Here is a 115,343-nt window from a genome sequence, read left to right as displayed (position 1 = left end):
TTTCATGATCTCCTTTTAAAAGCATCTTCGTGTATTCGAGGGTGCTTTTTTGATGTAAAGTATAAAATTTTTGAATATCTAAACTTAGCGAGATCAAGGCTTAGGAGTAGCTATTTAAATTAAACAGTAAAAAATAAAATTATGTCGGCTGGCAGAAATTATTCACATACTTTCAGAAAAGTCAGATGCGCTAAAAAAGTATAAACTATACTAATTCCTTATACAATATGGTCTTAAATAATATACTCGTAAATGACTATTGTAATTAATATACCTAAATGAAAATTTTGACATAAAATTGTCACATTAAAATAATAAAATAATAATGTAAAGTTTTTTTCATAGAACTCCTTTTTTAAAGCACCTTCATTTTAGTGAAGGTGCTTACCATTATAGATATATGTTTATTTTTAATTTAATCCCAATTCTTTACGTTTCTTTTCTATATGATCTACATATATCTTAATTGTTTTTTCTGCATCTAATTCTACAACAACTTTACCAAGTCCTAAGGATTCAGTTGTTTCGGTTAGGGTTTTAACAACAACGTCGCTGCCAGTTATAGACGGAACTGGTGCTACATGAACTAACCAACCTAAAGCCACAGCAGTGCAAGCATCAGCAACAGCTTTCTGTTCAAGATATTCAGGTGCGCCAATTACAAGAGGAAGTTTATTAGTGTCAACACCTAATGCATCTGCAAGCTCTTTTGCAGTGTGAGTCATTTTTCCTATATCAACACAAGCACCGTAAGATAATACAGGTGGTATTCCAAGTTGTTTACATACAGCTTTTAAGCCTTCGCCACATTCATCAGCTGCTTTAGGATCTGTAAGTCCTGTATATTCCATAACGGAAGAGGTACAACCACCTGAAAGTACTAAAATATTATTTTCTATTAGTCCCTTGGTTATCTTAAATATGTTACTTCCTCCTTGACCATATCTTGCAGTAGTACATCCTACTATTGTTGCTATTCCTCTTATGTTACCATTTGCTATTTGTTCTATAAGAGGATCAAAGCTTCCGCCTAATGCATTTCTTACAGATTCTGTACTAAATCCTACCATGCAATCAGAAGTGTGTGATGGTATGTATATCTTTTTATTTTCTGATTTACGTTTTGTAAAGGCTTCTATAGCTAAGTTAAGAGCTTTTTCTGCTTGATCTTTCATTTTCTCAGGTATAAAGTCAAGAGTTTCTGTACCTTGAAGTTTAATTACTGGATGGGTACTTAATAGTTTTGTTCCAAAGCGTTTTGCAAAAAGTGGCATAGTTGGAACAGTACAGTTATAATCAAACATAAACATATCAACTACACCAGTTGCAAGTAAGTATTCTTGAGATAACCATTCACCTTCTTGACCGCCATATCCAGGTTGGTTATGAGTTCCTTGATAGTTCATGAGTTGTTGACCTTCACATACGTGGCCTAATATCTGGATTCCCTCAGCACCTGCATCCTTAGCCTTTTGTTGCCATTCATCAGTAGAAGCTAAGTCTATGGCAACGTGAGATAGTAGTGGCATATGACCATTAGTAACTATATTAATCATATTTTCTTTTAGTAAGCCCATGTTTTGCTTCTTATGGGCAATTTCTTGAGTACCCATGAGTATTTCTTGAATGATATCAAGTAAAAATAGTCCTTGATATTCATTGGCGATACCTAATCTAATACTGTTTAACAAGAATTCAACAGGATCCGAATTAAAGTTTGTCATACATCTTGTTTGCGCATAGCCGACCTCACTGTATGCTCCACCAGGGAATAAACCTAAATCTCTCCATAATTTTTTTCGTTTAGTAGGTGCAAAAGCTTCAACTGTTTTTGATTCTATGTGATATGGTGAGTGGATATCGTTTATAACCCAATCAGCAAAAGCCACAGCTAATTTATCTATAGGCTGATTTGCATCAAGTCCAGCCATATCTGCATATTTTTTTAGCTTATCAGCATCCCTGATTTTTAATCCGCTTTCAGGATGCTCACCAGCAGCTTTTAAAGTTCTGGCAGCTTGATGACAGTGAAATACATTAGCAGATGTACCAATAGTTACATGTCTATATACAAAGTTTCTAGCTACCATAGTATGTGCATCCACGCCGCAAGTTCCACGAGGTACTTTATCACTTATTCTACAAGGGCCATTTGCACAAAGTTGGCAAGATAAGCCTTCTATACAGAATTTACATTGAATTGGTTGCTGTTGACTAAATCTATCAAATACATTAGTCATTCCTGCATCGTGAACAGCTTGGTACATTTCTCTCATAGCTGGGTCTATGATTACATTTAATGGGTAACCTTCTTTTGACTGATCACCTTTTGCCACATGATCTCTTTGCCACTTATGAAGCGCCTCACCTTCTGGTGATTTTTCAATCTTGTCATAGTCTATTTTTATACGATTATGTATGTCTTCATGAGTATTTGGGTCATTTGAATGTTCATTTGTCAGTTTAGTGCCAAAAGTAGTGTTATCACCTCTCATGGTTTTTGCGGCATTTTCAAAAGAGTCCTTAATTTCCTTGTCTGACATTGCGGTTCCTCCTAAGTATTATTTGAGTAAAATTTCAATATATAGATTGTGTTTTAAAAATACAAAATATTCATCTTTTGATATAGAAGTGTGACAAATAATAGTTTTTTACTGTATAGGAAAGTTTAATACTTTTGTGTTAGCTAAACTAAATTATTAAAAGATTTAGAATAAATATTCAGTATATACAGCAATAGAATAGAAGTCACTCGTATTTTAGTTTTTTTATACGATTGGAAGGTAACTATATAAAATATAATTATTGAGAGAAGGATATTTTAACGAACTTTTACAATAAGACTATAGTTTCTTTAATAAATAGCTTGATAGGTATAGTTCTACAATCGTATACATTTATATTTTGTGAAATTGACAATTTACTAGAAAATACTGTATACAATATAGTTACTAATATGTATAATATATACATATTAACAGCAATTGACGCAGTGGTGGTACCTTATAATTAATTAATTAACATATATAATTTAATCTGTTTACATAAATTATTTTTGGGGCTAAAAATTATAATGTTTTCAGAGTTATCTACCATAACATCTTATTTGTATTTAAGGATTAATGAAGATGTTATGTAGGAATAAATAAAAAGGGGGTTCATTATTATGAACAAATCATTAAAAAGTTTCATGGCAGTAAGCTTAATCCTTGCAACTGCATTGCTGCCAACCAACAATCTGGTGAAAAATGCGGAAAAAGCAATTCATCAAAATTCATGGGAGGCTAAGCCACTCATGAAAATCAAGAAAGCAGGTACATTAGCTACAGCTGGATATTCGCCTGCACAAATCAGAAAGGCTTATGGAGTTGATAAAGTGTCAGCTACAGGAGCTGGACAGACTATAGCCATAGTTGATGCATACGGAAGTCCAACTATGCAAAATGATTTATCAGTATTTTCTAGTCAGTTTGGACTAGCTCAAGCGAATCTTTCAATAGCTTATCCAACTGGTAAACCATCAACTACAGATGGAGGATGGGCTCTTGAAACTGCAATGGATGTTGAGTGGGCACATGCTATAGCTCCTGGAGCTAAGATACTTTTAGTAGTTGCAAAAACAGCCAGTGACTCTGATTTGTTAGCAGCTATAGATTATGCAACTTCGAATGGGGCTCAAGTTGTATCCAATAGCTGGGGTGGCGGTGAATTCTCTGGAGAATCTTCATATGACACACACTTCAAGCATACTGGTGTTACCTATTTAGCTTCTTCAGGAGATGACGGTGCAGGTTCTGAGTGGCCAGCTTGCTCTCCTTATGTTTTATCCGTAGGTGGTACAACCTTAAATCTTGATTCAGCAGGTAACTATTTAAGTGAAACTGCATGGTCAGGTTCAGGCGGAGATACTAGCAGCTACTATTCAAGACCAACTTACCAAAGTAATTGGACAAGCGTTGTTGGATCATATAGAGGAGATCCAGATATATCTTGGGTTGCGGATCCAAGCACAGGAGCTTCGGTTTATAGCAGCACTAAGGACAATGGACAATCTGGATGGTTTGTCGTTGGTGGTACAAGCTTAGGTTCACCTTCTGTGGCAGGTGTTATAGCTTTATTAAATCAAAATAGAGGGGCAAACTATACAAGCTTTGATGCAATAAGCAAATTATATAGTGTAGCTGGAACAGCAGGAAGTACAGGATACACTACAAACTTTAACGATGTTAAGTCTGGATCAAATGGTGGATACAGCGCAAAGACAGGTTATGATTTAGTTACAGGGCTAGGAAGTCCTAAGGTAAATAATCTCCTAACAAGCGCTAAGTAAGGTATAAGTTTTCAAGGAATATAAGAAATAGATATAGCTATAAAAATTCGCTAAAGCGTTCTTCTTTAGCGAATTTTTTGCGCATCTGCCTTTTCTGAACGAATGTGAAGAAATTCTGGCAGGCGATATAATCTATTTTTTATTTTTGATAATATTAAGTAATTGTTTTTATTAAGAGTTATAAAGGACTATATAAAGATATATTAAAAAAGAAAATAAAAACGCTAAAGCGTTCTTCTTTAGCGAATTTTTTGCGCATCTGCCTTTTCTGAACGAATGTGAAGAAATTCTGGCAGGCGACATAATCTATTTTTTATTTTTGATAATATTGAGTAATTGTTTTTATTAAGGGTTATAAAGGACTATATAAAGATATATTAAAAAAGAAAATAAAAACGCTAAAGCGTTCTTCTTTAGCGAATTTTTTGCGCATCTGCCTTTTAAATTTTCTACATTTTGATAAACATGTATTTACTAGATTGCATAAATATGCTAATATATAAAAGACTTAGTATAAACGGAGGTGAAGGATATGAAATGTTTCTTTTTAGATAATACAATTCTAGATAGATTACCTATGTCTTTATCTGGGATTACACATGTTAATTTTGGGTCCAAGGGACAAGTCTGCCCAAAATTGAATATGATTCTAAAAGGAATGTGATATCTTGCCTTATAATATAAAATGAAACTTTACCCAGGCTAGATAACTTGCCTGGGATTTTTATATATTTAAGTTAATATATATATTAATTTACTTGAATATATATAAGTATCATTTACGAAAACTTAATTTATGTATGCTCGATAATGCCGTTTCTTGGGATTAGCTGGGATAAATAAATTAATAGTTGAAGTTGGATACTTATAGATATAGATTAATTTTTAAAAAATCCTTTGGCAGTTTCATGCTAGAGGATTTTTTACTTTTTAGTTAGGGTAAAATTTTAAAAAGCATTCTAGAATTTATAGTCTCTACAAGGGGTGACATAAGGCGAGCTATTAAAATTAAATTTTTTCAGATGTGATGGCATTAAAAAAATTATAAGATTTTAATTTGGTTAGGAGAATTTGATATGAATTATAGAGATAAATTAAGAAAAAATATAACAAAAAATTATATATTTACGTTTTTTACTGATTTTACTTTTACAAACGGCATATGGATGATATATCTAGCTTCAAAAGGTTTATCATTAACGGAACTTGGACTCATAGAAGGAATCTTTCATTTAACATCATTTTTTATGGAAATACCTACAGGAGCAGTAGCGGATATATGGGGAAGAAAGGTAAGCAGAATATGTGGACGTGTATTATCACTTGTGTCATCGGTAATAATGATATTTGCCAATAACTTCTTAGGACTTTCTATAGGTTTTATTATATCAGCTATTTCTTACAATTTAGAATCGGGAGCAGGAGATGCATTAGTTTACGATTCCTTAATTGAACTTAAGGAAGAAAATAGCTACATGAAGATATCAGGAATAAATGAATTAATAATGCAGGTAGCAAGTACAGGAGGATTGATTATAGGCGGATTATTAGCTAAGTATGACTATAGCTATGCCTACATGGCAACAGCAATTGTAACTGTAATTAATATAGTTCATTGCTTTTCTTTTACTGAGCCGAAAATGGATTTAGAAAAAGGACATAAGAGCATAAAAGTAATTAAGGAACAGGTAATTGAAAGCTTTAAAATAATTTTTACCACTAAAAGGATTGCTTTCTTAATAATTTTTATGGAAGCTATTTCAATGTTTAATACTAGCATTTTCTTTTACTTTCAGAACTATCTTCTGGGAAATGGAATGTCACAAGATAAAATAGGAATAATACTAGCAATGTCTTCTCTTGGAGCGGCTATAGTCGGAGCTCATGCTTATAGAATAGAAAAGAAGATTGGGGAAGTTGGGATAATACTAGTTATTCCTATAATAATTTCTATAGCTATATGGGGAGCAGCTCTTAGCAAATACTACTATATTTTCTTTATGATCATTAGCGCCTTGGAATCACTGGTTTTTGTTGCTGTAGGTGATTATATCAATAAATTGATACCATCTGACAAAAGAGCAACCATCTTATCAATGGGGAGTATGATATTCAGTTTTTACATGATAGTTATATTCCCACTGATTGGTAAAATAGGCGACTTATATTCTCTGAAGACTTCTTTTGAATTAATAGCTTTCATAGCATCAGTGATGTCCATAATAAGCTGCTTTATCATTAAAAAGAGATAAATTACTTCACACTACTTTTATAATTAAGCTATGCTTAAGATTTTTGTGTAAATTAAGTGGTCATTAAAGCATCGGATCACTGACCAATTAATTTCCACACGGTATTTCAACAGAGCCTTTAATTAAAGCAGAAGAGTCTTGATTAAAGTGAAACATTTATTTCCTTCATGCATAGTATAAAAAGATTAGTAAAGATATTTTTATGAATGTATCTTTTAAATAATTTTTGAAGGTGAAGATATGTATCCTGAAGGGTATGGCGGTGTTTTTTCTAGTAGGTATAATTATGTAAATGGAATAGACGATATAGGAGTACTCAACAATATTTTAAAGGTGACAGGCACTGGAGTAATAAAAGTAATGCCTGATACTGCAGAAATTGTACTAGGGGTAATTACAGAAAACGACAAAGTACAAACTGCTCAAAAAGAGAATGCGACTATAACTGCACAGGTTATAGAAACTTTAAAGAACTTAGGCGTTCTTAGTAAGGATTTAAAGACTGAAGGCTATACAATCAATAGCAAATATGACTATGTAGATGGAAAACAGGTATTTAGAGGATATGAGGTAAGAAATTTAATTAGAGTAACAATTAGAGACATTAATAACATAGGTATGATTATAGATGCTGCAGTAGAAAAAGGTGTAAATAATGTTGGAAACATAAGTTTTACCATAAACGACTCCTCTCTTTTTTATTCAGAGGCTCTGAAGCTTGCGGTTGAAGATGCACAGAGTAAAGCTATCACTATTGCCTCAAAGTTAGGTGTAAAAGTGGATATAATACCTATAAAGATAGTAGAGCAAACCAGTGAGATGAGCATGAATGCCAACGGGCCTGCCTTTAAAGCCACTTTAGCAACTACACCTATTGAAACCGGAGAGAACAAAGTATCTGCAACTGTGGAAGCAGTATTTCTACTTTATAAGAAAGTATAAGGTTTTAATGATGTTAAACCTGGTGATTTCTGGGGATTAGAATAGTTTTTAAGGGGATACAAAAAAATAAAGCTTAGACCTGTTATATCTTCTTCCGTATATTATGGAAGGTAGATGCAGATTAAAATAATACACTTAAATGCTTTATAGTATTTAGGTGTATTTTTATTATAATGTGTAAAAATATTTATGATAGAAAACTATATATAGCATATTTTTAGAATTAGACTTTGTTTAAGAATATTCTTGAAATTAAGTGTTTATGAAGGAGATGCTATATGAGAACGCAATTAGAATTAAAATAAGGCATTAAAGTTAAAATAACAAAAGTTATAATTTACTCTAATTTTACTTAAGTCTAGGAGGAGAAAGATGATAACTGAAATTTTAAATAAGGTAGCCGATTTAAGTTCATCCAGTGAGCAAGTTACAGAAGATATTATAGTTGCTAGATTTAAGATAGTTAATGCAGTTTTGATAGGTAATGTCAATAATATTAACAAAGAGTGGGTGCTTATCGATACAGGGTTAGAAAGTTCTGCTGAAGAAATAATAGAGATAGCAGAGAAATATTATGGAAAAGGCAATAAACCTAAATGCATTATTTTGACACACGGACATTTTGATCACATTGGATCAGTTAGGTATTTAAGTGAATTGTGGCAAGTGGTTGTTTACGCTCATAAACTTGAGATACCATTTCTTACTGGGAAGGAAGATTATCCGAAAGGAGACCCATCAGTGGATGATGGGCTTGTTGCTAAGATGTCTCAATATTTTCCTATTCAAGCAATTGATCTAGGTGATAAGGTGAAAATATTGCCTGAAGATGGTACTGTACCAAATCTTTCGGAGTGGAGGTGGGTACACACCCCTGGGCATACACCTGGACATATATCTCTGTTTAGAGAAAGAGATAGAGCACTTATAGTTGGGGATGCCTTCACAACATTAAAGCAAGAATCCTTAAGTTCAGTTCTTATACAAAATAAAGACGTTAATGGACCACCTGCTTATTTGACAACCAACTGGGAAGATGCAAAAAATTCAGTGAAGGTATTAGCTGATTTAAAGCCGGAGATTATAATACCAAGTCATGGTAGCCCAATGAGCAAAAAGGATATTGAACCGTACTTAGAGGAATTGGTAAAAAAATTTGATGAAGAGGTGATTCCTGAACAAGGTAAATTTGTTAAGTAAATGTACCGCTTCATACTAGAACTTGTATTTTTAATTTTACTCTCTGAACCCAAAGGCGAATTGAAAGTAGCTTTCTGGTTAAAGTGGTACAGCTTTAAAAGGCAATTGTCCAATAAATGATAAACTAAATTATTGTTTACTATAGGTAAAATTAGGTATAATTATAACTAGAGAATGTGTAGCAATAGGAAGGGGTTTTTATGTATGTCTATATATAGCGTAATAAATATGGATATTGTAGGATCTAGGGAGCTTACTAACAGAGTGGAAATTCAAGAAAAATTAAAAAATTACTTCATAACCTTGTATGAAGACTATAAAAATATATTTGTAGCTCCTATAACTTTTACCTTAGGGGATGAATGGCAACTTGTATTAAGAGATGTAAAAAGAAGTTATGACATTTTTTTGCTTATAAAAACCTTCCTTTTAAAATACAATATTGAAATTTATTGTGGAATAGGTATAGGAAAAATTAGTACTAAAGAATCTGATGATACAAGAGAAATGGATGGAGAAGCATTCATTTATGCTAGAAATGCCTTGATATCTGCAAAGGCTACAAATACATTTTACAATAAGCAACTTTATACAAAAGATTGTAAGATTATAATAAATGGACCTTCCACTACCAGTAATAGAATTCAAAATGAAACTTACAATGAGTATTCTATAGGAGAATTAGAGGTTGCGGTAACAGCTGATGAGGATTGTTTAGAATTACTAGACCTTATAAATACATTAATTCAAAATAATGAAATGATTGAAAATAATACTACTGACAAGCAAAAACAAATAATTAGACTTTACGAAGCCTTCGGGTCTTATTCTGAGATTGAAAAAGCTTACCCTGGCTACACAAGATCAAGTATATCTAGAAAATTAGCAGCTTCTAACTATTTCTTAAGTATTCATAACAAGGAAGTTGTAAAAAGCCTTCTAAATAAGTATGTAGCTGTTTTCAAATAATAATGAGTTTTAAATAAGGAGTATTTTGTTATGAATATTGAGTTACTACTAGTAACCCTATTAAGCCATATTATTTTTGACTTTGTATTACAATTTGAGTTTATCCGTAATGATAGATTTCCTTTTTGTAAAGAAGATGGAAGAGATATTTTTCGTAAAAACATATTGTTAAAGACAATAAAAGGTAATATGATTCATACCTTTTTGCATTTAGTAGGCTTATATATTATCCTAATTATTACACAGTATTTAAAAAATAATCCAATATATATATCATTTTGGATGGTAGTAATAATAGGGTTGATTCATTTTGTAATTGATGAAACAAAATCTGTCATTTATTTGTTTAGGACAAGCAGTAAAAATAATGTGTGGATATTCCTGTTAGATCAAGTGTTTCATATAGTTTCTATTAGTGCAATTATTTATAAATTCAGTTTTGCAAATCTATTAAATGTATTGAAGTATAAACTCATAAATTATCCTAACGGGTTCACACTCACTGAAAAACTTTTGATTACTGTAATGGTGTTTTTTATTTGTACTTGGGCTGTAGGAATATTTATAAAAATTTTCGTGAATTATATAATCGGGAATAAAAATAAGCTTATCAATGACGATGGCTTGGGAAAGAATATAATTGACGAAAATGGCAATATAATTAAAATAGCACTTTCTGAAGCAAAGAATGGTGGATTTATAATTGGTATATTAGAAAGAATCTTGATTTTAATTAGCATTGTTATAAATTATCCTGCCATGATTGGATTTGTACTTACTGCAAAATCAGTAGCTCGACTTAAGAAATTATCTAATGATAGCTTTGCAGAATATTTTATTATTGGTACATTTATAAGTTTTATGTCTGCTCTAACAGGTGGCGTTATAGTTAGAAGCTTATTTTTAAAGTAATCAATTTATTAATATACTCACAGAGCAATTATTCTTTTTTGCGTATTTAACTGCTTTTCTAGCAAGATGGAAAGATGGTCCATCAAGTTGATTAACTGTAAGCTCAAAATTATGAATAGATACTGCTCCAATTCCTACCCCAGTATAAAAATCAATGTTTTCAGGTAAAGCATCGCGAAAAAAGTTGATTATTTTACTATAATCAGAATTTTCAAACAGTAAACCCTCCCACTCATCTCCTAAGGTTATTAAAAAAGGAGAGGCTATTATGTTAGCAAATAGTTCATTACAAGTTTTTATAGAATTAATTAACATTTTTTGTAGTTCATCTCTATTTTCTATATTTCTAGAATCTTTTAGATCAAATATTAAAGTTATATAATTCATAGTTCCTCCTTTAAATATTTTATAACCATTTAGTATTAGAGAGTTGTCTTTTAAATGACAACTGTCATAAAGTTGTCATTATAACAGCAACTTTTAGCTTAGAATTTTATAATGTATTATATGATATATCATTAGTTATGTACCAATACATGAAAAACCATTTTGAAGCTAGTAAAGATGTCTTCAGTTCGAAATTTAATTTACAAGTCCATCTGATTTATGAAAGGACAATTGAAAAATGTAGATTTGAGACATCTATAATTCATAAAAAGATATGTTACAATGTAAATATTATATGGTCTATATTGTTTCTGATTCCAATATATGTTAGTATATTTTTAAGAAAAGTTTTGTTAAGTACAGTGTTAAATTTAAGTGGCTAGTAATAAGATTCTAAGATGAGATTATGTAAACAATTAATACGAAATTTTATATTCCATGTTTAAAGATAGGGTAAGAGGATTTAGTAAAAAAGGGGAGGGCTTTTATGGATTTAGAAAAGTTTGTTCCAGAGCAATTAATGATACTAGTTGCTGCATTGTACGTAATCGGAATGTGCTTGAAGTCTACGCCTAAGGTTAAAGATTGGTTAATACCTTGGATATTGATTATTATAGGAATAATTGGATCCATTACCTTGCAAAAAGGATTTACTGCTCTTGCGGTTTTTCAGGGCATAGTTTCAGCAGGACTTGCTGTTTTAAGCAATCAACTAATTAAACAAACTGTAAATAGAGATGAAGATGATAAAAATAAGAAATAATTAGAAGAATGCAGATGTGTAAAAAAAAGGTTCACTAAAGAAAATCACTTTAGTGAACCTTTTTGTTTTTACTCAAAATGCATAGAGTTAATATCCTCTAAGCCTTGAAGAACTTCTTCTCGAGAAAAATTGTTAGAAATTAAATCTTCATCAGATTTTCCAAGTAGAGTATTGTAAAAATCAATAGCTGTATCCTTTATAACTCTAGATTTATTTTTCTCCAATTCTTCAAATATTAAATTTTCAGCCTTATTATAATTACCTTCAAGAATCAATTTCTTTAATAATAACTGAAGTAAATCTGCTGAACCCATATTGTTAAAATCAGATCCATCAAAAGCTTTTAGTTGTTTCTCATCATCCTTTTTAGTTCTAAAAAACGCCATAAAAACACCACCTACCAGTATGTAATCGTAACTTTTATTAAGTAGAAATATAGGCAAATAAAAGTTTTATCATAAACTATATTCTATCATAAATATTGAAGTAAGTAATTAATGAAATTACCAGAACCTATTTCATGCAAAAATGGTTAAAATATATCAATTTCTATCGATATGTGGGTACTTAATGCATAATTTAAAAATGATAAATTCATAATAATAAATGATAAAAGTACATGTATTTGGATGGAAATATTGTAAATTGTTCGATTTTGCGTTAAATAATTAACAAAAAAATAATTGATTAGTATATTTTTTAACAAAATGATTCTGTAGTATTATTGACACTTTTAACAAATCGTACATATAATAGGATAAATAACTTATAAAACAAATAGGAATAGTAATTTATTTGAATTTTCAGAGTTTTTAAAGGTGGTATATCCATGAATATTAATTGGCAATTTATATCTAGTAATTTGCCTTTATACGAAAAAGCAGCTTGGCTTACTGTGAAACTAGCTTTTTGGGGTATATTGGCATCAATTTTAATAGGACTTATTTGTTCAGTAATACTTTACTATAAAGTGAAAGTATTAGATGTTGTTGTAAGAGCTTATATTGAGCTTTCAAGAAACACTCCATTATTAATTCAACTTTTTTTCCTATATTATGGGTTAACAAAGTTAGGAATTAAATTAAGTGAAACTTCTTGTGCAATTATTGGATTATCTTTTTTAGGTGGAAGTTATATGGCTGAAGCTTTTAGAGGCGGTATAGAAGCTGTAGGTAAAAGTCAAATTGAGTCAGGACTCAGTATTGGACTTTCAAAATATCAATTAGCTAGGTATGTAATACTTCCTCAGGCATTTTCAGTAAGTGTACCAGCTATAGGTGCAAATTGTATTTTTCTTTTGAAGGAAACTTCGATATTTAGTGCTATAGCAATCGTGGATCTTATGAACGTAACAAAGGATTTAATTGGACTTTATTATCAAACCTTTGAATCTTTACTTATGTTAGTAGTTTCTTACTTAATAATACTATTGCCTCTGTCCCTTCTTCTGACATGGCTTGAAAGGAAGGTAAGATATGCAGAATTCGGTAATTAATGCGATTTTTGATGGTAACAATATGTTGAGGCTTCTAGGCGGTTTACTTGTAACAGCTAGAATTGCATTTATATCAATAGTTATTGGCTCCATATTAGGAATAATATTCGGACTATTAAGAACTACAAAATCAAAAATAGTAAGGTTTGTATTTAGACTCTATTTAGAAATCTTTAGAATAATACCTACACTTGTATGGTTATTTATACTTCATTTTGGAGTAACTGCTGCACTAAATATTCAGTTAGATGGAGAATTTGTGGCTATATTTGTATTTAGTCTATGGGGAGCAGCTGAAATGAGTGATATCGTCAGAGGAGCACTAGAATCTTTACCTAAGCATCAGTTAGAGTCTGGTAAAGCCTTAGGTTTAACTTATATTCAGCTCTATAGATATATATTAATACCACAGGCAGTGAGAAGGTTACTACCAGGTTCAATTAATTTAGCTACCAGAATGGTAAAAACTACATCGTTAGTTGTGCTTATAGGAGTAGTTGAAGTCGTAAAAGTTGGACAACAAATTATAGAGAATGCAAGATTTACCGTTCCAACAGCGTCTTTTTGGGTATACGGAATAGTGTTTATACTATATTTTATAATCTGCTATCCTCTTTCATTGATATCAAAAAGACTTGAAGCAAAGTGGAATAATTAGGGGTGATTATCATAGATAAGATGAATAATGAAGTATTGCTTGAGATTAAAGGCTTATATAAAGAGTATGAAAATAAAAAAGTATTGAATAATGTTAGTTTAGATATTCATAAAGGTGAAGTTGTGGTTGTTTTGGGACCTTCAGGATGTGGGAAAAGCACTCTTCTTAGATGTTTAAACGGACTTGAGCCTATTCAAGGAGGAGACATAAAATTATCAGGAATGTCTCTTACAGATAAGAATGTAAAATGGCAAGAGGTAAGGCAAAAGATAGGAATGGTATTTCAAAATTACGAACTGTTTCCGCATATGACTGTTATCGAAAACATACTTCTAGGACCTACTAAGGTTCAAAACAGAGATAAGAATGAGGTTTTGGAACAGGCAAAACAACTTCTTAGTAGAGTTGGTCTACTTGATAGAATGGATGCTTATCCAAGACAGCTTTCAGGTGGTCAAAAGCAAAGAATTGCAATTGTAAGAGCACTTTGCATGAATCCAGAAGTTATGCTCTTTGATGAAGTAACAGCTTCTTTAGATCCAGAAATGGTAAGGGAAGTATTAGATGTTATATTGGAGCTGGCTAAGCAAGGCATGACTATGGCTATAGTTACTCATGAAATGAACTTCGCTCGTGCAGTAGCTGACAAAATTGTATTTATTGATTCTGGCAGTATTTGTGAAGTTGCTGAACCAGAAGAATTCTTTGAAAATCCAAAGACAGAACGTGCACAGCACTTTCTAAATATATTTGAATATTAAAATTGGGGGAAGATTTATAATGAAAAACATAAAGAAAGTTTTAGCAGCAGTTATAGCAAGTACATTGTTAGTTGGAAGCTTTGTTGGATGTAGTAAAGCTATTACATCAGATGATAAAGGTAAAACATCAACAGCTTCAAGTTCATTAGAAGATATTAAAAAACGTGGTAAGATTAGAATTGGTGTATTCAGCGATAAACCACCTTTTGGTTATGTTGATTCTAATGGTAAGAATCAAGGTTTTGACGTTGAAATAGCTAAGAGATTTGCTAAAGATCTTTTAGGTGATGAATCAAAGGTTGAATTTGTATTGGTTGAGGCAGCTGCAAGAGTTTCAGTTTTAGAATCAAATAAAGTTGATATAACAATGGCTAACTTTACAGTTACAGATGAAAGAAAGCAAAAAGTAGATTTTGCTAATCCATACATGAAGGTTTCTCTTGGAATAGTATCACCAGATGGAGCTCTTATAACTTCTGTGGATCAATTAAAGGGCAAGAAGCTTATAGTAAACAAGGGGACAACAGCAGAAGCTTATTTCATGAAGAACTATCCAAATATAGAATTACTAAAATATGACCAAAACACAGAAACTTTTGAAGCTCTTAAGGATGGACGTGGAGCTGCTTTAGCTCATGATAACACAGAAGTATTAGCTTGGGCAAAAAATAACAAAGGGTTTACAGTTGGTGTTCCAACTTTAGGAAGTCAAGATACTATAGCACCAGCAGTTAAAAAAGGAAACAAGGAACTTTTAGATTGGATAAACAAAGAGCTTGAAAATCTAGGAAAAGAAAACTTCATTCATAAAGCATATGAGGATACTTTAAAGCCAGTTTATGGTGACTCAGTAAGTCCTGATAATCTTGTAATTGAAGGCGGCAAATTAAATTAATGTCTAGGCAGTTGGTATTTGATATCAACTGCCTTTCTTTAATTTATAAGAAAGTACACCTCCTTTGTTTGCTAAGCCTAGCAATAGAAAAGGTTTAAGATAGTTTATTAGGTTATATAGTAAAAAATAAAATTTATTTGCCTGCCAGATTTTCCACGTATGTATTAGGAAAGGCAGGAACACAAAAAACTTTGAAGGTTTGACTTTAAAGTGTATGATAACATATAATTTATAAATATATATTCGACTTAATATATTTAAATATAAATTAGTTTGGCTAAAGACTTACTTTATCTGAGCCTAGTTTATACTTAGTTATAATCGCAGCTTTTGGTATTTTGGGTAGTGACTAAATTGATGGTATTTTTCTTGAATTATATATTTTACTCTGAACTGATATATCTATATAAGAGATATTATAGATGCAAAAAAATTATAGAAAAATAATTAAATAGGAGGAAATTTTTGTTTTGGAAAAGATTGCAGTAGTGAACGATAAAGACGAAATAGTAGGATATGAAGAAAAGATGCTTGTTCATGAAAAAGGAATTCTACATAGAGCCTTTTCAGTGGTAATTTTAAATTCTAATAAAGAAATGCTGCTACAAAGAAGAAGTCTTGTGAAATATCATTCCCCTGGAGAATGGACAAATGCTTGTTGTAGTCATCAAAGAGAAAATGAAAGCATAATAGAAGCAGCAAAAAGAAGAATCTTTGAAGAATTAGGTATTGAGAAAATAGAACTTGAAGAAAGTTTTGTATTTCAATATAAATGTCATTTTTCTAATGGGTTATGGGAAAATGAAATTGATCATGTATTTATAGCAAGGTATGAAGATTATATTGAAGAGTTCAATGAAGAAGAAGTAGAAGACGTTAAGTGGATTGAACTAGAAGAACTTAAAAATTGGATTAAAGATAGACCAGAGGATTTTACATACTGGTTCAAGGTATTGATGAGAGAAGTAGAGCAAAGAGAAATAACTTTTCCAAGGTAGGAACTTTATAGTTGCTCTCGCATAAGCACATAAATTCAACAATATTTTTAATGATAGACTTATTTTAATATTACTAATTTGGTAATTATGTAAATTAGGGATATGTTAAAATGTTAAATTTATTGAGAATTAATGTATAATTATCTATGCAAGTGAGGCATAATATCAATGTAACGTAATATCTTCTCTAGTAGTTTTAATATTAATAATAGCTAATACTTTTTAAATATGAAACTAAAAACAGAGGATTTACCTAATGAACTCTTCTGAAAGCTAATTAGAAATCAACGTAACCTAGTAAAAAGTTAAACGAAAGATGGATTAAAGTGTATTTTATCATCCATAAGAAGTTACTGGTTACATCGGAATTTTATTAGTGAAATGTTCCAGAGAGTTTAAAAAATAAAATTTCGGAGGTACAACATTATGAATGGTACAGTAAAATGGTTTAATCCAGAGAAGGGATTTGGATTTATTACAGGAGATGACGGAAAAGATGTCTTTGCACACTTTTCTCAAATAAATGCTGAAGGATATAAATCTCTTGAAGAAGGCCAAAAAGTTTCTTTTGACGTTGCTCAAGGACCAAAAGGACCACAAGCAGAAAATATAACACTTGTAAGGTAGAAAGAAACGTCCCCTTAGATTTATTTCTAAGGGGATTAATTATTATAGATAAATTCTTATATTCTTATAAAGATAAATTTATAAACATATAAGAATTTATATGTTAGTTCAACCGTTAAGGCTATGCTAAGTAGCTATTCTATCCAAAAAGGCTGAGTCCATGCCATAGCTCCATCTTCTCTTTTAACTTCTATTCGTACATAATTTTCGTTTCCATTAACCGAGTAAGATGCTGAAGTTCCAGTGCATTGTTTTAGAAGTTTTCCTTCATTACCAATAAACAAAAATTTTGCAGGTATATTTTTGTGAGTTAGTTCAATAAAAATGTTTTTATCATCTGAGTTAATAGAATCTATGTAAATTCCTGTAGAAGCATAAAAGCTTCCAGATTTAAGCGAATTTAATATAGATTCTCTACTTTTAATTGAGCAAAGTGCCATATTAAAAGCGCCACCGCATCTTTGAAATATGTGCATGTCATCATTTGCAAAGCCAAATGTTTTCTTACCGCTGGAAAGTAAATTATCCCATAGATCAGTAGCTACAGCTCTTCCTTTGTTATCAAACTTAACATTATTATTATAAATCTCTATTCCTGAGTAGTTTGATAAAGCAATAAGCTTTTCAAAAGGCCAATATTCATCATTATAAACATGAGGATGACATATTATATTTATTCCGTTATTATTAGATACTTGATCAAATAATTCTTGATGATTTTCATAATTTTTTTCATCATCTTCGTAAGTGTCCATATTTATACCTAAGGTTTGAAGGTGATTACTTTTAAATTCAACACCTTGGAATAAAATAATATCGTCACTAACTGCATCTTGCAATTTAGTTAGTGAACAGTGGTCTGTGATAGAAAGAAAGTCATATTTCATCTGATAAGATTTGTACATATCTATTACTGTTTGTAAAGGGTAATGTCCACATTTGCTATTTGATGTATGAGTGTGTAAATTTCCTTTAAGCCAAATTCCTTCTGATAAGTATGGATTAATTATCATAAAGTTTCCTCCAATTAGTTTTTTTTCATACATATTATATAACAAAAATATAGCTTATAGATATAAAACTTGCTAATTTAATTAAGAGGCAACAATTGCTTAACATATATACTACATGATATTTTAAATAAAATCCTTTTCCTATATATCAATTTAAGCCACCTAAACATACTTATCAACAGGTTTTGTAAAATACAATTTTCTACTAAAAAAAAGAATTATTTATTATACATCGTGGTGGCTTTAGACTTCATGAGTGGTTACTAATAAATTAAAAAGCTCCTCTAATTAAAGAGGAGCAAGGAAACTTTATCTAATTATTATCATTTATTGATTAGTTGTAGCTATATCTCCATATACTACACCACGACCATTGGTTGCAATGTAAACTCTTCCGTAAATTCTTGGATCTCCAATAATAGCAATATTTGTACATCCATATTGATGTTTATCATCATTAATCCTTACCCAAGTTGAACCACCATCATCAGAACGATAAAATCCTCTAACATTATTTATCTTAGCACTAGTGTATATAGCTGGGTAAGTTTGATTTGGAGCAGCTTTACCAAAGCCTACTGCATCAGCTTCTTGTATATTAGACACCTTTTGGAAGGTTGTACCAGAGTCTGTAGAGTGCCATAAGCCATAAACGCCTTCTTTTGCAGTACCACCAGTTAACCATATGTCACCTTCATGTCCAGCTACTGTACTAAAGTTTCCTGTACCAGTAGTTGGTAGACCAGAAGATACTGTTAACTTAAAGCTTGCTCCACCATCAGTGCTCACATAAAATTTTCCTTGAGAGAAAGCATAGAATTTCTTTGGATTAACACGATCTGATACAACCTTTGCACCAGCTGGAACGCCTACAGAGGCAATCCATGAATTACCATTATCTTTAGAGTATGCAACCTTTCCAGCACTACCTCCAGCACTCCATACAACGGCACTAGCATCTGCAGCAGCAGCAACAGTTCCACCAGCATTAGAAGTAATACCAGTCATATTCTGAGCTGTAAACCAATTGCTTCCGCCATCATAAGAGAAGGAAATACTCTTCATACCATTTTTATAATCGTCATCACTAACATTTCCTGTACGGACAATGAAGTTTGGTGTCTTTTCTGCAAAGTCCATGCTTGTAGTATTAAAGCTTGGATTTAGCAACATCTTGCTAGGAGCTTTAGTTAAATCATCATGCTTAAAGCCACTGATGTCTCCCATGCCACTTAGAAGATTTGCACCAGAAGGCGGACTTATTATGGTGTTTACAGAAGCTTCTTCTATTCCTGAAGCTTTTACAGAGATATTTATCTTCGAGCCCTTATCCCAATTTGTCAAGTTATCGCTTCCGTAAATAGTTGCACCAGTACCATACATCATTCTATCTGAGTTAAATGGGTCGATAGCTATAGTTCCAGTCATCCAGCCAAGTTTAGGAGAAGTTTCTGGCATGCTCTTTGTTACACCCCAATCAAGCCATGGAGCGGAAGATATATCTTGAGTGTATTTTAAATCTCTATTAGGATAGCCGTTCCAAGACCATATTGGACTCCAGGTGGTACCACCATTTGTGCTTCTATAGATCTGAGCATCAGGCCACCATGAGTTTAGAGTAGTAACCATGATTGTATCAGGATGTTCTGCATCTACAGCTAGCCCACCATATCCAAAGTAGTCATCTGAACTACTTGGTGAAACGGGACTAATGTTAGTCCATGTACCAGTCTTAGTGTTGTACTTCCAAACATCTCCCTTATCTCCATCATAAGGTCCACAGGTATCACTATAAGTTATATAAAGATTACCGTTAGAGATAACACCATGATGTGGCAAATAACCTGTAGAGTTACCTTTTGAGTCCTTCCAGATTGTCTGATTTGTCTTAGTAGGTTGATTAGCTATTGGCTGCCAGGTTGCTCCACCATCAGTACTCTTATATATGCTTTGATTTGTATCGGCAACACCAACATATATGGTTTGAGTAGTATTGCCTGCACTGCCAGTAGAAGGATCAAAAGTAACCCAAACTATGCCTATAGAGTCATTAAAGTTAGGATCTATATAATTCCCTGTAGCGGTAAAGCTTGTAACCTTTGACCAAGTAACACCGTAGTCTGTACTTCTCCAAAGTCCATTTCCATTATGAGTTCCAAGGTATAACACTTTATTATTGTTTGGATCTATTGTAAGTCTTTCACCCATGGAGCGACCTGGCATGTTTCCACCAATCTTAAAGGGAAGATCAGTTTTTTGCCATGTGTTACCCTTATCTGTAGATCTAAGAATTGCACCGTTACCAGCCCAGTCATTTGTATAAGTGCCAGCAGCTATATATACTCTATTTGGGTCAACAGAATCTGTGGCTAAGCTTTCACAGCCGGTAAGATTCCAATCGTCAAAACCTATCCAGTCGAGGAGGGGAGTCCAGGAACTAGTTGCAGAGTTCCAACGATAAGCACCTCCCATATCAGTACGTGTATATATAAGGTCCTTTTGTTTCTGATTGAAGATTATCCCAGGTATGAATCCTCCACCAGCACCAGTTTTTACATTATTCCAGGTGTAGGAAGCAGTGGTTGCTTTAGCTTGGATTGAAGATCTTAAGGTTAAACCAGCAGTAACGGTAGAGCATATGGTCAGAGTAGCTATAATACCAATGAGCCTTTTATTCATCATTAACCTCCTCAAATAATTAAAAATAGGTAGCTTGTCTAATAAATTCTTTTAAGGGGATAACATATAAAATTTAGATACATTCCGCGGATAATGTAAACGATATATGTTGAGTTCATGATATCATATAAAAAAAGCAAAGTTAAACTTGAAAATTTGTTAAAAACAACCAAAAAACACTGAATTAATTCCAAATTACTACAATAGAATTACTAAACTTAGTTTATAATGTTAATTTAATAAGTGTAAAGTTTACAGATTACATATATTATTGGTGCTCTATACAGATAAAAAAACTTTATTAACAACTTTATAAAAGACCTTGAAAAAGTTTTTTTATGGTGCTATACTTTATTCAAAGACGGACAAGACATTATAAAATATAAGTCAAGAAATTCTATGATTCGTTTTTAATATAAGGGAATGAGAGGTTAAAGCAATGAGAGAATATTTTTCAAAGGTTTCAAAAATAGCTTATGAAGGTCCAGCTTCAAAGAATCCATATTCGTTTAAATACTATAATCCAGATGAGGTTGTAGGTACAAAGAAAATGAAAGAACATTTAAGATTTGCATTGTCTTATTGGCATACGCTAACTGCAAATGGAACTGATCCTTTTGGTGTTGGAACTATGCTTAGACCTTGGGATGATGTAAACGATTCTATGGAGCTTGCAAAGGTTAGAATGGAAGCAGCTTTTGAACTTATGGATAAGCTTAATATTGAGTATTTTTGTTTTCATGATAGAGATATTGCACCAGAGGGAAAAACCTTGGCAGAAACAAACGAGAACTTAGATAAAATCGTTGCTTATTGCAAGGAGTTAATGGCCAAGTACAATAAAAAGTTATTATGGGGTACAGCTAACTGTTTCTCAAATCCAAGATATGTTCATGGTGCAGGAACTTCATGCAATGCAGATGTTTTCGCCTATACTGCAGCTCAAATAAAGAAGGCTATAGAAGTAACTAAAGAACTAGGCGGAGAAAACTATGTATTCTGGGGTGGAAGAGAAGGTTATGAAACCTTACTAAACACAGATATGGAGTTGGAACTAGACAATTTTGCAAGACTACTTCAAATGGCTGTAGATTATGCAAAAGAGATAGGGTTTACTGGACAATTCTTAATAGAACCTAAACCTAAGGAACCAACAAAACATCAATATGATTTTGATACAGCAACAGTACTAGCTTTCTTAAGAAAATATAATCTAGAGAGTTATTTTAAGATAAACATAGAAGCAAATCATGCTACTTTGGCTGGTCATACTTTTCAACATGAGTTGCATGTAGCTAGAATTAATAATGTATTGGGAAGTGTTGATGCAAACCAAGGAGATCCAAACTTGGGATGGGATACGGATCAGTTCCCAACCAACGTTTATGATACTACCCTTGCAATGTATGAAATACTTAAGAATAATGGTATTGCTCCTGGAGGCTTGAATTTTGATGCCAAAGTAAGAAGAGCATCTTTTGAGCCTGAAGATTTATTCTTGTCCTATATAGCTGGTATGGATACATTCGCTAAAGGTTTAAAAGTAGCTCATAAGCTATTAGAAGATGGTGTATTAGAAAACAAAATAAAAGAAAGATACTCAAGCTTTGATAAAGGAATAGGAAAGCAAATTGTAGAAGGACAAGTAGGCTTTAAGGATCTAGAAAAATATGCTTTGGAAAATAGCATAATAACTAACAAATCCGGTAGACAAGAAATGCTAGAATCAATAGTAAATCAATATATATTTGAAGATAAGTAAAGAGTTCCTATACCGAAACTTAATTTAGACTTGTTCGAAAATCTCGGCTTCTTGAGATTTTCGGGCATGTATAAATTAGTAGTTGAGTTAGGAACTCTATAATATAGGTATCCTTTACGAAAACTTAATAGGTGAAGTTGGATTCCTAAAGATGTAACACTTCAACTCATATAACTGTTTTCAAAATGGGCATAGGAACCTGAGAGGTAAATTTGAAAATGTGTGAGTGATGAAGTGGTTTGTTTTATAAAACAACATATTTTATTTAATATTTTTTAATTATATTATTATAAATCTATAAAATAATGGAAACGGTTGAAATGAAAACGTTATATTTGGTATAATTGAGGAAACACTTACACTAATATACAAAGGAATGATGTAGCAATGATTAAAGTTAATAATGTAGACAAGGATACAATCAGAAGTTCCAATATAAAACTTATAATAAATTTACTATTTAACAAAAGGGAGCTTACGAAGCAAGAAATTGCAAAAGAAACTGGTCTTAGTATACCTACAGTTATAAATATAACTAATGAACTTATAGAAGAAGGATTAGTTGAAGAAAGTGGTGTTGGACAATCTAGTGGTGGTAGAAAACCTATCATTATAACCTTTAATCCCAATTCTAAATATTCCTTCGGCGTTGAGATAAATTCAAAATACATTAGGATTATTTTAACAAATCTTGATGCAAATATACTCGAAGATGAAGTTATAAGATTTAATGGTGCTTTTAAGCTAAATGAAAACAATATAACCAATATATTTGATGAGATATGCAAGATAATAAAAGTTATAAGTCTAAAGAGAAACATAAAGGATAGCAGTATACTTGGAGTTGGTTTTTCTCTTCCTGGTACAGTTAATGAAGAGAAGTTGTTCTTAGAACTAGCTCCTAATTTGTATGTAAAAAATTTGGATTTTCATTATATAGAAGAAAAATTAAATATGAAGGTTTATGTTGAGAATGAAGCTAACTCAGCAGCCTTAGCTGAGTTAAGGCTTGGAATAGCAAAGGACATGCGTAATTTAGTATACATATCTATTAGGGAAGGTGTAGGTACAGGTATTGTAGTTAGCGGCTACCTTTACAAAGGTAAGAATAAGAGAGCCGGTGAATTCGGACATATGACAGTAGAGAAGGATGGAAGAGTTTGCACCTGTGGTAAAAAAGGGTGTTGGGAGGTATACACCTCATCAGAAGTTATCTTAGAGGAATACAATGTAATAAGTAAAAATAAAGTAAAGAGTTTTGAAGAGTTTTTTAAACTAATTGATACTGTGGATAAAAATGCTATGAAGGTATGGGATAAATACCTTGATTACTTAGCCATTGGTATACATAACATAATACTAATCATGGATCCACATTACATTGTCTTAGGAGGAGATATAAGTGAGTATGATAAATATCTTATAGAGCCTTTAAAAAATAGAATTTTTCAAAATAACAACTTTTTCTGTGAAGAGGATTTGAAGATAATCACATCAAGATTTAAAGAAAACTCATCAATAATTGGAGCATCAATCTTACCAATTGAAAAATTATTTTTTATTAATGAAAGAATATTGTAATGGAGGTTATTATGAAAAAGAAAGAATTTGGGGAAGGTCCATTATTTACTGTTACTAATCATATATGGTATTTTTTGGTTGGCAACTTCTATTTTTGGCTTATGAATATACCAATGCTTTTGGTTTTATTAGGGGTAATCAATATAGAAAGCGGTGATAAAACCATTCTGCTGATAATTACTGTGCTTCCAATGTGTCCAGCCTTAACAGCTCTTTTTAGTTCCATGGGTAAGCTTATACGTGAGAAGGATATAAGTATAACTAAAGATTATTTTAAAGCTTATAGGACGAACTTTTTCGACTCAATTATTTTTGGACTAATAGAGGTGCTTATTGTTACAGTTTTATATGTAGATAGAATATATTTGGCAACCATTTCTTCAAGTGGAATATTACAAATGATTATGCTAATTATAATATGTGTCTTTTTAGCTATGATGAATTTTTATGTTTTACCAATAGTTTCAAGGTTCTATTTAAAAAGAATGCAAATTATAAGATTATCTATATACTACTTATTTAGAAGAATTCATATAGCTTTATCAGGAATGGCAATTTTATATGTATTATGGACAATCTCCATAAGAGGTGGATCAGTTTTGCTTTTATTCTTTGCGAGTATTCTATGCTATGGGATTATGTACTTCCAAAAAGATACTTTAATAGAGATTGAAGCTAGATTGGAGACAAACGCTACAAATGAAGAGGCCTAAAATAAATGGAATGGTAAAAAGTATAATTAGCTATTTCAATAATTTAAGTGTGAGATTTAAATTCGCTTTAGTTTATTTTTTAATTTTGCTCATGCAGATATTATTCTTTGGAATATATATGTATGGACAAACTACTAACTCTACAGTTAAGCAGGGGCAGCTGGTGATGGAGCAAAATTTACTCCAGACTAAAGAAAGCATATTACAGAAAAGAAGTTCAGTAGAAACTGCTGCTGAAATATTAGCTTTAGATAACAAAATTCAAAACTTCTTGGATTATAGCTATTCTAGTCCAGTGGATCAGATTATGGATTATCAATTTAGCATTTCTCCAATTGTTGAAAATATATTAAAGCAAAATAGGTATATAAATTCTATAAAAATATATATGTCACACAATATAGTTACTGAAATGTCTGATAGCTACTACAGTGTCAATAGCTTGAATGAACCCGTGAAGTTTAAGCAGTCATTAGAAAATAAACCACAAATAGATGGTTGGATTTCAACTCATGAAGCCAAAGCAAGAGCATTAAAAGATACTTTTGGCACTGGAGAGAAAGTATTAACTTATGCTAAAAAGATAGTATCCAATAGTACCTTTAGAGAGACAGGATATTTAGAGATAGAAGTTAAAGAAAGCGTTCTGTTTAGTATGCTGAGAGATCCTATTGTTACAAAGCTTGGAGAAATTTTTGTGGCCGATAATAATAGTCGAATTGTATCAGACAATATTCCACAATTGTTTAATAAAAAAGTTAGTGATAGTACCTTTGTTGGATTTCATCCTACCTCAAAAATAAATAAAGTAGAAGAGCTAAATCATAGAAAATTCATATTTATATCAATACCAATAAATGAAATAGATTGCAATCTGCTGGGGGTTTTTCCTTCAAACAATTTTAATAACGAAATAAAAATTTCCTTTAGGAACATAGTTTTTGTTCTTTTATTCTCATCTTTACTTTTTGGTATAGTAATATTTTTCACAACTACAGTGTTACTTACTAGAGTAAAGACCATGGTAAAAGCAATGAAACAAGTAAGAGATGGAAATCTTAATGTTTCTGTAAATGTAAAATCAACTGATGAATTCGGAGAGCTTGGAGTTAGTTTTAACCATATGACTAGTAGAATTCATGATTTAGTAGAGACTGTTTACAAAATAGAATTGATGGAGAAGGACGCTGAATTAAAGGCTTTAGAAGCACAAATAAATCCACATTTTTTATACAACACTCTTGCTACTATATCATGGGCAGCTAGAAAGGTAAAATCTTCTCAAATTGAGAATATATCAAATTCCTTAGCTAGGTTTTATAGATTAGTTTTAAGTAAAGGAAATAGACAAATTACAGTTGAAGAAGAGATTGAAATGGTAAAGGCTTATTTTCTTATACAGAAGATAAGATTCGAAGATAAATTTGATGTGGTTTACAAAGTGGAAGAAGATTTATTGTGTAAAAAAATGATTAAGAATATTATTCAACCAATAGTAGAAAATGCACTAAGTCACGGAATTGAGCCAAAGAGCGGTCATGGGACAATTGTTATAAAGATAGAAGCTTTGGAAGATAAGATCTGTATTAAGATAATAGATGATGGAGTTGGTATGAGTAAGGAGATACTATCAAAGGTGTTAAGTGGAAATCCAGAAAGTGAAAAAGGCAGTGGGTATGCTGTGAAAAATATAATACAAAGATTAGAGACCTATTCTGGAAATAAAGATGCATTTACTATTTATAGTAGGGAAGGAATAGGAACTGAAGTTAGGATATTGTTATAACTTTAATGTATTACAATCACTTATGGGGGGAATTGTATGTTGAGAATGTTAATAGTAGAAGACGAAAGACTTGAGAGAGAGGGATTACTTGATTTCTTAGACTGGAGCAGCTTCGGTATAGATGTGGTAGAGACTGCTTGTGATGGAATTGAAGGTATTGAGTCTGCAAAAAAAATTAGACCAGATATAATAATTACTGATATTAAAATGTCTGGAATAGAAGGCCTTGAAATGTCTAGAAGAATAAAAGAATTCTTGCCAAATGTAAAAATAATAATTTTGTCTGGCTATAATGATTTTAAATTTGCTAAAGAAGCTATTAACTTTAGAGCCTATTCTTATCTGCTTAAACCTGTAGACGAAGCTGAAATGATAGAAGCAATTAGAGGAGCTACAAGTGAATGTGTAAAGGATTATGAGAAGTCTGTTGAAGAAAGCAAGAACAGGCTACAGATTGAAGAAAGTTATAGTGTTGCAAGGATAAAGTTTATTAATGATCTCCTTGAGGGAAGTGCTGATGAAGATAAGTTATATGAGTATCTTAAGTATTTCCATATTAATTTAATAAATGATGATAAGATTATAATCATGGTTATAAAGCAGTATGTAGAAGAAGCAGGTACTTTAATATATATGGATGAATTGCTAGGTATTGTTAAAGAAAATATTGAGGATTTTAAGGATTCAAAATATTTTAATTTTGATAAAACTTTTTTGTTTAAAGATCAGATAAAAAAGCAGTTGGTGGTTGGCATAGCACTAAATGATGAAGATGACTTTGATACTCTACTATATTTCATTTCAAATAAGTATCTGCAAAGAATAAAAAGAGACTATAATATAAGCTTACAGATAGGAATAGGTTCAAAGGTTGAAGGGATAGAGAACATCTCACAATCCTATAAGTCAGCCTGTGAAGCTATTAAGTTTGGTGAATTTTGGTCTATAACAGGATTAACTTATTATGAAGGCGTAGAGAATCACGTAAAGCAGTTTGAGCAGAAATTATGTGATTTTGTAATCAAGGGAAACTATTTTTCTAAGAACTTAGTAAGTGCCTTAAGTGCTTCTGAAGAGGAAAAGGTTAAAGGACTTTTGAAAGATATGTTTGAATATCTAAATCAATTTAAGTGCAATGATAGAGATTTTTTAAATAATTATCTATATAACATAATTAATGAGGTTTCTCTTTTTGTATACAACATCAATAAGAGAACAGAGGAGTTTATGGAAGACTATAATGATAGTTTACGTTCTTTTATGAATTTAAGGAATATGAAGGCTATAGAAGAGTATTTTCATGGTTTCTTTGAGAGCGTGCTAGCTTTCTTAAATGAGAGAAGAGGCAGTAAGGATGAGTTAATTGTTAAAAAGGTCATTAAGTTAATTGATAAAAGGTACATGGAATGCATAAGTTTGAAAACCATAGCTGCAGAAGTCTATTTATCACCTAACTATTTAGGAAATATATTCAAGAAGTTTACTGGAAAAACCTTTAACGTATACCTTTGTGAATATAGGATGGAAAAGGCTAAATTACTTTTAAGTAAATCTAATAAAAAGGTTTCAAATGTAGCTCAAGAAGTTGGTATTCCCAATACTTCTTATTTCTGTATGGTGTTTAAAAACACCTTTGGTATAGCTCCAGGCGAATTTCATGAAATGGTTTTAAGAGGGTAATATAACAGGCTGAATGTAAGTCTATAGAAAGTAGTATTAAAATAATCTATTATTTTAATACTACTTTTTTTATATAATCTTATATTAAATCAAAACTATCAAAAGATGTATCAAATAGTAGCAATTTAACGGTATGATATTATTTGTGTAATTGTAAGATATTACTTGTAATTTGAGTGAAATAAGCCTACTAACATAAATTGATTATAAAGAAAGTTGTTTTTTGATAATCGATAAGTAATAAGTTAAAATGTTTACATGGAAAAATACTGGTTTTGCTGTAATTATTTTTGTCATAAATAACTAAAAAGTAAGTTTAAACTTATAATATTCTATAACGAAAAAATATAAAAAACTTTTTAAACTGTGTTGATTATCAAAACTAGTGTTGTTTTTTTATATTTACAGTATATGTAATGGGGACTAAGATATAAATATAGACACTAAACAAAAAAAACTAATTCATGTAAATGTAATCCTTTTCTAGCGAGATTTCAATAAGTTATCATCCCTAGATACAAAAATTAACTATTAGTAAGACGGTATATGTAATAACAAAATTAAGAGTTAGTGGAAGTAAAAAAACTAAATAAATTACTAATGTGAGGGGATAAAAATGATTACGGTTAACAAAGCTAAAAAAACAACTACTAAAAAAAATGTTTCATTTAAAAATAAGTATAAACTGTTCTTAATGGCGTTGCCATTCTTGGTTTTAACTTTTTTGTTTTCTTATTTACCACTTCATGGGTGGATATATTCCTTTTATGACTATAGGCCAGGAATACCTTTGGCAAAGTCAGAGTTTGTAGGACTTAGATGGTTCAAATCTATTTTTGCAAATCCAGTACAGACAAAAGAAGTTCTAAGAGTTATGAAAAATACAATTGCAATTAGTTCTATAAATATATTAACATCGGTATTTCCAGTAATATTTGCAATTTTGCTTTCTGAGATCAAAAGAGAAAGATTCAAGAAAGGTGTACAAGTTCTAACAACAATACCTAACTTTATAAGCTGGGTTATGGTTTATTCAGTAGCCTTCACTTTGTTCTCAGTTGATAACGGACTTATAAATCACGTTCTTATGAATCTTCATATAATAAAGACTCCGATTAATTTCTTAGCATCAGATAATCACACTTGGATGAGTATGACACTTTGGAGCATTTGGAAAGGTTTAGGATGGGGTGCAATAATGTATCTAGCTGCCATCACAGGTATAGATCAAGAATTGTATGATGCAGCAAAGGTAGATGGTTGCGGAAGATTTAAATTGATATGGAACATAACTGTACCAGGAATAATGCCAACATACTTTGTATTGTTGTTATTATCTATAGCAAACTTCATAAACAATGGTATGGATCAATACTTTGTATTCCAAAATGCCATAAACAAAGAACATATAGAAGTTTTAGATCTTTATGTATATAACATAGGTATGACAGGCGCGAACTTCTCATTCTCAACTGCCATCAGTATGTTAAAGTCCTTAATAAGTGTATTCTTACTTTTTGTAGCAAATGGTATGTCTAAGTTATTTAGAGGTGAATCAATCATTTAATACTAGATGTACTTATAACAAAGCAGGATTTTACAGCATTTTAAGTGGAAGAAGTCAATTTAATAGTATTACCTTCAGTTAAGATTACATTAAAAGATAGGATAAGGAGAGTGTGGTATAACTATGAAAAAGAAAAAAGGTAATGTATCTGATAAGATATTTAACATAGTAATTTATTCGTTCTTTATATTGTTTACTATATTGTGTGTATTCCCATTTTACTACTTATTTATTAACACTATTAGCGATAATAGCTTGAGTGCTAAAGGTCTTGTAAATTTTATACCTAAAGGTATTCATTTTACTAATTATTTAGATGTATTAAAACTAAAAGGCTTAGGTCAAGCCGCATTCATAAGTTTAGCAAGAACAGTAATTGGAACAAGTTTGACTGTAATTGCTTCTGGATTTTTAGGATTTATATTCACTAAAAAGGAGATGTGGGGAAGAAAGTTTTGGTATAGATTTGTAATAATAACCATGTACTTTAATGCAGGTATAATGCCATGGTACATTACCATGATGAATTTAAAATTAACCAATAACTTTTTAGCATATATACTTCCAAGTATAATATCTCCATTCAATATAATATTGGTAAAGACCTTCGTTGAAAGTATACCAGAATCTCTTCAAGAAGCTGCTGAAATTGACGGTGCAGGAGTTCTTACTATCTTTGCAAAGATAATAATGCCTCTAATAAAACCAATTTTGGCAACGATCACAATTTTTTCAGCAGTAGGTCAGTGGAATTCATTTACGGACACATTGTTCTTAGTGACTGATCAAAAGTTATTTACTTTACAATTTGTTCTGTATAAATATATAAATGAAGCAAATTCCTTAGCTGCATTAATTAAGAATAGCCAAAGTGGTATTGCAGTGGCAAACTTAGCAAACATGCAGACTGCTACGTCTATAAGAATGACAGTTTCAATGATTGTAGTGCTTCCAATCTTATTTGTATATCCTTACTTCCAAAGGTATTTTGTTAAGGGTGTTATGATAGGAGCCGTAAAGGGTTAAAGTGCTTTTAATCATCCGGTGATTACTAAAATAGTTTATAATAGTCACTGTATAGGTTCTATGAACAAATTTAGTGGTTAGTTGGGTGTTAAAAAATATATATAAAAACAAGGGGGATTAGTAATGAAAAGAGGTTTAAGCAAAACTATTGGAAAAGCAGTAGCTTTAGCTACCGCAATTACAACTATGTCTTTTGGTATGGTTGGCTGTTCAAGTGATACAAAAAAAGATGCAAGTAAGAGTGATTCAGAAAAAATTGATGTTTTCTCTATGAGTGCAAACTTTGCTGGTGAGCAAAGTGGATGGTTTGGGAAGGTTGTAAAAGATAAATTTGGGTTAGATATGAATATTATTTCTTCAAACCTTCAAGGTGGAGACAGTAAATTTGCTACAATGATGGCTTCAGGTAACTTAGGAGACATAGTAGTTTTTGGTGCTGATGATCAAAAATATAGAGATGCAATAAAAGCTGGTTTATTATTAGACTGGAATAAAGATGGTTTGTTAGATAAGTATGGAACACATATAAAAGAATACCAAAAAGCAATTGAAAAAAATAAGACAAATTTCGGTGATGGAAAAGCTGTATATGGACTTGGAGCCTCAGTTTCTACAATGCCAGCTACAACTTCTGCTGACGGAACTGAATTGGCTTATGGACCTCATTTACGTTGGGACTTGTATGAGAAATTAGGTAAGCCAACAATAAATACAATGGAAGACTACCTACCAGTGCTTAAAAAGATGCAAGAAGCAGCTCCTAAGAGTGATTCAGGAAAACCAACCTATGCATTCTCTATGTGGAGTGATTGGGATGGAAATATGATGATGATAGCAAAGCAGTTTGCTTGTATGCACGGATATGATGAACTAGGATTCTTATTAGTTCATGGTAATGAAGAAAAGTATCAAGACATATTAGATCCAAATGGTTACTACTTAAGATCTTTAAAGCTTTATTACAATGCAAATAAGATGGGCTTAGTAGATCCAGACTCAATATCTCAAAAGTATGATGATGCTTCTAACAAGATGAAGGATGGTCAAGTATTATTCTCATGGTTCCCATTCTACAGCACTGGATATAATACTCAAGAAAGAGTAAATAAAGGACAAGGCTTTAAGCTTGTGCCATTCGGAGATGAAACGGATTATTCAAATGGCTTTGCTAACTATGGTGCTAGCCAAGTAATAGCTATAGGTTCTAAAGCTAAGAATCCAGAAAAAATAATGAAGTTTATCGATTGGTTATACTCACCAGAAGGCATTATGACTAGCACAAATGGACCTAAAGGCTTAACTTGGGACATAAAGGATGGAAAGCCAGTATTAACTGACTTCGGTAAAAAAGCTGTTCCTTCTACAAGCTCTGATGTTATTCCTGATCAGTATGGTGGTGGAGCATATAAAGATGGTTTAAATGCTCTTAACTTCGTAACAGTAAATGCAAACTCTATAAATCCTGAAACTAAAGAACCTTACAACTGGCAATTATGGTCTTCTACAATTAATGACAATGTATCAACTCTTGACAAAAACTGGAGAGCAGCTATGAATGCTAACAATGATAAAGATTACTTTATTAAAAATAATAAAATTGTTGTAAATCCAGTAACTAATGTTAGTAGTGATGCTATGGATACAGCTACTCAACAAAAATTAGGTCAAATTGCTACAGTTATAAAGCAAGATTCTTGGAAGATGATATTTGCTAAGAGTGACGCAGAATATGAAGCACTTCAAAAAGATATGATAGACAAGTCTAAGGGCTTAGGTTATGACGATGTTGTTAAGTTTGATATAAAACAAGCAGAAAGAATATTCGCTGCAAGAAAAACTTTAAAGTAGTTTATAAAGAAGAGAGTCTGATAATATATCAGACTCTTTTTTAGTATTAATAGAAACATATAAAATTTTTTGTTAGTTAAACCTAGTAGTTTCTAGCAATTAGAACAGCTATTTATGGTAAACAGTAAAAAATAGGATTATAGCTCCTGCAACAATTTCTTAACATAAGTTCATAGAAGAATTTGTGCAAAAAACTAAGTTGTTTTTTAAGATAATAGTTGATTTTTATTATATACTTAAATGTTACTAATAATTTATAATGAAACTAGGAAAACATTTACATGAATTGTAGGAATTTTTAAGGTTTAGTGCTATTTTAGTTTGAAAGTTAAGTTGTTAAAAATAACTTTGATCATGGAAGTATATCAATGTGAAATTTAGTGATAAGTTTTGGTTAATTAGAGAATATATATATATATATACTTCTCTTACAGATATGATTTCAAAAAAATCGTAATTAAAGACGTTAACAGAGCAGTAAAAATCAATTACAAAATTGTTCTATGGGGGATATAAGGATGAAGGAGATAAATCAAGCTACAAAGCAGAGAATAAAAGAAATGATTTCAGAAATGACTTTGGAAGAAAAGGTATCCATGATCCATGGTAACGGACTCTTTAGGACAGAGGGTATTGAAAGGCTTGGGATACCGCCACTAGTTATGTCAGATGGCCCTATGGGAGTTAGAAAAGACTATGAGAATGATAAATGGGAAGATATAGGTAATACCTATGATTACAGTACTTACTTTCCATCAAATATGGCTCTAGCTGCTTCTTGGAATATTGACAAAGCTTATGAATTTGGAATGGCTATTGGAGCTGAGGCCAGGGGCAGAGCTAAGGATGTTATTTTAGGGCCAGGAATCAATATAATAAGAACTCCTCTTTGCGGAAGAAATTTTGAATATATGAGCGAAGATCCATATTTGATTTCAAAAATGGTAGTACCTTTTATAAAAGGGGTTCAGACTAAGGATACTGCAGCTTGCGTAAAACACTTTGCAGCTAACAACCAAGAGTTTGAAAGATTGAAAATCAATGTGGAGATGGATGATAGAGCTTTGCATGAAATATATCTTCCAGGGTTTAAGTCTGCAGTAGAAGAAGGAAATTCTTATACTATAATGAGTGCCTATAACAAATTAAGAGGTGAGTTTTGCTCTGAAAGTGATTACCTTCTTAATGACATATTGAGAAAAGGCTGGGGCTATGACGGTGTTGTAATATCTGATTGGGGGGCCGTCCATGATACTGAAAAGGCAGCCAAATATGGAATAGACATCGAAATGAATGTAACTAGCAATTTTGATGAATATTATTTAGCTAATCCTTTGCTTGAAAAAGTAAGAAATGGTGACATTGAAGAAAAAGTAATTGATGAAAAGGTTGAGAGAATATTAGGTTTAATGTTCAAATTAAATATTTTTTCAGAACAAAGGTATAGAGGCTGTTATAACACCTCTGCTCACAGAGAAACAGCTTTAGAGATTGCAAGAGAAGCGATTGTACTATTAAAGAATGAAGAAAACTTGCTTCCTCTTAAAGATTCAAGTATTAAAACTCTAGCGGTAATAGGAGAAAATGCGGATGCAAAGCACTCTACTGGTGGTGATAGTGCTCAAATAAAAGCTTTATATGAATACACACCACTCACAGGGTTAAGCATGAGACTAGGTGGTAACACAAAGGTTAAGTATGCAAAAGGATACTCTAATGATGAAAGCTTAAGCCCTGAACTTATTAAAGAAGCCATTGAACTTGCAAAAAATTGTGATGAGACCATTGTTGTAATAGGCTTAGATCATAATTATGATCTTGAGGGAAGAGATAGAACTGATATGAAGCTTCCTTATGGTCAGGATGATCTAGTAAAAGAAATCTTAAAGGTTAATCCAAATGCAATAATTGTAAATATAAGCGGATCTCCAGTAGAGTTTGAGCCGTGGATTGATGATGCAAAAGTTTTAGTTCACTCCTTCTATGCAGGTATGGAAGGTGGATATGCTGTTGCAGAAGCTATCTTTGGAGACATAAATCCTTCAGGAAAATTACCTGTAACTTTTCCAAAGAAGCTTAGTGATTCTCCTGCTCATTGCATAGGAGAGTTTCCAGGTGAAGAGTCTGTTCAGTATAAGGAAAGCATATTTGTAGGTTATAGATACTTTGACTCAAAAGATGTTGAACCTAGATTCTGCTTCGGTCATGGCTTATCCTATACAAAGTTTAAATATAGTGACCTTAAGGTAAATGTTATTAAGGGTAATCAAATAGAAGTTAAGGTAAGTTTTAATGTTACTAATTCAGGAAAATTAGCCGGTTCTGAAATAGCTCAAGTTTATGTTTCTGATTTAGTTTCATCTTTCATAAGACCAGAAAAGGAGCTAAAAGGCTTTGATAAAATCTTCTTAGAAGCAGGCCAATGTAAAAATGTAGAAATAACTTTAGATGAAAGTTCATTGGCTTTTTATAATGATAAAGAAAGTAGATGGACCTATGAAGAAGGAGATTTTAAAGTTCTTGTAGGAAGTTCATCAAGAGATTTAAGATTAGAAGAAACCTTCAGTATCTAGTATTTCTGTAAATAAAGAATGTGATTTGCTATAGAGGCATACTCAAAGACAAGTGTTATGTCTTTGAGTATGCTTTTTACTATGTAGACAATAATATTCGTCTATGTTAATAGCACTTTCCGATATAAGGGAAATATATAAAGATTTCTTGCCAAATCTAGAAATATCAAAGACTCAGAACAGATAGTTAGTTTTAAAAGTGAAAATTATATAAACTACTAACTAATTGAAAAAGCTTGTAGCAAAATAATAAAAAAGATTAGACATAAGGAGTAATATTATGATAAACGAAAAATTACCTCAAATTTTTTATGGTGGAGATTATAATCCAGATCAATGGCCAGAAGAAGTTTTAGATGAAGATATAATATATTTCAAAAAAGCAGGAATAAATGTTGTAACCTTGCCAGTATTTAGCTGGGCCAAACTTCAACCTTCAGAGGAGGTTTATGACTTTCAATGGTTAGACAAAATAATGGATAAGCTTGCTGAAAATAATATTTATGTTTGCTTAGCTACATCAACAGCTGCACAACCAGCTTGGATGTCGAAAAAATATCCGGAAATTCTTCCAGTAGATTTTGATGGAAGAAAAAGAAAACATGGAGGCAGAGTAAATTTCTGTCCTAATAGTAAGGTGTATAGAAAAATGTCTACTTCGCTTACTAGAAAATTAGCAGAAAGATACAAGGGCCATCCATCGCTTTTGCTATGGCATATAGGCAATGAATACGGTAACTATTGCTATTGTGAACATTGCGAAGAAGAGTTCAGAATATGGCTAAAAAAGAAATATAAAACCATTGAAAACTTGAATAAGGCATGGAATATGAGTTTCTGGGGACATACAGTATATGATTTTGATGAAGTAGTAGTTCCTTCTGGAATTAGTGAAATGTGGAGAGATAGCGGTAGAGAAAGAACTAACTTTCAAGGTATATCCTTAGATTATAACAGATTTATGTCTGAATCAGTTTTTAACTGTTATCATGAAGAATATAAGATCATAAAGGAAATAACACCTGATTTATATATTACAACTAACTTAATGGGTACATTCAAGCCTTTGGATTATTTTAAATGGGCTGAAAAAATGGACGTGATTTCTTGGGACAACTATCCTCAACTAATAGATCCAATGTATGTAACAGCTCTAAGGCATGACTTAATGAGAGGATTAAAAAACGGCAAACCATTTATGCTAATGGAGCAGACCCCAAGTCAACAAAATTGGCAGCCATACAATGGGCTAAAGCGTCCAGGTATGATGAGACTTCAAAGCTACCAAGCTGTTGCTCATGGAGCTGATACAGTGATGTTTTTTCAGCTTAGAAGATCCATTGGAGCTTGTGAGAAGTATCACGGAGCTGTAATAGAACATGTAGGTCATGACAATACAAGAGTTTTTAGAGAATGTGCCAAGTTAGGTGAAGAACTTAATGCATTAAAAGATAAGATATTAGATTCAACAATAGATGCAAAGGTTGCTATTGTTTTTGACTGGGAAAACTGGTGGGCAGTGGAACTTTCAAGCGGTCCATCAATCGAACTTAATTATTTAAAGCAGATTGAGAAATATTATAAGGCATTTTATGATATGAACATAGCAGTAGATTTTGTAAATCCAGAGTGGGATTTATCAAAATATGATGTTGTGGTTGCTCCTTTACTTTATATGGTTAAAGATGGAGTGGCAAGCAATATAGAGAGCTTTGTTAAGAGTGGTGGAACATTTATAACAACCTTCTTCAGCGGAATTGTCAATGAAAATGATTTAGTAACTCTAGGTGGATATCCAGGAGAATTAAGAAAGACTTTAGGAATCTGGGTGGAAGAAATTGATGCCTTATTCCCAAATATGAATAATAGTTTTAAATTAACTGAAAACAGTATTAAGTTGAAGGATGAATATAGCTGTGGTATGTTATGCGATATCCTCCATCTAGAAGGAGCTAAAGCTTTAGCTGTTTTCGGAAGTGATTTCTACAAAAACTCACCAGCTCTTACCTTAAATCAGTTCGGCAAAGGCAAAGCTTACTATATAGCTTCTGATCCTGAGGAAGAATTTATAAGAGATTTTATAAGTCATGTTTGTGAAGAAAAGAATATTTTTTCAAGCTTTGAGAAGCTTGAAGGAGTGGAAATAACTGAAAGAGTAAAAGAAGACAAGACTTTCGTATTTATTTTAAATCACAATGAAAGTCAAGTTGAAGTAAATTTAAGTGATAAAGAATATGTAGAACTTTTAACAGGTGAAAAGAAGATTGGAAAAGTTACTATAAAAGCGAAGGATTTAGTAATATTAGAAAAGTAAGAGAGTCTATTTATAAGGATCGAAGTAGTATGTTTTTTAAGAAGATTATATATCATGTTTCTATTATTTAAAGTGACTAAAGAATAATTTGTATACTAATGGTGTTTTATCTGATGAATAGATTTAATTTAATAATATCTTATCTTTAATAGAGGAAAGGAAGTGCAATATGAATATTAGAAGGAAAAGCAAAATTCTTTTTCAAGGTGATTCTATTACTGATGGCAATAGAACTCGAGATAACGATCCTAATCATTTTTTAGGTCATGGTTATGCATATATAGTGTCAGCAAAATTGGGAGTAGACGAGCCAGAAAAAGATTATGAATTTATAAACAGAGGAATAAGTGGTAACAGAATAGTTGATTTGTATGGAAGATGGCAGGAGGATACTCTAAATATAAAGCCAGATATATTGAGTATATTAGTTGGAGTAAATGATATAGCATGGGAAGTTAATGTTGGAGCAGGAATTCCAGCAAATAAGTATGGTAAAGTCTATAAGCTTTTAATAGAAGAAACAAGAGAAGTAAACCATGAATGTATCATTGTTATCATGGAGCCTTTCATACTACCTGTAGGTGGAGTTAAAGAAAAATATGATTATTGGAATGATGAAATAAGTAAGAGACAAGTTATAGTAAGAGCAATTGCAGAAGAAAATAACTGTATATTTGTTCCTTTACAACAGCAATTTAATGATGCATGCAAGAAGGCAGCACCGGATCACTGGATTTGGGATGGAGTTCATCCCACTGCAGCTGGGCATGAGCTTATAGCGAGGCAATGGATGAAGGTTCTAGATGAAGCTTTGAAATAAGATTATTCTTAATGTTTTAGTATATTTTCTACTACAATATGCTGCAGTAAGAATACACCTTTGAATTAACTGTTTAATTTTAATTATATTTTATTCTTTGAGGATATATCTCAGATAACCATGTGGATAAGCGTATGTGATAAAGTTGAAATCTTAATTTAGGTTTTAAAAATTAAAAAAATGCATGCTCATTGAATTTTTATAGAAACTATAAAATCAGGTGTTCAAGAAATGCTTTAGATAATTTTATTAAGGAGAATTGAAATGAAACAAGATATTTTTGATGTAAATAAATATAAATATCCTTATTTGAATCCTACTTTACCACTTGAAGATAGAATAAAAGATTTGATTAGCAGGATGACTTTAGAAGAAAAGATATCAATGATTCCAACTAGCCAGGGAGCAGTTGAGAGATTGGGTATAAAAAAATACGGTGTTGGTGGCGAAGCTGCTCACGGGGTGGTATCACCTCTAGGTACCGCAACAGTATTTCCTCAGCCCCAAGGGCTTTCATGTACCTGGGACAGTGAACTTATGAAAGATATAGGAAACGTTATTGGAGATGAGGCTAGGGTATACTACAAGAAAAACAATGAAGAAGGTGGACTTACTCTATGGGCTCCAACCATAGATATGGAAAGAGATCCACGATGGGGCAGGACAGAAGAAGCATATGGAGAGGACCCTTGTCTTACTGGTAAGCTTTCCGCAGAGCTTATAAAGGGAATGCAAGGAGAAGATGATTTTTATCTAAAACTAGTGCCAGCTCCAAAGCATTTCTATGGAAACAATAATGAAGAAGGAAGAATATATTGCTCTAGCAGCATTGATCCAAGAAACAAACATGAATATTATTTAAAAGCTTTTGAAAAGGCTTTTACTGAAGGAAAAGCTTACTCAATGATGACTGCTTATAACGAGATAAATGGAAGGCCATGTATAGTTAATCCAGAAGTAAAAACAATAGTAAAGAAAAAATGGGGCTGCGATGGTTTTATAGTGTGTGATGGTGGTGATATGAGTCAAACTGTGGAGTTCCATAAATATTATGAAACTCATGCTGAAACCATAGCCAATGCAATTAAAAATGGTGTAGATGTTATGACAGATGATAGAGATTTAGTTATAAAATCTACAAAAGAAGCTATTGATAAAGAATTATTATGTGAAGAAGATCTTGATAGAGCACTTGATAATATATTTAAGGTAAGATTCAGACTAGGTCAGTTTGATCCAGCTGAACTTAATCCTTACAGCAATATTTCAGAAAAAGTATTAAACTGTGAAAAGCATAAAGCTTTAGCTAAAAAAGCTGCTAAGGAAGCAATAGTATTATTGAAAAATGAAAACAATACACTTCCCTTAAACAAAAATAAACTGAATAATATAGCAATTATTGGACCTTTAGCAGATGTGGTATATAGAGACTGGTATACAGGAAAACATGAGTATAAAGTAACTCCACTTCAAGGAATAAAGAATATGCTTGAGGGGTGTGAGGTTAGCTATTGCAGTGGTAATGATATAGTTAAAATTTCAGATATAAGCGGCGAGAGGTATCTTAAGGTTTCTTCTGAAAAGAAGGTTAGTCTTGATAATATAGATGCTGACAAGGCAGATGAATTCGAGTTAGCTGATTGGGGCTGGGAGAGCTGTACCCTTAAAGCTTTAAAAGAGGAGAGATACCTGACTACGGATGACAAAGAAATACATGCAACTGCTGAAGAAGTATTTGGATGGTTTGTCAAAGAGATAATTAAAGTAAAAGAAGTTGATGAGGATAAGGTAGAAATAAGAACATGGAACGATAAATCTATATACACGGATGAACAATTAGGTTTAAAGGTTCTTGAAGATAGCACAAATAATTCAAGATGTGAGAAAGATAAGCTTAACTGCTTAAATGACAACTTCAAGCTTGAGAAGGTTAGGGATGGAATAGAAGATGCGGTAGATGTAGCAAAAAATAGTGATGTAGCCATAGTTTTCGTAGGAAACAACCCTGTGATAAATGGAAAAGAGGAAATAGATAGAACTGATATAAATCTTCCTGATTCACAAGAACAATTAGTAAAAGAAGTATACAAGGCTAATCCTAATACTGTAGTAGTGGTTGTAGGAAGTTACCCTTTTTCAATAAATGAAATTAATAATAATATTCCTGCGATTATGTATACAGCTCATGGCTGTCAAGAGCTAGGTAATGCAATTGCAGAGGTTATTTTTGGACAGTATAGTCCTGCTGGAAGATTGAGTATGACCTGGTATAGCTCGCTTAAAGATCTTCCCCCTATCAATGACTATGACATTATAAAAGGCAAAAGAACTTATATGTACTATGATGGTAAACCTCTGTATTCTTTCGGTCATGGACTTACTTATACACAATTTAAGTATAGTGATTTGAAGGTATCCTCGGAGAAACTAGCTGAAGATGAAGAGTTTACATTAACCTTGAAGGTTAAAAACACTGGGAACTTTGATAGTGATGAAGTTGTTCAAGTTTATATAAGAGCTGATAAGCCAAGTGTAAAAAGGCCGTATAAGGAACTTAAAGCTTTTAAAAGAGTAAATATAAAAGCAGGTCAGCAGAAAGAATTAGAATTTAATATTAAAGTCAATGAATTAGCTTTTTGGGATGTAAGGTCAGAGAGTTATCTTGTTGAGAGTGGCAATTATACTATTATGGTAGGAAGCTCATCAGAGGATATAAGATTACAAAAGTCTGTTGAAATCTGGGGAAAAACTCTTATGAGAAGGCAATGCAAAACAGAAATCCTAGCTGTAAATTACGATGATTATAATGATGTTTTCATTGATGAGTGGAAAGAATGTAAGGACTGCGTTGTGGCAAAAAGTGATTATAGCTACTTGAGATTTAATGATTTTGAATTTTGTGAAAGTAATAAAGTTTGTGAGCTTGTTATATCAAACAATAAAGAAGGAAAGATAGAATTATTTTTAGATTCGATAGATGGTGTTTCTATTGGAAAATGTAAGGTAGAAGAAAATAGAGAATTTGATTGCTTGAAGATAATAAGTTTTGATATAAAACCATATACAGGTATGCATGATTTGTTTATTAAATTAAGCAGTGAGATGAAAATAAGATCATTCATAATAAAATAACCTATATGTTGCAATTGAAGCTTTGCCTTCAAACAGCTTTTAGACTTATAAAATCTTTGACGTGGAGTTGATATTGCAACATATATATTGAGCATTTAAGGATAAATAGGAGGCAAGAAGTGATGAAGCTATGGTATGATAAACCAGCAAGTTTAGAAAATTGGAATGAGGCTCTTCCTGTAGGAAATGGGAGTTTAGGAGCTATGATCTTTGGTGGTATTGAGAAAGAGAGATTTCAGCTAAATGAAGAGACTGTATGGGATGGAGGACCAAGAGATAGAAACAATAAAGATTCCTTGGAATACTTACCTAAGATAAGAAAATTGCTTTTTGATGGAAATATTAAAGAAGCTGAAAAGCTTACAGCTATAGCTATGGCTGGAACACCAGAGGATCAAAGACATTATGAGTCCTTAGGTGATATATTTATAGATTTTGAACATGAGAAGCAAGAAATATGTAATTATGAAAGATTTTTAGATATAAGCAATGCTGTGGCAGGAGTAAAATACAGTTGTGGAGATGTAGAATTCATTAGGGAAGTCTTCATAAGTGCGGTAGATAAAGTGATGGTTATAAAGCTGGATGCTGATAAAAGCAAGAGCCTAAGCTTTATGCTAACTTTAAATAGGGAACGATACTTTGATTATATTTATGCTAATGCAAAGGATTCAGTAACTTTAAAAGGGAAAAGTGGCAGTGATAAAGGAATAAGCTTTTGCTCTATGGTTAAGGTAGTAGCTGATGGAGGAAATGCATATAGTATAGGTAATAAGCTGGTTGTAGAAAAGGCAGATAAAGTTACTATATATATGACTGCTAGAACTGACTACTATGGTGATGAACCAGAAGCATGGTGTAAAAACACTATAAGAGAAGCTATAAATAAATCTTGTGAGCAAATAAAATACGATCACATTGCTGATTATAATAGACTTTTTAATAGAGTAAAGCTTACCTTAAAGGACTATAACAGTGAGGATCAACTGTCCCTTATACCAACAGATGTAAGATTAAAAAAGATTCAAGAAGGAGAGACTGATTTAGATTTAATATGTTTATATTTCCAATATGGAAGATACTTGCTTATATCTTGCAGCAGACCAGGAACTCTACCTGCTAACCTTCAAGGCATATGGAACAAAGATATGATGTCACCTTGGGGCTGTAAATTTACTATAAACATTAACACTGAAATGAATTATTGGCCAGCTGAAACCTGTAATTTATCAGAGCTTCATATGCCATTATTTGATCATATTGAAAGAATGAGAGAACCAGGAAGAATAACAGCCCAAAAGATGTATAACTGCAGAGGTTTTATGTGCCATCATAATACTGATATTTGGGGAGATACAGCGCCACAGGATCTTTGGATGCCTGCAACTCAGTGGCCTATGGGAGCTGCGTGGCTATGCTTACATCTTTGGGAACACTATGAATTCACTAAAGATTATAATTTTCTTTCAAGAACCTATGATACTATGAGAGAAGCAGCGTTATTTTTTGTAGATTTTTTAATAGAAAATAATAAAGGGCAACTGGTTACATGTCCTTCTGTATCTCCAGAAAATACTTACAGTCTTCCAAATGGACAAACAGGATGCATATGTATAGGACCTTCAATGGATAGTCAGATAATACATGCTTTATTCTCTAATTGTATAGAAGCATCTAAGCTGCTACAAACTGATTTGGAGTTTAGAGGTAAATTAGAAGAGCTAATTGAAAGATTACCTAAGCCAACTATAGGAAAATACGGTCAGATTCAAGAGTGGGCAGAGGATTATGATGAAGTAGAACCAGGACATAGACATATATCTCAGCTTTTTGCACTACATCCTTCTAATCAGATAACTTTAAAAGATACTCCTGAACTTGCTAGGGCAGCCAAAAAAACCATTGAAAGAAGGCTTTCTTATGGTGGAGGACATACAGGCTGGAGCAGAGCATGGATTATAAATATGTGGGCAAGACTAGAAGAAGGTGATTTAGCCTACAAAAATATAGAGGCACTTTTAAGTAAATCCACTCTACCTAATCTTTTAGACAATCATCCACCTTTCCAAATAGATGGTAACTTTGGAGGTAGCGCAGGAATTGCAGAAATGCTATTACAAAGTCATACTGGCTTTATTAAGTTTTTACCTGCTATTCCTAAAGCATGGAGCAAAGGAGAGGTTTCTGGTTTATGTGCTAGAGGAGGTTTTGAGGTTGACTTTACCTGGGAAGAGGGTAAAGTAGTTAAAGCGAGTATTCTTTCTAAGGCAGGAGAAACTTGCAGGATATATTTTGAAGGTAATCTTAAGGCCTACAATAATGGTGAGGTTGTTGGAAGCTATAATGAAGAGACCTCATTACTTACCTTTGAAACTAAGATTGGCGAAAGATATGAAGTTTATTAAGCATAGCGCTACAGAAAAGCTTTATTAGGCGCAGCCTTAAGTTAGTATTAAATATTTTACTGATAGTTTAGTACTTAATTGTATTGTTATATATAGGTATCCTTTACGAAAACTTAATTTATGTATGTTCGATAATACCGGCTTCTGGGGATTATCGGGCATATATAAATTAATAGTTGAAGTTGGTTCTCTATAATAAAGTACAAGTTCAGAGGTAAGCTATATTATAATTATTTTTTTGAGATCAGAAAATAATTTTAAAATTTTAAAAAAAATTTTAAAATTCATGTATTAAATCTTTTGATAAGGTTATATTAATATCGTAAGGAACATGGTGATAAGGCAATGCTTATGAAAGATAGTTTATACTAAATTTATAAGTGATCTAAGTGAACTCAGCCTGGAACTGTTTTTTACTTAGAGTGTAGATTTTATATGGTTAGGAAAAGCTTTGTTATAGTCATTGTTTGATTATAATGAGGTTCCAACTTATCATATAAGGTCGAGATAAGATTTTATATGGTGTTGTAATGGTTATATATAGCCGGAAGGTTATATATAGTTGTGTAAATATTATATAAGGTCGAGTGAATCATTAATATTGGTAGTGATGTGCTTTTGTATAGTCGAAAGATTATATTTAGGTGATAAATTATCTGTATTGGTGTTAACCACATCACTATGTTTCTTACGCCTTTACTATTGAAAAATTAATTGTTTTACAGATTAATATAATAAATGGAATCAGTGTTTATGCTGATTCCATTTATTATATTGCATATTATTTGAAAACACTGAATAAAAATATACAACTTAAATCTGAATCTATTTTGAACACTGCTTTGAAGTCTGATAGAGCAATTTGAAAATATAAATTTACTACCTATATATGTATATCTTTAATGCAAAAAGACTAAAAAATATTATAATATATATGTTGCAAGATGAAAATTTCGATATGATATTTAGGTAAGAACATCCATTAATATAAGATAACTAAAATATCCAAACTAGAATATAAAATAAAAATTATAGCGAGGTTTTAAATATGGATATTTTGATTCTTAATAAGATTGCTGGGCATGAAGATGATATAAACGAGTTAAAATCAGCTTTAAAAAAGACTAAAAACACAAGGTTATATAAAAGATATTCTGTTTTACTTAAGCATTTTGATGGATTTACAAATAGAAAAATAGCTGAAATGGAGAATCTAGAAGAACATACTGTTTCTACATATATAAAAAATTATAAATCAAAAGGAATAGATGGATTAAATATTGGCCACGGCGGCGGAGCGCAAAAGAAAATCAATTCACTTCAAGAGAAGCTCATTGTAGAAACTATAACTACAAAAACTCCAGAAGATGTAGGCTTCGAATCTAAAATGAATTGGACTATTGAATTAGTGAGGCAATGGGTTATTAAAGAATTTAATATAAATATGTCACATAGAGGAATAGCATATGTACTTCATAGATTAAATTTAAGTTATACTAGACCTACTTACGTCTTAGCGAAAGCTGATAAAGAAAAGCAAGAAATTTTTAAAAGTGACTTTAAAGCTTTAAAAAAAATGCCTCAATGGCTTAGTTGATACCATCTTATTTGAAGATGAATCAATGATTAGAGATTATCAAGCAATTCAAAAGAGCTGGTTTATAAGAGGACAACAAAGGAAAATTCCTACGTTCGGTAAAAATGCAGGTGTTAAACTTATGGGAATATTGGATTACGAGACTGGTAACGTATATTGCGAGGAACATGAAAGATATGACGCTAAGATATTTAATGACTTTTTAGAAAACGTACTTAAGCAGTATCCAAAAGGAAAAATTGTTGTGGTATTAGACAATGCTAAGATTCATCATGCAAAGCTGATTCAGCCATTTCTTAATAGAGTTAAAGATAGGCTTGAATTGATGTTTTTACCACCGTATAGTCCAGAAATGAATCTTATAGAGGGGTTATGGGGATGGCTAAAGGCATCTGTTATTAACAATGTCTTTTATAAATCTCTGCCACAAGTTAGAACTGCAATTCAAAAGTTTATAAGTAACATAAATAAGGTTCCTACTCAAACAATAGACAGGCTATGTGTTAGATTGTAGAAACCAATTTGCAATATATATATATAAGAAAACAATTGGAATAATTAAGTTTTATTTCAAGAGATAGTTCTTTAAGTTATCTAACGGATCTAATATAATTTTTATAAATCTTTGATATGAATCCAAAAAATGCGGATGATAGCATAATTCCAAAACCGATAGCACCAGCAATACCTAACATTAGAATACCAGTACTTTGAGCAGAACTAAAATCTTTCTGAACAAGGTAAGTAACTGTACTATAAGCCGTTATACCTGGAACTAATGGAAATATGCCAGGTACATAAAACATTGATGCAGGGGTCTTTTTTATTCTAGCCATAAGCTCACTATATGCATTTACTGCCAAGGCACCGAAAAAAGAAGCTATTACTTCACTGGTTGTTTTACTTAGAACTAAGCTATATACAATCCAGCCTAGAGCACCTCCAATACCTGCGAAGATAATTTTCCTTCTATCAATATTAAACAATATTACAGGAAAAATGCTGCCTACAAAAGCTAGTGTAATCATTTTAATCGACATATTAATATCCTCCAAACTTATATCAGCAGTGCAGTTATAACTCCTGCACAAACAGCTACTATAATAATAAGTGCCTCACAAAATTTTGCTATTCCTGCTGAAAAGTAGCCAAAAATAACATCTTTTATTCCATTTGTAAGTACTACACCTGGAAGAAGTATCATTATTGATCCTGTGATTACATTATTTTGATTAATAGGAGAATATAGCATATGAGCTAATAAGCTTGTACCACCTATTACAAAACCTGCTAAGTAATTTTTAAAAAATTGTGACATATCGAAGGGAGCGACTTTTTCTAATATTATATAAGTAATAAAACAAATAAATATTGAAGCAATTCCATCTAAAAGTGACCCGTTAAAAAATAAAGAATATACAAAGCCTGTCATACAAGCAGCCACTGTACGTACAGGTAGTGTGAAAGTTGGAGAGTTTTGTATATCGTCTAAAGTCTTTTTTGCATCAGCATAAGATATTAAGTTCTTCTTTAGTTTACGTGAAAAGGAATTAATTAATTCAATTCTATATAAATCAACTTGTTTTTGACAAACCTTTTTCATTGATGTAATTTTGTTAGCATCGGAAGTCTCGATGGATAGCAAAATACCGTTTGACATAGCTAAGCATTCAGCACTTAGCCCATAGGATTCGCAAATAGACGAAACAGTTCCTTCAATTCTATGTGTTTCGGCTCCATTTTCTAGTAGTATGCTTCCAGCTATAAGAGCGATTTCGCTCACATTTTCTACTGTCATAAAAAAATCTCCTTTGATGTAGATTATTCCTAACATTGTCCATTTAATATGGTACCAATAAAGAAAATTCTTTGCAAGGAGATTTGTTACATTATATTAATAAGATTATCATCGGATTTATTACTTTCTTGCTTTTGCTTTGGATACGTATTCAAGTGCAGTGAAAAATAAAAAAATTATACCTAAAAAGATATAAGTTTTGCCACTGGCAGTGGATATAGTAATAAAGCCTGTAACAAAGAATAACACTGTACAGAATATATAAATATAAAGCATTATGTTTTTATTTTTTTTCATAGAAATTCCCCCTAATTTTATTTAGGCTCTGTTAAAGTTCTGTGTTGAAATTAAGTGGTCAGTCATCCGATGCTTAGATGAGCTTGCGCTAATTGATCGCTCATATAGCATCTCCTTCATAACCACTTAATTTCAACAATATTATTAAACATAGCCTTTATTTAAGTAAGCAATTATACTTTAATTATAATATTATTTGTAGCTTGTGTATATAAAGATGTACAACTTCAATCCAAAATCTATTTTTAAATCTACTCTGGCTTCTGAGAGAAGAGTTTAAAAATATAAATTTAATTATGAAGTTGTATAAGCACATGTTTATTTAAAAACTCTGATTAATGGATTATAATGAAAGTATGAAAATAATAATTAAATTAACAGCCTGCATTTCTATTGAAATAGTGTCTAATTTTAATTATTTATTTAAAAAATCCATATTCCTATAAGCCTAAATTCTTGAAAAGTATAAATTAAGCTTGGGTAAAGGAATTGATAAAAAGGATAATCTCAAATAAAAAAATATAACAATTGATAAAATAGGAGGAGTTTTATGATATCTAAAGTTAATGATATTCTTGATATTGCCACAAGTAAAAGCTATACTTACCAGCAGAAGTTGTACAATCTAGCTAATGTTGCTGAGAGGCTTTTAGACCCTCGTGAAATTCTAGGGTACACTGATGAGGAAATGGAGTATATAGAAACAGAAATGATCTGTGATTTAAATGAAGGTTATGCTTTATATAGACCAAGATATATCGTTCCTGATTACTCAGTTTTAGTAGAGAAGGGCTGCGAATTTCTTGATTTGAAACCTCCTACAGATCTGGACGAGTTACTTGATAGTTTATTGATATTATATTGTCATATTCCATCAATTACTTCCTTTCCTGTATATATAGGAGACCTAGATAAATTAATGGAGCCTTTCATCACTGATGAAGCTTCTGATTATAAAAAGATTAAAAGATTTTTAAATCATGTAGACAAAACTATAGTAGATTCTTTCTGTCATGCTGACATTGGCCCAGAAAAGACAAAGGCAGGAGAATTAATACTAAAAGCTATAGTTGAACTTCAAAATCCTACACCTAATATGACTATAAGATATGATAAAGATATAACCCCAAGAGATTTTGCTTTAAAGGCAGCGGAAGCATGTCTTAAAGTTTCTAAGCCATCCTTTAGCAATAATAAAAAATATACTGAAGATGTTGGAGATCACAGGATTGTAAGCTGCTACAATGCTTTACCAAATGGTGGAGGGGCCTATACTCTTCCTAGATTGAGACTTGGAACAATAGTAAAAGGCGTAAGTTCCTTAGATGAGCTTCTACAGGAAAGGTTACCTAAGATAACCAAGGCTATGGCTACCATGATGGACAAGAGAATAAAATTCCTAGTGGAAAAATCTAATTTCTTTGAAAGTTCCTTTCTTGAAAAAGAAGGCTTTATTAAGAGGGAAAACTTCTCAGCTATGTTTGGAATAGTTGGTTTAGCTGATGCAGTTAATTACATCTTAAAGCTGGAAGGTGTGGATGAACGCTTCGGAACTTCAAAAAGAGGTGATGAAATAGCCCATAGTATATTAAAGCTAGTAGAAAAGATTGCAGAAGAACATGAAGCTGTCTATTGTGAAAGAACCAACAATAAGTATTTATTACATGCTCAAGTAGGCGCTAGCTTAAGTGAAGAAGACCATAATAACACTCCAGCTCATAGAATACCAGTTGGAGAGGAACCAATACTTCCGATTCATATAAAACAAGCTATGCCTTTCCATGTGTATTTTACTTCAGGTACTGGTGATTTGTTTGCTTTAGATCAAACTTACTTGAATAAACTTGATGCAGTGGTAGATATAATAGATGGAGCTTTTGCTTCTGGCGGAAGATATTTGACTACCTATCTTCATAATACAGATCTTATAAGAGTTACAGGTTATCTTGTTAAAAAGAGCGAGATAATGAAGGTAAGAGAAGGAGAAGCGGTTCTTAGAGATACAGATATTTTAGGAACAGGCTCTAATACCATGGCTCATGTCTTGGACAGAAGAGTTAGAAAAGATGGAAAATAGGGCTACAGTAAATAAAATAATCCCTTTCTCTAATGTGGACGGACCTGGCAATAGACTTGCTATATTTTTTCAGGGCTGTAACATACATTGTGTTTATTGTCATAACCCTGAAACCATAAACCTTTGCTCCAAATGTAAGCTATGTTTGCCAGGTTGCCCTACAAAGGCTATAAAAGAAGATTTAAATAATATACAATTTGACAATAAACTATGTGTAGAGTGCGATCAATGCATAAAGATATGTAAATCAAATTCATCTCCTAGGACTAAGGATTATACTGTAGATGAGTTGTTAGCAATCATAGAAGAATATAAGTTATTTATAAGAGGAATAACTGTATCAGGTGGAGAACCAACCTTAAAAGCTCCATTTATAACTGAACTATTTAAAAAAGTAAAATCTATAGGACTTACTTGCTTTGTAGACACTAATGGATTTTTTGATAAGGAAGACATTTCAGAGCTTATCTCTGTAACTGATAAATTCATGGTTGATATAAAAGCTATTGATAACTTAGAAAGCTTATGCGATACAAAGATGAGTAATAATATTGATAACTTAAAATATCTTCTAAGTCTCGATAAAGTATATGAAGTTAGAACTGTACTGATTGAAGAATTGATGGATTTGGACAATACCGTAGATACAGTTGCTAATATTGTTAAAGAATTTCCTGAAGTAATATATAAGCTTATAAGAGTTCATACAGAAGGTTTAAGGGAAGAGCAAAAAGAAAAAATCAAAGACAAAATACCATCACAAGCTCGCATGAAGGAAGTAGAGCAAAGGGTTGAAGCTATTGGAGTTAAAAAGGTTGAGATAATAGATTTTCCAAGTGTTTAAAAATTAAATACTGTTAAAGTACTGTGTTGAACATAGAACAAAATTAATATATCTAAAATATTTTTAAATTTATAAAGCCATGCATGAGAGTAAGCTAAAGAACTCTGTATGCATGGCTTTTATTTACTGTATAGGAAAGCATAAAATTTCTTGAAAACTAAACCTAGCAATATCAAGGCTTTAGAACAGCTATTTAGGGTAAACAGTAAAAAAAGAAATCTTATTCGCCTGCTAGATTTTCGTCATGTACATTCGGAAAGGGAGTACGCAAAAAAAAGCTCACTTCGGCGACTATTTTTAAAAGTTTAACATTGAAGTTATATGCCTTTCTGTGATATTATGTTTAAGCACTATGTTAAGAACTAGATAGATTATTTAAAAGCTTGAACTTTATAAATTTTCATCGAAGGTTTCATTTTGAGTTTAAGAATTGAAGTATTATATGTTTTTATAATAAGTAGATTTCAATTAGCAGATAATATTTGATATCTATGTTATATAAAGCTTTCTAAATTAATTGTTAATCTGATAACAATACGGATTTAAGATAACTAAAATAAATTTGCACTAACGGAAGGGAAAACATAATGAATTTTAAAGAACTAGGTATTAGTGAAGAATTAACGAAGGTACTAAAGAAGTCTGGAATTACGGTACCAACAAAAATACAGAAGGAAAGTATAGAGTTTGTTAGATCTGGCAGAGATGTAATAGCTGAGGCTCAAACAGGAACAGGAAAGACTCTTGCTTTTTTACTGCCTATATTTGAAAATATTTGGCCTAAGACAGATAATATTCAAGCTTTAATATTAACTCCTACTAGAGAGCTAGCGATTCAGATAACAGAACAGGCAACGAAGCTAGCAGAAGCTAAGAATATTAATATATTATCAGCCTATGGTGGTAAAGATATAGATGGTCAGCTTAGAAAATTAAAAGGCAATATACATCTTATTATAGCTACACCAGGAAGACTTTTGGATCATATTAGGAGAAAGGCAGTAGATCTTTCAAAGCTGAAGACTTTAGTTTTAGACGAAGCTGATCAAATGCTTTTAATGGGCTTTAAAAATGATGTGGAAGCTATAATAAAGGAAACTTCAAAAAAGAGTCAGATTCTTTGCTTCTCAGCAACGATGGATGCTCAAGTAAAAAAGCTTGCCTATAGATATATGAAAGAACCTATTACTATTACAATAAAAAAATCTAATGAAGTAACTCTTGACAATATTAAGCAAGAAGTTGTTGAAACTACAGATAGAAATAAGAAGGATGCACTTTGTAAGGTTCTTGACGAAGATAATCCTTTCATGGCTATAATCTTCTGTAGAACTAAGAGAAGAGCTGATGAATTAGAAGAAGCACTTCATAAACGTGGTTATAACTGTGAAAAACTTCATGGAGATTTAATTCAATCGAAGCGTGAAAAGGTAATGAAGTCCTTTAGAAAAGCAGAGATACAATACTTAATTGCTACTGATTTGGCTGCGAGAGGCTTAGATGTAACTGGAGTAGATCGTGTTTACAACTATGATATTCCTGAAAATGCTGAAGCTTACATTCACCGAATAGGTAGAACGGGTCGTGCAGGTGCAGAAGGATATACTTGTCTTTTCATAGATCCAAAGAATAGAAGGGATTTTGAAGAGATAGAGAAAGAGATAAAGTATAAAATTCCTAAAAGAAATATAGAGATATAAGTTAAAGAATAAAGACAATATAATACTTTAATATAAGCACAGAAACTTGCATTCCAACAAGGTTTCTGTGCTTTTTGTTTTTATTGGCTAAGAAATAGGGTGAAACTTATACAAAAGATGCAGAATTCGCTTTGAAAGCTTCTTCAAACCGTGTCTCCATATGTAAGAGAAGCTTATACGTAGCAATATGGAAAAGTTATCATCTGTTAAAAAGTTGTCTAGTAAATATGAAAAAATGTATAGAAAACAGTAATATAATTAATAAAAATATAAATACTGGAGAAAATAAATATGCTTTAAAGTATATTAGGATATGTTTAAAAACATTGTTGGAAACAAGTAGTTATGCAATAACTGCCACGTAGAGCATCTATTAGTATTAATGTAAATTTATAGAGATTTAGTGGAACATATTACCTGTTGACTCCATATATAATAAATGATAACATACACAACATACTAATATGATTAAAATACTAGGAATTGAGGGAGAATAATGAAAAAAATCGCATTACTTATGGGAGCACTTTTAATAGCAACAGTTGGATTGGTTGGATGTACATCTAAAACAAAAGAAAGCACAACCTCTACAAATCTATTAGAAAGCATAAAGAAACAAGGTACTATAAAGATAGGAACAGAAGGAACTTATGCTCCTTATACTTATCACGATAGCAATGGTAAGCTTGTAGGCTTTGATGTAGAAATAGCAGAAGAAGTTGCTAAAAGATTAGGTGTAAAGTCTGAGTTTATAGAAACAAAATGGGACGGAATGCTTGCAGGACTTGATGCAAAGAGATTTGATATTGTTGTAAACCAAGTTGGAATTAATGAAGAAAGAAAAAAGAAATATGATTTTTCAGACCCTTATGTAACTTCAAGAGCTGTTCTTATAGTAAAGAGTGACAATACTACAATAAATACTTTTGAAGATTTAAAGGGCAAAAAAGCTGCACAGACTCTTACTAGTAATCTAGGAAAATTAGCTCAAGCAAATGGTGCTGAGATTGTAACTTCAGATGGTTTTAATCAATCTATTGATTTGATACTTGCAGGTAGAGCAGATGCTACTATTAATGATAGCTTATCCTTCTATGATTTGAAGAAACAAAAACCTGATGTTGCAGTAAAGATAGCTGCTGAGAAGAAAGATGCAGATCAAAATGCTATATTAATAAATAAAGGAAACAAAGAATTAGTAGATGCAATAAATAAGGCTTTAGCTGATATGAAAAATGATGGTACCTATTTAAAAATATCCAACAAATACTTTAATGCAGATGTTTCTAAATAGGGTTTAAGATGAATCTTGACGAAAGCACTTTAAGAATAATAAAGATACTTACAGATTCATTCTGGCCCATATTAAAAGCAGGCTTGGTTTTTACCATGCCTGTTACCATCATTTCATTTATATTAGGGTTGATAGTAGCGCTTCTCACTGCACTATGTAGGTTGTCCAATCTTAAGATACTCAATGGTATTGCGAAGTTCTATGTTTGGATAATAAGAGGAACTCCGCTTTTAGTACAATTATTTATAATTTTTTATGGTTTACCAAAAATAGGAGTTATTTTAGATCCATTACCATCAGCAATTATAGCATTTACACTTAGTGTAGGAGCCTATAATTCGGAAGTTATAAGAGCAGCGATTTTATCCATTCCAAAAGGTCAATGGGAGTCAGCGTTTTCTCTAGGAATGAGTAGAAGTAGAGCTTTAAGAAGGATAATTTTACCTCAGGCTACAAGAGTATCAGTACCTCCACTATTCAATTCTTTTATTAGTTTAGTAAAGGACACTTCTTTAGCTGCAACGATAACCTTAACTGAGATGTTCCAGGTTGCTCAAAGAGTTACAGCAACTACCTATGAGCCATTATGGCTTTATACTGAAGCTGCGGTAGTTTACTTGATTTTCTGTACTGTACTCTCTGCAGTTCAAAGAAGAATAGAGTTAAGATTAGAGAAATATGTAGCTAAGTAATGGAGGAGTACAATGATTAATATAAGTAAGTTAGACAAGTTTATTGGAGAAAATCATATTTTAAAATCCATAGATTTAAATATAGAAGAAGGTAAGACAACTGTAATAATAGGTCCTTCAGGATCTGGTAAAACCACTTTACTTAGATGTATGAACTTATTAGAGATACCTAATGAAGGAGAAATCACTTTAGGAGAAACTACTATTAAGTTTCATAGTAAAATAAAGTTAGCTGAAAAAGAAATAATTTCATTTAGGAAGCAGACTGGAATGGTATTTCAAGGTTTTAATTTGTTTCCGCATATGAATGTGCTCCAAAATATAATGGAGGGGCAGGTTACAGTTTTAAAACGTTCTAAGGATACCGCAAAAGAAAAAGCAACGAGATTATTAAGTAAAGTTGGATTGTCAGAGAAAGCTAATAGTTTCCCTTATGAGCTATCCGGTGGACAGCAGCAAAGAGTAGCTATAGCTAGAGCAATGGCTATGGAGCCTAAGATTATACTTTTCGATGAGCCAACTTCAGCTCTTGATCCAGAATTGGAAGCGGAAGTTCTTAAGGTAATGAAAGAACTAGCTGAAGAAGGCATGACCATGGTAGTTGTAACTCATAATATGAATTTTGCTAGGGAAGTTGCACACAAAGTTGTATTTATGGAGGAAGGAAAGATTCTTCAGGAGGGAAGTCCAGAAGAGATCTTTAGAAATCCAAAAAATGAAAGAATGAATAGATTTTTAAATATTTTAAAATAGAAAAGCCTATTTTTAGTAAAAGCATTGTAGATAGTGATAATTCTATAATGCTTTTATTATGCTTAAAAATCTGATTAAGCCTATTTATTTTATCTCAAGCAAAGTATATCTGGTTATCAGTTAAAGTCTAGGTGTTTTTATAGAACTTACATTGAATTTGTAACCTTTATGTTTATAATAATTTAATAAAATAATATACACTAGTAATATCAAGGGATTGTGTGAGAAATATGTATTATTTCATCAAAAAACATATTATTGTTGTGAAAAAAAATTAATTTTGTGGTAGAATACTAAATGTGAGATTTAGCATCTAAGAATTATGTATTTAGAAATGAGAAAATAGTATAATTGGAGGACGAAAATGGCAAAAAAAGATAAACATAAAAAGAAAATGAAAAAGTCTACGAAAATTGTTTTAATTTCTATAACAGCGGTATTAGTATTTGTTTTAGTATTTGGTTCTGTTGGGCTGTACAAGTTGTATAGCGATACTCTTGGTGGTATAAAGAAAGATACTATATCGAAAGATGAAGTTAATAAGAGTATAGATCAGGATGTCAAGGATAAGTATGATGATAGTATTATAAATATAGCGTTACTTGGAGTAGACAGAAGAGCAAATGATACAGGAAGATCAGATGCAACTATGTTTGTTACAATAGATAAAAAGCATAACAAACTAAAGCTTACATCTATAATGAGAGATAGTTATGTAAGTATTGATGGACACGGTATGGACAAACTTAATCATGCATTTGCCTTTGGTAAAGGAGAACTGTCAATAAAGACAATGAACCAAAACTTCGGTCTTAATATCAAAGACTATGTAGTTGTTGATTTTGGTGAATTAGCTAACATAATTGATGCTATAGGTGGAGTAGATATTAATGTAAAGCAAAGTGAATTTACAGAAACAAACAAATATATACAAGATGTTGCAGGAGAACTACATAAAACAGCTAGCTCACTTTCTGCACCAGGAATGCAACACTTAAACGGTATACAAGCAGTTGGTTATTGTAGAATAAGATACAACGACAATGACTTTGCAAGAACAGATAGACAAAGAGATGTTTTAGTAGCTATGTTTAATAAGATGAAGTCAACAAGCCCTACAGAACTTCCAGGCGTAATTAAGAAAATATCACCTTATTTAGAGACAACTATAGGAGCCACTGATTTGCTTAGCTTAGGTACAGGTGTACTTAAGAGTGGTATTGGAAATATACAACAACAAATATTCCCAATAGAAGGCTTAGATAATTGCAAGGGTGGACTTATTAAGGGAACATTCTACTTTACATACGATAAGGATGCTTTAAAGAAGAGAATTCAAAACTATATATTTGAAGATGCTGCTGCAAAATAAATTAAACTAATAAAAAAACAAGATAATTTTAATTATCTTGTTTTTTTATTCTTTTATTTTTTAAAATGGAAGTTGTATATCTGTAGATTTGTATTTATTTATAATAAAATATATAATTGAAATATATTCTATGAAATCGAGGTTAGTATTTTAATGGAAAGATTATACGATACATATACTGATGAGGATTTAATAATCTTAATAGGGAAGAAAAGTAACGTTGATATTAAGGTTGTTTATGAAAGAGACTTTCAACTAGATGACTATGTAGATAGTAACTATGAAATTTTTTGTTACTCCCCAACATATAAGATATTAAATAATGGGTATAGGCATATTTATGAAAAAGAGGTATATAGGGATTTAAGTAATTTAAAAATAACTTATAACGAAACTGGTGATTTAGAGGAAGTTGGTTTACTTTTTGAACAAAACTACATTCCTTTTTATATTAATTACGATCAATCAAGATTAGCTAGTCATATTAAGGAACTTATAAGGGATATAAGCACTTCCTTTGAAAATTATGTGTTTAACAACTTTAAGGATATTAGTTTGCATGCTCTAGGAGTATTTTATTTTTATGATGGTGAAGCTATAGATATAAATTTGACCATAGGAACTTCAGAGGAAAAGGAAGCTTTAGATAAAGAAAAAGATGATACTGAATATTTGGGTAATTACTCAATTAGAGCTACTATGGATGAATATTTGAAGCACAAGCTTGATACACTTATACTGAGTATTGCTAAAGATAAAAAAGCTGATGAGACGGAGATTCTAAAGTATATTGTAGAAAGTATAGATAAAAATTTAAGCGAGATTAACTGGAAAAACAAAACTTTAACTGATGAAAACTTCACTTATCATACTGCTGCTATGTATGATTAAATAGTAGTAGCTTAGTTTACAGGAGGCAAAGAAATGGAAGAAAAAGAAATAAGGGAATTATTACAAGCATTACAAGATGATATAAAGGATATAAAAGAAAGAGTAGAAAAAATTGAGAAAAATCAAGTTCAAGTTGCAAATGCAGAGCATAAAAATTGGCATATGCTAGCGGATAAGTTAGATGTTTATGATAAGGTATTATACAAGATGTTTGGTAAGATGCCGGAAAAATAATTAAATGAGAAGGTGAGATTTATGGAGGTATTAGAAGCAATAAACACAAGAACTTCCATAGGAAAAGTAAAAGATGAGCCTATACCTAAGGAAGTTATAGAAAGTATAATTGAAGCAGGTACTCATGCACCTAACAGATATTTAACTCAACCTTGGAGATTCTTTGTTATAAGTGGTAATGGAAGAAAAGCTTTATCTAAGGTTATGGAAGATATAGTTGTAGCTTCTGGAGTGGATATAGCTAGTGAAGAGGGAAAAAAGAAGTTAGAAAAGGAAATAAATAAACCTTTCAGAGCACCGGTTATTATTGCGGTGGCTGCAGAAGTTACTGAAAATAATAAAGCTTTAAGGATTGAAGAGCTAGGAGCTACCTATGCAGCAGTAGAAAATATGCTTTTAGCAGCACATGCCTTAGGAGTAGCAGCTTTTTGGAAAACCGGTAAGGCATGTTACCATGAAAAAATGAAAGATTTTTTTGGGTTAGAAGAAAAGGATGAGCTAGTAGCTTTGGTTTACTTAGGATATGCTGATATGGAAAAGAAGCCTACTGTAAGAAAGCCTGCTTCAGAGCTCACAAAATGGATAGAGTAAACTTATAATTAAAAGGGTACTTATAAGTATGCATAAACAAAAGCCATGGATAAAGGGAGATATTAGTCTGCCTTTATCCATGGTTTCTATAGTTATTTAGATACACCGTTATATCCATTACTAAATCCTTGTAAAAATCCACCTTTAAGATCTTGTAGTGATAAGATTAAACATATTATTATTAGGATAATTGATGTTACTCTAAGTCTTTTTAGAGATTTAAATTTTATACCTAATACAAAAAGAATTATAGAAACAATTAAAATTGTAGTCAAAATTATATCGCTCATGTGACGTTCCTCTCAAGATACTTTAAGTTTTATAGAAGTAATATATAAATATAGCATTATTAGATTTATATATTGTGACAATATTAACAAAGTTATAATATCACAAAAACTTAGATAATTCCATCTTATGTTGAGTAATTCAGTATAAGATGGAATTTATTACATTATTAGGAGTATTTATTTGTAAAATTTAACAAACAAGCAAATAGATATCAAAATAAATTTTAAAATGACATTTTTTAAATAATATATTTACAACAGTAAGTATATTGAGTTACAATAATATTACAGAAACAACTTACTAGATTTTTACAAAGTTAAATTTATATGTACTTTTTAAACCATTCTTAAAAACATTTCGAAGAAAAGCTACACAAATCTTAATACGATTCTAAAAAAATATATTCCAAGTTGAAGTAAGGATTGTAATTAAAGTTATACTTAGATTTACTTAGTACCTGTTTTAGATAGCTTTGCGCGAAGCTTTAATAATATATTATTATCTGAATTTCTTAATTTTAAGGGAGATGATATATTGAAAAAAATGCTTAGTCTAGTTTTAAGCCTATCAATGATTGGTACTATTATGCCCGTGAATAATGCTTATGCTGTTACTGGTACAAGTCAATCAAGTTACAACTATGGTGAAGCTCTTCAAAAGTCTTTAATGTTTTATGAATTACAAAGATCAGGAAAACTACCTGATGATAAAAGAGATAACTGGAGAGGTGACTCAGGACTAAATGATGGAAAAGACAATGGGTTAGACTTAACTGGCGGTTTCTATGACGCAGGGGATAATGTAAAGTTTAACTTACCAATGTCATATTCAGCTACTATGCTTGCCTGGAGTGTCTATGAAGCTAAAGACCAATATACAAAAAGTGGTCAGCTAAAATATGCACTCAATGATATAAAATGGGCAAATGATTACTTTATAAAATGTCATCCTTCACCAAATGTTTATTATTATCAAGTAGGCGATGGTGTAAAAGACCATGCTTGGTGGGGACCAGCAGAAGTTATGCAGATGGATAGGTCTTCTTACAAGGTTGATCTTAATAACCCTGGTGCTACTGTAGTTGCTGAAACTGCTGCTTCACTTGCATCAGCAGCAGTAGTATTTAAAGATAGTGACGCTGACTATTCAGCATTATGCTTAAAACATGCAAAAGAATTATTTAATTTTGCAGATATAACTAGAAGTGATAGTGGATATACTGCAGCAAACGATTATTACAAGTCTTATAGTGGATGTTTAGATGATCTAGCTTTTGCAGCAGTTTGGCTATATATGGCTACTAACGATAAAACTTATTTAGATAAGGCAGAAAGCTGCATAAACTCATTAGGTACAGATTCATATAAATGGGCGCAAAGCTGGGATGATGTTAGGTATGGAGCTATTTTAATGCTTGCTAAGCTTACCAATAAGCCTATTTACAAACAAAGTACAGAAAGACATCTAGATTGGTGGTCCATTGGCTACAACGGAGACAAGATAAAATATACTCCTAAAGGTCTAGCTTTTTTAACAGAATGGGGATCACTTAGATATGCTGAGGCTACAGCATTTTTGGCTTTAGTATACTCTGACTGGTCAGGCTGTGATGCTAGTAAAGCAAGTGCTTATAAGAGCTTTGCAAAATCTCAAGTAGATTACGCTTTAGGAAGTTCAGGAAGAAGTTTTGTAGTTGGATTTGGGCAAAATGCACCAACCCATCCACATCATAGAACATCTCAAGGTTCTTGGGATGATGATAAACAAGATCCAGTAAATTCAAGACATACTTTATACGGGGCCTTAGTTGGAGGACCTGGCGGTGATGACAGTTATGTTGATACTATTACCGATTATACAAAAAATGAAGTTGCTTGCGATTACAACGCTGGATTTACAGGAGCATTAGTAAAGCTTTATGGAATCTATGGTGGTGATCCAATAGCTAACTTTAATGCTAATGAGGTAAAGACAAATAATGAGTTCTTCGTTGAAGCAAAGGTAAATTCTTCTGGTAATAATTTTGTTGAGATTGATGCATTCCTAAACAACAAAAGCGGTTGGCCAGCAAGAGTTTCAGATAAATTATCCTTTAGATACTACATGGATCTAACAGAAGTAATAAATGCAGGATATACAGCTAACGATATCACTGTATCCACTGGAACAAATGAAGGAGCTACGGTATCAAAACCAATAGCTTATGATGTAGCTAAAAATATTTACTATGTAAATGTTGATTTTTCAGGTGCTAAAATCTATCCTGGCGGTAAGTCTGCCTATAGAAAAGAAATAGTTTTTAGAGTTTCTGCACCTTCTAGTGTTGTATGGAACAATAGTAATGACTATTCTTATAAGGAGCTTTCAAACAGTGGAACTTTCACAACCTGTTCAAACATCCCAGTATATGAAGGCACAACTAAACTTTTTGGAGTAGAACCCATAAATGATGTAGCAATGACAGCTAAAATTACTTCACCTTTAAATGGAGCCACTTTTGATCAGTTTAGCACTATTAATCCTATAGTGATAAGCTCAGATGCCACCATATCTAAAGGAACTATAAGCAAAGTGGAGTTCTATGCAAATGAGGCTAAGATAGGTGAAGCTACTGCAGCACCATACAATACTAATTGGGTACCAACAGGTTACACAACAAACTTAGATGGTTATGAAAATATAGCTTTATATACTAAGGTGATTGATAGCTTAGGAAACTCAGTTAACTCTGAAAAGGTTAACATAAAAGTTAAGCTTCCTATAAAGCCAGCACCTCAGCCACAAGGGAATATAAAAGTACAAGCCTTCAGTGGAATTACATCGACTTCAACTAATTCCATAAGTCCTAAAATAAAGATAACCAATACTGGTACAACAGCAATCAACCTTTCTGATGTAAAGCTAAGATATTACTATACAATAGATGGCGATAAAGCTCAAAGCTTTTGGTGTGATTGGGCTACTGTTGGGTCTAGTAATGTTACTGGAACCTTCCAAAAGCTTTCAAGTCCAAAGACTAATGCAGATTATTATCTTGAAGTTGGTTTTTCATCAGCTGCTGGTTCCTTGAATCCTTCACAAAGTGTTGAGCTGTCTTTAAGATTTGCTAAGAATGATTGGTCAAACTATACCCAAGGTAATGATTATTCCTTTAATTCTTCTTCATCAAGTTATACTGACTATAACAAAATTACCTGTTATGTTTCTAATAATTTAGTGTTTGGTATAGAACCTTAGGTTCTAATATCATAAATATAAAAAAAAGGGGAAAAGAAAAATGAAAAAGAAGATTGGTCTACTAGTCACCATGGTAATGACTCTGTCGGCTGTTACAGCTTCTGGAGGAGGTTTTACTAAGACCAGCACTGCAAAAGCTGCAACACTAAGCGAATACCAACAAAGATTCTCAACACTCTACAACAAGATTCATGACTCAAAGAACGGTTACTTCAGTCCACTGGGGATTCCTTATCATTCAGTTGAAACCCTTATGGTTGAAGCACCTGATTATGGACACGAAACCACCAGTGAAGCTATGAGCTATTATACTTGGATTGAAGCTATGAATGGTAGATTCACAGGCAATTGGAATGGATTAACTAAAGCTTGGGATACTATGGAAAAGTATATGATCCCAACTCATGATGATCAACCAACCAATTCCACTTACGATCCAAATAAACCAGCAACTTACGCTGGTGAATACGAAACACCTGATAAATATCCTAGCCAGCTTCAGCCAAGTGTTCCTGTTGGTAAGGATCCTATAGCTAACGAATTGAAGGCAGCCTATGGAACAAGTGATATTTATGGTATGCATTGGCTTCTAGATACTGATAACTGGTATGGTTATGGTACTAGAGCAGATGGAAAAACAGCTCCATCCTATATAAATACTTTCCAAAGAGGTAAGCAGGAGTCAGTTTGGGAAACAGTTCCTCAGCCTTCCTGGGATGAAATGAAGTTTGGTGGAAAGAATGGTTATCTTGATTTATTCACTGGAGATTCAAGTTACTCTAAACAATGGAAGTATACCAATGCTCCAGATGCTGATGCTCGTGTAGTTCAAGCTATGTATTCAGCTGATAACTGGGCAAAAGAGCAAGGGGTAGATCTTTCAAGCCTAGTTCAAAAGTCTTCTAAGATGGGAGATTACTTAAGATACTCCTTCTTTGATAAGTACTTTAAGAAAATAGGTTCGCAGGATATTAATAGTGCAGCTACTGGATATGACAGTTCTAGCTATCTAATGTCGTGGTATTATGCATGGGGTGGAGGAGTAGGTTCAAACTGGTCTTGGAGAATAGGTTCAAGCCATGATCACTTTGGTTACCAAAATCCATTAGCTGCATGGGTGCTTTCAACAAACAGCGACTTTAAACCTAAGTCTACAAATGGTGCTACAGACTGGGGAAAGAGTTTAAATAGACAATTAGAATTCTATCAATGGTTACAATCTTCAGAAGGAGCTATAGCAGGAGGAGCTACTAACTCTTACAATGGAAGATATGAAAAATATCCAGCAGGTACTTCAACCTTCTACGGTATGGCATATGTACCAAATCCAGTGTATGAAGATCCAGGCAGCAATACCTGGTTTGGTATGCAGACTTGGTCAATGCAACGTATGGCTGAATATTATTACAACACAGGAGATACCAAGGCTAAGGCACTACTAGATAAATGGGTAAAATGGGTTAAACCTGAAGTTAAACTTAACGTGGATGGTACTTTCCAAGTTCCTTCAACTATTGATTGGTCAGGTCAACCAGATACTTGGAACGGAAGTTACACTGGCAATCCAAATCTTCATGTAAAGATAGTTAATTACTCAACAGATTTAGGTGTAAGTGCTTCACTTGCAAACACATTACTATACTATAGTGCAGCAACTCAAAAATATACTCCTACAGCTTTTGATGACAAGGCCAAAGATATAGCTAAACAATTACTAGATAGAATGTGGAAGCTTTACAGTGATGATAAGGGACTTTCAGCTCCAGAAGCTCGTAATGACTATAACAGAATGTTTGATCAAGAAGTATATATACCAAGTACTTTCTCTGGTACAATGCCAAATGGTGATGCTATAAAACCTGGTATTAAGTTCATAGATATACGTTCAAAATACAAGAATGATCCTGATTATGCAAAGGTTAAAGCTGCATATGATAAGGGCGAATCACCAGTATTTAACTATCATAGATTCTGGGCAGAATGTGAAATTGCTATAGCAAATGGAACTTATGCAAATCTTTTTGATAATGCAACTGTTCCAACAAACACTGTTAAGACAGCTATAACAACACCAACAGAAGGTCAAATTTTTGACAATAGCACAACAGCTAATCCAATAACAATATCAGCAAGTGCTACAACTGACAACGGAACTATTGCTAAGGTAGAGTTCTTTGCTAACGGTACTAAGGTTGGTGAGTCAGCAACTAGCCCATATAAAGTTACTTGGACTCCAAGCGGATACGCAAATAGTTCTGATGGAGTAGACTCATATGCATTAACAGCTCAAGCTACAGATACCTCAGGGCTAAGCAGTGTTTCTTCAAAGGTAAATATCAAGGTGAAACTTCCTGTAAAACCAAAGCCAGTAGGAAATGTAAGCCTTCAATTCTTTAACGGAAATACTTCAACCTCAACAAACTCAATAGTTCCAAAATTTAAGGTTACTAATACGGGGACTACATCAATTAACCTAGCTGATCTAAAATTCAGATATTACTTTACAGCAGACGGAGCTACAAGCAATAACTTCTGGTGTGACTGGGCAAGTGTTGGTTCTTCAAATGTAACTGGAAGTTTTGTAAAACTAGCTACACCTGTAACTAATGCTGACACCTATCTAGAAGTTGGTTTCTCAACTGCTGCAGGAACCCTAGCACCTGGTGCAACAGTAGAGATAGCAGGAAGATTTGCCAAAGCAGATTGGTCAAATTACAGTCAAAGCAATGACTATTCCTTTAACGGAAGTGCTTCAAGCTATGCTGACAATAGTAAAGTAACAGCTTACATTGGTGGAACTCTTGCAAGCGGAGTAGAGCCAAAATAGAAAAAGAAAAAGATCGCCATACTGGCGGTCTTTTTTACTAACTAAACCTAGTAATATAGAGAATTTATATAATATTTGGGTTAAACTTTAAAAAATCTATATAAAGATATAAGCACTTTTAAATACTAATATATAAATACATAAATACTTTCACATATATAGTTATTGAGTTCGAGAGTGCAAGATAAACTTTTGGGGTATAAATTGAAAGATATATATATCAAAATCACCCAAGATGTATTCAGAAATCAATATAAATAAAAAGTTTATTTGAGTAGGTGTATTAGGAAATTTTTTGTATATATAAGAATGTATTAAATAAATGTTGCTACATATTGATACCAAGTATTTATTGCAAATCTATGATTTTAACATGGGATTTTGTCAAAATAAGGGAAAATTGAAGATAGAGTTGGATTAATATTCTTATACCGTTATAAGAAGTTACTTATTAAGTGCTAACAACATTTATTCAATACATAAGTATATAGAGTTGAAATAATAGAGATAATGTGTTGATTCATAAGAAAACAATGAAGATTTAGAAGTTGAAAAAGGAAAGAAATCCTTAGAAACATTTATTGAATACATGGATATATGGAACTAAAAAATCACTAAAGAAGATTCCTTTAGTGATTTTTTCTGGATTTAACTATTGTAATAAGGCTCTCCAAGTATTAGGTCCAACAACACCGTCTTGTGATAAACCCTTTGAAGCTTGGAAGCTCTTTACCGCATTATAAGTAAGTGAACCGAAGCTACCATCTGTAGTTAGACCAGCATTAATTTTGGTATTAAGAAGCCCTTGAACAGCGATAACATCACTACCTCCAGTAATATGTCCATATCCAACATATTCATTGAAGATATTTACATAGTAAGTTGCTACAACTTTTGAAAGACCTTCTTCTGGGTCAACCAGAAGTTTAGTTACATGAGCATTGCCGTTTGAGTCTACTGAGCTTCCTACAAACATAACCTCAGAGTAGTTGGCACTTGGGTGTATTACAGTTGAGATAGTTGTATTTACAACTTTGTTTGTATAGCTTGTCCTGTCTTGTGCGAAAGCAGTAGTTGAAAGTACTAATAAAGAAATTGCAGTGGTTAATGAAACAAGTTTTAACGATTTCATTTTATATTACCTCCTAAAAATTACTATAATATTATATTAAAGTTAATTACAGAATATGTAAAATATGATAAATGTTTAAATATTTCAATATTTGGCGGAATAGTTAAGTAGTGCAGAATTATATAGAAATATCGCTTGTTATTGCCAATTTTCTGACAATTACCATAGAGTGTGCCTATCTATTAAAAATTTTATATGAACTTTTGCTCTAGAAAATAGTATTTTATGCACAAATATTTTATAATCTGTTAGCTTAGAAGATAAAAATGCAACACAAATTATGTCTCAATATTATGTTGAATTCTAATAGGAAAACTTAGAATATAAGTTTTAAAATTAATTTTTATATAAGTATTCAATCTAAAAATAGTAACTAAAAACTGATTTATACTTAATATATAGTGTATAAATAGTTAGAGGTAAAGCTATGGGAGACTTTGGGAGTAGACAGATAATTGAGGTACGAGAAGGAAACATAACAGATTATTATTCAAGGGATAAGATCATTTTAACTGGAGAGTTTCCATATGTGGAAACAACCTTCGCTAACAATATAGAGCTAATTGTAAAGCCTAGAAAAAAGCAGTTACCTTCAGTTGTTAAGATTCCTTTTAGTGGGTATTACTTTCAGTTATTCTTAGGTGATTTTAACGGAGATGGAAAGGATGAAGTATTAGTAAGAGGAAGTTTTTTAGAGGTAAGAGGTTATGCCATAGGTACAATTTATGCTTATGTAGACGGATTGCTTCAGAATATCTTTAATCAAGAGATTTTTACAAGTAGCTATCCTTTTACTGTAAAGTATTTGGATAATTATAAACTAGAGGTATATAGTTTACCATTGAAGGAGAAATACGTAATAGATATCTCTGGCAGAAGCAAGGAATACTTAGAGCTTTTATACAATCCAGATGGAAAAGTAAAAGAAAATGTAGGGCCAGCTATTACTCCAGTAATTGATGTAGATCCTGTAAAATCAATATATGACAATAGTTATAGCCTAATAGTAAAGCAAAATATTGTTGGTATAGATAATTACGATGTATTTGCTATTATAGAAAGCTATTTTTCATTGCTAAATAATGAAATAAAGCTCATCAGTATGGGAATTCTCACATTTGGAAAGAAGGAAGAAAAAAGTGAAATAAAATGCATATGTCCAGATTAGAGTTCATGTATTTTCTTAAATAAGATCATAGCCTTGCACATTTTTCACATATACCTTGAGAAAGGTATATGTGAAAAAAATTCACTAAGGGGTGCCTTAGTGAATCTTTTACAATTACATACTTCTATCAAAAAGTCTTATAAGATCATCCTTACTAAGCTTTTGCAGTGCGTTGCTGTCTTGTAAGTCGCCTGTTAAAACATCGTCTATTAACTGCTTCTTATTGTCTTGAAGTGTTAATATCTTCTCTTCAATAGTGCCTTTGGCAACTAATCTTATTACTTCAACTATGTTTTTTTGACCTATCCTATGGGCTCTGTCCGTAGCTTGATTTTCTACCGCAGGATTCCACCAAGGATCAAAATGTATTACCAAGTTAGCTGAAGTCAAATTCAAACCAGTACCGCCTGCCTTCAAAGAAATTAAGAAAACTTTTACCTCTTCATTTTTATTAAAATCATTTACCAGCCTTAACCTCTCCTTAGCAGAGATAGAACCATCTATATAATAGTAGTTTATATTTAAAGCATCCAGTTGTTCTTTTATTTTAGATAAAGCAGATGTAAACTGAGAGAACAAAAGAACCTTACCTTCTTCTTGTAAATGCTCTTGAATTAGTGACATTGCAGCTTCTAGTTTTCCGCTACCGCCAGTATAATCTGGTATTAGAAGAGAAGGATCTAAACATATTTGGCGGAGTTTTGTAAGATATGAGAAAATCTCAATCTTTCCACCAGAACTGTTTTTTAGGCTTTCTCTTACATCTTTTATGAAAGAACTATATATAGATTTTTGCATCGGAGTCATTTCAACTATAAGTTTCTTTTCATTTTTATCTGGCAGTTCTTCAATTACTTCGCTTTTAGTTCTTCTCAAAATAAAAGGATTTATCAGGCTTTTAAGAAGCTCAATATTGTCTTTGTCTTTTATAGCAAATTTTCTTTCAAATACGTCCTTTGAATAAAGAAAGTTTGGCATTACAAAGTCAAAGATGGACCACAGTTCAGTAAGATTATTTTCTATGGGGGTTCCTGTTAAAGCAAATCGAGTAGTAGCTTTTATTTTATTTATAGCAAGCTTTGTCTTAGAAGTTGGATTTTTAATGTTCTGTGCTTCATCAATAATACAAAAATCAAAGCAGTAGCCTTCGTAACTCTGAATGTTGTTTTTTAAGGTTCCATAGGTAGTTAAAAGCACAGTGTTTTTATCCATTAATTCTTCTAGGCTTTTCCCTTTATTTCTCTCGCCATGAATTATATCAAAGGTTATATCAGGACAAAAGTTTGTAAGTTCATCTCTCCAATTGTAAATAAGAGAAGTAGGCGTAACTATGATAAATTTCTTGTTCTTCTCTGAAGCTATTAAGGCTATAGTCTGAACAGTTTTTCCAAGTCCCATTTCATCTGCTAGGATGCCGCCTAATCCTAATTCGGTTAAAGTCTTAAGCCACTTAAAGCCATTTATCTGATAATCTCTCAAGGTAGCTTTTAGTTCTAAAGGGACAGTAAGTTCGCTAGCTTCATAATTATCTAGTTTTTTCTCTAAATTCTTAAATATAGCCGAATTGTTGTGAATAGAATAGCTATTTTTCTCAAGTAATTCTTTTGTATAGAACAGTTTATCTTTATCAACTTCTAGAGAGCCAAATTCATTAGTATTATCCGTCAGTAATTCTAAGAGTTTGAAGAAACGTAGTACTCCTTCATCGGTAAAATCTAAATAGTTGTTATTACTGTCTCTATAGAAGCTTTCACCAGACTTATATGCTTCATAGGCACTGTGAAGTTCTTGAGGATCCATTTCTTCAATTCTATAGATTATTTTAACTTTCGGATCATTATCTTCTAAGTTCATCACTATATTCTTGGAATTATAAATCTTTATGTTTTCAAAGCCTGCGCCAAAAGTTACTTTTCCTAAGGTATAAAGTCCTGCGTTTTTCTTAGCTAATAGCTCAAATAAATCATTGTCACTACCTACAAATTGTAATCTTTCTTTTCTATTAATAAATTTATGACTTTCCAGCTTCATTAATATCTTATTTTCTGCTAATTTATCTCTTAACTTATCTTCACCATCCATGGCTGTAGTTAAAATATTTATTTTCTTATTAAAATATATACCATATATATCGCAATAAATATCAAAGCCGTCCTTATAAATGTAAAACTCAAATTTTAGATAATCAGAACTATAATTTTTTACACCTTCGCTTAGGGTTACATCTCTTGAAATAGCTGTAAGCTTAGATATTAGCATATTATAATTATCTAGGCCCTTAGGAAAAACTAAGATATCAGATTTTTTAAACTTTTCATAGAAAAAACTATAGTTGCTTATTTGTTTTCTTGAAGGTAAGAAAATTTGTCCATTAAAGAAATATACTAAGTTTTCATCGTCCAAAGAAATCGGAAGCTTCTTGTGAGTTGTGATTAAAAAGTCTTCATAATTATCCTTGAAGGTAAACTTTAGTGGTAATCTATCCTTTAATATAGTTGGGTAATAGTCTATACCTTTATATTTGAAAGTAATCTTGTGATTAACTAAGGTCTCCATGAATCCTATAAGCTCACTACTGTTAAGCTTTAATGCTCTAGAAGAAGCTGGATTTTCTTTAGAGTTGATTTTTTTATATAGATATTCTATTAATTCCTTGTAATCCTCTTTTATCTTATATTCTGAGAGATCATAGCTTAAGGTCGCATCAACATATATCTTAGTACTATCATAGAAGGAAGTAATAAATTGTTTTATATTAGTTATCAGATACTTATGAGCAGTACCTATGCGAAATTCAGCTTCATAGGTGGAATAGTCCTTAAAAGACTTAGAAAGCAAGGTTATTTGAAGAGAAAGCTCAAGCTTTTCTTGTACATTTGAGTTAGTAATATCATTAGAAACTTTCGACTGTTGCTTTTTACTCACTGAGTCTATAAATTTATAACAAGCTGCTGTGATATGTTCGCACATAAATAAGGGCTTATTTCTTGAAAAATCCTTAAAAATCTCACAACTGCAACTAGTACCTATAACCTTGCCTGTTTTTAAGTTGAGCTTTATATGAGTATTTAGCTCACTAGCTAATTTACTATCTTTAATATCTCCGTAAATATGGTATATATCATCTATCTTTTTTCCTCTAACTTTAGTAACAAGATTTTCTTTGAAAATTTCATTACCCTTTGTTCTCATTAAGTTGGAAGATGGTTTGAAAATAATTTGTTTAAGATTGTTAATATCCATTTTCTCACCACTTTCTTTATTATTAATCTGTAAAATGTTGTGTTAAAGTTCGGATATATATAAAGTATTCGCTAAAGTACTTCAACAAAAGCAGATAATATTATAACATAAATTACTGTCTACATATATAAAATGTATAGAAATCTATATACACTTTTCAGGTTAGCTAGGTTAAGGTTATAAATACTGGCTAATAGTGGTTATAAGACTTTTGAAAATAGTTTTTGTAGCGTGAAGATAAAGCTTTAATATAAATTTATACTTTGTTACAAATTAAGTTAAAAATGAATTAATTTAGTAATTTTGTATTGTAATAATTATATAATTGGTAGTAATATGTATATAAAGTTGAAAATTAAGGGGGGCTAAATATGCATGTTGATTTTAATGGGGTACCTGTTAAAAATAAGTTTTTAAAGTTCTTAATTGCATTCCTAGCAATATTTCTTGTTCTTATTATAATAGGGTTAGTATTCGCAATAATTTTTCCGATTATAGTGCTTTCAGGAGCTATAGTCATAGGAGCAATAGCTTTAGCACTTGTTCTTGCTTTGATTTGTATTCCATTAGGTCTGATCAAGGGCAAAGGTTCTAGAGAGTCAAAGGATAAATAATATTTTTGCTATGCTTCATGGTTTGTAATAATCATTTGTTTTAGAAATCCAGAAAATAAAGATGGTAGCTATTAAAACTAATAGGCTTTATCAATGAGAAAACTAAACTAAAAGCGATTAGCTATAGGGAACCTTTATGAAAACTTAATTTATACATGTTTGATAATACCGGCTTCTGGGGATTATCGGGCATGTACAAATTAATAGTTGAAGTTGGTTCCCTATAAAAGTTATAAAGCAAGACTTGGTTATAAAATGACATAATTATCTTTAGAAATAGTACAATAAAAATGGAATATTGATTAATATTATCATATGGAATAAAATGTAGTAGTACAGTATGTACTACTGCATTTTGCTTTTTAATGTTTTTAGAGAAAGATAAGAAGTAATATGTTAGAAGCTTATCAATTATATGTGTTTTTGCATTATTCAAAATAGTAGATAGGCGAAAATATCTACTAAAGTTACTTAGATAATATTCTTAGTTATGTATAAAAGGAGAGAGAGTATGGTTAATGTTATGGTAATGGAAATGATTAAGGAATTTTCAAAAATTCCTGAGGTTGAGGGTATACTTCTAGCTGGATCCCGTGCTACAAATACCTATGATGAGGGTTCTGATTATGATATTTATATATATTCAACTAGTGAAATATCTATAAATAGAAGAAAAGCTATTACTGACAAGTATTTTAAATACATTGAACTAAATAATACTTTTTGGGAAGCAGAAGACGATGGATTCTTAAAAGAAGATAATATCCCAGTGGAGATAATATACAGAGATATTAAATGGCTTAAAGATTCCTTAGATAGAACTGTCAAGTACGGTGAGGCTAGTGTAGGATATAGTACCTGCTTTTGGAGTAATTTTATTAATTCAATTATCCTATATGATAAGAATAGCTGCCTTGAGCAATTACAAAAGCAGTATGATGTTAAGTATCCAGTAGCTTTAAAAGAAAATATTATCAAGAAAAATTACCCATTGCTTAAATTACAAATGCCAGCTTATTACTTTCAGATAGAAAAGGCACTTAAAAGAGATGATTTTGTAAGTGTAAATCATAGAGTTGCTGCTTTCCTAGCTAGCTATTTTGATATTATTTTCGCAGTAAATGAATTTAGTCATCCTGGAGAGAAGAAACTATTAAAGATAATAAAAGAAAAAAACTTTAAGGTTCCTAGGAATATGGAAGAAAACATAATTGAGTTATTAGACAATGCATCTCCAAATAAAACAGGTTTGTTATCAGTGATAGATTCACTTCTATTAAACCTAGATGATTTTTTAAAGAAAGAAAATTTGTACTTTTGGGAAAAACATATTTAAGAAAGGATTAGAGCTGCCCACTAGGATATGGTAGCCGTATATATATTGAAAGAAAGTCTTTCAAAGTAATATGGTATCCACATAAGAATTGTAGTTGGTAGCTTATAACAATGAGATGGATGAAATATTAAGTTTACTAGAGAAGTTGAATTTTTCAAAGAATGAAGCCTCAATATATATGGAGTTATTAAAAAGTTCTAGCTTAAACGGCTATCAAATTGCAAAAAATCTAAAGCTTTCAAGATCCTCAGTATATTCTGCCTTAGATAACCTGTATGAAAGAGGCGTAATATTTTTAGTGCCAGGAGATACCCAGCTTTATAAGGCTGAAGATCCTACAGTACTAACTTCAAAAATGAAAAAGGCTTTTGTGGAAACAGCAGATTTATTAGAAAATAAGCTAAGAAATTTGAAAAAGGTAGAAGCGGAAGAGAGATACCTGAATATTGAAGGATATGAAAATATAGTTTCAAAGGCTAAAGAGCTTTTACTTACCGCAGAGAAAGAAGTTTATATAAATACAGACTTTGATCTTACTAACTTCTCTGAGGAATTTGAAAAGCTTAAAAGTAGGAAGGTTAGAATAATAGTATTTTCTTTTTCAAAAATTAAAAGCGATAAGCTTCCTATAGAGCTATATACTCACAACGATGAAAGCTGCAAGGATAAAGAAACTAGAATAATGATAGTTATAGATTGCAAGAGGACTTTAGTAGCCGACAGAGGACCCCATAGAGAAGAATTTTTAGGGACTTTTACGGACAACACTCTTTTTGCAACCATAATATCAGAGCATATTCATAATGATATATATCTATTAAGGCTTAAAAATAAATATGAAAAAAACTTGATTAATGAGGATATTAAAATAAATACAATTCTAGAAAATAGATAAGGTAACGCTTTGGTACTTATGAAGTTCATATAAGTATTAAAGCGTTTTTTACTGTTAAGAAAAGCGTAAAATTTTTTCATAGCAAAACCTAGTAATATCAGATGATTAGAACGGTTATTTAGGATAAACAGTAAAAAATAGAATTATGTAGCCTGGAAGAATTTCTTCATAGGCATTGTGAAAGGCAGATGCTAGAAAAAGATCACTGAAGAAATAAATACTATTCCATATATATATTTGTAAGGACAGTTGGATAAAAAAATTGGCTGAATTTTAATACTTAAAGATGAGAATTATAATAAATGAATTAATATCGGATTGTTTAAAAGTTTTAGCTTGCCAGCTAGAAGCCTTGATTTACAAGGCTTTTGAACTAACTTTAAATTTGTCATTGAAAACACCTCTCTAAATTGAAGTTGATTAAATTGAAAGAGTAAACGTTTTATTTTATTATAAGGACATAGCAATTAAACATTTTTTAAAAAAATTATAAAACAATTTTAATAGGAGGTATCATATGGAACATAATAAAGTTAATTCATCGGCTAAAGCTAAAGTTCAGAGATTTGGAAACTTCTTAAGTTCAATGGTTTTACCTAACATCGGAGCATTTATTGCTTGGGGACTTATAACAGCCTTGTTTATACCAACAGGTTGGTTCCCAAATGCATACTTTGCTAAGTTAGTATCACCAATGATAACTTATCTACTCCCTATCTTGATAGGTTACACTGGAGGTAAACTTGTCTATGATACTAGAGGTGGAGTAGTAGGTGCCATAGCTACTGCAGGTGTGGTAGTTGGAGCATCCATACCAATGTTTTTAGGAGCAATGGTAATGGGACCATTAGGCGGATGGTTGATCAAGAAATTTGATAAACTTGTAGATGGTAAGGTTCCAACAGGCTTCGAAATGTTAGTTAACAACTTCTCATCAGGTATTTTAGGTGGAGCACTTTCATTAATCGCTTTCCGTTTCATAGAACCTATAGTTTCTGGAATTTCAACTGGTCTTGGTAACATAGCACAAACTATAACTAACCAAGGATTGTTACCACTAATTGCAATCGTTGTAGAACCTGCAAAGATATTATTCTTAAACAATGCAATCAATCATGGAGTATTATCACCTTTAGGTATACAACAAGCAGCTACAGCAGGTAAGTCAATATTCTTCTTAATAGAGCCAAACCCAGGTCCAGGACTTGGTATACTACTTGCATTCATGTTATATGCAAAGGGAACAGCAAAACAATCAGCACCTGGTGCAATAATAATTCACTTTTTAGGTGGTATTCATGAAATTTATTTCCCATATGTATTAATGAAACCTCTTTTATTACTAGCTGTTATAGCTGGAGGAATCGCTGGAGATTTAACTTTCGTATTATTAAAGGCTGGTCTTGTAGCAGCACCTTCACCAGGAAGTATCATTTCCTTAATGGCTATGTCTCCAAAAGGTGGACAATTACCAGTAATAATGGGAGTATTGGTTGCTACAGTAGTTTCATTCTTAGTAGCAGCAATAATACTAAAGAGAGATCCACAATCAGAAGATATAGACCAAGCTAAAGAAAAAGTTAAAGAAATGAAAGCTGAAAGCAAAGGTCAAACAATAGCTAATGCAGTTGCTAGTGATGTTAAGTTAATAGTATTTGCTTGTGATGCTGGGATGGGATCTTCAGCAATGGGTGAATCAATACTTAAAAAAGCTTTAAAAGATGCTGGAATAACAGGTGTAAACGTTAGCCATTCTCCAGTGGATGATATACCAAAAAATGCTGATGTGGTCTTCACACAAGAAAATCTTTATGAAAGAGCTCAAAAGTCAGCAAAGACAGATAGAATATTAACTGTGAAAAATTTCTTAGATCGTTCAACCTATGAAGAATTTATTAAGCAACTAAAAAACTAGCTGACTAGGTATTTTAATTAATGGATAATTTAACTCCTAGACAGAAGTTTATATTAAGCAAGATACTAAATGAAGGCTCTTTTAATAAAGAGAGCCTTCTTAAACAATTAGACATAGGTACGAGAACAATTCTAAGAGAAATCACAGCTATTAACAAAGAATTAAAAAAATATAGTGTTGTTATTTTTGTAGACGATGAAATGGAACTATCTATTTCAGGAAACAAGAATAATATTGAAGAATTAAGATTATCATTAGCACAGATCCCGATGCAATGGCTATTTAGCAAGGAACAAAGACAGATTATTATGACCTGTCAGTTAATCATGGCAAATGAACCTTTAAAAGCAACATATTTCAGCCATAAATTTAACGTGGTAATGGGAAGCATAAGCCTTGATTTAGACAATATAGAAAAGAGACTATTAAGCAAAAATCTATGCTTGATTAGAAGAAGAAATCAAGGGATAAGTATAGAAGGATCCGAATGGAATAAAAGAATTGCTTTGGTAGAGTTTTTAATTGAACTAAGACCTTATGAGGATCTTCTTGCAATACTATATGGTGAAGAGGTAGATCAAACTGTAAGAGCTTTTTTTGAAATAATTTTTGGAAGCAAACTTTTAGTACTGGTAAAAGAAATGTTTGAACATTCAGAGTTTAGCTATATGAGAGCCAATGATGTGAAATATTTCACCTTATTCATTCAGCTCTTAATATCAATTAAGCGAACAGAAACTGGTGATAATATTCAGTTACCAGAAAAGATAAGAGATGAAATAATAGCTTCTGAAGCTTATAACAAAATTAAAAGCATAGATGACACTTTAAAAAAATACAGTATAGTTTTATCAGATGAAGAACTAGCATATTTAACTTTGTATTTAAGTGATTATAACTATTTTTTAAATAATAATAATAATACCTTAATGCATCTAGATATAAACTACGAAGATATTGCAATTGAGTTAGTATCAGAAGTATCAAAGAAACTTGGTATTGATATAACTTCAGATCAGCAGGTTATAAAAGATTTGTCACAGCATTTTAAGCAGACTTTTTACATGCTTAACTTAGGACTTGTGGTAATAAACCCTTTAATTAATGAAATTAAAGGACACTATAAAGATTTATTTAAGGTAGTAAGTAGTAAATGTAAGCTTATTTTTTCAAGGTATAATTTAAAAATTCCTTCTGAAGAAGTTGGTTATATAACAATGCACATAGATGTAGCACTGCAGAGGCAGCAAGGAAAATCAAGGAACCTTAAAGCTTTAATAGTTTGCCCTGGAGGAATAGCTACTGCTGGGATACTTTCAAATAAAGTAAAATCTTTATTTCCAGATATTACTGATCTTTCAATATCATCAATAAACAATATTGAAGAGAAAATAGAAAACAATCTTTACGACCTTATTATTTCAACTGCGAAGATAAATTCTAACATTAAAAGTAAGATCATAATAGTCGCACCATTTATGACTAAGACAGATTTGGAAAATATAAACAACTTTATCGTTGATTTTAAGATAAATAACAAAGAGAATTTAACAAAACTATATGATTATGATAATATGCGAGAAACCTTAAGCATCGATTATGAATTAACAGATGAATTGATTAAGAACTCGCGTATAACACAAGCAAGTGTAAGGAATTTCGTAGACCTAATAGACATAATTGCTGAGGATGTTAAAAACAACAATATAACAAAGGAAAAAGAAGCAATTAAACTATCAATACTAAAAAGAGAAGAAAAAGGTAATATAGTGGTGCCAGGAAGCAGCGTAGCCTTACTTCATGCAAGGTGCGAAAAGATTGATAAACCCTTTGTAGGAGTATATAGAATCACTGAACCATTATATATGAATAGTATAGGCTTCACAAAAGTTGAAACTAAAACCTTTATAGTTATTTTAGCTAGAAAAAATGAGAGAAACTACATTTTGCAGCTCCTAGGCATGATAAGCATAGCATTGATCGAAGATACAGATTTTATAAAAATACTAGAAACTGGAACACTATCAGACTTAAGAAATTATTTAGTTAATATAGCAAACAAGGAGAGAGAAGAGCAATGAATACAAGTGTATTAAATGAAAGAAATATTATTTTAAATCTACCATCAGAATCTAAGGATGCAGCTATTGAAAGAGCAGGAAAACTGCTAGTCGCTAATGGATACGTAAATGAAAATTATATAGAAGGTATGAAGCAAAGAGAAGAAGAAGTAACTACCTACATGGGGAATGGTGTGGCTATTCCCCATGGGATGAATGAATATAAAAAGCAGATAAAGAATTCAGGAATAGTTATTCTACAATATACTAATGGAGTTGATTTCGGAGATGGCAATACAGCTTATCTAGTAATAGGTATTGCAGGAGTTGGCGATGAGCATATGAACATACTATCTCAAATAGCACTTACTATACAATATGAAGAAAACGTTGATAAACTAAGAGCTGCTAAAAATCCAGAGGATATAATTAGAATCATAATAGAAGAAGGTGAGATGTAATGAAGGCAGTACATTTTGGAGCAGGAAATATTGGAAGAGGTTTTATAGGATATTTACTTTCTAAATCTGAGTACAATCTAACTTTCGTTGATATATCTGATTTTCTAGTTGATTCTATCAACAAATATAAAGAGTATACAGTTATTACATTAAGTACTTCTGAAAACAAAGAACAGGTTAAGGGCGTAGATGCAATAAATATCAAAGATGTTGCTGCACTAGAGAAAGCTGTAATTGAAGCTGATCTTATTACAATGTCCATTGGTGCACCTAACTTAAAAAGTACTGGTTCATTACTAAAAGCCATGTTAGAAAAAAGAATGAAAGTAAGCCAAAAGAAGGTTGATATAATTGCCTGTGAGAATGCAATCATGGCAACAGATATATTAAAAACTGCTATTGTTGAAGATATGGACAAAGCTTTTATAGAATATTTGGACAACTATGTAGGTTTCCCTAATAGTGCAGTAGACAGAATAGTTCCAAATGTTAACATAGAAAAGGAATTACCTATTGACGTTGCAGTTGAAGACTTCTATGAGTGGGACATCGAAAAGAATAAAGTAAAGGTCAATACTGAAATCTTTGGAGCTGAATATGTAGAGATGCTAGATCCATATCTAGAAAGAAAGCTGTTTTTATTAAACGGTGCGCATGCCACAACTGCATACCTTGGATATATAAAAGGATACAATTATATTCATGAAGCTATTAAGGATGAATATATAAGAAATGTAGTGATCAACTTCCATAAAGAGGCTGTTGAAGCTCTAAGTAAAAAGCATGGCATTGATATAGAATTGCTTACTGCATACTCAGAAAAGCTTATTAGAAGATTCGAAAATCAATATCTTCAAGACGAAGTATTCAGAGTGGGCAGAGATCCTATAAGAAAGCTAGCTTCTAATGACAGATTAATAACGCCTTTAGTGCTTTGCAAGGAACTAGGAATAAGTAGTACTAATATAGTAACAGGAATTGCTGCAGGTCTTTTATTTGACTATAAAGATGATCCAAAGGCACAGGAAGTTCAAGAAATCATAAAAAATAAAAGTATACAAGATGCTATTACTGAAGTCTGTGGCTTAGCAAAAGATAATGTTTTAGTGGAAGAGATAGTAAGTAAATACAATGAACTAAAAGCTATGAGATAAAAGCTAATGAAATTAAGTGGTCAGTCATCCGATGCTTAGATGATAGATGTATCACTTCGTAATAAAATTTATATTTTTAAATTCTCTCACCAAAACCAGTGAGAGCTTTAAAAATGGTTTAAGGATCGAAGTGATACATCTGTTCAGATGAATAGATAAACCACTTCAATCCTTGAACTCAAAATAAAGCTTTCGATGAATCTGAGAAGTTTTATTTTGACAAATTTCAATATGAAGTAGTTTATCTCTAGCTTGCGCTAATAGCTCGCTCATATAGCATCTCCTTCTTAACCACTTAATTTCAAGAATATTATTAAACATAACCTAAAAATATATTTCAAAATAAAGTGATTAGTTTTATAGAGTTCCTAACTAAACTGTTTAATTTATACTTGTACAAAAATCCTAAGAAGCGGAGATTTTCGAACAAGTGTAAATTAAGTTTCGATATAGGAACTCTTTATTTATGCTGTAAAATCACTTGCTTTTGTTGTCGAAATGCATGTCCTGTATTAGCATATAGTTGACTATACCAGTGATTTTTTGTTTATTAATAATATAATTTTTGAGGTGGTTTAGAAGGTGAATTTATGCATAAACATGGCTGAAATTAATAAATTTACAATATTTTTTTTATGCTTTTGAAAATGTAACAATTGGATTGACTTTAAATAATATGTAGTATAATATATAAAATTGTGAAGGCTGAAGAGACCATAATTATAATTTAAGAAGTAAAAGGAGGATAGAATTAATATATTTATTTAAAGCGCAAGGGGTTAAATTTTTGTATGATATTTAACCTGACGAGGATGAGGAGTATCGATTAATCAGCGGGTGCCTCACGGTATGATACTACCGTTAAAGTCTGGCAAAACTAAAAAGTGATTTTTAGAACAAATCCAGACGGGTATCAAGATATCAAAAAAATTAATGAGAAGATATCTTACAAGCATCACTTCAGCTTTAGAAATTATAAAGTTTAATATACAATTTAATATCTAAGGTTGAAAGTGCTTAAATAAATGCAGCCTTCCATGGATAAAATATTTCATATGATTATGGTACGTATATCTAAATATGAAAGGAAGATTTTTTTATGTGTGGAATAGTAGGTTATTTAGGAGAAAAGAAAGCAACACCAATTTTAATTGAGGGATTAAGCAAGCTTGAATATAGAGGCTATGATTCATCAGGTATAGCAGTAGTTGAAAACGGAGAAGTAAAGATCGAAAAGTGTAGAGGAAGACTTTCAAACCTTAAGGATAAAGTTTTAGACAAAGACTTTACAAGCAGTATAGGGATAGGTCATACAAGATGGGCTACTCATGGAGAACCTTCAGATGTTAACTCACACCCTCATAGTAACCAAGATGGAACTATAGCAGTAGTTCACAATGGTATTATAGAAAACTATATAGTACTAAGAGAATGGTTAATATCAGAAGGATATAAGTTTGTATCAGAAACTGATACTGAAGTTATACCTCATTTAGTAGACTACTACTTTGATGGCAATCTTGAAGATGCAGTAATCAAGGCAACTAAGAGAATGGAAGGAAGCTACGCACTAGGTGTTATTTCTAAAAATGATCCTGATAAAATAGTAGCAGTAAGAAAAGATAGTCCACTAGTAATAGGTGTAGGCGAAAACGAAAGCTTTATAGCTTCAGATATACCAGCAGTACTTAACAGTACTAGAGATGTTTATTTACTTGAAGATAAAGAGTTTGTTGTAATGACTAAGAGCGGTATTACAATATATGACGAAAACAAGAATAAGGTGGATAAGCAAATATTCCATGTTACTTGGGATATAGACGCTGCTGAAAAGGGCGGCTATGAGCACTTTATGTTAAAAGAAATATATGAACAACCAAAGGCTATCAAAGACACTTTAACTTCAAGAATAGTTAAAGGTGAAAAGATAAAGATCGATGGTATTCATCTAACAAAGGAACAAATAGAAAACTTTGATAGAATATATATAATAGCATGTGGAACAGCTTATCACTCAGGTGTAGTTGGAAAGTATGTAATAGAAAGACTTGCTAAGATACCAGTAGAAATAGACGTAGCATCAGAATTTAGATACAGAAACCCACTTATAACAGAAAAGACTCTTATGATCTGCATCAGCCAATCCGGTGAAACAGCAGATACTTTAGCAGCTTTAAGACTTGCTAAAGAAAAGGGAGCTAGAATCATAGCTATAACAAATGTTGTAGGAAGTTCAATTTCTAGAGAAGCAGATGATGTCTTCTATACTTGGGCTGGACCAGAAATAGCAGTAGCTTCAACTAAAGCTTATATCACAATGCTAATAGCATTATATATAATAGCTCTTTACATGGCAGAAGTTAAAAACACAGTAAGAGCTACTGAAATAGAAAAGATAAAAGACGGCTTATTGAACCTATCAGAAAAAACTGCTGAAATACTAAATGATATAGAGCCAATCAAAGCTTTCGTAGATGAGATATACAAGCACAAAGATGTATACTACCTAGGAAGAGGTCTTGACTATGCAGTAGCAATGGAAGGATCACTAAAGCTTAAGGAAATATCATATATTCACTCAGAAGCATACGCTGGTGGAGAATTAAAGCATGGTACAATAGCTCTAATCGAAGAAGGAACTTCAGTTATAGCACTTGCTACTCAAAGCGATCTATATGACAAGATGGTAAGTAACATCAGAGAAGTAAAAACAAGAGGCGCTAAGGTATTAGGTATAGCAATGGAAGGCCAAACAGAGATAGAAAAGACAGTAGATGCAACAATCTACATCCCTAAGGTAATGTCAATACTAGCTCCAGTACTTTCAGTAATACCTCTACAAATACTAGCTTACTACACTGCAGTTAAAAAAGGCTGCGACGTTGATAAGCCAAGAAACTTAGCTAAATCTGTTACTGTAGAGTAGGACATAGGGACGGTTCTTTTGTTGGTGTAGGTTTAAAACAAAGTTTGATCTATTAAAATAAGGATTAACCTTTTGAAAGAAAGTAGAGCCCTTTGAAAAAAAGTTCGATCTTTTGGAAAAAGATTAATCAAAATAATTAATAGAGCTATAACAGGGCATTAATGCTAATAAAAGATAAATATGAAGGACTATACATTCTGATTTTGAGAAGGTATAGTTCTTCTTTTTTTGTACATAAGAAAATAGTGTTGATTTGATAGAGTTTAACCCAAAACTCTCCCAATCAACACAAAAATATCTTAAAAGCTTAAGTCTTAAGGATATAATAAACTAATTCTTTAAGTTTCTAACTGTTTCAAGAGATAGACCGGTTTTTAGTGCAATGGTTTCATCATCAATTAGACCAAGCAAGTTTTTTGCGATTTCAATAGCTTTTTGGTTAGTTCCTCGTTCAATACCTTGTTCGATACCTTGTTCAATCCCTTGTTTTAGACCTTCTTCTCTTGCTGTCTTTTCCCTTGTCAATTGATCCATAATTTCTGCCTGCCTAGCCTCATAAGCCATTCTAGCTTCCTTACTTTTACTTACTCTTTGTAATATTTCATAAGCTGTTTTAATATTTTCATTTTTTTCAGCTATCATTTCCATTTCCTCCTTTGAATCAGAGTCTATAAATTCAAGCCAATCCACTATGGGGTCATCTACATCTTTTATACTATCTAATTTTGATAGCTTAGGTAATTCTAAAAAATGTATTTCTAGAACATCAGTAAGCTTATAGCCAGTTTCATCTTCTAAAATATGAAAAGTAGTGTGTATTTTATCTAGAGGTATCCTCTCAAAATCAACTATATTACTTTAGTAAATTATAACACATTAAAGGATTTTATATAATTTGATTTAAACAATATGATTTTATAATCTGCTATGTTGATTTATGTTATAATTTTTTTGAGATAATGATTTGTATTAGTTAAGCACTTATAGCTAATTACCAGGAGAGAGTATAATAAAGCAAAATAATTTAACAAGGTTATAGGATATTATGTGTTAAAAAACATATCGTATTTTGAAAATATAAATGAAAAAGAGGTACAAATTATGATAAGACCAATTGTAAAAGATGTATTGTTTTTAGGACAAAAATCAGAAGCTGCAACTAAAGCTGATATAGCAGTAATTGATGATTTAATAGATACCTTAAGAGCCAACTTAGAACATTGTGTAGGATTGGCTGCCAATATGATTGGAGTAAAAAAGCGTATATTGGTATTTACTGTAGGAGGCCTTATTGTGCCTATGGTAAATCCAGTTATATTAAAGAAGGAAAAACTTTATGAAACTGAAGAGAGTTGTTTATCTTTAATTGGATTTAGAAAAACAAAGAGATATGAAATGATAGAAGTAGAGTATCTCGACAAAAATTTTAAGAAGCAAAAGCAAGTGTTTAATGGATTTACAGCTCAGATAATCCAACATGAAATGGATCATTTTGAAGGCATAATAATCTAATTGAATAATTAAAGCTATAATTACCATAAGAAAGGTTTGCTATTTGAATATAATACATGACTTTTGTAGTAGAATATTTAAATAGTTTGTTCCCAGAAAATTAAATAGAATATAAAATTTACATATTATTATGAGGAGTTAATATGGGTTGGTCAATTAAAATAAAGTGTCAAGAATGTGATTATGAGAAGGTTTTTCTCTTAGGTATTGGATTTAATTATTTACCTGAATATATATTTAACAGTGATGGATCTAAGCTATCTCATTTTATAAAGGATAAAGAAGAACGGAAACTTATTTCTGAGATAATGAAAGATACAAAGGCTCAAGTAGAAGCTAGTGAAGAAAGATTATATAGATGTTTGAAATGTAATCAATTATATGCAAAATACTATTACTCTATAAAATATAGACATGGGGAACGTAAAGCAAATTATATTTGCTCAAATTGTAGTTATCCATTGGAAACAATAGATATTCGAAATGAAAAAGGAATAATATTAGCAGAAACTAATGGAAAGACTGTTGAGATAAAATGTCCAAAGTGTGGTAGCTCAAAAACTTCATGTCTAGATGGATGTTTTGATTGGGATTAATCAAATATAACTTCAAGAACTTAATGCAAGATGGTATTCCGAGTTTTATTAAAATTTATGCAGCTGTGGGAACATCAGGTGATGAAGTTCCTTTTGAAGATTTAAAGTGCTATCTAGCGGAGCTTATTAATAAATATCAAAAGTAATTATGAAAAGCTGCTTTAGAAATCTAGCAGCATTTGGGCTAGTTTGAATGGTATATTTCCGTTTAAACTAGCTTTTGCGGTACTATTAATATGGTTGAACATAAAGGTAAAATCTTGTTGACTCATATATTACAAGGTTTTCCTTTTCATAACTAATTTCCGTTTGGCTTAGAAAACGGAAGTTACTTTTTCAATTTACAGTCTTTCTTAACCCTTTCAACAATTACACCCCAAAATATAGTTTATGTGTTAAATGTTTGAATTAATTCCTAATAATTTGTATAATTGAATATAAGATTATTAAGTCTAGTCCTAAACAAAAATTTTATTAAGAAAATAAGCGAGTAACGAGGATAAGTTATTAAAACAGATCTATAGGGAAACAACTTCAACTATTAATTTGTACATACTATAAAATCGCCAAAAGCCACGATTTTATAATAAGTATAAGTTGAGTTTTCATAAAGGATACCTATATATAATTGGGGGATATGATGATAAAAGATATTTATGAACAGTGTCCAGTATATAAAAAGAATCTTATCACATTAAGGCTGACAGAAATAAAGGATGCCGAAGACTTATTAAAATGCTATTCCGATGAAAAAGCAGTACCTTTCTTTAATTCTGATAATTGCAATGGAGATGACTTCCACTATACTACTATTGAAAGAATGAAGCAGGCAATCGACTTTTGGGACTTTTCTTACAAAAACAAATACTTTGTAAGATTGACTGTAGTTTTGAATGATACAAATGAAAAAGTAGGCACCGTTGAAATGTTTCATAGAATTGCAGATGATGAATTTAATCATTTTGGCTTATTACGAATTGATTTACAAAGTAACTATGAAAATAAAGATGTTATTAGCGAAATCCTAGACATTGCTAATGAGAACTTCTATGAGGCATTTGAGGTTAAAGAGATTTTAACAAAGACTTTTTCAGATGCCACTGAAAGGACAGCTTCATTAGTAGAAAAAGGGTACTATCCAATCAATAGAAAGTTTATGATATATGATGATTACTTTGTTCGTTCTAAGAAAGGAAATATTTAAATCATATACATGACATATAATTAAATTATTCTCAAAGTAAAAATGGTGGACTTCTATTTAGATTTTCACCATTTTTGTATAAGAACCTAATTTTAAGAGTAGGAGATACTATGAAAATAATAAATTTATCAAAAGAACAATTAAGAAAGTTTTTAGTTATATATCAAGGACTAAGTTTTCCAAAAGCATTTCAAGGGTATGATGGTATTAAAGCTTATGTCAAAAGAGTTGGATGCGTGCAGTATGACCCTTTAAATGTGGTAGGTAGAAATATTGACCTTATGATTCAATCAAGAATAGATAATTATAAAACGGATATGTTAGATAAGTTGATGTATGAAGATAGGGGTTTAATTGATGGCTGGGATAAAATGATGTCAGTTTATTGTACTGAAGATTGGCCATATTTCGAGAGATTAAGACTGAGAAAAAAATCAGAAATAGAAATTATCCTTGAAAGACGTAATTCTAGCGAAGCAATTATGTACGTTGATACTATCAAAAGTTTTCTTGCTCAGAATGGACCTTCCTTACCAGCTAAAATAGATTTAGGTAGAGCTGAAAATGACAGTTGGGGACATAGAAAACTTTCAAGTGCTGCTATGGACTATATGTTCAACATTGGAACTATAGGTATAAAGGAGAAAAGAAATGTTCAAAGAGTGTATGACTTAATAGAGAATTTACTTCCAAGTGAAGTCTTACAAGCAGAAGAGCCCTTTGATAGTGATAAGAGTTTCTACAAGTGGTACTTTAAAAGAAGAATAGGGAGTATAGGAATCTACTGGGACAGAAATGGCGGAGGATGGCTAGGACATTTTGTTTCTGACAAAGCTTTAAGAATGGAAGCATTGAAAGAACTCTATGAAGAAGGAGAGTTGATAAAAGTAAATGTTCATGGATTTAATGAGAATTTTTACATGAGATCAGAAGATTCAAATATTTTAGAACTACTAGAATATAACTATGAAAGTAAAGTTAACTTTTTAGCTCCTCTAGATAATTTACTTTGGGATAGAAAATTGGTAAAAGATATCTTCGATTTTGAATATAGTTGGGAAGTTTATATTCCAATCAAAAAGAGAAAATATGGTTACTATGTGTTGCCAGTAATGTATGGTGATAAATTAATAGCAAGGTTTGAGCCAGAAGTACATAGGGGTAACGATGCACTAGTTATAAAAAATTGGTGGTGGGAAGAAGGGGCTATAATTACTGAAGAGATTATAAATGAACTCATGGATTGTTTTAAAAGATTTTGCGCTTTTTTAAATTCAAGCGGCTTATCAGATGAATCCTATGAGAAAATTATAGAAATATCTAATAAACATATGAAGAATAATTAAAACTTTTGAAAACAAGTTTAAGCTGAATTTATTCTTAGTATGATATAAAACACTGCAAAACTCAATTATGAATAATGCAGTGTTTTACTTAATTAAGGCTACATTACATTAAGTGAGTTTACTTGATTACGTTGTTCTATAAGAAGTATACGTCAAAAATAAATATAAATTTATACAAAACAAACCTATAAATCGGAGAATGAGGCCTTCTTGCTATGCTAATAACTTATTTTAGCATAAAAGCTACAATAAGAATAAAAGGAGAGAAGAATGGATTATAAAGCGATAAAAGCTCTTGAAGAATTTGTTGATAAAGCCAATACCATTTTAAATAATACTGTAGTATCTGCCTATTGCTTCGGCTCTGCAATTTATGATGATTTTCATATTGGATACAGTGATTTAGACTTTTTTATAATAGTAGATAAGACTATAACTGAAGATGACTTTAAAAAGTTTTCTATACTTAGAAGTGAATTTAAGAAGTTAAATCATCCATACCTATCAGTTTTGGAGGGGGAGGTAATTTCACTAAAGGCAATTCAGAATGATATGGAGTCTAATGTAATATATTGGGGTACCTCAAAGGATAGGTTAAATAAAAGATATGGATTAGCTGGTTTTTCTCTTAAAGGGTTAATACATAAAGGATATTTAATTTTCGGTAAAGATTTAAGAAATGAATTGCCATATCCAAGTGATGAGGAAATGCTAAGTCAGGTAAATAACATGATTGATACCATAAGAAAGTATGCTAAAACTACAGATGAGGATATTCATTCTATGGACTGGCTATTTTTAATAAGCCAATCAATATATTGGCTCAAAAGCTATAATGTTACTGGAAAGACCAATTCAGCTAAATGGATACTGGATAGCTGTGACTATAGTTGGAAAAGCTATTTAAACAAAGCTGTAGAAATACGCTTAGAGCCAGCTCTTGCTAAATTACAAGAAAATAAGAGATGGCTAAAAGGCTTGGGTGATGTTATACAGGTAGCCTGTGATACTTTGGTGTTAGAGAGAAATCTCTACATAGCCAAATGTAATTTACAAGAATTATGAAATAAAGTACTTCATTTCATAATGAGTATCTGTTATTGATACCACTTTAAACCCAATTCGTTCATATAATTGCTTTGCACGAATATTATCAATAAAGCATCCAATGCTAATAGTTTTATCATCTTTAATTGCCTGTTCAATAATATTGTTTATTATATCAAATCCAGTACCGTTACCTTGATATTCAGGAATAATATGAATCTCTGTAATATTAACATTTGAAATATCCTCATTTAGCTGTATAAAGCCAATATATTTATCATCAGCTACAATAACTTTAAAGTTTTCTATATTAAAATCAGATTCGAAATCTTTAACTTGATATTCTTCATCCCATCCCCAAATATTTTCAACATAATTATATATTGATTGCTTTTTTACATTATAAATAAAGTCCTTATCTAATTCGCTACAGTTTTCTAAACAATAGTTCATTAAAATACCCCCAAAATGTTATTAATCTTACTATATTGGTAAATATTATTTTTTTATTTGTAATTATATCATTTGAAACCAATTAGTGCCACTTAATTTATATTGTGTTTAAGATTACACTACTAATTTTTCATCATATTATTAAATAATATAAGATCGCATCTTAAATTACCCATTAACTATGTGCCATATATTTACAAGTAACATGAGAAAATCTATAATAATAGTATCATAAAGCAAAATTTTTCTTTAGCAAATGAAGTTGATAGAATAACATCTATTTTAATGGTAGAAAACTTTTTGGGATTAGATGACGTATAATATGACTCCTATAGATGTATGGAGAGTGAGGAAAAAGAGATGGAAAACAATTTTGTATTTAAGGTTCACGATATACTTGATATTAAAGGCCGTGGAACAGTAATAGTTGGGACATATAAAGGTGTTGTCAAAGTAGGAGATGCATTAATAACATTGACAGGAGAAAAAGTCAAAGTTTTAGAAATAGAAATCATGAGAATGATTGAAGGCAATAATCAGCAAACCATAGGATTATTAGTTGATGAAAATGCATATAGGAAAGATATACTTAAAGACCAGTTGCTTTTTAAAAATTATAATACTACATTTCTATATTGCAGTGATCCACTAAATAGGAACAAGCCTGATATGGATTACGAGGATGAATATGAACAAGCAAAAGGTCTTGGACTTAATGTGCTTCTATTTAGTTATGAAGATTTAGTTGACTTGAAGAAAGTAAAGATTCTTCAGAGTGAAGAGATAAATAGGGTGATTTATAGAGGATGGATGCTTAAACCTGAGGATTATGAATGTTTATATACTAATCTTGCAGATAAAAACTATTATCTTATAAACACTCCACAAGAATATGTAAATACTCATTACTTACCCAATTGGTATGAGCATCTTGAAAAATTAACTCCTAGAACAATTTGGAGTAAGGGTATTCCTGAAGAGAAAGAGATAATAGATATGCTGAAGGAGTTTAATGAAGAACCAGTAATAGTTAAAGACTATGTAAAATCTCGTAAACATGAATGGTTTGAAAGTTGTTATATTCCAAATGCTAAAGAAACAGAAAATGCATTGAAAGTAGTAAATAATTTTATTAATGGTCAAGGCGAATATCTAAATAAAGGTATTGTTTTCAGGGAATTCATTGAATTGGAGTCAACAGGGTTTCATGAGAAGAGTGGAATGCCTATTTCAAATGAATTAAGACTATTTATATTTAATTATAAAGTAGTATGTACAATTGGGTATTGGAATGGCGAAAATATAAATGAATATCCTGAATTTGTTGATGATATTGTAAGAAATTTGATGAATATAAAAAGTAATTTTTTCACTGTTGATATTGCTAAAAAAGCAGATGGACAATGGGTTGTAATGGAGTTAGGAGATGGGCAGGTATCTGGGTTACAAGAATACAATGTTAAAGCTTACTACTCGAATTTAATGAAACTTTTGTAATGTAAAGCATCAGTTAATATTTTGTAGATAATGGGGTAAGTGTAGTTTTATGTGAATTTGTAATTAGAACAGAATAATCCTGATTTTGAAAAGCTCTTAGAAGTAAATTAACTAATAACTTAATGTATTACAAGAAATTTATTGAAGACTTCTGATCTCTAGTATGAGGATTAGAAGTCTTTTGCTGTATAGGAACAGCTAATAAAATAATGGAATTCTAAAGAATCCTTTTTCTTTCAAGTATTATTGGAAATTCATACATAATAAAGTCATATAAGGAGAAACTTTTTAACAGAAAGTAGCCTCTTTACAACTAGAGATACATGGTAAACTTACAAGCTTACTTAGAATAATGTCATACCGAACTAATTAACTAACGAGAGGATGAAGGAAATTGAAAAGGTTTAGGTACATAGGATTAATTGCAAGTTCACTAATAATAGTGATTTTATTAGTAGCTTGTAGCAATGCAAATAAGAGCAAGGATACAAATATGAATATGGATATGAATCACAGTGAGAAACAGCCAAGCCAATCTGGTACTGTAGCAGGACAAAACAAAAACTTGATTTATACTGCCAATGAAAGTGGTACTGTTTCAATAATTGATGCTGCATCATATAAGGTTATAGGGACCATTAAGGATGAAGGGACTCCACATAATGTGCAGGTATCACCGAATGGTAAAGTATTTGCCTATACATTGCCTGTAAAGATGGAAAAAGGACAAAAGGAAGATCAATCTATGAATATGAGTAAGCCTGGATCTGTTGTATTTTATGATGCTGAAACAGGAAAACTTATAAAAAAGGTGGAGGTAGGCAATCATCCAGCTCACGTAGTCTTCACTGAGGATGGAAAGTATGTACTAGTAACAAACAATGCGGATAATAATGTAGCACTGTTAGATGCTCATACTTATAACCTTATAACTAATATTCCTGTAGGCAATGGGCCTCATGGCTTTAGAATATCCAGTGATAGTAAGTATGCCTATGTTGCTAATATGGGTGAAGATACTGTGAGTGTAGTAGATGTTGAAAATAGAAAGGAAATAAAAAAGCTTAAGGTCGGAAAAACTCCAGTAACTACAGGTATAACAAAAGATGGCAAGACCTTGGTAGTAACAATAAATAGTGAGAACTCACTGGCTATAGTTGATTTAGCATCGGAAAATGTTCAAAGGGTAGCTGTTAGTAAAGGACCTGTTCAGGTTTACCTAGAGCCAGATGATAAGTATGCCTTTGTTGCAAATCAAGGAACAGAAGATAATCCTTCAAACACTGTTTCAAAAATAGATATGGCAACAAAGCAAGTGGTTGAAACCATAGTAACAGGAAAAGGAGCACATGGAGTAGTTGTCACCCCTGATAATAAATATGTTTATGTGACAAATATGTACGATAATACAGTAAGCGTGATAGACAATAGTACAAATAAAGTTATTCAAAATATCCAGGTAGATGCTGAGCCAAATGGAATAAGTTATAAATAAGTACATGGGACGATTGATCAGGATGCTCTTAATAATATAGGTTATATTGTACACTTCAAAATCCTTTTAATATGGAGCAAATTTTAAACAGACTCTGAGTTTAAGAAAAACGCTAAGATAAACAAGAAAGACTATACCTTCTCATGTTGAAAAGATATAGTCTTTCTTTCATGTGAAAACTTTAATTAGATGGGACAAAGGGAGAATATGTTTAAAAAAATTTATATAGTGTAAAAGTCTTTGTCAGCATAGAGTGATAAAGTTAAGACTCACAAAGTGGTTTAGATAAAAATCAAAAAGCTAATTATAAAACATACCTACTTGTAGGGAACTATTCCTAAATGCTAGATCATATTGAAATATAATGGTTAATTAGCTATAATGATGTTAATAATTAATACAAAAGATAAAGATAAGGTAAGGTTATAGTAATGAATAAAACTTTAAAGGAATTAAACCTTGAGGATGATTTTTTGTTTGCGAAGGTTATGAGTGATAAACATGTTTGTAAAGAATTATTAGAAAAGATTTTAGAAGTTGAAATAGAAAAAGTAGAAATGGTTGAAGAACAGAAAACTATAGACTTATTGCTTGAAAGTAAGGGGATTAGACTTGATGTTTATGTTAAGGATGAGAATAATACAGTTTATAATGTAGAGATGCAAAGGGGAAAACATAGAAGTTTGCCTAAAAGATTGAGATATTATCAAGGTAGTATAGATTTGGACTTAATAAATAAAGGAGAAGATTATACTAAACTAACAAAAAGCTATATAATATTTATCTGCACATTTGATTACTTCAATGCAGGTAGACATAAGTATACATTTGAAAATATATGCTTAGAAGATAGTAGTATAATATTAGCTGATGAAACTCAAAAAATAATATTAAGTACAAAAGGAATCATGAATGATTTAAGTGAAGAGTTGTTGGAATTTCTTGAATATGTAGAGAATTCTACAGAAGATACAGTAAAGCATTCAAAAGGGAGTCTTGTGAGAAGACTTCACAAAAAGGTACAGGAAGTTAAAAATGATATTTCGGTGGAGGTGCACCTATTGAAAAAGTGCGAAGCACAATTAAGATCATATATGACTCTTTTAGAGAGAGATAGAGAGAAAATTGAAGAGGGAAGAAAAGAAGCAATAAAAGAACTGATATTGAAACAGTATAATAAAGGACTTTCTATAGAGTATATAGCAGAGCTAAATGAAATCGATATTGAATATGTAAGAAATGTAATAACAAAAAATACACCTAGAGCTAATAATTGATAGAGTTCTACTACCGTTTGAGAGTTATATTATGATATAAATTAAATAAAAATAAAAAAGAAAGACTATAGCTTTTCATGCTTAAAAGCTATAGTCTTTCTTTTTTCATGTGAAAACTTTAATTTAGATTGGACAAAGGGAGAATATGTTTAAAAAAATTTATATAGTGTAAAAGTCTTTGTCAGCATATAGTAATAAAGTTACAACTCACAAAGTGGTTTTCATAAAAATCAAAGAGCTAATTATAAAATGTATTATTTAGAAGGGAATTATTGCTATTTATAGAATAAAGTATAAATGAACTATTGCTGATGAACTAGACGCGGTAAGGGTTGGAATAAAAGTGCTTATTATGATAGGTAGAAGAAAACTATACCAAATATTACTACAGTGATTTATCTATTCTTAAAGAAATAAGAAAAAAGTGAGGATTGTTAAAATGGATAATAGAAAAATAGAATTTGCAGCAAAGGCTCTTATATTTTTTGAAGGTAAGTATTTGGCTCTACACAAGAGTATAGCAAAACATAATCTATATGAACTTCCAGGAGGAAGAATGGAGTTCGGAGAAACTGCAGAGGAAACAGTAATAAGAGAAGTTAAGGAAGAGACTAGCTTTATAGCGGAACCTATAAAACTTTTGGATACATGGAACTTTATTGCAACGGACTATCAGATAACTGGAGTTATCTATTTGTGTAAGATAAAAGCTGGCAGTTTACAGTTGTCTGATGAACATGATAAGTACGAATGGTTAGAGTTTAATGATATAAATCTTGAAAAGATGCATGAGGTTTATAAAACTAGGATGAAGAACTGGGATATCAGTGAGATAGAAGCTCAATTACAATAGCTTATATTAATAACACTAAGGTTCTGGATTAATTGACTCTTAAATTATAATTATTTGTTAAGTAGATATAAAACTTAATAATAGGCTATAGTAATTTTCAGCTTTTAACAAGCAATAGTTTCAGAAGGAAGGGTATCTATGAATGTTTTAGAGGTTAAAAACTTATATAAGGATTATCATAAACAAAGAGCCTTAAAAAATATTAATATTACCATAAGAGAAAATGAAATAATAGGCTTTGTAGGCCCTAATGGTGCTGGTAAGAGTACCTTGATGAAGATCATGGTAGGACTGATTCCGTCTACTAAAGGAAATGTTACAATAATGGGTTATGATGTAAAGAAAAATAGAGAACGTGCCTTGGAGAAAATAGGATGCACAATTGAAACTCCTTATTTTTATGAGTATTTAACAGGAAGAGAAAACTTGCAAATTATAGCCAATATGTATAAACACATAGCTAAAGAAAATCTAATTAAAGTTGCTAAGAAGGTTGGTATACATGATAGTTTAGATAAGAAGGTAAAAGCGTATTCTTTAGGTATGAAGCAAAGATTAGCACTAGCTCAGGCTATTATAATGAATCCTAAAATACTAATACTAGATGAGCCTACCAATGGATTAGATCCCCAGGGGATAGTTGAGTTTAGAAATATACTTAAGGATATAAATCAAAGTGGATGTACTATATTTATATCTTCCCATATATTATCGGAGATTGAGAACATATGCCAAAAGGTGATTTTTATAAATAACGGACAGATAATTAAGGAAAAAGTCATGGGTAACGAGTCAGAAGAATATGAAAACTACGTTATTAGATGTTCTAGGATAAATGAATTTCACGATTTACTGGAGATTGAAGAATATGTAGAGCAATGCAATATAAATAAGGATAACATCTATTTGACCATAAAGAAAAATAGCATTAAAGATGTGATTAAGCTGTCAGTAACTAAGGATATCGATATATATTATATAAGCGAAGTAAAGAAGAATCTAGAAGCAGAATTTTTTGATGTATTAAGAGAAGAAGGGAAATAGATATGTACAAGCTTATAAAAAATGAATTGTTAAAGGAAATAAAGAAAAAGAAAACCATCATAATGCTATTTATGCTAGTCATAGCAATGTTTTTTGCCAATCTATATGCTTTAGACAATCGAAGCTCCTCAAGTCCTGAAAACAGAATCAAACAGAATCAAAAGTTTATCGATGATTTGAAAGTTAATCTTGAGAAAAGTAATAATGAAAATCAAAAGAAGGATATTAAAAATAAAATTAAAGATATAGAGTCATCTAATAAGGAGCTACAGTTTCAAGTTGATAATAAGGATTTAGACTGGAAGGCCTTGGCTCAAAGAAAAATATCAGATATTGATGCTAAGCTTTCTAACTTGTCCAGCGGAAAAACAGAAGATAAAGATAGCTTAGAAATTAGTAAGAAAATGTACCAAATATGTTTAGACAAAAATATAGAACCTACCTATAGTGGGGATAAAGATAAAGCCTTTAATCTAATTATGAATGTTATAAGACTGCTTAGTATGTTCTTTATACCAATATTTGTAGTAGTAATTATCTCTGATTCAATAGCTGGTGAATTCAATCCTATGACCATAAGAATGCTGCTAGTACGCCCAGTTTCTAAAATGAAAATATACTTATCAAAATTTATTGCACTTAATATCTTAACTGTTGGTTCAGTGCTGCTAGTGGAATTGGTAAATTTCTTAATTTTAGGATTAATGATGGGCTTTGAAAACCCTCAGTTACCTAATATTGTTGGAGGAAAATATCAAAATGATTTATTAAACGGTGTATCACTTGTACATGGAAGTATGTACCTATTACCAATCTGGAAAATGTTAATGTTGGGAATAGGCCTGCAAGTATTATATATGGTGTGTGCATGCGGATTTATAATGATGGTATCTACCATAGCGAAGAATTCAATATTATCTGTAAGTATCAATTTTGTAGTCTGTGTAGGAGTAAGTTTGTTTACAAATGTTATTGCTAGAAGCGATTCTGAGTCTATTAAAGCTTTATATAATATAATTTTTGCTGGTTACTTTGATGGAGTAAGTATAATAACAGGTGATTTATCTAGAACTATGAAGAATCCCAATATTTCAATATCATCTAGTTTTCTGATAATTTCAATACAGCTTGCATTATTCTGTTTGCTTGGAACTTTAATATTTAATAGAAAAGAAAAAACTATATAAGCTTAGATATGGATATAGGTAAATAGTAAAAAAATATAAAGGATTATATGAATAACCATTAGGTTACTTATTTAATCCTTTACTTTATAAGGTCTTTTATATATTATTATAGGATTGTAATAGATTCAAATAATGGTTGGCTTCTCTAAGTACATGATCTCCTAATAGTGGTACAATTATTGATTTTATCTTGCAGGCCAAAAGACCTTCAGTCCCCTGAGCTTTAAAGTTTCTAAGCTTTATAGTTTCCTCCAAGGTTTTTTCTGTTAAGCCAGATAAATCAAAGGAGGATTTATTCATGGCAGAGGCTTCTTTTCTAAGTATTTCAAATTCCTTTCCAAAATTATTAGTTATATCAAACAATTCTACTTCAGTAGGATCTAATAAGCCCCTAATAAAGAATGAGTGTTCAGACATTATTCTATTCCAGAAGGTCTCTTGTTCTAGTATATCTTTTTTAATATCAATGGCTATACCATTTTGTAATCTTGTTAGTAATTCTGTAAAGAATATTGCTTCCCTCAGTATGTGATCTATTAAGAGAGGATAGGCTGTAGTGAAAAGTCTGCATGAGGATACATTGTTTTTAAGATCACTTTTAAATCGGATTATCATATTTGTTGCTGCTATAGAATGCTGATTTAAGGTATAAACATGATCTGTCAACGTAGAAATATCTCTATTATACATACTTGGTGACAATGATAGTTCACTGGCAGTAAGGCTTGAGTCTATGAAAATTCCTGTTGCAAATTGAGTTGCCTTCTCAGCTTCTGATGTATACTTAGTGACGATTTCATTGGACCTTAATACTATAGAAGGAACAACGCCATCTGATAAATAAATTGCATGAGAAAGTAATCTAGTAAATTCATTTTTAAAGGCATCTGCTTGATCAATTAAATTTCTGTCTTTTATACCAAAGGCAGCTTCTAAGAATATAGAATGCTCTTTCATAATTCTCAGAAAGAATAGATTCAACTCCAGGGATTGATTGATAAATGTTTGCTTCGATATCATTAGATACTCCTAAAATAATTATTTGAGCTGGTATTAATATATTCAGCTAAAGTATTTCAGGTGAGAAAATGAGAAGTTCCTATAACCAATAGAAGGAATAAATTAAAATAATTATTGTCAAAGAAACACCTACTAATTTGTATAAATTAGGTTAAATGAGTTATTATTTATTTAGAAAGATAAATTACCATAGCAAATTAAATCAATAAGTAAATATTCCGACAAATTGGGTTTATGGGGGAATAAGATGAACAAAATTGAAAAGATTATTTTTAGTATTCAAAGTACGAAAGACTTCCAGGATGAAAGCCTAGCTTTAAGTATATTAGAAAGAATAAATAGTACTCCTTTTGTTCCAGATATTTATGCATTCTCTGAGCCATTAAGATTTAAGTATGAAGTCGAGGATTTATCAGCACCGGTAAGGATATGGATGCACCAAGAAGTTAACAGAAATCTTGCGATATATAATCAAGCTTCAGGAAGCCTAATGATGAAATCAAAAAGTGAAGATAGAGTTTTTTATAATTTTAATTGGGATAAGCTTAAGGTTAATCCTAGATTTAATATTATGCAATTTTCTGTTGGTTCCAATTACTTAATGCAGGATAATAATTTTGAACGTTTCCTTTGGTTATGTAAAGAGCTTATAAAGATAATTGAACCTGTCTATGGAAATATCACAAGAACCGGAGAGCCTAATTGGAAAGAGGCAATTAATGTTAAAATTAGGTTGCCTGAGATTAGATGGTTGAATATTTACGGTAAACCTTACGTTGAGATGTTTGGGAAAGAGAAGCTTTTATCTACACCATGTCATAAAGCTAAAGCAATAACAGAAGAAATTATTTCTGTACAAGCATCAGAAAGTCTATTTCAAGTTATAGATGATAATGTTAAGAATAATATTAAGAATCATTTAGGCAAAGATGCTTTTGTATGGGATAACAAATCAGTATGGGGATATAAAGAGGGTAAGGTTCCCAATTTTGATTTTTCAGGTGTTTTATATGATATAGAAAGTTAAAATACCTATAAGAAAGTAATTAAAGGATTATTATTTAAGCTACACAATAGAATACCTTCAAAATCCTATGAGCAATAATTTTTAAATTACTAAATATTTTCTTATTATAAACATACTTGAGATAGTAGTTATAAGTATCCCAATAAGGATAAAACTCCAAGACATAGTTGTGCATATAAATGCTGGAAGTATAAATTCAATGAAGGTTTTTCCTAAGAAAATCTTTATTTGATCATATAAGGAGACGTATGAAAAATAAACTGCTATTACTGATATAGCGGCACCTAAAAAACCAATGGAAATAGCTTCAAATACAACAGGCAATTTAATAAACCAATCGGTTGCACCAAGGTACTGCATTATATTAATTTCATCAATTCTTGTATGAATTGCAAGTCTCAATACACGTTTAATTAGAAAGAATATTGCTGTAATAAGGAGAACAAATATCACTGAGCCTATTAATATAATTACCTTACTTAATGATATAATCGTCGGAGGAATTGCTTTATCATCAGTTATCCTATCTATCCCCTGAATACTACTAAGCTGAGATTCCATTTTAGCTACATCATCTGGTCTACTTACTCTAATTATATAGTTTGCTGCAAAAGGGTCATCTAAAAGAGTAACATTAGTTGGAGTAGTTAGAGCGTTTATACTTCTATCTATATCTTTTTTTTCGGTTATTGAGAGATTACCCTTTAAAGTAGCTTGCACTTCATATTTAGTATAGACACTAACAACTCCTGTTCTAAGATTCATGGTTGCTAACACAAACATCTCTAAAATAAATAGGGTTAACATTACTGTAATAGTACATGAAATAAAGGTACTAGAATGTCTCTTAATATTTTTTAAAGTGCTTTTTAAAAGAAACTTCAATGTATTGATTCTCATAATATTTTTTGCTCCTTAGAAGGTGAATTAGTATGATTTTAAATAAACCTTTATTAAAAAATAGTGATGATATAAGCAGTATTTTTAGGCAACTTGTTGAAAAATTGGCTAAATTTACACTTTATAAATTATATCATAAGCAATTAAAAAATCATAATCCATATCTGTAGGTATAAATAATTTCATCATTTATTTCTGGTTCATCTGCTCCAATACTCTTATATAATGAGCATGCAGCTATATTATTTGTATTCTTACATTATACTGAACTTATTCTATATTTTACCTTGATGTTGGAAAATGATAAAGCATTATGAATATAGATATGAAGCAAAGCTTTATGTGAGAGTTAGGCTATAATAATATAGTGATTATATGGTATAATTGTAATAACATTGAATTAACGTTAATAAAGTTTTAGCTAAAGATGTCACATCAATCGGAAATATATTATTAAAACCACTGTGGCTTCTGAGCGAAAAACTTTTTTAGGAGTTATATAAAAAATTTGTAGGTAGAAATAAATAAAATCAATCCGTGTACAAGCGAGTGCACTAGATATCTGAAGGAGATTATAAGATGATTAGTGATTTTTATTGTGAACAAGTGTTAAGTGGAAAAACAGAGGTAACAAAGGTATTTGAAACAGATAATGTGCTTGCCTATTATCACACTAAGCCAGCCTATGAAAAACATATAGTAGTTATTCCAAAGAAACACATATCTTCTTTGATTACAGTTACCGAAGAAGAAAATGAGCTTTTACTAGAGCTACTTAGCGTGGTAAAGAAAGTTGCTGCAGATATAGTATCTGAGCATGGAGCCTGTAGAGTAATCACAAATTTGGGAGAGTATCAGGATTCCAAGCATCTTCATTGGCATTTAGTTTATGGCAGTCGTAAATAGAAGTTAAATAATATGATTTTAAATAATACAAGAGAAATAGAAACATGGTTTTGCCCAATAAAGGTAAGCTTCAATGAAGTAAAATATAATGAAAATATAAGCTCTAATTTTAGAATACTATTAGCTAGGAGTAGGCATAATAATATTAGAATAAGCGCTATTAAAGCATTGTGTTGAAATTAATTGGTCTGATGCTTTTATGAGCTTGTACAAGCAATTAATATGATTTTGTTATGTTAAAAGGCAAAATTGAGAAATGTAGCACATAAATTATTTTTAAATTTATGTTGACAATAAATATAATTGTTTATATTATATTTAATATAATACAAATAATGGCATTGATGAGGAAGAGTAATTACAGTTTTGAAATAAAGAGAGGGAATGGTGGTGGAAATTTCCCATGATGAATGTAATGAAGGTAGCCTCGGAGCTTTAGGCTGAAAGTAATTCTTTATGAAATTCACTAAAGAAGGTCGCATTAGCGATTTTTTACGATTAGGTTCTAACATAGTTCCCACTGTTAAAAGGGAAGTAGTATCGGCAGATATGCCCGTACTATATTGAGTGTGTGCATTTGTACAAAATTAGGTGGTACCACGGAGATTCAACCTTCGTCCTTTATATAGGATGAAGGTTTTTTTAATGTTAAAGAAAGTCGCTTCAGAGACTTTTTATTACTTACCCACATAGAAAGCTGTGAGTTGGTATAAGCAGAACACTAAATGCTGATATTAGCAAAACTTTATTTTTCTTCTAATTGCGCAGTTAGAAAGAAAGCAAAATAGGAGGTATTAATAATGTTAAGTAAAAAATATAACCCAAGTGAGTTTGAGCTAAAATGGCAAGAATATTGGTATAAAAATGATATATATAAATATGACTATGAAAGTGATAAGGAGACTTTTTCAATAGATACCCCTCCACCAACTATAAGTGGAAGTCTTCACATAGGACACATATTTTCCTATACCCAGGCTGAGATTATAGCTAGGTTTCATAGGATGCAGGGCAAAAATGTATTTTATCCCTTTGGCTTTGACGACAATGGCCTTCCAACAGAAAGACTTGTAGAAAAAGAAGAGAATACTAGAGCTGCAACTATGCCAAGAAGTGAGTTCATTGAAAGGTGCCTTTTAACAACTAAAAAATACGAAGAAGACTTCAAGAAGCTTTGGATGGCAATGGGGTTCAGTGTAGACTGGAGTCTTCAATATGAAACAATTAATCCTAGGGTAAGGAGGCTTTCTCAAAAGGCATTTTTAGATATGGCTAAGTGTGGTAAGGCATATATTAAGGAATCACCTGTTTTATGGTGTACAACTTGCCAGACTTCTATAGCACAGGCTGAACTTGACAGTGCAGACAAGGAAACCACCTTTAATTATATACCTTTTACTGTAGATGGTGATGAATTAATAGTTGCAACCACAAGACCGGAACTATTATATGGATGTGTATGTTTATTTATAAACCCTGAAGATAAAAGATATTTAAACTATTTAGGGAAAAAGTCTTTGGTTCCTCTGTACAACTATGAAATACCAATTCTTGCAGATGAAAAGGTTAGCTTGGATAAAGGAACAGGCGTAGTAATGTGTGCCACCTTCGGAGATATAACAGATACAGAATGGTATGAAAAGCACAAGTTACCCTTCAGAAAAGTTATAGAAAGTAATGGCAGAATATCAGATAAGGTTCCCTTTATTAGTGATCTCACAGTTTTTACTGCAAGAGAGAAAATAATAGAGCTTCTAAAGGAGAACAATCTTTTAAGAAAAAGCGAAGTTATAGCTCATACGGTTTCAACTCATGAAAGATGTGGTAAACCAATAGAGATAATACCTTCAAAGCAGTGGTATATAGATATTTTAAGTGAAAGAGAAAGATACCTACAAGCGGCAGATGAGATTAACTGGTATCCAGCCTCTATGAAAAATAGGTATGTATTATGGGTAGAAAATCTAAAATGGGATTGGTGTATTTCAAGACAAAGATACTTTGGAATACCATTTCCGCTTTGGTATTGTAGTAAATGCGGGAAAGTTATATTTGCAAAGGATGAGGAGCTCCCAATAAATCCAATGGAAGCAAACCCTTCAGAAGCATGTAGCTGCGGCAGCACAGAATTTATACCTGAAACAGCAGTATTAGACACTTGGGCAACATCCTCGCTTTCACCACTTGTAAATTCAAAATATGGTAGTGAGGAGGATTTTAGCGATAAACTTATACCAATGGGAATGAGAACACAAGCACATGAGATAATAAGAACCTGGGCATTTTATACCATTGTAAGAAGTCTATTTCATACTGGGAAGCTTCCATGGAAAGATATAATGATCTGTGGATTCGTTTTAGCTAAGAAGGGTGAAAAAATAAGCAAGTCAAAGAACAATGCGTCATCCTCACCAAGAGAGCTAATAGAAAGACATTCAGCAGATTCACTTAGATACTGGGCTGCAGGAGCAAAGCTAGGAACTGATACCATGTTTTCTGAAGAGGAGCTTAAAATTTCAAAAAGGTTTTTAACTAAACTTTGGAACGCCGCAAGTTTTTGTATCATGCAGTTACAGGACTTTGATGGAAATAAGCCAAAGGAGCTACTACCAATTGATCAATGGATTATAGAGAAAATTAAGGTGTTAGAAGCTGATGCAGTAGAAAATTTAAACCATTATGAGATAGGCCTTGCAAAGCATGATATAGATGAGTTCTTCTGGAGTGATTTTTGTGATAATTATCTCGAAATAGTTAAAGACAGACTATATAAACCAGAGATACATGGAAAAGAAGAAAGATTATCAGGGCAGTATACAATTTATACAGTACTCTTGGAGATCCTGAAACTATATTCCATATATGTTCCTCATATTACAGAAGAAATTTATCAAGCATATTATAAAGACTTTGAAAAACAGATATCAATCCATAAAATGCTGTGGAATATGAAAGCAGAGCATAACAATGAAGCTATATTAAACTTTGGAGAAAGCATAAAACAAATAATCGGTGAGGTAAGAAGATATAAGTCAGAAAGAAATCAATCGCTTAAGGAGAAAATTAATACTTTAATAATCCATATTCCAATAGAACAACTACAGTATTTAGAGAAAACCTTGAATGATATTAAGTCCTGCACCTGGGCTGAGGAAGTTCAATTAAATTTATGTGACAGCTGTGGTATTGAGATAATATGAGGTTATAAGGTAAATGAAGTACAACTATACAATAATAAAAGTTAAAACTAGTGCAACTTTTAGATATCCTTGTAAGTCTAATATATGAATTCGAAGACAATACGTATTGCAAATAAGATAGGAGGAAGTCAATGGAAGGCATTCAAGCTAGTAAAATAAATAGAATCAAAACTGATAACATAGTGACTTCAGATGATAACCTAGTAGAAAGTGCAATAAAAGGCAGTAAGGAGGCTTTTGAGTCAATAATAGATGATTACAAGGAATATTTATATAAAACAGCTTATTTATATGTAAAAAATCAGCATGAAGCATCAGATATATATCAGGAAACAGTTTATAAAGCATTTATAAGTATTCATAAGTTAAAGAAGCCTGAATATTTTAAGACTTGGATAACTAGGATTCTAATTAATAACATTAAGGATAGCTTTCATAAAAGTAATAAGGTTGTTCTTATGGAAGATAATCAATACATTATGAATGATAATGACCATGCCAACATATTAGCCAATATTGATTTGTATAAGGCTCTAGATAGTTTGAATGTTAAGCACAAAACTGCAATAATCCTAAGATATATGCAAGATATGTCTATAAGAGATGTTGCAAGAGTTATGGGATGTTCAGAAAATACAGTTAAATCATATATTCATAGAGCACTAAAATCTTTAAAAGTTAATTTATTGGAGGAATAAACAATGAATAGTTTAGATGGTATAAAACTTCCAGATGATATTGATATATTGACTGAAAATGCTGTTAAAAGAGGAGAGAAATACAAAGAAGATAAAAAGAGATACAAAAAAAAGTTTGCGATAGCGGCTTCGATTTGTTTAGTTACAACTATTAGTATCACTTCCATATGTGTAGGAGCCAAATCTATTGAATACTCTGGAAATATTTTCAGTGAGTTAAAACAACTTATAGGAATAAGAGGCAATTATAAAGAAAATAAAAGCATTAATAAGACTATTACAGACAAGGATGTTAGTTTGACTTTACAAGAAGTTCTTTGCGATGAATATGGGGTTTATGTATCCTTTGTCGTAAAAAGTAAAGAAGCATTTGTTAATACTAAGGATACTCAACTTTTAATATATGATGAATATGCGAAAACTAGTTTTAACAAAGGTAATTTGGATAATGGCGGAAAGGCAGGGCTTGAAGGTAAGTTTATTGATAATAAGACGTTTATTGGAGTTGAAAGTTATCTTTTTAAAAACTTAAATGGAAATGTACCTAAGAACTTTAATTTAGGCATAACTATAGGTGCACTATCCTTGAATGGTACAGAAGATAATAATATCGTAAGAGGAAACTGGAAGTTCTCTGTGCCTGTTACCTTAAATGGAGAAGGAGTTAAAGTTATAACTCCGTCAATAAGACATGGAGATATTGTATTAAAGAAAGTAACGCTGAGTAAACTTAATACATTTATTGAGATGGAAATGCCATTGAATTCGACAAAACAAAAAGTAGATCTATATACAGATAAGGGAGTTAATATAGATAGTATTTCAACCGAATTTAATGAAAGTGATGGCAAAGTAATTGTAAAACAAAGATTTAATGGTGTACCAGATGATGTGAATAAGTTGATAGTAAATTTTGAAGATAGTAAGAGTATAGAAGTTAGTATTAATTAGTTTACTTATTTTATAGTCTATCAAAGTTAAATATATCCAATAGCGAAATATTAGAAAACCTTATGTCTTGATCTAATAAGGTTCATGATAATTCGAAAATTAACTAAATGAAATAAATTAATCCTAGTAAATAATATACACCTTTTGTAAGAACAGCTTTTTATTTTATATTATATGTGCAATAATATATCTATAATATATTAGGATAGGATTGTATAGGGGTGAAATTTATGTTTAAGCAAATAGATGAGAAAAAGAGATTACTTGATAGCAAAAGACCTTTAAATAGTGCAGCATTAGAAAACTTAAAGAAATATTTTGATGTTGAGCTCACTTATAATTCTAATGCAATAGAAGGCAATACCCTTACAATAACTGAAACTAAGGTTATATTAGAAGATGGACTTACAATAGGCAAGGGTAAGAGCCTGAGAGAACACTTGGAGGTTATTAATCATAAAGAAGCTATTGATTATGTTGATGATATTATAAGTAAAAATTTAGATATATCGGAAAGAGTTATTAGAGATCTACATTATATAATACTAAAAAGTATCGATAATAAAAATGCCGGAGAGTATAGAAAAACTAATGTACTTATTAGTGGTAGTAAGCATATACCTGTTGAACATTTTTTAGTCAAGGAAAGAATGATAGAATTGGTTGATTGGTATAATGCCAATAAGGAAAAGAAACATCCGATTGAAATAGCTGCAGAATTTCATTTTAAGTTTGTATATATTCACCCTTTTATTGATGGAAATGGAAGAACAGCAAGACTTCTGATGAATATAATTTTGATGAGAAGTGGGTATCCAATATCAGTAGTGAGGACTGAGGATAGGGATAGATATATGAAAGCCTTAGAAGTAGCTAGTACTGAAGGTAGGGTGGATGACTTTATTGAAATAATTGCAGAAGCTGTAGACAGAAGTTTAGATATGTATCTATATGTACTATAAGGATAGGGACATGGGGACGGAGCTAATGTCCCACTTCAAACGGTGAATATTATGATAAAGCAAAGAGGTTGAAGCTTTAAAACTAAAAAACTATGCTTAAATTAGTTTAGCATAGTTTTTTAGTTTGTTATTGCTATTCATAAAAGAGTGCAGGAAGTTAAAAATGATATTTCAGTGGAGGTAGAATTTATGACTTTATTAGAGAGAGATAGAGAAAAAATTGAAGAGGGAAGAGAAGAAGGTAGAAATGAAGCAATAAAAGAACTGATATTGAAACAGTATAATAAAGGACTTGCTATAGAATATATAGCAGAGCTAAACGAAATCGATATTGAATTTGTAAGAAATGTAATAACAAAAAATATAACTAGAGCTAATAATTAATATTGTTCTACTAACTTTTGAGAATTATCTTATGATATAAATTAAATAAAAATAAAAAAAGAAAGACTATACGGTTTCGTGCATAAAGGTATAGCCTTTCTTTTTTTATGTGAAAACTATAATTACATGAGACAAAGGTAGAATATGTATTTAAATTTGATATAGTCTCAAGGTCTTTGTCATCATATAGAGTTAAATTTAAAACACACAAAGTGGTTTTTATAATAATGAGAAATCTATTTATATCTATCGGATAAACTCCAACAATAAATATATGGATTTTATTATAAAATAACTGGCGAAGATGGGATATATTGAAAGTAATATTTTATGGTCATCATTATGAATTATTAAATCAATATCAATTCCTACTTTTCGTAGCAAACTCAAAAAGTGGATGGATAGATTTACTGGGGTTGTAACCAAGTACCTTGCTAACTATATGTACTGGTTTAAGTGGCTACAGTTATTTAATACAGAAAAAGATAGCGTAAAATGCAAACATTTATTGGTGCAATCACGTACATATCATTATGATATAAAGCTAAAGGATTTTAAAACCAGGGAATCAATTTATATGAAATTGTGCTAAATACTTGAAATATGTATTGATATTCTGTATTCTTGAATAATAATACGAATTTATGGGGGTGTTTAAAGTTTGTTAATTAAATTTTCTGAGAAAGATAATATATTTGATTCTAAACCATCCATTGATGATGAAGTACAGTTTAATTTGTTACAGTTAATAAGAGAAAGTAAATCGCCATCTTTGTTTACAAATAAAAATAAAAGTATAATAATTGGGCAGTTTATATAATTATTAGGAAATAATCTTATTTGTACAGAGAAAGGTATAAAAGTATATGATAACATTAGATAATATGTCTACTAAGGGGATGGGCTTACCAAGTTAGCTTACTACAGGGTAATTTATAGGAGTATTATTATGAGAAAAAAGCCTAAAATTATTTTTTTCGATTGGGGTAATACTCTGGTTGTTAATGTTAAAGATAAAATGCATAGTCAAAATTGCGGATTTCAGGCTGTACTTGATATGGCGATTAGAAATGATAATAATATAACCTCCTCCATGTTAGTAGATGAGTATTGTACATATAAAAGAGAGATTCATATGGATACTAGAGAAGCTATACTGAACTCATCTATTGAGATACCATTTTCAGTTACCTTACGATATTTACTTGAGAAGAATGGCGTACTGCTTAGTATTTCCTATATTGAAGCTGCAGAATTATTTTGGAAACATTGCAACTTATATAAAGCTACTGAGGGAGTACAAGAGTTTTTGGGCTTTTTAAGTGAGAAAAATATAAGAACTGCTGTCATTACCAATAATCTGTTTCAAGACACAATAATTAAAGATAGATTAGATGAAATTCTTCCATATAATAATATGGAGTTTATTATATCAAGTGCTGACTATGGAGTTGCTAAGCCAAAACCTCATCTGTTTAATATTGCTTTGAAGAAAGCTGGAATTTCTTCAGTAGAAGCATGGCATATTGGAGATGATGTTATCTGTGATCTGCAAGGAGCTAGTGCAGCAGGTATATATCCTATATGGTACAAGCGTTATTATAGTGAGAGTGATTTACCAAGTAAAGAGATGATACATTTTAAGGCCGAAAACTGGCAGGATATAAAAAATATTTTATAGTGATAATTAGTGTTTTTATAAATGTGCTACTTAAAATTAAAATGAAAAATTAAACGTTATGTATCTAAGTAATGATTTCAAGTTCAGTGTTCGTGGTAAGATTAGATAAGAAAAAATCATATTAACCATGATTAGTATGTGTTATCTTTGGAGGTTATAGTATGGTTGAATTTAGGTTTGCTGAAATAGATGATCTGAATTCTGTTAAAGAATAGTATTGAAAATCAAAAGGATCTATATACTTAATTATCCGTATTTGGTATAATAAACTAAAGATGCAATTGTAGGATAATGCGAACTACAGATTGTTTATATTTTGAGAGGTGGTGGTGGTATGAGTGAAAGCGATATTACTGGCATTAGTGATATTATGACGATTATAAATCTAAAAGTGATAAGGAGCTGCTTTTATGAGTTACAACCCCGAAATCCCAAAAAACAAATATGATAATTATGGAGACCGTGAATGGACTCGTCTTGAAAAAGATGGACATGGAGAACTTCTTTACCAGGTGCATTATGATATATTGAAGCGTTATATCAACCATAATGACAAGGTTTTAGAAATAGGTGCTGGTTCTGGACGATACACAAAAGATATTGTGAAGCTGTGCAAGGAACTAACGGTAGGAGATATATCTTCACATCAGATAGAATTTAATAAATCGAAAATGAAGGAACTTTCATTGTTTGATAAAATCAAGAGGTTTTGTGTATTAGATGTGCTTGATATGGGGATTTTTGAAGATTCCTCTTTTGATTGTATCGTTTGTATTGGCGGAGTAATTAACTATCTTTTAGATAAGGAAAAAGACGGAATAAATGAAATGTTAAGAGTTCTAAAGCCAGGTGGAACATTGATTGTAGGTGCTATGAGTTTTATCGGTGCATCACTATATTATTTAGATGGCATTAGGTACGAAAAAGACCAATTTGGACTTGAAGCTACAAAGTGGGTATTTAACACAGGTATTCAGGATGAAGAGCACTATCCTGTACCAAGTAAGCATTATGTCCATATGATGAGAAGTTCAGAAATGGATGAGCTATTTGCTGATTTTCCTGTTACTATAAAAGAGCGAAGTTCGGCTGGTTTATTTACATAAGCTGGCGATTCTGCATTAGAAAATGCTAGGCAAGATAAAGAATTTTGGAAACTTATTGTAGAAAAAGAACTTGCTTTCACTAAACTGCAAGGAACACTGGATTGTGGAATGAATATAATTTATGTGTTAGAAAAAAATAAGTAACAGTGGTAGGTTGTAAGCATAATCTCCAGTAAACTTAATATACAATATTCTTATATGACCCATAAAAGGCAATCCACAAAGATTGCCTTTTATTTTTGTGTGCCCAGCATGGGCAACAACTTGGCGGTGAAAGTCCGCTGTGGGCTTGGTAGTGGGAACCACTAGCTAAGGGCAAGGGTGTCCATCGTGAGGTGGAATCTGAAGGAAGCCTAAGGCAAAATCTCGGTCTGAGGGATACGAACTACATATAAGGCTTACTAGGGACGGACGAGTTTGCAAAACAAAACAAAGTCCTACACTATCCCAAATTTCTAGGAGTAAATGTAGCAGATATATGAGATGAAGGTTGTTGTTCTTACCTGGGGAGGTCTGATAGATACATTGCTGATAAGATGAATTTCTAAAGCGATAACCTACATAGTGATATGTAATTGAACTATCAGAAGTCAGCAGAAGTCATAGTAACTCCGCTAATCGCGATAGCGGATGAAGGACTGAACTTTAAGGAGGTTTTCAAGTTTGAAAGTTTCGCAGAGTACTCAAAGATTGCAGAAAACTAAATATTTAGGCTCTAGTGCCCAAGATAGAGTGGAACTCGAAGATAAGCAAAGAGTGCATAGAGAATTCTCGGCAACTCAAAGGAGAAAATCAGTGGATTTGAATATGGCTCACTAGAAAGGATATTATACAAGGATAATATGAACTTGGCTCTTAAAAGAGTAATATCTAATAAAGGTAGCCATGGCGTGGACGGAATGACAGTTTATGAACTTAAACAATTTCTGAAAACAAACTGGGTATCTATTAGAGAGAGTATTCTTAATGGTGAGTATAGACCAATGCCAGTTAGAAGAGTAGAAATACCAAAACCTAATGGTGGTACTAGACTCTTAGGTATACCTACAGTTTTGGATAGACTTATCCAACAAGCTATTGCTCAAGAATTAAATAGTATCTATGATAGAAGATTTTCTGAAAGTAGCTTTGGTTTCCGCCCTCAAAGAGGTGCTAAAGACGCAATTAAGAAAGCAGAGCAATATATCAATGATGGCTATAGGTGGGTTGTTGATATGGACTTAGAGAAATTCTTTGATAAGGTTAACCATGATATCTTAATGTATAAATTATCAAGAAGCATTAAGGATAAGAGAGTATTATCCCTAATAAGGAAATACCTTCAGTCAGGAATAATGATAAATGGTGTAGTGGTAAGAAATGAAGAAGGAACTCCACAAGGAGGACCGTTGAGTCCATTGTTATCTAACATAATGCTAGATGAACTAGATAAAGAGTTAGAAATGAGAGGTCATAAATTCTGTCGCTACATGGACGACTGTAATATCTATGTTAAAAGTGAGAGAGCAGGTAAAAGAGTCATGGAGAACATAACTGCTTTTATTGAAGGCAAGCTCAAACTTAAAGTAAATAGACAGAAGAGTGCAGTAGATAGACCTTGGAGAAGAAAATTTCTAGGATTTACATTAAACCTAATGTATGGAAAAGCATATGCATCTATATCAAAGCAATCACTGAGTCGACATAAAGATAAAATCAAAGAGATACTATCTAGGTCAAAACCGATGACTTTGGAACAAAGAATAGAGAAGCTTAACTTAATTAATGTTGGGTGGATTAACTATTATGGAATAGCCAAATGCAAAGGAATAGTAGAACACATAGATATTTGGATAAGGCAAAGATTAAGAATGTGTATATGGAAACAGTGGAAGAAAGTTAGAACTAGATATAAAAACCTTAAGAAGCTGGGACTTGAACACTATCAAGCTATAAAGTTTGCCAATACCCGTAAAGGATACTGGCGAGTAGCAAATAGTGCGATTTTAAACACAACTCTTACAAATCAATTCTTCTCGGACATAGGATTGAAAAGCCTAGTGCGTCAATATATTAAAATTCAATCAACTTAAGGAACCGCCGTGTACCAGACCGGTACGCACGGTGGTGTGAGAGGACGCTGAATAAAATAATTATTCAGCTCCTACTCGATTACATTATTTTTATATATCTCCTATACAATATGATTTAGATATCTAAAGGAATTATAAAAAATTTTATTAATAATTTCCCAAATCTCACCTTACTAAAGCATATATATTAACTGAAAGATAAAATAAGTTATCTGTGAAATAAAAAGTAAGGGGAATGAGATATATGAGAGAAAGAAAATATGTGAAATTTAGAGTTGATATGTATGAGGATACTAAATTTAAGATAATTGATATGAAGCCAGAAAGAGATGTTATTCACTACATATGGAATAGACTTGTAATGCTAGCAGGTAAGGTTAATTTAGAGGGTGAGCTGTTTCTTTCAAAGAACATCCCCTATACAGTAGAGACCTTAGCAATAGAGTTTAATAGGGACAGTGGTCAAGTTAAACTGGCATTAGAATTGTTTATAGAGCTAGAAATGATGGAGTTCGCTGATGGAAATGTATATAGGGTGAAAAATTTCGCCAAGCATCAAAATATTAAGGTCAAAGAAAAAGAAATAGGTAAGAGTGAAAATCATGATATGAAAAACAATGATATTCAAATTAATCAGGACTCAATTGACAAGGTAGAAAATACTAAAGATGATTTGAAAACTGACCAAGACACGGATAAAGCAATAAGAAATGGTGGACAGGCTACCGAAGATGATATAAAAACCACTAATACTAAGGTTGTTTTAACAGATGGCAGTGAAGCTGATGAAAGTGATAAGAATAATTTAGTAGAATACAACCCTAAGACCTTTGAAATAAAAAACAGGAGAGGTGGTAGGAAAAAGAAGAAGGATCCTACTTTGAATATTGAAACCACTGAGGAAATAATTTCAGAAGATGGAATTAGAGATGATATGACAAATGTAATTGAAGGAACAGCTCCTTTAGAAAATAGGGATAAAGTTGTTTCAGAATGGTCCTTTGGGTGATGTGCAACCAGACAAATAAGTAGAAAAGTATTTTGGTTTAATGGTGAAAAAGAAAATATTTGGTATAAACATACAAAGTTTAATTGATATATTCGAAATATATGGTAAAATATTGAACCGTAGTGTATAATTAGGATGCAATTGCATATAACTTGACTAAAATTTGTAGAATAATAAAGAATAAAGCCTATAAAAACTGGTTAATAAAAATAGCTGAACTTGCAAATGGTATTAAGAAATTATAAAAATGTTATGAGGTGATATGCTATGTACTGCAATAATTGCGGTAATGAAATTACGGAAGGTAATAGTATTTGTTATAACTGTGGAGAGCAAGTTTGGGATATACCAGTTATAAGCAGTGATTCGAATAGGTATGATATTTTTTCAGATGGTATTACAAGTGAAGAATTAGGGCTATTCGTTGGAAATAAAAGATATAAATATTGTAATGAAAAATGGTCAAAGTTTAGGAAACCTGGCAATAGCTCCAGTATAGGCTGGAACTGGTCCGCTTTATTTTGTGCAACCTTGTGGTTAATGTATAGAAAGATGTATTTATACGGGATTGGTATTTGGATTTTATTGGGAGTTATAATACAATTGCTTCCAGATCAATACACACTACCATTGAACATAGCAGTATCCTTATTATTAGCGCTGTTTAGTGATAAATTGTATTATGAGCATTCAAAAAGGAAGATTATTGCAATTAAAAACAACAGCAAGTATTCGAACAAACAGCAAGTGATAAGCAAAAAAGGCGGCACAAGTTTAGGAGTCCTTATTATTTGTATCATAATATATTTGGGATCAATTAGTGCTATTGTTATTGCTGCGTTTTCCAATCAAGCTTATCTCAATAAATATGGAAGTAATATGTTCTTTAAAGCATCAAGCAGTGAAACTGACATAAAGAGCACTTCCGATAAGTTTCTCACAGCATTTTTAGGAAATGACTTTAAAGGTACAATGGAATATAGTTTTCTTGAAAATTCAGATGAGCAAAAAAACAAAGAGTATTTCGATAGTTTAAGTAGAACCATAGCAGCAGCTACTAATTTAGATCAACAATCTAATGGACAAGCCTATAATTTGTATTACAAGGTAGAAAATATTCAGATTATAGATAAGGAGAAGGCTATGGTTAAATACTCATTGAGATCTGATGTACAAAAAGAAGCAAGAATGTATAATATGGATCTAGTTAAAAAAGATGGAGTTTGGAAAGTAAACTTCCTTACATTCGGAACCAGCTTTATGGGTATAAGCTGATATAGAAGTATTCTGTAAACAGCAATGTTAGCTACTATTTAGTAGCATAAAGAGCTATAATGTTATCGATTTTTTATTTAAAACGAATATAGAAGTATCTCGTGAAATAAGTTAGTAATTCTTAAGTTTAATATTACTTGCTTATTTCTTTTTTTATTGTCTTAGAGTAAATCATACATAGATAGAGAGAATATATTATGATACAATTTAAGAAGAAAAATATTGATGTAATTACATTATTAGTAAGGTTGTTATGTTTAAGTTTATCTATTATAATGTCAATGCTGTAAAAATAGTTAAGTAAGTTCTGAACTAGAGTATGTGCTTTTATATTAAAAAGAAGTTGATGGAAAGGGTGAAATTAAATAGGAATTACTAAGTTGCTTATTAAAAGTAGTATTGTTTAAAGGCTTAGTTAATTACTATTTTAATATCCTTAGCTTCAGCCTCAGTAATTTTTTTGATCACTGTATTAATAAAAGTATTAACTTATATGAAAGGTTGATTGAAGATGATACATGTAAATGCAAGAGCGATTATTGAAAGGTGTTGCAACAATAAAACGGAAGTTGTTATACAAACAAGAAATAAACCAGGCCAAGAAAAACTAGAGTTGCCAGGTGGACGAGTAAATGAATTTGAAGCACTAACAGATGCATTAAAGCGAGAAGTACTTGAAGAGACTGGCCTTGAAGTTATAGAGATAGAAGGACAAGAAAACAGAGTAGATACAAGTGATATGGGTTATGACTTTTCTATGGAATGTTTAAGGCCTTTTGCAGTGTATCAAACTATGAAAGGCCCAGTAGATTCAATGGGAGCCTATTTTAGATGCAAAGTAACTGGAGAAATACAAGAAGAAGGCGACTGCACTTTAAATGTTAGATGGATTGATATTAAAGAGTTGGATGCTTTGGTTAAGAATAATAAGGAACTGTTTTCAGATATTGATATTGCTAGATTAATATTTTATCTGAAGGAAAAAAGAAATCAGTGTTAGTAGGCTATATGTATTGTTAATCTATTATTAAACATTCAATAATGAAAGAATATGTTTTAGAGGTGTATAAATGGAGAAAAGACAGAGAGTACAAGCTATTGTGATTCAGGACAATAAAGTATTGTTCGGTGCTGGAATGGTAAATGAAAAAGAGTACAGGCACTTTTTTATAGGTGGCGGAGTTGAAAAAGGTGAAACTCCAGAAGAAGCCATTGTCCGTGAGGTAAAAGAAGAGACAGGTTGTAAAGGAACTATAATATTCAAATTTACAAATGAATATAAAGAAAATCATCATACTTTCTTAGTTGACATAGGAAATCAAGTTGTATCGCTAGGCTATGATCCAGAACCTGAAGAATTAGATAAGGAGCAGCATCTGAGAGCACTTCAAAAATTACAGTTTATACCTCTAAGTGAACCTAATAGTTTTAGTTTAATAGATATAGAATATTTTAAAATTCTATTAAAGGAACTTAATAATAGAAATTACTTTCCAGAATGGTTTGAAGAACTGAAAAAAATGCTTTACACAGTAAGTTAAAGAAATGGATGAAAGACTTTAATGGAGTAGCAACAAAATATCTATCAAATTACCTCTATTGGTTTAAATGGCTACAGTTCTTTAATGAGGATAAAGAAATTATTAAAAGCAAAAAATTTTTATAGGTATCCAACTTCAACTATTAATTTATATATGCCCGATAATCCCCAGAAGCCGGTATTATCGAACATTTATAAATAAAGTTTCCGTAAAGGATACCTATAGTTCATAGCAACTCAAACTTTATAAAGATTAATATAGCTAATTTAAAGGCAAAACCACCAATACCAGTATGATTTTAAGGAAGGGAATATGAGGAGATAGTATATGAAGATAGGGATAATTACAGACGTTCATAATAACGTTATAGCATTAAATTCCATACTTAAATTGTTTGAAGAAAAAGAATGTGATGAAATATTATGTTGTGGCGATATTATTGGAATTGGACCATTTCCAGAAGAAACTGTTCAAAGAATAAAATCACTAACTAACATTAAATGTGTTTTAGGAAATCATGAAAAATATCTTATAAATGGAATAAAAAAACCTTACCCAGATGGTATGGATGAAACCGAAGCCTTACATCATGAATGGGAGCATAGTTTATTAAGTGATGATTCAAAACAATATATTAAACAATTACCATATATACTTCATTTAGATAGAGGAAACTTGAAGTTAGCAGTTGTTCATTATTCAATTAGTGAGGATAATAGATACATAAATTTTAAGCCTAATCCTGATATTACAGATTGTGAAAAAATGTTCTCAAATATTAACGCAGATATTATCCTGTATGGTCATGATCACAGGGGTTCTATTGTTTATGGAAATGATAAAATCTATATTAACTGTGGCTCGTTAGGATGTACCAGTACAAATGAAGGAATTGCACAGGGGGGGATATTAACGATAGACCAACAGAAACCTGCTTTTCAAAAAGTCTTTGCTGAATATGACCTGAAAAGAGTTTTAGAAGAAGTTGATTCTATTAAGTATCCAGCATATGAAGATATTAAGAAATTTTTTTACGGTGTTAAATAGGTCTATGTCTAAAGTTTGATTTAAATATTCATTACTAAAATATAAAATATGGGAAGTTGTTTGGCTTTTCAAAGTTTGTATCATAATATCAACATTAGCTTAAAACAAAGCCTTAATTATAAATTATTCAAAGAAAAGCTTATTCAAAGACAGACTGGTTGGAAGAAAACATGATTAATGATTTTGATTAGGCTATCTTTAAACTAGTTTATACTAATGAAAAAGTTGAATTTTTAAAGCATGTAAGTAGTAACAACATTTATTTAATACATACCTATAGGTAGATAAATATGTATGAGGAGGAGAATAGAAGTGCTAAAAGTTAATTTTTATGATTTAGGGACTATTGAAGATAGTCTACTGAAGTTTGCAGTAATTTCAACTAAACATAATGGCAAATGGGTATTTGTGAGACATAAAGAAAGATCAACTTGGGAGATACCAGGTGGACATAGAGAAGATTTTGAGGACATTAATGATACAGCTTCAAGAGAATTAGTTGAAGAAACTGGAGCTGAAAGCTATAAATTATATCCTATATGCATTTATTCTGTAGATAGAGCTGG

At 31.4% G+C, this 115,343-nt stretch carries 94 protein-coding genes, 1 pseudogene and 1 other annotated feature (1 of these 96 only partly in view); of the genes and pseudogenes, 80 read left to right on the top strand and 15 right to left on the bottom strand.

Annotated features, from left to right (window positions below):
• Positions 1–410: 410 nt before the first annotated feature.
• Positions 411–2,543: an anaerobic carbon-monoxide dehydrogenase catalytic subunit gene (gene cooS, locus C1I91_RS16430; RefSeq protein WP_128213831.1), complete on the bottom strand. Its 2,133-nt coding sequence runs from the start codon at positions 2,541–2,543 to the stop codon at positions 411–413.
• A gap of 623 nt (positions 2,544–3,166) precedes the next feature.
• Between cooS and C1I91_RS16425 the strand changes: the two genes are divergently transcribed.
• The 7 genes from C1I91_RS16425 (at position 3,167) to C1I91_RS16400 (ending at position 10,605) form a co-directional block, all read left to right on the top strand.
• Positions 3,167–4,330 (top strand): S53 family peptidase, encoded by a 1,164-nt coding sequence (locus tag C1I91_RS16425; RefSeq protein WP_128213830.1) that lies wholly within the window; start codon positions 3,167–3,169, stop codon positions 4,328–4,330.
• Between the two features lie 532 nt (positions 4,331–4,862).
• Positions 4,863–4,994, top strand: a complete 132-nt coding sequence (locus C1I91_RS29425) for a hypothetical protein (RefSeq protein WP_275051625.1) — start codon at positions 4,863–4,865, stop codon at positions 4,992–4,994.
• Between the two features lie 412 nt (positions 4,995–5,406).
• On the top strand, positions 5,407–6,582 hold the full coding sequence (locus tag C1I91_RS16420; RefSeq protein WP_128213829.1) for an MFS transporter: 1,176 nt from the start codon (positions 5,407–5,409) through the stop codon (positions 6,580–6,582).
• A gap of 240 nt (positions 6,583–6,822) precedes the next feature.
• Positions 6,823–7,524, top strand: coding sequence for an SIMPL domain-containing protein (locus C1I91_RS16415; protein WP_128213828.1), 702 nt, complete (start codon positions 6,823–6,825; stop codon positions 7,522–7,524).
• Between the two features lie 372 nt (positions 7,525–7,896).
• Entirely contained in the window at positions 7,897–8,724 is an 828-nt protein-coding gene (locus C1I91_RS16410) for an MBL fold metallo-hydrolase (RefSeq protein WP_128213827.1), read from the top strand.
• 204 nt (positions 8,725–8,928) lie between these two features.
• Positions 8,929–9,693, top strand: a complete 765-nt coding sequence (locus C1I91_RS16405) for a SatD family protein (protein WP_164880562.1) — start codon at positions 8,929–8,931, stop codon at positions 9,691–9,693.
• Between the two features lie 30 nt (positions 9,694–9,723).
• The gene (locus C1I91_RS16400; protein WP_128213825.1) at positions 9,724–10,605 is read left to right on the top strand and encodes a DUF3307 domain-containing protein; all 882 of its coding nucleotides are present in this window, start codon (positions 9,724–9,726) and stop codon (positions 10,603–10,605) included.
• Here C1I91_RS16400 and C1I91_RS16395 read toward each other — a convergent pair whose 3' ends face one another.
• Positions 10,606–10,992, bottom strand: coding sequence for a SatD family protein (locus C1I91_RS16395; protein ID WP_128213824.1), 387 nt, complete (start codon positions 10,990–10,992; stop codon positions 10,606–10,608). It lies immediately after the preceding gene.
• 487 nt (positions 10,993–11,479) lie between these two features.
• Here C1I91_RS16395 and C1I91_RS16390 point away from each other — a divergent pair, with 487 nt between their 5' ends.
• Positions 11,480–11,755, top strand: a complete 276-nt coding sequence (locus C1I91_RS16390) for a phage holin family protein (RefSeq protein WP_128213823.1) — start codon at positions 11,480–11,482, stop codon at positions 11,753–11,755.
• 68 nt (positions 11,756–11,823) lie between these two features.
• Here C1I91_RS16390 and C1I91_RS16385 read toward each other — a convergent pair whose 3' ends face one another.
• On the bottom strand, positions 11,824–12,141 hold the full coding sequence (locus C1I91_RS16385) for a DUF6483 family protein (RefSeq protein ID WP_128213822.1): 318 nt from the start codon (positions 12,139–12,141) through the stop codon (positions 11,824–11,826).
• 443 nt (positions 12,142–12,584) lie between these two features.
• Between C1I91_RS16385 and C1I91_RS16380 the strand changes: the two genes are divergently transcribed.
• The 6 genes from C1I91_RS16380 to C1I91_RS16355 all read left to right on the top strand — a co-directional run bounded on the left by C1I91_RS16380 (position 12,585) and on the right by C1I91_RS16355 (position 17,189).
• On the top strand, positions 12,585–13,250 hold the full coding sequence (locus tag C1I91_RS16380; RefSeq protein WP_128213821.1) for an amino acid ABC transporter permease: 666 nt from the start codon (positions 12,585–12,587) through the stop codon (positions 13,248–13,250).
• Complete coding sequence (locus tag C1I91_RS16375; protein ID WP_128213820.1) at positions 13,231–13,908, top strand: amino acid ABC transporter permease; 678 nt, start codon at positions 13,231–13,233, stop codon at positions 13,906–13,908. The genes C1I91_RS16380 and C1I91_RS16375 overlap by 20 nt, the downstream gene beginning before the upstream one ends.
• 20 nt (positions 13,909–13,928) lie before the next feature.
• Entirely contained in the window at positions 13,929–14,669 is a 741-nt protein-coding gene (locus tag C1I91_RS16370; protein WP_275051624.1) for an amino acid ABC transporter ATP-binding protein, read from the top strand.
• A gap of 19 nt (positions 14,670–14,688) precedes the next feature.
• Positions 14,689–15,564, top strand: a complete 876-nt coding sequence (locus C1I91_RS16365) for a cysteine ABC transporter substrate-binding protein (protein ID WP_128213819.1) — start codon at positions 14,689–14,691, stop codon at positions 15,562–15,564.
• A gap of 470 nt (positions 15,565–16,034) precedes the next feature.
• On the top strand, positions 16,035–16,562 hold the full coding sequence (idi, locus tag C1I91_RS16360; RefSeq protein ID WP_205694222.1) for an isopentenyl-diphosphate Delta-isomerase: 528 nt from the start codon (positions 16,035–16,037) through the stop codon (positions 16,560–16,562).
• A 426-nt stretch (positions 16,563–16,988) separates the two neighbouring features.
• Positions 16,989–17,189: a cold-shock protein gene (locus C1I91_RS16355; RefSeq protein WP_128213817.1), complete on the top strand. Its 201-nt coding sequence runs from the start codon at positions 16,989–16,991 to the stop codon at positions 17,187–17,189.
• A gap of 134 nt (positions 17,190–17,323) precedes the next feature.
• On the opposite strand, the gene C1I91_RS16350 is transcribed toward C1I91_RS16355, so the two are convergent.
• Positions 17,324–18,202 carry a CehA/McbA family metallohydrolase domain-containing protein gene (locus C1I91_RS16350; RefSeq protein WP_128213816.1) on the bottom strand — a complete coding sequence of 293 codons (879 nt, stop codon included), beginning with the start codon at positions 18,200–18,202 and terminating at the stop codon, positions 17,324–17,326.
• Positions 18,203–18,529: 327 nt separating this feature from the next.
• The gene (locus tag C1I91_RS16345; RefSeq protein ID WP_128213815.1) at positions 18,530–20,881 is read right to left on the bottom strand and encodes a WD40/YVTN/BNR-like repeat-containing protein; all 2,352 of its coding nucleotides are present in this window, start codon (positions 20,879–20,881) and stop codon (positions 18,530–18,532) included.
• A 439-nt stretch (positions 20,882–21,320) separates the two neighbouring features.
• On the opposite strand from C1I91_RS16345, the gene xylA reads away from it, so the two are divergent.
• The 14 genes from xylA (at position 21,321) to C1I91_RS16275 (ending at position 46,199) form a co-directional block, all read left to right on the top strand.
• Entirely contained in the window at positions 21,321–22,643 is a 1,323-nt protein-coding gene (xylA, locus tag C1I91_RS16340; protein WP_128213814.1) for a xylose isomerase, read from the top strand.
• Positions 22,644–23,030: 387 nt separating this feature from the next.
• The gene (locus C1I91_RS16335; protein ID WP_128213813.1) at positions 23,031–24,224 is read left to right on the top strand and encodes an ROK family transcriptional regulator; all 1,194 of its coding nucleotides are present in this window, start codon (positions 23,031–23,033) and stop codon (positions 24,222–24,224) included.
• An 11-nt stretch (positions 24,225–24,235) separates the two neighbouring features.
• Positions 24,236–24,937, top strand: a complete 702-nt coding sequence (locus C1I91_RS16330) for a YesL family protein (protein ID WP_164880561.1) — start codon at positions 24,236–24,238, stop codon at positions 24,935–24,937.
• Complete coding sequence (locus tag C1I91_RS16325) at positions 24,924–26,723, top strand: sensor histidine kinase (RefSeq protein WP_238475804.1); 1,800 nt, start codon at positions 24,924–24,926, stop codon at positions 26,721–26,723. Before C1I91_RS16330 ends, C1I91_RS16325 begins: the two co-directional genes overlap by 14 nt.
• 36 nt (positions 26,724–26,759) lie before the next feature.
• Positions 26,760–28,403: a response regulator gene (locus C1I91_RS16320; protein ID WP_128213811.1), complete on the top strand. Its 1,644-nt coding sequence runs from the start codon at positions 26,760–26,762 to the stop codon at positions 28,401–28,403.
• Between the two features lie 616 nt (positions 28,404–29,019).
• Positions 29,020–29,970 carry an ABC transporter permease gene (locus C1I91_RS16315; protein WP_128213810.1) on the top strand — a complete coding sequence of 317 codons (951 nt, stop codon included), beginning with the start codon at positions 29,020–29,022 and terminating at the stop codon, positions 29,968–29,970.
• Positions 29,971–30,093: 123 nt separating this feature from the next.
• A complete protein-coding gene (locus C1I91_RS16310; protein WP_128213809.1) occupies positions 30,094–30,996 on the top strand; it encodes a carbohydrate ABC transporter permease in 903 nt (300 codons plus the stop codon).
• Positions 30,997–31,119: 123 nt separating this feature from the next.
• Complete coding sequence (locus C1I91_RS16305; protein ID WP_128213808.1) at positions 31,120–32,844, top strand: extracellular solute-binding protein; 1,725 nt, start codon at positions 31,120–31,122, stop codon at positions 32,842–32,844.
• A gap of 518 nt (positions 32,845–33,362) precedes the next feature.
• Positions 33,363–35,417, top strand: a complete 2,055-nt coding sequence (locus C1I91_RS16300; protein WP_128213807.1) for a beta-glucosidase family protein — start codon at positions 33,363–33,365, stop codon at positions 35,415–35,417.
• Between the two features lie 280 nt (positions 35,418–35,697).
• Positions 35,698–37,731, top strand: a complete 2,034-nt coding sequence (locus C1I91_RS16295; protein ID WP_128213806.1) for a beta-galactosidase — start codon at positions 35,698–35,700, stop codon at positions 37,729–37,731.
• A 169-nt stretch (positions 37,732–37,900) separates the two neighbouring features.
• Entirely contained in the window at positions 37,901–38,551 is a 651-nt protein-coding gene (locus C1I91_RS16290; protein WP_128213805.1) for an SGNH/GDSL hydrolase family protein, read from the top strand.
• Between the two features lie 264 nt (positions 38,552–38,815).
• Positions 38,816–41,683 (top strand): glycoside hydrolase family 3 protein, encoded by a 2,868-nt coding sequence (locus tag C1I91_RS16285; RefSeq protein ID WP_128213804.1) that lies wholly within the window; start codon positions 38,816–38,818, stop codon positions 41,681–41,683.
• Positions 41,684–41,805: 122 nt separating this feature from the next.
• Positions 41,806–44,088, top strand: a complete 2,283-nt coding sequence (locus C1I91_RS16280; RefSeq protein WP_128216021.1) for a glycoside hydrolase family 95 protein — start codon at positions 41,806–41,808, stop codon at positions 44,086–44,088.
• A 1,048-nt stretch (positions 44,089–45,136) separates the two neighbouring features.
• Positions 45,137–46,199, top strand: a protein-coding gene (locus tag C1I91_RS16275) for an IS630 family transposase (RefSeq protein WP_420808429.1) whose coding sequence is annotated in 2 segments (ribosomal slippage) — positions 45,137–45,667 and positions 45,669–46,199 — 1,062 coding nt in all. Because the reading frame shifts where the segments join, the coding sequence is not laid out codon by codon here.
• Positions 46,200–46,275: 76 nt separating this feature from the next.
• On the opposite strand, the gene C1I91_RS16270 is transcribed toward C1I91_RS16275, so the two are convergent.
• From C1I91_RS16270 to C1I91_RS28250, 3 genes are all read right to left on the bottom strand, one after another.
• A complete protein-coding gene (locus tag C1I91_RS16270) occupies positions 46,276–46,725 on the bottom strand; it encodes a threonine/serine exporter family protein (protein ID WP_128213803.1) in 450 nt (149 codons plus the stop codon).
• Between the two features lie 17 nt (positions 46,726–46,742).
• Positions 46,743–47,483 (bottom strand): threonine/serine exporter family protein, encoded by a 741-nt coding sequence (locus C1I91_RS16265; RefSeq protein WP_128213802.1) that lies wholly within the window; start codon positions 47,481–47,483, stop codon positions 46,743–46,745.
• 120 nt (positions 47,484–47,603) lie between these two features.
• On the bottom strand, positions 47,604–47,780 hold the full coding sequence (locus C1I91_RS28250; RefSeq protein ID WP_164880560.1) for a hypothetical protein: 177 nt from the start codon (positions 47,778–47,780) through the stop codon (positions 47,604–47,606).
• Between the two features lie 550 nt (positions 47,781–48,330).
• Between C1I91_RS28250 and C1I91_RS16260 the strand changes: the two genes are divergently transcribed.
• The 10 genes from C1I91_RS16260 (at position 48,331) to C1I91_RS16215 (ending at position 58,228) form a co-directional block, all read left to right on the top strand.
• Positions 48,331–49,857: a YjjI family glycine radical enzyme gene (locus tag C1I91_RS16260; RefSeq protein WP_128213801.1), complete on the top strand. Its 1,527-nt coding sequence runs from the start codon at positions 48,331–48,333 to the stop codon at positions 49,855–49,857.
• Positions 49,847–50,701 carry a YjjW family glycine radical enzyme activase gene (locus C1I91_RS16255; protein ID WP_128216020.1) on the top strand — a complete coding sequence of 285 codons (855 nt, stop codon included), beginning with the start codon at positions 49,847–49,849 and terminating at the stop codon, positions 50,699–50,701. The genes C1I91_RS16260 and C1I91_RS16255 overlap by 11 nt, the downstream gene beginning before the upstream one ends.
• A gap of 587 nt (positions 50,702–51,288) precedes the next feature.
• The gene (locus C1I91_RS16250; RefSeq protein ID WP_128213800.1) at positions 51,289–52,401 is read left to right on the top strand and encodes a DEAD/DEAH box helicase; all 1,113 of its coding nucleotides are present in this window, start codon (positions 51,289–51,291) and stop codon (positions 52,399–52,401) included.
• Positions 52,402–52,897: 496 nt separating this feature from the next.
• Positions 52,898–53,695 (top strand): amino acid ABC transporter substrate-binding protein, encoded by a 798-nt coding sequence (locus tag C1I91_RS16245; RefSeq protein WP_128213799.1) that lies wholly within the window; start codon positions 52,898–52,900, stop codon positions 53,693–53,695.
• An 8-nt stretch (positions 53,696–53,703) separates the two neighbouring features.
• Positions 53,704–54,387: an amino acid ABC transporter permease gene (locus tag C1I91_RS16240; RefSeq protein WP_128213798.1), complete on the top strand. Its 684-nt coding sequence runs from the start codon at positions 53,704–53,706 to the stop codon at positions 54,385–54,387.
• 12 nt (positions 54,388–54,399) lie between these two features.
• Entirely contained in the window at positions 54,400–55,140 is a 741-nt protein-coding gene (locus C1I91_RS16235; protein WP_128213797.1) for an amino acid ABC transporter ATP-binding protein, read from the top strand.
• A 364-nt stretch (positions 55,141–55,504) separates the two neighbouring features.
• Entirely contained in the window at positions 55,505–56,512 is a 1,008-nt protein-coding gene (locus C1I91_RS16230; protein ID WP_128213796.1) for an LCP family protein, read from the top strand.
• Positions 56,513–56,665: 153 nt separating this feature from the next.
• Entirely contained in the window at positions 56,666–57,403 is a 738-nt protein-coding gene (locus tag C1I91_RS16225; RefSeq protein ID WP_128213795.1) for a hypothetical protein, read from the top strand.
• Between the two features lie 33 nt (positions 57,404–57,436).
• A complete protein-coding gene (locus C1I91_RS16220; protein WP_128213794.1) occupies positions 57,437–57,637 on the top strand; it encodes a hypothetical protein in 201 nt (66 codons plus the stop codon).
• A gap of 21 nt (positions 57,638–57,658) precedes the next feature.
• Positions 57,659–58,228 carry a nitroreductase family protein gene (locus C1I91_RS16215; protein WP_128213793.1) on the top strand — a complete coding sequence of 190 codons (570 nt, stop codon included), beginning with the start codon at positions 57,659–57,661 and terminating at the stop codon, positions 58,226–58,228.
• 92 nt (positions 58,229–58,320) lie between these two features.
• Here the strand turns inward: C1I91_RS16215 and C1I91_RS16210 are convergent, their stop codons facing one another.
• Entirely contained in the window at positions 58,321–58,518 is a 198-nt protein-coding gene (locus tag C1I91_RS16210; protein ID WP_128213792.1) for a hypothetical protein, read from the bottom strand.
• Positions 58,519–59,062: 544 nt separating this feature from the next.
• Between C1I91_RS16210 and C1I91_RS16205 the strand changes: the two genes are divergently transcribed.
• Both C1I91_RS16205 and C1I91_RS16195 read left to right on the top strand, forming a co-directional pair.
• Complete coding sequence (locus C1I91_RS16205; protein WP_420808480.1) at positions 59,063–61,756, top strand: glycoside hydrolase family 9 protein; 2,694 nt, start codon at positions 59,063–59,065, stop codon at positions 61,754–61,756.
• Positions 61,757–61,796: 40 nt separating this feature from the next.
• Positions 61,797–64,583, top strand: a complete 2,787-nt coding sequence (locus C1I91_RS16195) for a glycoside hydrolase family 48 protein (protein ID WP_128213791.1) — start codon at positions 61,797–61,799, stop codon at positions 64,581–64,583.
• A gap of 652 nt (positions 64,584–65,235) precedes the next feature.
• Here C1I91_RS16195 and C1I91_RS16190 read toward each other — a convergent pair.
• Positions 65,236–65,715, bottom strand: coding sequence for a peptidoglycan-binding domain-containing protein (locus C1I91_RS16190; protein WP_128213790.1), 480 nt, complete (start codon positions 65,713–65,715; stop codon positions 65,236–65,238).
• Between the two features lie 427 nt (positions 65,716–66,142).
• On the opposite strand from C1I91_RS16190, the gene C1I91_RS16185 reads away from it, so the two are divergent.
• Complete coding sequence (locus C1I91_RS16185; protein WP_128213789.1) at positions 66,143–66,883, top strand: hypothetical protein; 741 nt, start codon at positions 66,143–66,145, stop codon at positions 66,881–66,883.
• A gap of 114 nt (positions 66,884–66,997) precedes the next feature.
• On the opposite strand, the gene C1I91_RS16180 is transcribed toward C1I91_RS16185, so the two are convergent.
• On the bottom strand, positions 66,998–70,126 hold the full coding sequence (locus tag C1I91_RS16180; protein ID WP_128213788.1) for a DEAD/DEAH box helicase: 3,129 nt from the start codon (positions 70,124–70,126) through the stop codon (positions 66,998–67,000).
• Positions 70,127–70,497: 371 nt separating this feature from the next.
• On the opposite strand from C1I91_RS16180, the gene C1I91_RS16175 reads away from it, so the two are divergent.
• From C1I91_RS16175 to glmS, 8 genes are all read left to right on the top strand, one after another.
• Positions 70,498–70,740, top strand: coding sequence for a hypothetical protein (locus C1I91_RS16175; RefSeq protein ID WP_128213787.1), 243 nt, complete (start codon positions 70,498–70,500; stop codon positions 70,738–70,740).
• Between the two features lie 511 nt (positions 70,741–71,251).
• A complete protein-coding gene (locus C1I91_RS16170) occupies positions 71,252–72,076 on the top strand; it encodes a nucleotidyltransferase domain-containing protein (protein WP_238475803.1) in 825 nt (274 codons plus the stop codon).
• Between the two features lie 115 nt (positions 72,077–72,191).
• Entirely contained in the window at positions 72,192–72,971 is a 780-nt protein-coding gene (locus tag C1I91_RS16165) for a TrmB family transcriptional regulator (protein ID WP_128213785.1), read from the top strand.
• Between the two features lie 517 nt (positions 72,972–73,488).
• A complete protein-coding gene (locus tag C1I91_RS16160; protein WP_128213784.1) occupies positions 73,489–74,886 on the top strand; it encodes a PTS mannitol transporter subunit IIBC in 1,398 nt (465 codons plus the stop codon).
• 20 nt (positions 74,887–74,906) lie between these two features.
• On the top strand, positions 74,907–76,967 hold the full coding sequence (locus C1I91_RS16155; RefSeq protein ID WP_128213783.1) for a BglG family transcription antiterminator: 2,061 nt from the start codon (positions 74,907–74,909) through the stop codon (positions 76,965–76,967).
• On the top strand, positions 76,964–77,407 hold the full coding sequence (locus tag C1I91_RS16150) for a PTS mannitol transporter subunit IIA (RefSeq protein ID WP_128213782.1): 444 nt from the start codon (positions 76,964–76,966) through the stop codon (positions 77,405–77,407). Before C1I91_RS16155 ends, C1I91_RS16150 begins: the two co-directional genes overlap by 4 nt.
• Complete coding sequence (locus C1I91_RS16145) at positions 77,407–78,561, top strand: mannitol-1-phosphate 5-dehydrogenase (RefSeq protein ID WP_128213781.1); 1,155 nt, start codon at positions 77,407–77,409, stop codon at positions 78,559–78,561. Before C1I91_RS16150 ends, C1I91_RS16145 begins: the two co-directional genes overlap by 1 nt.
• Before the next feature lie 1,099 nt (positions 78,562–79,660).
• Positions 79,661–81,487 carry a glutamine--fructose-6-phosphate transaminase (isomerizing) gene (glmS, locus tag C1I91_RS16140; RefSeq protein ID WP_128213780.1) on the top strand — a complete coding sequence of 609 codons (1,827 nt, stop codon included), beginning with the start codon at positions 79,661–79,663 and terminating at the stop codon, positions 81,485–81,487.
• Between the two features lie 330 nt (positions 81,488–81,817).
• On the opposite strand, the gene C1I91_RS16135 is transcribed toward glmS, so the two are convergent.
• Positions 81,818–82,288: an Rpn family recombination-promoting nuclease/putative transposase gene (locus C1I91_RS16135; protein WP_238476049.1), complete on the bottom strand. Its 471-nt coding sequence runs from the start codon at positions 82,286–82,288 to the stop codon at positions 81,818–81,820.
• Between the two features lie 300 nt (positions 82,289–82,588).
• Here C1I91_RS16135 and C1I91_RS16130 point away from each other — a divergent pair, with 300 nt between their 5' ends.
• The 6 genes from C1I91_RS16130 (at position 82,589) to C1I91_RS16110 (ending at position 87,210) form a co-directional block, all read left to right on the top strand.
• Positions 82,589–82,999: a peptide deformylase gene (locus C1I91_RS16130; protein ID WP_128213778.1), complete on the top strand. Its 411-nt coding sequence runs from the start codon at positions 82,589–82,591 to the stop codon at positions 82,997–82,999.
• Positions 83,000–83,142: 143 nt separating this feature from the next.
• The gene (locus C1I91_RS16125; protein ID WP_128213777.1) at positions 83,143–83,595 is read left to right on the top strand and encodes a hypothetical protein; all 453 of its coding nucleotides are present in this window, start codon (positions 83,143–83,145) and stop codon (positions 83,593–83,595) included.
• Entirely contained in the window at positions 83,586–83,741 is a 156-nt protein-coding gene (locus C1I91_RS28245; RefSeq protein WP_164880559.1) for a hypothetical protein, read from the top strand. Before C1I91_RS16125 ends, C1I91_RS28245 begins: the two co-directional genes overlap by 10 nt.
• Positions 83,742–84,235: 494 nt before the next feature.
• Positions 84,236–84,799, top strand: a complete 564-nt coding sequence (locus C1I91_RS16120) for a GNAT family N-acetyltransferase (protein ID WP_128213776.1) — start codon at positions 84,236–84,238, stop codon at positions 84,797–84,799.
• A gap of 110 nt (positions 84,800–84,909) precedes the next feature.
• Positions 84,910–86,145, top strand: coding sequence for a DNA glycosylase AlkZ-like family protein (locus C1I91_RS16115; protein WP_128213775.1), 1,236 nt, complete (start codon positions 84,910–84,912; stop codon positions 86,143–86,145).
• Positions 86,146–86,415: 270 nt separating this feature from the next.
• Positions 86,416–87,210 carry a nucleotidyltransferase domain-containing protein gene (locus tag C1I91_RS16110; RefSeq protein ID WP_128213774.1) on the top strand — a complete coding sequence of 265 codons (795 nt, stop codon included), beginning with the start codon at positions 86,416–86,418 and terminating at the stop codon, positions 87,208–87,210.
• Here C1I91_RS16110 and C1I91_RS16105 read toward each other — a convergent pair.
• A complete protein-coding gene (locus C1I91_RS16105; protein WP_128213773.1) occupies positions 87,205–87,645 on the bottom strand; it encodes a GNAT family N-acetyltransferase in 441 nt (146 codons plus the stop codon). The genes C1I91_RS16110 and C1I91_RS16105 overlap by 6 nt on opposite strands.
• A 339-nt stretch (positions 87,646–87,984) precedes the next feature.
• Between C1I91_RS16105 and C1I91_RS16100 the strand changes: the two genes are divergently transcribed.
• From C1I91_RS16100 to C1I91_RS16075, 6 genes are all read left to right on the top strand, one after another.
• On the top strand, positions 87,985–89,142 hold the full coding sequence (locus tag C1I91_RS16100; RefSeq protein ID WP_238475802.1) for an ATP-grasp domain-containing protein: 1,158 nt from the start codon (positions 87,985–87,987) through the stop codon (positions 89,140–89,142).
• A 394-nt stretch (positions 89,143–89,536) separates the two neighbouring features.
• Positions 89,537–90,637, top strand: a complete 1,101-nt coding sequence (locus tag C1I91_RS16095) for a YVTN family beta-propeller repeat protein (RefSeq protein WP_238475801.1) — start codon at positions 89,537–89,539, stop codon at positions 90,635–90,637.
• 431 nt (positions 90,638–91,068) lie between these two features.
• Positions 91,069–91,914 carry an Rpn family recombination-promoting nuclease/putative transposase gene (locus tag C1I91_RS16090; RefSeq protein ID WP_205694221.1) on the top strand — a complete coding sequence of 282 codons (846 nt, stop codon included), beginning with the start codon at positions 91,069–91,071 and terminating at the stop codon, positions 91,912–91,914.
• 439 nt (positions 91,915–92,353) lie between these two features.
• A complete protein-coding gene (locus tag C1I91_RS16085) occupies positions 92,354–92,767 on the top strand; it encodes an NUDIX hydrolase (RefSeq protein WP_128213772.1) in 414 nt (137 codons plus the stop codon).
• Between the two features lie 138 nt (positions 92,768–92,905).
• Positions 92,906–93,811 (top strand): ABC transporter ATP-binding protein, encoded by a 906-nt coding sequence (locus C1I91_RS16080; RefSeq protein ID WP_128213771.1) that lies wholly within the window; start codon positions 92,906–92,908, stop codon positions 93,809–93,811.
• 2 nt (positions 93,812–93,813) lie between these two features.
• Positions 93,814–94,998, top strand: coding sequence for an ABC transporter permease (locus C1I91_RS16075; protein WP_128213770.1), 1,185 nt, complete (start codon positions 93,814–93,816; stop codon positions 94,996–94,998).
• 96 nt (positions 94,999–95,094) lie between these two features.
• Here the strand turns inward: C1I91_RS16075 and C1I91_RS16070 are convergent, their stop codons facing one another.
• Positions 95,095–96,018: a DUF2935 domain-containing protein gene (locus tag C1I91_RS16070; RefSeq protein WP_128213769.1), complete on the bottom strand. Its 924-nt coding sequence runs from the start codon at positions 96,016–96,018 to the stop codon at positions 95,095–95,097.
• 247 nt (positions 96,019–96,265) lie between these two features.
• Here C1I91_RS16070 and C1I91_RS16065 point away from each other — a divergent pair, with 247 nt between their 5' ends.
• A complete protein-coding gene (locus C1I91_RS16065) occupies positions 96,266–97,045 on the top strand; it encodes a hypothetical protein (RefSeq protein WP_128213768.1) in 780 nt (259 codons plus the stop codon).
• 81 nt (positions 97,046–97,126) lie between these two features.
• Here the strand turns inward: C1I91_RS16065 and C1I91_RS16060 are convergent, their stop codons facing one another.
• Positions 97,127–97,945 carry an FtsX-like permease family protein gene (locus tag C1I91_RS16060; protein ID WP_128213767.1) on the bottom strand — a complete coding sequence of 273 codons (819 nt, stop codon included), beginning with the start codon at positions 97,943–97,945 and terminating at the stop codon, positions 97,127–97,129.
• Positions 97,946–98,524: 579 nt separating this feature from the next.
• Between C1I91_RS16060 and C1I91_RS16055 the strand changes: the two genes are divergently transcribed.
• The 18 genes and pseudogenes from C1I91_RS16055 to C1I91_RS15970 form a co-directional block, all read left to right on the top strand.
• Positions 98,525–98,851, top strand: coding sequence for an HIT domain-containing protein (locus C1I91_RS16055; RefSeq protein WP_128213766.1), 327 nt, complete (start codon positions 98,525–98,527; stop codon positions 98,849–98,851).
• Positions 98,852–99,183: 332 nt separating this feature from the next.
• Positions 99,184–99,476: a binding site (T-box leader), on the top strand.
• Between the two features lie 175 nt (positions 99,477–99,651).
• Positions 99,652–102,051 carry a valine--tRNA ligase gene (locus C1I91_RS16050; RefSeq protein WP_128213765.1) on the top strand — a complete coding sequence of 800 codons (2,400 nt, stop codon included), beginning with the start codon at positions 99,652–99,654 and terminating at the stop codon, positions 102,049–102,051.
• Positions 102,052–102,182: 131 nt separating this feature from the next.
• Positions 102,183–102,749 (top strand): sigma-70 family RNA polymerase sigma factor, encoded by a 567-nt coding sequence (locus tag C1I91_RS16045; RefSeq protein WP_128213764.1) that lies wholly within the window; start codon positions 102,183–102,185, stop codon positions 102,747–102,749.
• 3 nt (positions 102,750–102,752) lie between these two features.
• Positions 102,753–103,700, top strand: a complete 948-nt coding sequence (locus C1I91_RS16040) for a DUF4179 domain-containing protein (protein ID WP_128213763.1) — start codon at positions 102,753–102,755, stop codon at positions 103,698–103,700.
• 230 nt (positions 103,701–103,930) lie between these two features.
• Entirely contained in the window at positions 103,931–104,662 is a 732-nt protein-coding gene (locus C1I91_RS16035; protein ID WP_128213762.1) for a Fic family protein, read from the top strand.
• 189 nt (positions 104,663–104,851) lie between these two features.
• Positions 104,852–105,046: a hypothetical protein gene (locus tag C1I91_RS28990; RefSeq protein ID WP_128213761.1), complete on the top strand. Its 195-nt coding sequence runs from the start codon at positions 104,852–104,854 to the stop codon at positions 105,044–105,046.
• A 661-nt stretch (positions 105,047–105,707) separates the two neighbouring features.
• A complete protein-coding gene (locus C1I91_RS16025) occupies positions 105,708–105,866 on the top strand; it encodes a hypothetical protein (RefSeq protein WP_238475800.1) in 159 nt (52 codons plus the stop codon).
• Between the two features lie 129 nt (positions 105,867–105,995).
• Positions 105,996–106,727, top strand: coding sequence for an HAD family hydrolase (locus C1I91_RS16020; protein ID WP_128213760.1), 732 nt, complete (start codon positions 105,996–105,998; stop codon positions 106,725–106,727).
• 410 nt (positions 106,728–107,137) lie between these two features.
• Entirely contained in the window at positions 107,138–107,833 is a 696-nt protein-coding gene (locus tag C1I91_RS16015) for a class I SAM-dependent methyltransferase (RefSeq protein ID WP_238475799.1), read from the top strand.
• A gap of 663 nt (positions 107,834–108,496) precedes the next feature.
• Complete coding sequence (locus C1I91_RS28240; protein ID WP_164880558.1) at positions 108,497–108,652, top strand: hypothetical protein; 156 nt, start codon at positions 108,497–108,499, stop codon at positions 108,650–108,652.
• Positions 108,653–108,675: 23 nt separating this feature from the next.
• Entirely contained in the window at positions 108,676–109,905 is a 1,230-nt protein-coding gene (ltrA, locus tag C1I91_RS16005; RefSeq protein ID WP_128213759.1) for a group II intron reverse transcriptase/maturase, read from the top strand.
• Positions 109,906–110,149: 244 nt separating this feature from the next.
• Positions 110,150–110,914, top strand: a complete 765-nt coding sequence (locus tag C1I91_RS16000; protein WP_128213758.1) for a phage replisome organizer N-terminal domain-containing protein — start codon at positions 110,150–110,152, stop codon at positions 110,912–110,914.
• A gap of 267 nt (positions 110,915–111,181) precedes the next feature.
• Complete coding sequence (locus C1I91_RS15995; protein WP_128213757.1) at positions 111,182–112,189, top strand: DUF2628 domain-containing protein; 1,008 nt, start codon at positions 111,182–111,184, stop codon at positions 112,187–112,189.
• Between the two features lie 511 nt (positions 112,190–112,700).
• Positions 112,701–113,189 carry an NUDIX domain-containing protein gene (locus tag C1I91_RS15990; protein ID WP_128213756.1) on the top strand — a complete coding sequence of 163 codons (489 nt, stop codon included), beginning with the start codon at positions 112,701–112,703 and terminating at the stop codon, positions 113,187–113,189.
• Between the two features lie 70 nt (positions 113,190–113,259).
• Entirely contained in the window at positions 113,260–113,730 is a 471-nt protein-coding gene (locus tag C1I91_RS28985) for an NUDIX domain-containing protein (RefSeq protein ID WP_338032556.1), read from the top strand.
• Positions 113,709–113,855: pseudogene (locus tag C1I91_RS15980) on the top strand (IS1595 family transposase); the annotation flags it as partial. The gene C1I91_RS28985 and the pseudogene C1I91_RS15980, both read left to right, overlap by 22 nt.
• 202 nt (positions 113,856–114,057) lie before the next feature.
• On the top strand, positions 114,058–114,777 hold the full coding sequence (locus C1I91_RS15975; RefSeq protein WP_128213755.1) for a metallophosphoesterase family protein: 720 nt from the start codon (positions 114,058–114,060) through the stop codon (positions 114,775–114,777).
• Positions 114,778–115,089: 312 nt separating this feature from the next.
• Positions 115,090–115,343, top strand: partial view of an NUDIX hydrolase gene (locus tag C1I91_RS15970; RefSeq protein ID WP_128213754.1) — the 5' portion only. It continues 175 nt past the right edge of the window; 254 of the gene's 429 nt are visible here — the first part of the coding sequence; its start codon is at positions 115,090–115,092; its stop codon lies beyond the right edge, outside the window.

The organism is Clostridium manihotivorum (genome assembly GCF_004015185.1).
GTDB lineage: Bacteria > Bacillota > Clostridia > Clostridiales > Clostridiaceae > Clostridium_AR > Clostridium_AR manihotivorum.
The sequence above is the reverse complement of the archived record's forward strand: the minus strand, read 5'-3'. Positions and strand labels throughout refer to the sequence as shown.

Bases quoted from the DNA above. Each gene is read 5' to 3' on its own strand.
- C1I91_RS16400 (WP_128213825.1), top strand. From the start codon at position 9,724: ATGAATATTGAGTTACTACTAGTAACCCTATTAAGCCATATTATTTTT.
- C1I91_RS16330 (WP_164880561.1), top strand. From the start codon at position 24,236: ATGAAAAAGAAAGAATTTGGGGAAGGTCCATTATTTACTGTTACTAAT.
- C1I91_RS16080 (WP_128213771.1), top strand. From the start codon at position 92,906: ATGAATGTTTTAGAGGTTAAAAACTTATATAAGGATTATCATAAACAA.
- C1I91_RS15995 (WP_128213757.1), top strand. From the start codon at position 111,182: ATGTACTGCAATAATTGCGGTAATGAAATTACGGAAGGTAATAGTATT.
- C1I91_RS16085 (WP_128213772.1), top strand. From the start codon at position 92,354: ATGGATAATAGAAAAATAGAATTTGCAGCAAAGGCTCTTATATTTTTT.
- C1I91_RS16150 (WP_128213782.1), top strand. From the start codon at position 76,964: ATGAATACAAGTGTATTAAATGAAAGAAATATTATTTTAAATCTACCA.
- C1I91_RS16290 (WP_128213805.1), top strand. From the start codon at position 37,901: ATGAATATTAGAAGGAAAAGCAAAATTCTTTTTCAAGGTGATTCTATT.
- C1I91_RS16260 (WP_128213801.1), top strand. From the start codon at position 48,331: ATGATATCTAAAGTTAATGATATTCTTGATATTGCCACAAGTAAAAGC.
- C1I91_RS16100 (WP_238475802.1), top strand. From the start codon at position 87,985: ATGGAGAGTGAGGAAAAAGAGATGGAAAACAATTTTGTATTTAAGGTT.
- C1I91_RS16180 (WP_128213788.1), bottom strand. From the start codon at position 70,126: ATGGATATTAACAATCTTAAACAAATTATTTTCAAACCATCTTCCAAC.
- ltrA (WP_128213759.1), top strand. From the start codon at position 108,676: ATGAACTTGGCTCTTAAAAGAGTAATATCTAATAAAGGTAGCCATGGC.
- C1I91_RS16170 (WP_238475803.1), top strand. From the start codon at position 71,252: ATGGTTAATGTTATGGTAATGGAAATGATTAAGGAATTTTCAAAAATT.
- C1I91_RS16040 (WP_128213763.1), top strand. From the start codon at position 102,753: ATGAATAGTTTAGATGGTATAAAACTTCCAGATGATATTGATATATTG.
- C1I91_RS16175 (WP_128213787.1), top strand. From the start codon at position 70,498: ATGCATGTTGATTTTAATGGGGTACCTGTTAAAAATAAGTTTTTAAAG.
- C1I91_RS16185 (WP_128213789.1), top strand. From the start codon at position 66,143: ATGGGAGACTTTGGGAGTAGACAGATAATTGAGGTACGAGAAGGAAAC.
- C1I91_RS15975 (WP_128213755.1), top strand. From the start codon at position 114,058: ATGAAGATAGGGATAATTACAGACGTTCATAATAACGTTATAGCATTA.
- C1I91_RS16315 (WP_128213810.1), top strand. From the start codon at position 29,020: ATGATTACGGTTAACAAAGCTAAAAAAACAACTACTAAAAAAAATGTT.
- C1I91_RS16255 (WP_128216020.1), top strand. From the start codon at position 49,847: ATGGAAAATAGGGCTACAGTAAATAAAATAATCCCTTTCTCTAATGTG.
- C1I91_RS16125 (WP_128213777.1), top strand. From the start codon at position 83,143: ATGGGTTGGTCAATTAAAATAAAGTGTCAAGAATGTGATTATGAGAAG.
- C1I91_RS16065 (WP_128213768.1), top strand. From the start codon at position 96,266: ATGAACAAAATTGAAAAGATTATTTTTAGTATTCAAAGTACGAAAGAC.
- C1I91_RS29425 (WP_275051625.1), top strand. From the start codon at position 4,863: ATGAAATGTTTCTTTTTAGATAATACAATTCTAGATAGATTACCTATG.
- C1I91_RS16265 (WP_128213802.1), bottom strand. From the start codon at position 47,483: ATGACAGTAGAAAATGTGAGCGAAATCGCTCTTATAGCTGGAAGCATA.
- C1I91_RS16270 (WP_128213803.1), bottom strand. From the start codon at position 46,725: ATGTCGATTAAAATGATTACACTAGCTTTTGTAGGCAGCATTTTTCCT.
- C1I91_RS16320 (WP_128213811.1), top strand. From the start codon at position 26,760: ATGTTGAGAATGTTAATAGTAGAAGACGAAAGACTTGAGAGAGAGGGA.
- C1I91_RS16395 (WP_128213824.1), bottom strand. From the start codon at position 10,992: ATGAATTATATAACTTTAATATTTGATCTAAAAGATTCTAGAAATATA.
- C1I91_RS16000 (WP_128213758.1), top strand. From the start codon at position 110,150: ATGAGAGAAAGAAAATATGTGAAATTTAGAGTTGATATGTATGAGGAT.
- C1I91_RS16415 (WP_128213828.1), top strand. From the start codon at position 6,823: ATGTATCCTGAAGGGTATGGCGGTGTTTTTTCTAGTAGGTATAATTAT.
- C1I91_RS28985 (WP_338032556.1), top strand. From the start codon at position 113,260: ATGGAGAAAAGACAGAGAGTACAAGCTATTGTGATTCAGGACAATAAA.
- C1I91_RS16060 (WP_128213767.1), bottom strand. From the start codon at position 97,945: ATGAGAATCAATACATTGAAGTTTCTTTTAAAAAGCACTTTAAAAAAT.
- C1I91_RS16210 (WP_128213792.1), bottom strand. From the start codon at position 58,518: ATGAGCGATATAATTTTGACTACAATTTTAATTGTTTCTATAATTCTT.
- C1I91_RS16145 (WP_128213781.1), top strand. From the start codon at position 77,407: ATGAAGGCAGTACATTTTGGAGCAGGAAATATTGGAAGAGGTTTTATA.
- C1I91_RS16090 (WP_205694221.1), top strand. From the start codon at position 91,069: ATGAATAAAACTTTAAAGGAATTAAACCTTGAGGATGATTTTTTGTTT.
- C1I91_RS16380 (WP_128213821.1), top strand. From the start codon at position 12,585: ATGAATATTAATTGGCAATTTATATCTAGTAATTTGCCTTTATACGAA.
- C1I91_RS16020 (WP_128213760.1), top strand. From the start codon at position 105,996: ATGAGAAAAAAGCCTAAAATTATTTTTTTCGATTGGGGTAATACTCTG.
- C1I91_RS16345 (WP_128213815.1), bottom strand. From the start codon at position 20,881: ATGAATAAAAGGCTCATTGGTATTATAGCTACTCTGACCATATGCTCT.
- C1I91_RS16245 (WP_128213799.1), top strand. From the start codon at position 52,898: ATGAAAAAAATCGCATTACTTATGGGAGCACTTTTAATAGCAACAGTT.
- glmS (WP_128213780.1), top strand. From the start codon at position 79,661: ATGTGTGGAATAGTAGGTTATTTAGGAGAAAAGAAAGCAACACCAATT.
- C1I91_RS16350 (WP_128213816.1), bottom strand. From the start codon at position 18,202: ATGATAATTAATCCATACTTATCAGAAGGAATTTGGCTTAAAGGAAAT.
- C1I91_RS16230 (WP_128213796.1), top strand. From the start codon at position 55,505: ATGGCAAAAAAAGATAAACATAAAAAGAAAATGAAAAAGTCTACGAAA.
- C1I91_RS28250 (WP_164880560.1), bottom strand. From the start codon at position 47,780: ATGAAAAAAAATAAAAACATAATGCTTTATATTTATATATTCTGTACA.
- C1I91_RS16310 (WP_128213809.1), top strand. From the start codon at position 30,094: ATGAAAAAGAAAAAAGGTAATGTATCTGATAAGATATTTAACATAGTA.
- C1I91_RS16160 (WP_128213784.1), top strand. From the start codon at position 73,489: ATGGAACATAATAAAGTTAATTCATCGGCTAAAGCTAAAGTTCAGAGA.
- C1I91_RS16190 (WP_128213790.1), bottom strand. From the start codon at position 65,715: ATGAAATCGTTAAAACTTGTTTCATTAACCACTGCAATTTCTTTATTA.
- C1I91_RS16050 (WP_128213765.1), top strand. From the start codon at position 99,652: ATGTTAAGTAAAAAATATAACCCAAGTGAGTTTGAGCTAAAATGGCAA.
- C1I91_RS16035 (WP_128213762.1), top strand. From the start codon at position 103,931: ATGTTTAAGCAAATAGATGAGAAAAAGAGATTACTTGATAGCAAAAGA.
- C1I91_RS16280 (WP_128216021.1), top strand. From the start codon at position 41,806: ATGAAGCTATGGTATGATAAACCAGCAAGTTTAGAAAATTGGAATGAG.
- C1I91_RS16365 (WP_128213819.1), top strand. From the start codon at position 14,689: ATGAAAAACATAAAGAAAGTTTTAGCAGCAGTTATAGCAAGTACATTG.
- C1I91_RS16285 (WP_128213804.1), top strand. From the start codon at position 38,816: ATGAAACAAGATATTTTTGATGTAAATAAATATAAATATCCTTATTTG.
- C1I91_RS16130 (WP_128213778.1), top strand. From the start codon at position 82,589: ATGATAAGACCAATTGTAAAAGATGTATTGTTTTTAGGACAAAAATCA.
- C1I91_RS16110 (WP_128213774.1), top strand. From the start codon at position 86,416: ATGGATTATAAAGCGATAAAAGCTCTTGAAGAATTTGTTGATAAAGCC.
- C1I91_RS16205 (WP_420808480.1), top strand. From the start codon at position 59,063: ATGCTTAGTCTAGTTTTAAGCCTATCAATGATTGGTACTATTATGCCC.
- C1I91_RS16225 (WP_128213795.1), top strand. From the start codon at position 56,666: ATGGAAAGATTATACGATACATATACTGATGAGGATTTAATAATCTTA.
- C1I91_RS16215 (WP_128213793.1), top strand. From the start codon at position 57,659: ATGGAGGTATTAGAAGCAATAAACACAAGAACTTCCATAGGAAAAGTA.
- C1I91_RS16115 (WP_128213775.1), top strand. From the start codon at position 84,910: ATGAAAATAATAAATTTATCAAAAGAACAATTAAGAAAGTTTTTAGTT.
- C1I91_RS16405 (WP_164880562.1), top strand. From the start codon at position 8,929: ATGTCTATATATAGCGTAATAAATATGGATATTGTAGGATCTAGGGAG.
- C1I91_RS16015 (WP_238475799.1), top strand. From the start codon at position 107,138: ATGAGTTACAACCCCGAAATCCCAAAAAACAAATATGATAATTATGGA.
- C1I91_RS16165 (WP_128213785.1), top strand. From the start codon at position 72,192: ATGGATGAAATATTAAGTTTACTAGAGAAGTTGAATTTTTCAAAGAAT.
- C1I91_RS16295 (WP_128213806.1), top strand. From the start codon at position 35,698: ATGATAAACGAAAAATTACCTCAAATTTTTTATGGTGGAGATTATAAT.
- xylA (WP_128213814.1), top strand. From the start codon at position 21,321: ATGAGAGAATATTTTTCAAAGGTTTCAAAAATAGCTTATGAAGGTCCA.
- C1I91_RS16045 (WP_128213764.1), top strand. From the start codon at position 102,183: ATGGAAGGCATTCAAGCTAGTAAAATAAATAGAATCAAAACTGATAAC.
- C1I91_RS16385 (WP_128213822.1), bottom strand. From the start codon at position 12,141: ATGGCGTTTTTTAGAACTAAAAAGGATGATGAGAAACAACTAAAAGCT.
- C1I91_RS16335 (WP_128213813.1), top strand. From the start codon at position 23,031: ATGATTAAAGTTAATAATGTAGACAAGGATACAATCAGAAGTTCCAAT.
- C1I91_RS16425 (WP_128213830.1), top strand. From the start codon at position 3,167: ATGAACAAATCATTAAAAAGTTTCATGGCAGTAAGCTTAATCCTTGCA.
- C1I91_RS16250 (WP_128213800.1), top strand. From the start codon at position 51,289: ATGAATTTTAAAGAACTAGGTATTAGTGAAGAATTAACGAAGGTACTA.
- C1I91_RS16155 (WP_128213783.1), top strand. From the start codon at position 74,907: ATGGATAATTTAACTCCTAGACAGAAGTTTATATTAAGCAAGATACTA.
- C1I91_RS16420 (WP_128213829.1), top strand. From the start codon at position 5,407: ATGAATTATAGAGATAAATTAAGAAAAAATATAACAAAAAATTATATA.
- C1I91_RS16105 (WP_128213773.1), bottom strand. From the start codon at position 87,645: ATGAACTATTGTTTAGAAAACTGTAGCGAATTAGATAAGGACTTTATT.
- C1I91_RS16305 (WP_128213808.1), top strand. From the start codon at position 31,120: ATGAAAAGAGGTTTAAGCAAAACTATTGGAAAAGCAGTAGCTTTAGCT.
- C1I91_RS16075 (WP_128213770.1), top strand. From the start codon at position 93,814: ATGTACAAGCTTATAAAAAATGAATTGTTAAAGGAAATAAAGAAAAAG.
- C1I91_RS16390 (WP_128213823.1), top strand. From the start codon at position 11,480: ATGGATTTAGAAAAGTTTGTTCCAGAGCAATTAATGATACTAGTTGCT.
- C1I91_RS16240 (WP_128213798.1), top strand. From the start codon at position 53,704: ATGAATCTTGACGAAAGCACTTTAAGAATAATAAAGATACTTACAGAT.
- C1I91_RS16375 (WP_128213820.1), top strand. From the start codon at position 13,231: ATGCAGAATTCGGTAATTAATGCGATTTTTGATGGTAACAATATGTTG.
- C1I91_RS16220 (WP_128213794.1), top strand. From the start codon at position 57,437: ATGGAAGAAAAAGAAATAAGGGAATTATTACAAGCATTACAAGATGAT.
- C1I91_RS16300 (WP_128213807.1), top strand. From the start codon at position 33,363: ATGAAGGAGATAAATCAAGCTACAAAGCAGAGAATAAAAGAAATGATT.
- C1I91_RS16370 (WP_275051624.1), top strand. From the start codon at position 13,929: ATGAATAATGAAGTATTGCTTGAGATTAAAGGCTTATATAAAGAGTAT.
- C1I91_RS16235 (WP_128213797.1), top strand. From the start codon at position 54,400: ATGATTAATATAAGTAAGTTAGACAAGTTTATTGGAGAAAATCATATT.
- C1I91_RS16410 (WP_128213827.1), top strand. From the start codon at position 7,897: ATGATAACTGAAATTTTAAATAAGGTAGCCGATTTAAGTTCATCCAGT.
- C1I91_RS16120 (WP_128213776.1), top strand. From the start codon at position 84,236: ATGATAAAAGATATTTATGAACAGTGTCCAGTATATAAAAAGAATCTT.
- C1I91_RS16195 (WP_128213791.1), top strand. From the start codon at position 61,797: ATGAAAAAGAAGATTGGTCTACTAGTCACCATGGTAATGACTCTGTCG.
- C1I91_RS28990 (WP_128213761.1), top strand. From the start codon at position 104,852: ATGACTTTATTAGAGAGAGATAGAGAAAAAATTGAAGAGGGAAGAGAA.
- C1I91_RS16070 (WP_128213769.1), bottom strand. From the start codon at position 96,018: ATGATATCGAAGCAAACATTTATCAATCAATCCCTGGAGTTGAATCTA.
- C1I91_RS15990 (WP_128213756.1), top strand. From the start codon at position 112,701: ATGATACATGTAAATGCAAGAGCGATTATTGAAAGGTGTTGCAACAAT.
- cooS (WP_128213831.1), bottom strand. From the start codon at position 2,543: ATGTCAGACAAGGAAATTAAGGACTCTTTTGAAAATGCCGCAAAAACC.
- C1I91_RS16355 (WP_128213817.1), top strand. From the start codon at position 16,989: ATGAATGGTACAGTAAAATGGTTTAATCCAGAGAAGGGATTTGGATTT.
- C1I91_RS16325 (WP_238475804.1), top strand. From the start codon at position 24,924: ATGAAGAGGCCTAAAATAAATGGAATGGTAAAAAGTATAATTAGCTAT.
- C1I91_RS16055 (WP_128213766.1), top strand. From the start codon at position 98,525: ATGATTAGTGATTTTTATTGTGAACAAGTGTTAAGTGGAAAAACAGAG.